Annotated in this window: 89 protein-coding genes, 1 pseudogene and 1 riboswitch (1 of these 91 running past the window's edge); of the genes and pseudogenes, 30 read left to right on the plus strand and 60 right to left on the minus strand. The window is 65.2% G+C overall.

All coding sequences use genetic code 11. The features are described from left to right. The 3 genes and pseudogenes from EVC45_RS19745 to EVC45_RS19755 form a co-directional block, all read left to right on the plus strand. On the plus strand, nt 1-300 hold the 3' end of the coding sequence (locus EVC45_RS19745) for a DUF969 domain-containing protein (protein ID WP_129959837.1). 474 nt of this gene lie to the left of the window's left edge; only the last 300 of its 774 coding nucleotides appear in the window; its start codon lies beyond the left edge, outside the window; its stop codon occupies nt 298-300. Beyond that, nucleotides 297-1,253, plus strand: a complete 957-nt coding sequence (locus tag EVC45_RS19750; protein ID WP_129959839.1) for a DUF979 domain-containing protein — start codon at nt 297-299, stop codon at nt 1,251-1,253. The genes EVC45_RS19745 and EVC45_RS19750 overlap by 4 nt, the downstream gene beginning before the upstream one ends. A gap of 632 nt (nt 1,254-1,885) precedes the next feature. Next, nucleotides 1,886-2,821 (plus strand): annotated as a pseudogene (locus EVC45_RS19755) (methyl-accepting chemotaxis protein); the annotation flags it as partial. A gap of 36 nt (nt 2,822-2,857) precedes the next feature. On the opposite strand, the gene EVC45_RS19760 reads toward EVC45_RS19755, so the two are convergent. The 12 genes from EVC45_RS19760 to EVC45_RS19815 all read right to left on the minus strand — a co-directional run bounded on the left by EVC45_RS19760 (nt 2,858) and on the right by EVC45_RS19815 (nt 16,093). Continuing rightward, nucleotides 2,858-4,117 carry a TraB/GumN family protein gene (locus EVC45_RS19760; protein ID WP_129959842.1) on the minus strand — a complete coding sequence of 420 codons (1,260 nt, stop codon included), beginning with the start codon at nt 4,115-4,117 and terminating at the stop codon, nt 2,858-2,860. Further along, nucleotides 4,110-5,129 carry a peptide ABC transporter ATP-binding protein gene (locus tag EVC45_RS19765; RefSeq protein ID WP_129959844.1) on the minus strand — a complete coding sequence of 340 codons (1,020 nt, stop codon included), beginning with the start codon at nt 5,127-5,129 and terminating at the stop codon, nt 4,110-4,112. The genes EVC45_RS19760 and EVC45_RS19765 overlap by 8 nt, the downstream gene beginning before the upstream one ends. Beyond that, nucleotides 5,126-6,130: an ABC transporter ATP-binding protein gene (locus EVC45_RS19770; RefSeq protein WP_129959846.1), complete on the minus strand. Its 1,005-nt coding sequence runs from the start codon at nt 6,128-6,130 to the stop codon at nt 5,126-5,128. Before EVC45_RS19770 ends, EVC45_RS19765 begins: the two co-directional genes overlap by 4 nt. Before the next feature lie 2 nt (nt 6,131-6,132). Next, entirely contained in the window at nt 6,133-7,050 is a 918-nt protein-coding gene (locus EVC45_RS19775) for an ABC transporter permease subunit (protein WP_129959848.1), read from the minus strand. Between the two features lie 6 nt (nt 7,051-7,056). Continuing rightward, nucleotides 7,057-8,067 carry an ABC transporter permease subunit gene (locus EVC45_RS19780; RefSeq protein ID WP_129959850.1) on the minus strand — a complete coding sequence of 337 codons (1,011 nt, stop codon included), beginning with the start codon at nt 8,065-8,067 and terminating at the stop codon, nt 7,057-7,059. Between the two features lie 141 nt (nt 8,068-8,208). After that, a complete protein-coding gene (locus EVC45_RS19785; protein WP_129959852.1) occupies nt 8,209-9,840 on the minus strand; it encodes an ABC transporter substrate-binding protein in 1,632 nt (543 codons plus the stop codon). Between the two features lie 201 nt (nt 9,841-10,041). Then, the gene (locus EVC45_RS19790) at nt 10,042-11,700 is read right to left on the minus strand and encodes an ABC transporter substrate-binding protein (RefSeq protein ID WP_129959854.1); all 1,659 of its coding nucleotides are present in this window, start codon (nt 11,698-11,700) and stop codon (nt 10,042-10,044) included. A 158-nt stretch (nt 11,701-11,858) separates the two neighbouring features. Then, on the minus strand, nt 11,859-12,689 hold the full coding sequence (gene metF / locus EVC45_RS19795) for a methylenetetrahydrofolate reductase [NAD(P)H] (RefSeq protein ID WP_129960011.1): 831 nt from the start codon (nt 12,687-12,689) through the stop codon (nt 11,859-11,861). A gap of 11 nt (nt 12,690-12,700) precedes the next feature. Then, nucleotides 12,701-13,054: a phage holin family protein gene (locus EVC45_RS19800; protein WP_129959856.1), complete on the minus strand. Its 354-nt coding sequence runs from the start codon at nt 13,052-13,054 to the stop codon at nt 12,701-12,703. A gap of 174 nt (nt 13,055-13,228) precedes the next feature. After that, nucleotides 13,229-14,647, minus strand: a complete 1,419-nt coding sequence (gene ahcY, locus EVC45_RS19805; RefSeq protein WP_129959858.1) for an adenosylhomocysteinase — start codon at nt 14,645-14,647, stop codon at nt 13,229-13,231. Between the two features lie 33 nt (nt 14,648-14,680). Next, nucleotides 14,681-14,815, minus strand: a riboswitch (S-adenosyl-L-homocysteine riboswitch). Nucleotides 14,816-14,879: 64 nt separating this feature from the next. Then, a complete protein-coding gene (locus EVC45_RS19810) occupies nt 14,880-15,605 on the minus strand; it encodes an LrgB family protein (protein ID WP_129959859.1) in 726 nt (241 codons plus the stop codon). Next, the gene (locus EVC45_RS19815) at nt 15,602-16,093 is read right to left on the minus strand and encodes a CidA/LrgA family protein (RefSeq protein WP_129959861.1); all 492 of its coding nucleotides are present in this window, start codon (nt 16,091-16,093) and stop codon (nt 15,602-15,604) included. The genes EVC45_RS19810 and EVC45_RS19815 overlap by 4 nt, the downstream gene beginning before the upstream one ends. 113 nt (nt 16,094-16,206) lie before the next feature. Between EVC45_RS19815 and EVC45_RS19820 the strand changes: the two genes are divergently transcribed. Continuing rightward, on the plus strand, nt 16,207-17,175 hold the full coding sequence (locus EVC45_RS19820) for a LysR family transcriptional regulator (protein ID WP_129959863.1): 969 nt from the start codon (nt 16,207-16,209) through the stop codon (nt 17,173-17,175). A 66-nt stretch (nt 17,176-17,241) separates the two neighbouring features. On the opposite strand, the gene EVC45_RS19825 is transcribed toward EVC45_RS19820, so the two are convergent. Further along, nucleotides 17,242-18,903: a GMC family oxidoreductase gene (locus tag EVC45_RS19825; protein WP_129959864.1), complete on the minus strand. Its 1,662-nt coding sequence runs from the start codon at nt 18,901-18,903 to the stop codon at nt 17,242-17,244. Nucleotides 18,904-19,240: 337 nt separating this feature from the next. Here EVC45_RS19825 and EVC45_RS19830 point away from each other — a divergent pair, with 337 nt between their 5' ends. Both EVC45_RS19830 and EVC45_RS19835 read left to right on the plus strand, forming a co-directional pair. Continuing rightward, complete coding sequence (locus EVC45_RS19830) at nt 19,241-20,929, plus strand: isovaleryl-CoA dehydrogenase (RefSeq protein ID WP_129959866.1); 1,689 nt, start codon at nt 19,241-19,243, stop codon at nt 20,927-20,929. 107 nt (nt 20,930-21,036) lie between these two features. Then, nucleotides 21,037-22,455, plus strand: coding sequence for a coniferyl aldehyde dehydrogenase (locus tag EVC45_RS19835; protein WP_129959868.1), 1,419 nt, complete (start codon nt 21,037-21,039; stop codon nt 22,453-22,455). A gap of 681 nt (nt 22,456-23,136) precedes the next feature. On the opposite strand, the gene EVC45_RS19850 is transcribed toward EVC45_RS19835, so the two are convergent. The 5 genes from EVC45_RS19850 to fliE all read right to left on the minus strand — a co-directional run bounded on the left by EVC45_RS19850 (nt 23,137) and on the right by fliE (nt 26,376). Beyond that, nucleotides 23,137-23,487, minus strand: a complete 351-nt coding sequence (locus EVC45_RS19850; protein WP_129959872.1) for an EscU/YscU/HrcU family type III secretion system export apparatus switch protein — start codon at nt 23,485-23,487, stop codon at nt 23,137-23,139. After that, the gene (locus EVC45_RS19855; RefSeq protein ID WP_129959874.1) at nt 23,487-24,920 is read right to left on the minus strand and encodes a flagellar hook-length control protein FliK; all 1,434 of its coding nucleotides are present in this window, start codon (nt 24,918-24,920) and stop codon (nt 23,487-23,489) included. Before EVC45_RS19855 ends, EVC45_RS19850 begins: the two co-directional genes overlap by 1 nt. A 102-nt stretch (nt 24,921-25,022) precedes the next feature. Further along, on the minus strand, nt 25,023-25,349 hold the full coding sequence (locus EVC45_RS19860) for a flagellar protein FliT (RefSeq protein WP_129959876.1): 327 nt from the start codon (nt 25,347-25,349) through the stop codon (nt 25,023-25,025). Next, the gene (gene fliS / locus EVC45_RS19865; RefSeq protein ID WP_129959878.1) at nt 25,346-25,780 is read right to left on the minus strand and encodes a flagellar export chaperone FliS; all 435 of its coding nucleotides are present in this window, start codon (nt 25,778-25,780) and stop codon (nt 25,346-25,348) included. The genes EVC45_RS19860 and fliS overlap by 4 nt, the downstream gene beginning before the upstream one ends. A 260-nt stretch (nt 25,781-26,040) precedes the next feature. Next, a complete protein-coding gene (gene fliE / locus EVC45_RS19870; RefSeq protein ID WP_129959880.1) occupies nt 26,041-26,376 on the minus strand; it encodes a flagellar hook-basal body complex protein FliE in 336 nt (111 codons plus the stop codon). 236 nt (nt 26,377-26,612) lie between these two features. Here fliE and fliF point away from each other — a divergent pair, with 236 nt between their 5' ends. The 13 genes from fliF to fliR all read left to right on the plus strand — a co-directional run bounded on the left by fliF (nt 26,613) and on the right by fliR (nt 39,075). After that, the gene (fliF, locus tag EVC45_RS19875) at nt 26,613-28,409 is read left to right on the plus strand and encodes a flagellar basal-body MS-ring/collar protein FliF (protein WP_129959881.1); all 1,797 of its coding nucleotides are present in this window, start codon (nt 26,613-26,615) and stop codon (nt 28,407-28,409) included. Continuing rightward, nucleotides 28,399-29,394 (plus strand): flagellar motor switch protein FliG, encoded by a 996-nt coding sequence (gene fliG / locus EVC45_RS19880; protein WP_129959883.1) that lies wholly within the window; start codon nt 28,399-28,401, stop codon nt 29,392-29,394. The genes fliF and fliG overlap by 11 nt, the downstream gene beginning before the upstream one ends. Then, nucleotides 29,381-30,070 (plus strand): flagellar assembly protein FliH, encoded by a 690-nt coding sequence (gene fliH / locus EVC45_RS19885; protein ID WP_211193446.1) that lies wholly within the window; start codon nt 29,381-29,383, stop codon nt 30,068-30,070. The genes fliG and fliH overlap by 14 nt, the downstream gene beginning before the upstream one ends. Then, nucleotides 30,064-31,707, plus strand: coding sequence for a flagellar protein export ATPase FliI (fliI, locus tag EVC45_RS19890; RefSeq protein ID WP_129959887.1), 1,644 nt, complete (start codon nt 30,064-30,066; stop codon nt 31,705-31,707). The genes fliH and fliI overlap by 7 nt, the downstream gene beginning before the upstream one ends. A gap of 17 nt (nt 31,708-31,724) precedes the next feature. Beyond that, nucleotides 31,725-32,174 (plus strand): flagellar export protein FliJ, encoded by a 450-nt coding sequence (gene fliJ / locus EVC45_RS19895; protein WP_129959889.1) that lies wholly within the window; start codon nt 31,725-31,727, stop codon nt 32,172-32,174. A 61-nt stretch (nt 32,175-32,235) separates the two neighbouring features. Next, nucleotides 32,236-33,744 (plus strand): flagellar hook-length control protein FliK, encoded by a 1,509-nt coding sequence (locus EVC45_RS19900; RefSeq protein ID WP_129959891.1) that lies wholly within the window; start codon nt 32,236-32,238, stop codon nt 33,742-33,744. A gap of 808 nt (nt 33,745-34,552) precedes the next feature. Continuing rightward, on the plus strand, nt 34,553-35,053 hold the full coding sequence (gene fliL, locus EVC45_RS19915) for a flagellar basal body-associated protein FliL (RefSeq protein ID WP_129959895.1): 501 nt from the start codon (nt 34,553-34,555) through the stop codon (nt 35,051-35,053). Nucleotides 35,054-35,111: 58 nt separating this feature from the next. Then, nucleotides 35,112-36,110, plus strand: a complete 999-nt coding sequence (fliM, locus tag EVC45_RS19920) for a flagellar motor switch protein FliM (protein ID WP_129959897.1) — start codon at nt 35,112-35,114, stop codon at nt 36,108-36,110. Then, nucleotides 36,103-36,567, plus strand: coding sequence for a flagellar motor switch protein FliN (fliN, locus tag EVC45_RS19925; protein WP_129959899.1), 465 nt, complete (start codon nt 36,103-36,105; stop codon nt 36,565-36,567). The genes fliM and fliN overlap by 8 nt, the downstream gene beginning before the upstream one ends. After that, complete coding sequence (fliO, locus tag EVC45_RS19930) at nt 36,564-37,133, plus strand: flagellar biosynthetic protein FliO (RefSeq protein ID WP_129959901.1); 570 nt, start codon at nt 36,564-36,566, stop codon at nt 37,131-37,133. Before fliN ends, fliO begins: the two co-directional genes overlap by 4 nt. Then, the gene (gene fliP, locus EVC45_RS19935) at nt 37,133-37,942 is read left to right on the plus strand and encodes a flagellar type III secretion system pore protein FliP (protein WP_129959903.1); all 810 of its coding nucleotides are present in this window, start codon (nt 37,133-37,135) and stop codon (nt 37,940-37,942) included. The genes fliO and fliP overlap by 1 nt, the downstream gene beginning before the upstream one ends. A 34-nt stretch (nt 37,943-37,976) precedes the next feature. After that, the gene (gene fliQ, locus EVC45_RS19940) at nt 37,977-38,246 is read left to right on the plus strand and encodes a flagellar biosynthesis protein FliQ (RefSeq protein ID WP_129959905.1); all 270 of its coding nucleotides are present in this window, start codon (nt 37,977-37,979) and stop codon (nt 38,244-38,246) included. Between the two features lie 46 nt (nt 38,247-38,292). Next, nucleotides 38,293-39,075, plus strand: a complete 783-nt coding sequence (fliR, locus tag EVC45_RS19945) for a flagellar biosynthetic protein FliR (protein ID WP_129959907.1) — start codon at nt 38,293-38,295, stop codon at nt 39,073-39,075. A 77-nt stretch (nt 39,076-39,152) separates the two neighbouring features. On the opposite strand, the gene flgL is transcribed toward fliR, so the two are convergent. From flgL to EVC45_RS20005, 12 genes are all read right to left on the minus strand, one after another. After that, nucleotides 39,153-40,379 carry a flagellar hook-associated protein FlgL gene (gene flgL / locus EVC45_RS19950; protein ID WP_129959909.1) on the minus strand — a complete coding sequence of 409 codons (1,227 nt, stop codon included), beginning with the start codon at nt 40,377-40,379 and terminating at the stop codon, nt 39,153-39,155. A gap of 11 nt (nt 40,380-40,390) precedes the next feature. Next, a complete protein-coding gene (gene flgK, locus EVC45_RS19955) occupies nt 40,391-42,385 on the minus strand; it encodes a flagellar hook-associated protein FlgK (RefSeq protein WP_129959911.1) in 1,995 nt (664 codons plus the stop codon). 213 nt (nt 42,386-42,598) lie between these two features. Then, nucleotides 42,599-43,372 (minus strand): flagellar brake protein, encoded by a 774-nt coding sequence (locus EVC45_RS19960; RefSeq protein WP_211193448.1) that lies wholly within the window; start codon nt 43,370-43,372, stop codon nt 42,599-42,601. Nucleotides 43,373-43,795: 423 nt separating this feature from the next. Continuing rightward, on the minus strand, nt 43,796-44,803 hold the full coding sequence (gene flgJ / locus EVC45_RS19965; RefSeq protein ID WP_129959913.1) for a flagellar assembly peptidoglycan hydrolase FlgJ: 1,008 nt from the start codon (nt 44,801-44,803) through the stop codon (nt 43,796-43,798). A 12-nt stretch (nt 44,804-44,815) separates the two neighbouring features. Further along, nucleotides 44,816-45,985, minus strand: a complete 1,170-nt coding sequence (locus tag EVC45_RS19970; protein ID WP_129959915.1) for a flagellar basal body P-ring protein FlgI — start codon at nt 45,983-45,985, stop codon at nt 44,816-44,818. Between the two features lie 2 nt (nt 45,986-45,987). Beyond that, complete coding sequence (gene flgH, locus EVC45_RS19975) at nt 45,988-46,686, minus strand: flagellar basal body L-ring protein FlgH (protein WP_211193450.1); 699 nt, start codon at nt 46,684-46,686, stop codon at nt 45,988-45,990. Nucleotides 46,687-46,715: 29 nt separating this feature from the next. After that, nucleotides 46,716-47,504, minus strand: coding sequence for a flagellar basal-body rod protein FlgG (gene flgG / locus EVC45_RS19980; protein ID WP_129959919.1), 789 nt, complete (start codon nt 47,502-47,504; stop codon nt 46,716-46,718). A 22-nt stretch (nt 47,505-47,526) separates the two neighbouring features. Continuing rightward, complete coding sequence (flgF, locus tag EVC45_RS19985) at nt 47,527-48,285, minus strand: flagellar basal-body rod protein FlgF (protein ID WP_129959921.1); 759 nt, start codon at nt 48,283-48,285, stop codon at nt 47,527-47,529. A 17-nt stretch (nt 48,286-48,302) separates the two neighbouring features. Beyond that, a complete protein-coding gene (locus EVC45_RS19990) occupies nt 48,303-49,817 on the minus strand; it encodes a flagellar hook protein FlgE (protein ID WP_129959923.1) in 1,515 nt (504 codons plus the stop codon). A 43-nt stretch (nt 49,818-49,860) separates the two neighbouring features. Beyond that, nucleotides 49,861-50,583 carry a flagellar hook assembly protein FlgD gene (locus tag EVC45_RS19995; RefSeq protein ID WP_129959925.1) on the minus strand — a complete coding sequence of 241 codons (723 nt, stop codon included), beginning with the start codon at nt 50,581-50,583 and terminating at the stop codon, nt 49,861-49,863. Between the two features lie 10 nt (nt 50,584-50,593). Continuing rightward, nucleotides 50,594-51,019: a flagellar basal body rod protein FlgC gene (gene flgC, locus EVC45_RS20000; protein WP_129959927.1), complete on the minus strand. Its 426-nt coding sequence runs from the start codon at nt 51,017-51,019 to the stop codon at nt 50,594-50,596. Between the two features lie 129 nt (nt 51,020-51,148). After that, complete coding sequence (locus EVC45_RS20005) at nt 51,149-51,646, minus strand: flagellar basal body rod protein FlgB (protein WP_129959929.1); 498 nt, start codon at nt 51,644-51,646, stop codon at nt 51,149-51,151. 216 nt (nt 51,647-51,862) lie between these two features. On the opposite strand from EVC45_RS20005, the gene flgA reads away from it, so the two are divergent. From flgA to EVC45_RS20030, 5 genes are all read left to right on the plus strand, one after another. Beyond that, nucleotides 51,863-53,350: a flagellar basal body P-ring formation chaperone FlgA gene (gene flgA / locus EVC45_RS20010; RefSeq protein ID WP_129959931.1), complete on the plus strand. Its 1,488-nt coding sequence runs from the start codon at nt 51,863-51,865 to the stop codon at nt 53,348-53,350. Between the two features lie 177 nt (nt 53,351-53,527). After that, nucleotides 53,528-53,887: a flagellar biosynthesis anti-sigma factor FlgM gene (gene flgM, locus EVC45_RS20015; RefSeq protein WP_129959934.1), complete on the plus strand. Its 360-nt coding sequence runs from the start codon at nt 53,528-53,530 to the stop codon at nt 53,885-53,887. A 94-nt stretch (nt 53,888-53,981) separates the two neighbouring features. Beyond that, complete coding sequence (locus tag EVC45_RS20020; protein ID WP_129959936.1) at nt 53,982-54,428, plus strand: flagella synthesis protein FlgN; 447 nt, start codon at nt 53,982-53,984, stop codon at nt 54,426-54,428. 290 nt (nt 54,429-54,718) lie between these two features. Beyond that, on the plus strand, nt 54,719-54,901 hold the full coding sequence (locus EVC45_RS20025) for a type II toxin-antitoxin system HicA family toxin (RefSeq protein WP_129959938.1): 183 nt from the start codon (nt 54,719-54,721) through the stop codon (nt 54,899-54,901). Continuing rightward, nucleotides 54,898-55,308 (plus strand): type II toxin-antitoxin system HicB family antitoxin, encoded by a 411-nt coding sequence (locus EVC45_RS20030; RefSeq protein WP_129959940.1) that lies wholly within the window; start codon nt 54,898-54,900, stop codon nt 55,306-55,308. Before EVC45_RS20025 ends, EVC45_RS20030 begins: the two co-directional genes overlap by 4 nt. A 93-nt stretch (nt 55,309-55,401) precedes the next feature. On the opposite strand, the gene EVC45_RS20035 is transcribed toward EVC45_RS20030, so the two are convergent. The 23 genes from EVC45_RS20035 to flhD all read right to left on the minus strand — a co-directional run bounded on the left by EVC45_RS20035 (nt 55,402) and on the right by flhD (nt 81,694). Continuing rightward, on the minus strand, nt 55,402-56,136 hold the full coding sequence (locus tag EVC45_RS20035; RefSeq protein WP_129959942.1) for an RNA polymerase sigma factor FliA: 735 nt from the start codon (nt 56,134-56,136) through the stop codon (nt 55,402-55,404). 30 nt (nt 56,137-56,166) lie between these two features. Beyond that, a complete protein-coding gene (locus tag EVC45_RS20040) occupies nt 56,167-57,036 on the minus strand; it encodes an AAA family ATPase (RefSeq protein WP_129959944.1) in 870 nt (289 codons plus the stop codon). Then, the gene (gene flhF / locus EVC45_RS20045; protein WP_129959946.1) at nt 57,029-59,095 is read right to left on the minus strand and encodes a flagellar biosynthesis protein FlhF; all 2,067 of its coding nucleotides are present in this window, start codon (nt 59,093-59,095) and stop codon (nt 57,029-57,031) included. The genes EVC45_RS20040 and flhF overlap by 8 nt, the downstream gene beginning before the upstream one ends. A 282-nt stretch (nt 59,096-59,377) precedes the next feature. After that, entirely contained in the window at nt 59,378-61,480 is a 2,103-nt protein-coding gene (gene flhA, locus EVC45_RS20050; protein WP_129959948.1) for a flagellar biosynthesis protein FlhA, read from the minus strand. Further along, nucleotides 61,477-62,712, minus strand: coding sequence for a flagellar biosynthesis protein FlhB (flhB, locus tag EVC45_RS20055; RefSeq protein ID WP_129959950.1), 1,236 nt, complete (start codon nt 62,710-62,712; stop codon nt 61,477-61,479). The genes flhA and flhB overlap by 4 nt, the downstream gene beginning before the upstream one ends. A gap of 177 nt (nt 62,713-62,889) precedes the next feature. Next, the gene (locus tag EVC45_RS20060; protein WP_129959952.1) at nt 62,890-64,194 is read right to left on the minus strand and encodes a DUF3443 domain-containing protein; all 1,305 of its coding nucleotides are present in this window, start codon (nt 64,192-64,194) and stop codon (nt 62,890-62,892) included. Between the two features lie 14 nt (nt 64,195-64,208). Beyond that, complete coding sequence (locus tag EVC45_RS20065) at nt 64,209-64,754, minus strand: DUF2844 domain-containing protein (RefSeq protein WP_129959954.1); 546 nt, start codon at nt 64,752-64,754, stop codon at nt 64,209-64,211. 432 nt (nt 64,755-65,186) lie between these two features. Beyond that, entirely contained in the window at nt 65,187-65,486 is a 300-nt protein-coding gene (gene fliT / locus EVC45_RS20070) for a flagellar protein FliT (RefSeq protein ID WP_129959956.1), read from the minus strand. A gap of 18 nt (nt 65,487-65,504) precedes the next feature. Beyond that, nucleotides 65,505-67,058: a flagellar filament capping protein FliD gene (fliD, locus tag EVC45_RS20075; protein ID WP_129959958.1), complete on the minus strand. Its 1,554-nt coding sequence runs from the start codon at nt 67,056-67,058 to the stop codon at nt 65,505-65,507. Between the two features lie 146 nt (nt 67,059-67,204). Beyond that, a complete protein-coding gene (locus EVC45_RS20080; RefSeq protein WP_129959960.1) occupies nt 67,205-68,620 on the minus strand; it encodes a flagellin in 1,416 nt (471 codons plus the stop codon). Nucleotides 68,621-69,118: 498 nt separating this feature from the next. Further along, nucleotides 69,119-69,829, minus strand: a complete 711-nt coding sequence (cheZ, locus tag EVC45_RS20085; protein ID WP_129959962.1) for a protein phosphatase CheZ — start codon at nt 69,827-69,829, stop codon at nt 69,119-69,121. 1 nt (nt 69,830) lies between these two features. Further along, a complete protein-coding gene (cheY, locus tag EVC45_RS20090) occupies nt 69,831-70,226 on the minus strand; it encodes a chemotaxis response regulator CheY (protein WP_129959964.1) in 396 nt (131 codons plus the stop codon). A 61-nt stretch (nt 70,227-70,287) separates the two neighbouring features. Continuing rightward, on the minus strand, nt 70,288-71,376 hold the full coding sequence (locus tag EVC45_RS20095; protein WP_168991503.1) for a chemotaxis response regulator protein-glutamate methylesterase: 1,089 nt from the start codon (nt 71,374-71,376) through the stop codon (nt 70,288-70,290). A 5-nt stretch (nt 71,377-71,381) separates the two neighbouring features. Further along, nucleotides 71,382-72,101, minus strand: a complete 720-nt coding sequence (gene cheD / locus EVC45_RS20100; RefSeq protein WP_129959968.1) for a chemoreceptor glutamine deamidase CheD — start codon at nt 72,099-72,101, stop codon at nt 71,382-71,384. Beyond that, the gene (locus EVC45_RS20105) at nt 72,098-73,060 is read right to left on the minus strand and encodes a CheR family methyltransferase (protein WP_129959970.1); all 963 of its coding nucleotides are present in this window, start codon (nt 73,058-73,060) and stop codon (nt 72,098-72,100) included. The genes cheD and EVC45_RS20105 overlap by 4 nt, the downstream gene beginning before the upstream one ends. Nucleotides 73,061-73,264: 204 nt before the next feature. Further along, complete coding sequence (locus tag EVC45_RS20110) at nt 73,265-75,121, minus strand: methyl-accepting chemotaxis protein (RefSeq protein ID WP_129959972.1); 1,857 nt, start codon at nt 75,119-75,121, stop codon at nt 73,265-73,267. Nucleotides 75,122-75,182: 61 nt separating this feature from the next. Continuing rightward, the gene (locus EVC45_RS20115) at nt 75,183-75,710 is read right to left on the minus strand and encodes a chemotaxis protein CheW (protein WP_129959974.1); all 528 of its coding nucleotides are present in this window, start codon (nt 75,708-75,710) and stop codon (nt 75,183-75,185) included. An 89-nt stretch (nt 75,711-75,799) separates the two neighbouring features. Beyond that, nucleotides 75,800-78,136: a chemotaxis protein CheA gene (cheA, locus tag EVC45_RS20120; RefSeq protein ID WP_129959976.1), complete on the minus strand. Its 2,337-nt coding sequence runs from the start codon at nt 78,134-78,136 to the stop codon at nt 75,800-75,802. A 96-nt stretch (nt 78,137-78,232) separates the two neighbouring features. Next, nucleotides 78,233-78,610: a response regulator gene (locus tag EVC45_RS20125; RefSeq protein ID WP_129959978.1), complete on the minus strand. Its 378-nt coding sequence runs from the start codon at nt 78,608-78,610 to the stop codon at nt 78,233-78,235. Nucleotides 78,611-78,693: 83 nt separating this feature from the next. Then, on the minus strand, nt 78,694-79,704 hold the full coding sequence (motB, locus tag EVC45_RS20130) for a flagellar motor protein MotB (RefSeq protein ID WP_129959980.1): 1,011 nt from the start codon (nt 79,702-79,704) through the stop codon (nt 78,694-78,696). A gap of 22 nt (nt 79,705-79,726) precedes the next feature. Next, entirely contained in the window at nt 79,727-80,587 is an 861-nt protein-coding gene (gene motA, locus EVC45_RS20135; RefSeq protein ID WP_129959982.1) for a flagellar motor stator protein MotA, read from the minus strand. Between the two features lie 136 nt (nt 80,588-80,723). Then, entirely contained in the window at nt 80,724-81,374 is a 651-nt protein-coding gene (gene flhC, locus EVC45_RS20140; RefSeq protein WP_129959984.1) for a flagellar transcriptional regulator FlhC, read from the minus strand. Then, complete coding sequence (flhD, locus tag EVC45_RS20145; protein ID WP_248295194.1) at nt 81,374-81,694, minus strand: flagellar transcriptional regulator FlhD; 321 nt, start codon at nt 81,692-81,694, stop codon at nt 81,374-81,376. Before flhD ends, flhC begins: the two co-directional genes overlap by 1 nt. 802 nt (nt 81,695-82,496) lie before the next feature. On the opposite strand from flhD, the gene EVC45_RS20150 reads away from it, so the two are divergent. Continuing rightward, nucleotides 82,497-83,561 (plus strand): glycosyltransferase family 4 protein, encoded by a 1,065-nt coding sequence (locus tag EVC45_RS20150; protein ID WP_129959988.1) that lies wholly within the window; start codon nt 82,497-82,499, stop codon nt 83,559-83,561. 302 nt (nt 83,562-83,863) lie between these two features. On the opposite strand, the gene EVC45_RS20155 is transcribed toward EVC45_RS20150, so the two are convergent. Further along, nucleotides 83,864-84,166 (minus strand): H-NS histone family protein, encoded by a 303-nt coding sequence (locus EVC45_RS20155; RefSeq protein ID WP_129959990.1) that lies wholly within the window; start codon nt 84,164-84,166, stop codon nt 83,864-83,866. Between the two features lie 286 nt (nt 84,167-84,452). On the opposite strand from EVC45_RS20155, the gene aqpZ reads away from it, so the two are divergent. The 3 genes from aqpZ (at nt 84,453) to EVC45_RS20170 (ending at nt 86,681) form a co-directional block, all read left to right on the plus strand. Next, a complete protein-coding gene (aqpZ, locus tag EVC45_RS20160; protein WP_129959991.1) occupies nt 84,453-85,193 on the plus strand; it encodes an aquaporin Z in 741 nt (246 codons plus the stop codon). Nucleotides 85,194-85,365: 172 nt separating this feature from the next. Then, complete coding sequence (locus EVC45_RS20165) at nt 85,366-86,082, plus strand: histidine phosphatase family protein (protein WP_129959993.1); 717 nt, start codon at nt 85,366-85,368, stop codon at nt 86,080-86,082. A gap of 287 nt (nt 86,083-86,369) precedes the next feature. Further along, on the plus strand, nt 86,370-86,681 hold the full coding sequence (locus EVC45_RS20170) for a hypothetical protein (protein ID WP_129959995.1): 312 nt from the start codon (nt 86,370-86,372) through the stop codon (nt 86,679-86,681). A 101-nt stretch (nt 86,682-86,782) separates the two neighbouring features. Here EVC45_RS20170 and EVC45_RS20175 read toward each other — a convergent pair whose 3' ends face one another. Both EVC45_RS20175 and EVC45_RS20180 read right to left on the minus strand, forming a co-directional pair. Next, the gene (locus EVC45_RS20175; protein ID WP_129959996.1) at nt 86,783-87,604 is read right to left on the minus strand and encodes a Cof-type HAD-IIB family hydrolase; all 822 of its coding nucleotides are present in this window, start codon (nt 87,602-87,604) and stop codon (nt 86,783-86,785) included. A 56-nt stretch (nt 87,605-87,660) separates the two neighbouring features. Next, the gene (locus tag EVC45_RS20180) at nt 87,661-88,542 is read right to left on the minus strand and encodes a BadF/BadG/BcrA/BcrD ATPase family protein (protein WP_129959997.1); all 882 of its coding nucleotides are present in this window, start codon (nt 88,540-88,542) and stop codon (nt 87,661-87,663) included. A gap of 140 nt (nt 88,543-88,682) precedes the next feature. Between EVC45_RS20180 and EVC45_RS20185 the strand changes: the two genes are divergently transcribed. After that, nucleotides 88,683-89,279 carry a DNA-3-methyladenine glycosylase I gene (locus tag EVC45_RS20185; RefSeq protein WP_129959998.1) on the plus strand — a complete coding sequence of 199 codons (597 nt, stop codon included), beginning with the start codon at nt 88,683-88,685 and terminating at the stop codon, nt 89,277-89,279. Between the two features lie 162 nt (nt 89,280-89,441). After that, entirely contained in the window at nt 89,442-89,867 is a 426-nt protein-coding gene (locus EVC45_RS20190; protein WP_129960013.1) for a hypothetical protein, read from the plus strand. Between the two features lie 101 nt (nt 89,868-89,968). On the opposite strand, the gene rpsU is transcribed toward EVC45_RS20190, so the two are convergent. The 4 genes from rpsU to EVC45_RS47945 all read right to left on the minus strand — a co-directional run bounded on the left by rpsU (nt 89,969) and on the right by EVC45_RS47945 (nt 93,378). Next, the gene (gene rpsU / locus EVC45_RS20195) at nt 89,969-90,181 is read right to left on the minus strand and encodes a 30S ribosomal protein S21 (RefSeq protein WP_006050883.1); all 213 of its coding nucleotides are present in this window, start codon (nt 90,179-90,181) and stop codon (nt 89,969-89,971) included. Between the two features lie 415 nt (nt 90,182-90,596). Continuing rightward, the gene (locus tag EVC45_RS20200) at nt 90,597-91,541 is read right to left on the minus strand and encodes an aldo/keto reductase (protein WP_129959999.1); all 945 of its coding nucleotides are present in this window, start codon (nt 91,539-91,541) and stop codon (nt 90,597-90,599) included. A 425-nt stretch (nt 91,542-91,966) separates the two neighbouring features. Then, the gene (locus tag EVC45_RS20205) at nt 91,967-92,875 is read right to left on the minus strand and encodes a hypothetical protein (RefSeq protein WP_129960000.1); all 909 of its coding nucleotides are present in this window, start codon (nt 92,873-92,875) and stop codon (nt 91,967-91,969) included. Nucleotides 92,876-92,967: 92 nt separating this feature from the next. Further along, a complete protein-coding gene (locus tag EVC45_RS47945) occupies nt 92,968-93,378 on the minus strand; it encodes an integrase core domain-containing protein (protein WP_168991504.1) in 411 nt (136 codons plus the stop codon). Nucleotides 93,379-93,423 lie beyond the last annotated feature (45 nt).

The raw sequence follows: 93,423 nt of genomic DNA on the forward strand, positions 1-93,423 counted from the left end.
GCAACCGACAACGTCGGCCTCTTCTTCGGCGAGGACGTCTTCGTCGCATTCGGCGCGATCGTGCTGATGACGACCTTCCTGAAGGAAGCGGGCATCGTCGTCGAGCCGATCCACGTGGCGGTGTGGGGCATTCCGACCGCGATCAGCGCGTTCATCGTGCACGGCTTCCGGCTCTGGCTGCTCGACCGCCGGCTCGAACGTGAATTGCGCGGCAACGCGCCGGGCGGCAGTTCAAACGCGAAAGCGGCCGCGGCATCGACGCCGCCGTCGGCCACGCGCGCTACCGGAGACGAAGCATGACCTTCACGATCACCTATCTGTTCTGGTTGCTCGGCATCGTGCTGCTGATCGTCGGCGGCATGATCGCGACGGACCGCGAGCATCCGCGCCGCTTCACCGCGGGCGGTTTCTGGATTCTGTACGCGCTGATCTTCCTGATCGGCGACCGGCTGCCGCCGGCCGTGGTCGGCGTCGCCGTGATCGCGATGGCGCTGATCGCGGGCTTCGGCGGCGTCACCGCGGGCAAGCCGAAGACGCTGTCGCTCGAAGCGCGTCAGGCGAGCGCCGCGCGTCTGCGCAACAAGCTGTTCGTGCCCGCGCTGACGATCCCGGTCATCACGGTGATCATCACGCTCGCGGCGAGCCATCTGGTGTTCGGCGGTGTGCCGCTGATCGAGAAGGCCAACGTCACGCTGATCGGCTTCGGCATCGGCTGCGTCATTGCACTCGCGATCGCCTGCGTGATTACGCGCGACACGGTCGGTCAGTCGATGAAGGAAGCGCGCCGCCTCGTCGATGCGCTGTCGTGGGCCGCGGTGCTGCCGCAAATGCTCGGCATGCTCGGCCTCGTGTTCTCGGACGCAGGCGTCGGCAAGGCGGTCGCGCACGTGACCACGTCGTATATCAGCCTCGATTACCGCTTCGTCGCGGTGGCCGTGTACTGCATCGGCATGGCGCTGTTTACTATGGTGATGGGCAACGGCTTCGCCGCGTTTCCGGTGATGACGGGCGGCGTCGGCGTGCCGATTCTCGTCGGCGTGTTTCACGGTAACCCGGCGGTGATGGCCGCGATCGGCATGTTCTCGGGCTACTGCGGCACGCTGATGACGCCGATGGCCGCGAACTTCAACATGGTGCCGGTCGCGCTGCTCGAATTGCCGGACAAGAATGCGGTGATCAAGGCGCAGATTCCGACGGCGTTGACGCTGCTGGTGATCAATATCCTGCTGTTGAATTTCCTGATGTTTTTGTAGCGGTTGGGTCTCGATTTTCGGTTCGATTCGCGGTTGACGTTGCCGGGCGGCTCGCTTGCACAAGGAGCGCCCGGCAGCGCCGAAGAGCCGTTCCAGCCCGCAATAAGCCTTCGTCTCCCCCTTCAGAAAGCCCCCGATCTGCCGTACTTCTGGACTGGACCTGCACCAGGCCCATATTTCAGCGCGCAGGCATCGCATAACCAGTAAAAGGAGACGAAGTGCAGAAGGCCCACCTCACGATCAGGATCCGCATCCTGTTGATATTCGGCAGTTGCGTCGCGCTGAGCTTCCTTGCCGGCCTCGCGGGCCTCATCGGGCTGTCGCAGTTGAGCGGTGACGCGGCGGCGGCGAGCCGGACGTGGCTCACGGCGCTGATCGCCATGGCCTGGCTCGTCACGGCGATCGCGCTCTACGGTGGTTTGCAGTTGCATCGGATCGTGTGCGGCGGCCTGATCCGGCAGCGTCGGAAATTCGAGGAGATCGCCGAAACGCTCGACGTGTCGCGGCGCGCGGCGAGCCCGCGCATGGACGAGTTCGGCCGCGGCGCGGTCGCGTTCGACGCGCTGTTGCGCCGGATCGAGCAAAACATCGTGACCGTGCGCGCGTCGACCGATTCGGTCAGCACCGCGACGCGCGAGATCGCGGCCGGCAATCTCGATCTGTCGGCGCGCACCGAGGAGCAGGCCGCGTCGCTCGAACAGACCGCGGCGAGCATGACGCAGCTCACCGAAACGGTAAAGCACAACGCCGACAATGCACGTCAGGCGAACACCCTTGCGAGCAATGCCGCGAGCATGGCCGCGAGCGGCAACGACGCGGTGCAGGCGATGGCCGCGACGATCGGCCGGATCAGCGGCAGTTCGAGCAAGATCTCGGAGATCACCGGGGTGATCGAGGGCATCGCCTTCCAGACCAACATCCTCGCGCTGAACGCGGCGGTCGAAGCCGCGCGCGCCGGCGAGCAAGGCCGCGGCTTCGCGGTCGTAGCGAGCGAGGTACGCAGCCTCGCGCAGCGCTCGGCGGCGGCCGCCAAGGAGATCAAGGAATTGATCGGCTCGTCGGTGTCGATGATCCAGGATGGCTCGACGCAGGCGGTCGAGGTCAGCACCGCGATGGGCCAGGTGACGACGGTGATCCGTCAGGTGTCGGACATCGTCGGCGAAATCGCGGCTGCGTCGGAAGAGCAGAGCCGCGGCATCGAGCAGGTCAACCAGGCCGTCAACCAGATGGACGAAGTCACGCAGCAGAACGCTGCGCTCGTCGAGCAGGCGGCCGCCGCGGCGCAGTCGCTCGAAGAACAGGCGGCGAAGCTGGCAGGCGTGGTGTCGGCGTTCAAGGTCGGTAACGGCGAGCCGTCGACGGTGCGCGGCGTCGCGCCGCAGACGCCGAAGAAGCATGCGCCCGCGTCGTCCGCGACGCGCGCCGGGCTGCCCTCGGCGCACGGCAACGCGCAGCCGAAATCCGCACCGCTGCCGTCAGCTGAAAAGAAAGCCCCCGCCAGGACGCCGGCCGCGAAGCTCGAACCGGCACTCGCGACGACCCCCGACGCCGACTGGCAAACCTTCTGATCGATCCCGACGTTACGGCTCGAGCCTCGATCCGATTCACCCCGCCTCGACGACGAAGCCGTGCTGCCGCAACAGCTGCAGCACGCCCTTCGGCCCACCCAGATGCAGCGCGCCGATCGCGACGAACACCGGCTTGTTCGGCGCGGCGTACTGCAGCATCCGCGCGACGAAGCGGCGATTGCGCTCGTAGACGATCCGGTTGTCGATCGAATCGGAGACGCGCGGGTCGCGCGCGAGCTTCTCCGATTTGGCGGCCTGCCACGCGGCGATCGCATCGGCATCGCCGACCTGCCACAGCCGATGCAGCGTGCGCACGTCCTCGACGTTCTGCGCGGGCGTCTGCACCAGATCCTGCGCGAGCATCTCACGCTGCTGCGCGGCCGACAGTCCGGTGAACGCGCGCATCTGCTGCGCGAGCGTTTCGAGTCCGACGATCTTGCCGCGCGTCTTCAGATACACGTTCTGCAATTGCGCTTCGGTGCCGTACTCGGTTTGCAGACCGGCGGACAGCGAGTCGTAGGTCTCGACCACCAGCGACGCGAGCCACGGCCGCATCTTCTTGATCGCCTCGAGCGCGGCCGGGTTGCCGCGCAGCCGCAGCGCGAGCTTGTGCCACAGCGGCTCCGGCAGCAAACCCGGCAGGCAGTCGCGCTTGCACACGCCGTACTTCGACACGTCGTCCTGCGACACCAGCAGTTCATCGGGCGACAGTTCGAGCGCGAGCGTCGGCGACGCGGCGAGCGCCGCGAGGATCGGCGCGCGAAACGGCTGCCCCGCCGGATAGTCGACCGGATCGCCGACGTGCAGCGTGCCGAGCACGTAGATCGTGGTGTTGCCGCGCGTCGCGACATAAAACGGCATGCGCGCCGGTTGCTGGCGCACCGGTCCGCTCGCGGTGGTGCCGGGCACCGGGGGCGGCGCAACGGAAGCCGGCGGCGTGCTGGGCACCGCGACCACCGGGCCGGCTCCCTGAGCCGCCGGGGCTGGTGTATTGGCCGCCGCGCCGGCCGCGTGAGCGATGCCGGGCACGGCCGCGCCAACCGACAGCGCGCAGGCCAGACGAAAAAAACCGGACAGAAACGACGGAAGAAATACGGAGCAAAAGGCGCGCGCGAGCGCATGAACATTGGCACGGAAGAACGTGCGAGAAAACTTGCCGACGAACCTGCCAGCAAATGCGCCGCAGGGCGCGGCGCCTTCCAGCGCACGCGCCCCGCGGCGCCGCGCGAAGGCGGCTATCCAGCCGCCCTCACACAAGCGGCGCGCAAGACGACGCGCCGCCACCCCATCAGGCATCCATGTCCCCCACCTCTTCGGCCCGGTGACACGAGACGAGGCGGCCGTCCACTTCACGCAGCTTCGGCTCCTCGCTGCGGCAGCGGTCGATCACGTACGGGCAGCGCTGATGGAACGTGCAGCCCGACGGCGGATTCAGCGGCGACGGCATTTCGCCTTGCAGCTTGATCTTGATCGTGCGGTCCGCCTCGAAGATCGACGGGGTCGCCGACATCAACGCGCGCGTGTACGGATGGCGCGGCTTCGAGAAGATGCGCTTCTTGTCGCCGAGTTCGGCGACGCCGCCGAAGTACATGACCATCACGTCGTCGGCGATATGCTCGACCACCGACAGGTTGTGCGAGATGAACACGTAGCTCGTCTTGAACTCTTCCTGCAGATCCATGAACAGGTTCAGGATCTGCGCCTGGATCGACACGTCGAGCGCCGAGACCGGTTCGTCGGCGACCACGATCTGCGGATCGAGGATCATCGCCCGCGCGATCGCGACCCGCTGACGCTGGCCGCCGGAGAACATGTGCGGATAGCGCTTCGCGTGCTCGGGCCGCAGGCCGACCGTGCGCATCATCTGCGCGATGCGCTCGGCGCGCTCGGTCGCGCTCATCTGCGTGTTGATCGCGAGCGGTTCGCCGAGCGTCTGCTCGACGGTCTTGCGCGGATTGAGCGACGCAAACGGGTTCTGGAACACCATCTGCACGCGCCGCCTGAGCGCCGCGATCTTCTCGTGATTCGCGCCGGCCACGTCTTCGCCGTCGATCAGCAGGCGGCCCGCGCTCGGCTTTTCGATCATCGTCAGCTGACGCGCGAGCGTCGACTTGCCGCAGCCGGACTCGCCGACTACCGCCAGCGTCTTGCCGCGTTCGAGCGCGAACGACACGCCGTTCAGCGCCTTCACCGTGCCGTGCGCGAACATGCCGCGCTTGACGTCGTAGTAGCGTGCGAGCTGATCGGCGACTAGCACGTGATCGCCAGTACGATCCGACTGGCGACGGGTTTCGGATACGGTGCTCATCGGGCGCCTCCCTGGGTGTGAACGTTGGCGTCCTTCTCGAGGTTCAGCGGCTTGATGCAGCGCACCCGCGTGAGCTCCGCGTGAGCGGGCACCTGCGCAAGCGCCGGGCGCGCCTTCATGCAGTCGTCGACCACGTACTTGCAGCGCGGTGCGAACAGACAACCCCTCGGCCGGTCGTCGCGGCCCGGCACCATGCCCGGCAGCGCCGCAAGCCGCACCGCGCCCACGTTGTGCTCGGGAATCGCGGCCAGCAGCGCTTCCGTGTACGGATGATGAGGCGCGGCGAAAATGTCCGGCACCTTGTTCGTCTCGATCACCTCGCCCGCGTACATCACGGCGACGCGCTGCGCGACTTCGGAGACCACGGCCAGATCGTGCGAAATCAGCACGAGCGCCATGCCGCGTTCCTTCTGCAGGCGCATCAGCAGTTCCATGATCTGCGCCTGGATCGTCACGTCGAGCGCGGTGGTCGGCTCGTCGGCGATCAGCAGCTTCGGGTTGCAGGCGATCGCCATCGCGATCATCACGCGCTGGTTCATGCCGCCCGACATCTGATGCGGGAACGAGCCAATGCGATTCTTCGCGTCCGGGATGCTGACCTGGTCGAGCAGTTCGAGCGCGCGCTTGTCCAGCGCCGCGCCGCGCAGCCCTTCGTGCAGCTTCAGCACTTCCTTGATCTGATAGCCGACCGTGTAGCTCGGGTTCAGGCTCGTCAGCGCGTCCTGGAACACCATCGCGATGTCCTTGCCGATGATCTTGCGGCGCTGCTTCGCGGAGGCCTTCAGCAGGTTCTTGCCGTCGAAGGTGATTTCGTCGGCGGTGACTTTGCCGGGCGCGTCGATCAGGCCCATCAGCGCCATCATCGTCACGCTCTTGCCCGAGCCCGATTCGCCCACCACGCCGACTACTTCACCCGGCGCGACGTCGAGATTGATGCGGTCGACCGCGGGCAGGCCGCCGAAGTTGACCGCGAGATTGCGGATGGTCAGTAGAGTGCTCATGATCAGGCCATCCGTTTCAGTTTGGGGTCGAGCGCGTCACGCAGCCCGTCGCCGAGCAGGTTGATCGCAAGCACCGAGATCAGGATGGACAGACCAGGCATCGTGACGATCCACCATGCGCTGTCGATGTAGTCGCGCGCCGACGCGAGCATCGCGCCCCACTCCGCCGACGGCGGCTGCACGCCGAGGCCGAGGAAGCCGAGCGCGGCGGCATCGAGAATCGCCGACGAAAAGCCCAGGGTTGCCTGCACGATCAGCGGCGCGGTGCAGTTCGGCAGCACCTGCGAGAACATCAGTCGCAACGTGCTCGCACCCGCGACGCGCGAAGCGGTCACGTACTCCTTCTGCAACTCGCCCTGCGCGGACGCGCGCGTCAGACGCACGTAGCCCGGCAGCGCGACGATCGCGATCGCGAGCATCGTGTTGACGAGACCCGGACCGATGATCGCGACGACGGCGACCGCGAGCAGCAGCGACGGCAGCGCGAGCAGCACGTCCATGATGCGCATGATCGGCGTGTCGGCCCACTTCTCGAAGAACGCGGCGACGAGGCCGAGCACGATACCCGGAATCAGCGCGAGCACGACCGACACGAAGCCGATCCAGAACGACAGCCGCGCGCCGTACATCAGACGCGAGAGGATGTCGCGGCCCGCTTCGTCGGTGCCGAGAATGAACTTCCAGTTGCCGCCGTCGAGCCAGGCGGGCGGGATCTTCACCGAGTCACGGTACTGCTCGATCGGGCTGTGCGGCGCGATCAGCGGCGCGAAGATCGCGATGAAGACCAGCACCAGCACGATGATGCCCGCGCCGACCGCGCCGCGGTTGCGCGAGAAGTTCGCCCAGAATTCGCGTGCCGCGATGGCGCGGCCGCTCGGCGGGGTGACCGCTTGGGGGACGGTGTTTTGGATATCAGCCATTGTCATTTACCTCGTATGGCGGATGCGGGGATTCAACACGCCGTACAGCAGATCGACGACGAGGTTCACGACGATCACCAGCGTCGCGATCAACAGGATACCGCCTTGCACGACCGGATAATCGCGCCGGCCGATCGCGTCGATCAGCCACTTGCCGATGCCCGGCCATGAAAACAGCGTTTCGGTCAGCACCGCGCCCGCAAGCAGTGTGCCGACCTGCAGGCCGATCACGGTGACGACCGGAATCAACGCATTGCGCAGCGCATGCACGACGATCACGCGTCCGGGCGACAGCCCCTTCGCACGCGCGGTGCGGATGTAATCCTCGCGCAGCACTTCGAGCATCGACGAACGCGTCATGCGTGCGACGACCGCGAGCGGAATCGTGCCGAGCACGATCGCGGGCAGGATCAGATGGCTCAGCGCGGATTTGAATGCGCCTTCGTCGGTGGACATCAGCGAGTCGATCAGCATGAAGCCGGTCACGTGCGGAATGTCGTATTCGACCGCGATGCGGCCCGACACCGGCGTCAAACCGAGCTTGACCGAGAACACCATGATGAGGATCAAGCCCCACCAGAAGATCGGCATCGAATAGCCGGTCAGCGCGGTGCCCATCACGCCGTGATCGACCACCGTGCCGCGCCTCAGCGCCGCGAACACGCCCGCCGGCAGGCCGACGATCAGCGCGAACAGCATCGCGCAGATCGACAGTTCGACGGTGGCGGGAAAGCGCGCGAGGAATTCGCCCATCACGCTCGTGTTGGTGATGATCGAAGTGCCGAGGTCGCCGTGCAACGCGCGGCCGATGTAGTGGAAGTACTGGATCGGCAAGGGCTCGTCGAGCCCGAGGCGGTGCATCGCGGCCTTATGCATGGCCGGATCGACACCGCGCTCGCCCATCATTACTTCGATGGGGTCGCCCGGGATCAGGTGAATCAGCGCGAACGCGAGGATGGTGATGCCGATGAACGTCGGTATCACCATGCCGATGCGGCGCAAAACGAAGCGGAACATGGTTCGCTCCCATGGTACTGGTGATGAAAAAACACAACCGGCGACGAGGGCTCGTGACCCCGGTCGCCGGACCATTTCGACCAGTTTTCTAACCGTGCGAAAAGCGTACTGTATTGCGGCGTACTGTGCGAACTTTACGAATTACTTGACGCTGACGCCGTCGAAGCGCGCGTAGCCGAGCGGTTCGATGCGCATGTCGACCACCTTCTTGCTGACCGGCTGATAGACGGTCGAGTGGGCGATCGGCGAGAACGGCAGTTGCTGCGCGAAAATATGCTGCGCGTCGCCGTAGACCTTCGTGCGGGTCGCCACGTCCGAGGTCGTGCGGCCCTTCTGGATCAGATCGTCGAACGGCTTGTAGCACCACTTCGAGAAGTTGTTGCCGTTGATCGCCTCGCAGCCGAGCAGCGTGCCGAGCCAGTTGTCAGGATCGCCGTTGTCGCCGGTCCAGCCGATCAGCATCGTGTCGTCTTCGCCCGCGTGCGCGCGCTTGATGTACTCACCCCACTCGTACGTGACGATCTTCGCTTTCACGCCGATCTTCGCCCAGTCCGCCTGGATCATTTCGGCCATCAGACGCGCGTTCGGGTTGTATGCGCGCTGCACCGGCATCGCCCACAGCGTGATGTCGAAGCCGTTCGGGTAGCCTGCCTTCGCGAGCAGATACTTGGCCTTGGCCGAATCGTACGAAGCGGCCGGCAGGCCCTTGACGAACGACCATTGCGTCGGCGGCATCGGGTTCGTGGCCAGTTGGCCCGCGCCCTGGTACACCGAGTCGATGATCGCCTTCTTGTTGATCGCCATGTCGAGCGCCTGACGCACTTCGAGCTTGTCGACCGGCTTGTGCGTCACGTTGTACGCGAGGTAGCCGAGGTTGAAGCCCGGCTGCGACGGCATGTCGATGTTCGGCTCGGCCTTCAGCGGCGCGATGTCGGCCGGGCGCGGATAGCTCATCACCTGGCATTCGTCGCGCTTGATCTTCTGCACGCGCACACCGGCGTCCGGCGTGATCGAGAAGATCAACTTCGAGATCTTCACTGCGTCCGGCTTCCAGTAGTCAGGATTGCCGTCGAAGCGGATCGTCGCGTCCTTCGTATAGCTGCGGAAGATGAACGGACCGGTGCCGACCGGGAACTGGTTGATGTCGGACGCTTTACCCGCCTTCAGCAGTTGATCCGCATATTCAGCCGACAGGATCGACGCGTATTCCATCGCCAGATTCTGGATGAACGGTGCGTTGACTTCCTTCAGCGTGAACTTGACCGTGTACGGGTCGACCTTCTCGACGCTCGTGATCAGCTTGTCGAGGCCCATGTCGGTGAAGTACGGGAACTGCACCGGATATGCCTTGCGGAACGGCTGGTTCGGGTCGAGCATGCGCTGGAACGAGAACACCACGTCGTCCGCGTTGAATTCGCGCGTCGGCTTGAAAAACGAGGTGGTCTGGAACTTCACGCCGTGACGCAGATGGAACGTGTAGGTCTTGCCATCGGCCGATACGTCCCACTTCTCCGCAAGGCCGGGCTCGACCTTGGTGCCGCCGCGCTCGAACTCGACGAGGCGGTTATAGACGGTGAACGTGTTGGCCGTGAAGTCGACGCCCGTCGTGTATTGGGCCGGATCGAAACCCGCGGGACTGCCTTCGGAGCAGTAAACGAGGGTCTTGTTCGGGATCCCAGCGGCCTGCGCGCTTGTGACGCCAAGCAGGGATGCCGCTGCGGCGGCGACGAGCGCGGACCCGCGCGCGACGCGCAACAGTTTGTTTTGCTTCATGTTTCCTCCAGGTTCAGGGCCGGCTTGCGCCGGCGTAGCGGGATATTACTTGAGCTTGGGCCGGCCACCAAGCCGCGCAAAATCCCTCTGTTGACGATAGGAAACACTTCGTGCAAACGTTTTGGCGCGGTTTTGCCGTCGGCCGGGCGGCTCGCTTGAGCCGCCCGGAGACGAAATCGGCGCAAAACGCGCCGAGTCCGCTTATTTCACTCCAACTTCCAGGAATTGCGTCGGTCCGAACGGATCGATCTTGAAGCCCGTCACGTTCTTGCTGATCGGCTGATAGACGGTCGAATGCGCGATCGGCGTGAACGGCACCTGGTCCTTGAAGATCTCCTGAGCCTGCGTATAGGCCTTGGTGCGATCGGCCATGTTGGTGGTGCTGCGGCCCTGCTTGATCAGGTCGTCGTAAGGTTTGTAGCACCACTTCGAAAAGTTGCTGCCGTTGACCGCGTCGCAGCCGAGCAACACGCCGAGCCAGTTGTCGGGGTCGCCGTAGTCCCCCGTCCAGCCGATCAGCATCGCCTGATGCTCGCCGGCATGCGCGCGGCGGATGTACTCGCCCCACTCGTACGTGGCGATATTCACCTTGACGCCGATCTTCGCCCAGTCCGACTGCAGCATTTCGGCCATCAGGCGCGCGTTCGGGTTATACGGGCGCTGCACCGGCATCGCCCACAGCGTCAGATCGAAGCCGTCGGGATAGCCCGCCTCCTTCAGCAGCGCTTTCGCTTTGTCGACGTCGTACGGCGCGTCCTTCAGCTTCTTGTCGTAGCCCCATTGCGTCGGCGGCATCGGGTTGGTCGCGGCCTGGCCCGCGCCCTGGTAGACCGCTTCGATGATCGCCTTCTTGTTGACCGACATATCGAGCGCGCGGCGCACGAGCACGTTGTCGAGCGGCTTTTTGGTCGTGTTGTACGCGATATAGCCGAGGTTGAAGCCCACTTCGCTCGGCATCGCGAGCGATGCATCGGCCTTCACGGTGGGGATGTCGGCCGGGCGCGGATACGCCATCACCTGACATTCGCCGCGCTTCAGCTTTTGCAGGCGCACGGCCGGATCCACGGTGATCGCGAAGATCAGCTTGCCGACTTTCGCGACGCCCGGCTTCCAATAGTCGGGATTGCCGTCGAAGCGGATCGTGTCGTCCTTCGTATAGCTGCGGAAGATGAACGGACCGGTGCCGACCGGGTACTGGTTGATATCGGACGCCTTGCCCGCCTTCAGCAGTTGATCCGTGTATTCAGCCGACAGGATCGACGCGAACGGCATCGCGATCTGCTGCAGGAACGGCGCGTCGACTTCCTTCAGCGTGAAGCGCACCGTGTACGGATCGACCTTCTCGATCTTCGCGATGTTCTTCGCGAGACCGAGGTCGTTGAAGTACGGGAAATTGACCGGATACGCCTTGCGGAACGGGTTGTCGGGATCGAGCATGCGCTCGTAGGTGAACACGACGTCGTCCGCGTTGAATTCGCGGGTCGGCTTGAAATACGAGGTAGTCTGGAATTTGACGCCGCGGCGTAGATGGAACGTATAGGTGAGGCCGTCGGGCGACACGTCCCACTTTTCGGCGAGTCCCGGCTCGATGTCCGTGCTGCCATGCGCAAATTCGACGAGGCGGTTATAGACCGTGTACGAACCGGCGCTGAACTCGACGCTGGTCGTGTATTGCGCAGTATCGAAGCCCGCCGGGCTGCCTTCGGAGCAGAAAATCAGCGTCTTGTCGGGCAGCGTGGCCGCCTGCGACACGGCGGGCGCGAGGCCGCTCGTGGCGACCGCGAGCGCGGCGAGAGCCGGCAGGCAGAACTGGTGAAGCGCGAACAGTCGGTGTGCCGCAGTCTTTCTTGTCACTGTCATATCGTCCTCCGCACAGCAGCCGGGTTAGCTGCGTTTCGATGATAGACAGCCCAAAAATGAGCTTCAACAGGGACTTACCACGCTATTTGGGACAAATTCGAGAACCACGCCGGACAGGCGGGGACCGCGCGGCCGTTGCGGCCGCGCGGGCATAGCGGTTATACGGCGAGCCTTTCGCAGATCGCCTTGGTCGACGTGGCGGCGTTCAGCGTATAGAAGTGCAGGCCGGGCACCTTCGCATCGACGAGCCGTTGACACAGGTCCGTCACCACGTCGAGGCCGAACGCGCGGATCGACTCGCGGTCGTCGCCGAAGCTCTCGAGCCGGCGCGCGATCCAGCGCGGCACTTCGGCACCGCACATTTCGGAGAAGCGCATCAGTTGCGAGAAGTTCGTGATCGGCATGATGCCGGGCACGATCGGCACGTCGACGCCGAGCTGGCGCGCATCGTCGACGAAGCGGAAGTACGCGTCCGCGTTGAAGAAGTACTGCGTGATCGCCGAGTTCGCGCCGGCCTTCACCTTGCGCGCGAAATTCTCGAGATCGTGCTTCGGCGAGCGCGACTGCGGATGGTATTCCGGGTAGCCCGCCACCTCGATCCAGAACCAGTCGCCGAACTCGGCACGGATGAAGCTGACGAGCTCCGACGCATAGCGCAGCTCGCCTAACGCGCCCATGCCCGACGGCAGATCGCCGCGCAGCGCGACGATATGGCGGATGCCGTGTGCGCGGTATTCGTTGAGGATTGCGCGCAGGCTGTCCTTCGACGAGCCCACGCACGACAGATGCGGCGCCGCCTCGAGCCCGTCCTTCGCCATGTCGATGACGGTATCGAGCGTGCCTTGCTGGGTCGAGCCGCCGGCGCCGAACGTGACGGACACGAACTTCGGTTTGAGCGACGCGAGTTCCGCGCGCGTTGCGCGCAGTTTGTCGATGCCTTCCTGCGTTTTCGGCGGGAAGAATTCGAATGAGAGTTCGATCGGATTCATAGTCGATGAGGTCAACCTAAACTGCGGTTGCCGAAAATGAGCGCGGACAGCAGCCACGACACGATGCTGTACAGGATCGAGCCGAAGAACGCCGACCAGAAGCCCGACACCTCGAAGCCCTTCAGCAGCGACGCGCACAGCCAGAAGCACAGCGCATTGACGACCAGGATGAAGAGTCCGAGCGTGAGGATCGTGACGGGCAGCGTCAGCAGGATCAGCACCGGCCGCAGCACCGTATTGATGAGACCGAGCACGATCGCGACGATCAGCGCGGTGCCGAAGCTACGGATATGGATCGACGGAACGATGTAGGTGATGATCAGCAGCGCGAGCGCGTTGATGAGCCAGGTCAGCAGCACGGTCATGTAGAACTCCTTGTAAGCACCTGTGCGGGGAAGATGTCCAGCAAATGAAAAGCGGCGCTGGCGAACAAAGCGGCGCATTGCGCGCCGCCCCGAGATCAGACCGTCAAGCTGTTAGCGCCGCCCGCGTGGCCGAACGCGCCGAAGCGCGCATCGAACCCGCGGGCGGCCGCGTGCTTAGTAGCGGTAGTGGTTCGGCTTGAACGGACCGCTCTTGTCGACGCCGATGTAGCCGGCCTGCGCGTCGGACAGCACGGTCAGGTTCGCGCCGATGCGCGCCAGATGCAGACGCGCGACCTTCTCGTCGAGATGCTTCGGCAGCACGTACACCTTGTTCTCGTACTTCGCGCCTTGCGTGAACAGTTCGATCTGCGCGAGCGTCTGGTTCGTGAACGAGTTCGACATCACGAACGACGGGTGGCCGGTCGCGCAGCCGAGGTTTACCAGACGCCCTTCGGCCAGCAGGATCACGCGCTTGCCGTCCGGGAAAATGATGTGGTCGACTTGCGGCTTGATGTTTTCCCACTGGTACTGACGGGTCGACGCGACGTCGATTTCCGAGTCGAAGTGGCCGATGTTGCAGACGATCGCGTTATGACGCATCGCCTTCATGTGATCGTGGTTGATCACGTGGTAGTTGCCGGTCGCGGTCACGAAGATGTCGGCTTTATCCGCCGCGTATTCCATCGTCACGACGCGGTAGCCTTCCATCGCCGCCTGCAGTGCGCAGATCGGATCGATTTCGGTGACCCACACGGTCGCGCCCAGACCGCGCAGCGATTGCGCGCAGCCCTTGCCCACGTCGCCGTAACCGGCCACGACCGCGATCTTGCCCGCGATCATCACGTCGGTCGCGCGCTTGATGCCGTCGACGAGCGACTCGCGGCAGCCATACAGGTTGTCGAACTTCGACTTCGTGACCGAGTCGTTGACGTTGATGGCCGGGAACGGCAGGCGGCCTTCCTTTTCCATCTGGTACAGACGATGCACGCCGGTGGTGGTTTCTTCGGTGACGCCCTTGATTGCCGCGAGGCGCTTCGAGTACCACGTCGGGTCGATCTCGAGATGCGCGGCGATCGACTTGTACAGCGCGACTTCTTCCTCGTTGGTCGGCTTGGCGATCACCGAGCGGTCCTTCTCGGCCTTCGAGCCGAGGATCAGCAGCAGCGTCGCGTCGCCGCCGTCGTCGAGGATCATGTTGGCGAACTCGCCGTTCGGCCATTCGAAGATGCGGTGCGAGAACTCCCAGTATTCGTCGAGCGATTCGCCCTTGAATGCGAACACCGGCGTGCCGGCCTGCGCGATCGCGGCGGCGGCATGGTCCTGGGTAGAGAAGATGTTGCACGAGGCCCAGCGCACGTCCGCGCCGAGCGCGGTCAGCGTCTCGATCAGCACGCCGGTCTGGATCGTCATGTGCAGCGAGCCGGCGACGCGCGCGCCCTTCAGCGGCTGCTGTGCTTTGTACTCTTCACGCGTCTGCATGAGGCCGGGCATTTCTGTCTCGGCGATCGTGAGTTCCTTGCGGCCCCACGCGGCGAGCGACATGTCGGCAACAACGTAATCCTGCTTTTGGGAATCGATGACTGCGGCGTTCATCACGCCCTCCTTTCTAAGAAATTGACTAGAAATGTGACGTGAGCGCGGTTCGAGGCAGTGGTTGGAAGTGCGCGAGACGCGTTCCATGCTGCCGATTGAAGTCTTCGAGCCTGGCGGGCGGCCGGCGAATGCGGATTCGCGGTACCCGTCGCAACGCTCCTCGAAGACGAACGGCGATTGTAGCAAATCGAGATCACATCGGCGTGCGTGGGATGGCGCGGCGCGCGCCGCTTCAGATCGGCAGCAGCCCCAGCATCGGCGCGAGCAGCACCATCGCGACGCCGGCGATCATCATCGTCAGGCTGGACACCACGCCTTCTTCGCTGCCGAGTTCGCGTGCCTTCGCGGTGCCGACGCCGTGCGCGGCCGCGCCGAACAGCGCACCGCGCGCGAGCCGCGTGCGCAGCGGCACGAACGCGAGCACGATTTCGCCGAACAGCATGCCGCAGACGCCGGTCGCAATGACGAACAACGCGGTCAGATCCTTCGGCGCATGAATCCGGTCGGACACGGCGAGCGCGAACGGCGTCGACACCGAGCGCGTCATCAGACTGCGCTGCAATTCCGGCGACAGATGCAACAGCTTCGCGAGCATCAGCGAGCCGCCGACGCCGACCAGAATGCCCACCGCCACGCCGACCGACAACGAGATCCAGTGCCGCTTCAACAGTGCGCGGTACTCGTAGATCGGCACCGCGAACGCGACCGTCGCGGGACCGAGCAGCCACATCAGCCAGCGCGTGTCCTCGAAGTACAGCGCATACGGAATGTGCGCGAGCACGACGATCGTGACGAGCGCGGCCGGCACCGTCAGCATCGGCGTGAGCCACGGCGAGCGCACGCGCGCATACAGCGCCTTCGACGCGAAATACAGCGCGATCGTCAGCACGAGGCAGCCGGCCGCGATCAGGCGCGGGGCGTCGTCGGCCAACAGCGCAGCAACAGAGAGCGGGTTCATCGGCGCACGCGCGACAGGCCGCTTGTCTCACGCGCAACCCGCACGCGGCGCAGCGCGAAACGCCGTTCGACGCGCGCGGCCTGATCGACGGCGAACGCCACCGCGACCATCACCATCAGCGTGCCGGCGATCACGACCAGCGCGAGGCGCCAGCCGTCCGCGCGGAACAGGCCGCCGTATTGGACGGCGGCGACCGCCGCCGGAATGAAGAACAGCAGCATGTCGGACAGCAGCCAGTCCGCGCCGGCCTTGACCCAGCGCGGCGCAATGCCGCCGCAGAACAGCAGCGCAAGCAGCACGACGAGGCCGACCACGCCGCCCGGCACCGGCAGATGCAGCCGGCGCACGACGAAATCGGCGCCGATCCACAGCGCGGCGATCGCGGCGCTTTGCACGGCGATGCGTGCGAAACGGCCGAAGCCCCCCGCGCCGTCACTCGAGCCGCCATCGGCGGCAGGCGCGGAACGGGCGAAAACTGGCGTGGACATGGCATTTCCTGGCTGACATCGGATGCGACCGAGTATAGGGTTCGCCGTGTCATAAACAAAATGACTTACAATCATCGAAATCATTCCAATCTGGAATTCTGGAGGCCACGATCATGGAACTCCGTGCGCTGCGCTATTTCGTCGAAGTGGTTCGTCAACAGAGCTTCACCGTCGCTGCCGAGCAGATGTTCGTCACCCAGCCGACCATCAGCAAGATGGTCAAGTCGCTGGAGGATGAGATCGGCTCGCCGCTGCTGCTGCGCGACGGCCGCCAGATGGTGCTGACCGACGCCGGCCGGATCGTCTATCAGCGCGGCCAGGATGTGCTCGCCGCGCACGCGCAACTGCAGGCCGAGCTGAACGATCTCGACACGCTCGGGCGCGGCGAGCTGGCAATCGGCATCCCGCCGATGGGCGGTGCGCTGTTCACGCCTGCCATCGCCGCATTCCGTCAGCGCTATCCGAAGATCGAGCTGAAGCTGTTCGAGCAGGGCTCGCGCGCGATCGAAACCGCGCTGATCAACGGCGAACTGGAACTCGGCGGTGTGCTGCAGCCGGTCGACCCCGACAACATCGACGTGCTGCCGATGTCGCGCCACTTGCTGTGGCTCGTCGCGCGCGCCGGCTCGCGCTGGGACGGATTGAACGAGGTGCCGCTCGCGCAGCTCGCGAACGAGCCGTTCGTGTTTTACGGCGAGAGCCTCGCGCTGAACGATGTGGTGCTGAACGCGTGCCGCGCGGCGGGGTTTGCGCCCACGATCGTCGGACGCAGCGGGCATTGGGACTTCATGGCGGCGCTGGTGCTGGCCGGCGTCGGCATCGCGCTGTTGCCCGCGCCCTATTGCCGGCGGCTCGATCCCGCGCAGTTCACCTGCCGCCCGGTCGTCGAACCGGAGATTCCGTGGGAAATGGCGATCGGCTGGCGCCGCAACGGCTATCTGTCGCACGCGGCGCGCGCGTGGCTCGACGTCGCGCGCGAAACGCTGCCGACACACGTCAGCGCCGATTTCATGCTCGGACCGGGGATCGGCTTCAACGGCATCGCGACGCCGGACGGAACTCCGCCACCCGCGAGCAAGTGACGCGTGGCGGCGGTTGCGTTCGGTCACGTTACCGGCCCGCGTTTCTCGAACTTCTCGTCAAATCGATCAAGCCGCCCGCGCCGGCACGTCACCCGGGTTCGGGGGCGCCGTCGTCGCCGACATTCCCGCTGCCGGTCGCCGGCTCGCCGCGATCAACTCTGCCGCCCGTTCGCCAATCATCACCGTCGGTGCATTGGTGTTGCCGCCGATCAGCGTCGGCATCACCGACGCATCGACGATCCTCAATCCCGTTACGCCGCGCACGCGCAATTGCGGATCGACGACCGAGCGGGCGTCGCCGCCCATCCGGCAGGTCGCGACCGGGTGATAAATCGTGTCCGCGCGCTCGGCGATCGTCTGGCGCAGTTCGGCATCCGATTGTCGCGGCCGCGTGTACAACTCCTCGCCGCCGTGCAGCGCGAGCGATGGCGCGTCGAGAATGCGCCGCGCCATCTTCGCGCCTTCGACGAGCAGATCGAGATCGCGCGCATCGCTCAGAAAGCGCGGATCGATCAGCGGCGCGACACGCGCATCGGCGCTCGCGAGCGTCAGGGTGCCGCGGCTATACGGACGCAGCACGCACACGTGCAGCGAATAGCCGTGTCCCCAGTGCATATGGCGGTTGTGATCGTCGACGATCGCGGCACAGAAATGCAGTTGCAGATCGGGCCGTTCGAGCGTCGGCCGGCTCTTCAGAAAACCGCCCGCCTCGGCGACGTTGCTCGACAGCATGCCGCGCCCGTGTCGCATGAACGTGATGAATTGCGGCAGCATTCGCGCGATGCCGCGCACCGAGAAACCGGTGGGCTCGATCGACTTCACGCGCTTGTTGATCGTGAAATCGATGTGATCGATCAGGTTCTGGCCGACCTCGGGCGCATCGTGCAGCACGTCGATACCGAACGAGCGCAACTGCGCGGCCGGCCCGATCCCCGAGCACATCAGAAGTTGCGGCGAGTTGAACGCGCCCGCGGCGAGCACGACTTCCGCGCGCGCGTCGAGCGTTTCGGTGCGCCCGCCCCGCACGATCTCGACGCCGCTCGCGCGCTTGCCGTCGAACACGACCCGCAGCACGGTCGCGTCGGCGATCGTGTGCAGGTTCGCGCGCGGCCGGTCGTAGATGTACGCGCGCGCGACGCTGCAACGGCGTCCGTCGCGCTGCGTGACCTGATAAAAACCGATGCCTTGCTGGTCCGCGCCATTGAAGTCGTCGTTCGACTCGTAGCCCGCTTCGAGCGCGGCCTGCACGAAGCGCTTTGAAAACGGATTCTTGAAGCGCAGATCGGACACCGTCAGCGGACCGCCCTCGCCATGCCACGCATCGGCGCCGCGCTGGTTGTCTTCGGCGCGGCGGAAATACGGCAGCACCTCGGCCCACGACCAGCCGTCGCAGCCGAGCCGCGCCCACTCGTCGTAATCGAGCGGATGGCCGCGCGTATAGATCATCGCGTTGATTGCGCTCGATCCGCCGAAACCGCGGCCGCGCGGCTGATAGCCCCGGCGGCCGGCGAGCCCCGGCTGCGGTGTGGTCAGGTAGCCGTAGTTGGTCTTCAGCCGGTTCGGCACCACGGCCGCGACGCCGACCGGCATGTTCACCAGCAGATTGCGCCCGGTATGCGGACCGGCTTCGATCAGCGCGATGGTCGCGTCGGGACAGCTATCCGCGAGACGGCTCGCGAGCGTGCAGCCGCCCGAGCCCGCACCGACGATGATGTAGTCGTATTGCATGCGCTCCTCCAGATGGGCCGCGTTGCTGGCGGACCCTGTCTCGTGCACACTTGTCTACGTGTGTTTTCTGCGCATTGTAGGGAGCGTTCTGGGGCGGCGGCGGCTTCCTGACAGAGCGATTCCTCTAAACGCCGGCGGCATCGCGCCCCTATGATGAATGCCGCGCACGGCCCGCGCGTGCGACCGTCAGCGGGCCGCGCGCCGCATTCAAACATGGCGCGACGCGCGCCCTCCTGCCCGTATGCGACGTCACTCGCGGCGCGCGAACAGACGCCTCGACGCGCATCGGATAGCCGTCGGTAAAGCGGGCACAATAGACCAAGCACGGAGACAGCAGATGGAACGGCACGGCTTCGGCCAGACTCACGAGGTGACGAATCAGGCACCGCCGCTCGCGGACTACAACCTGTTCGCGAGCGACGCCGCTTTGAGCGCGGCCGTCGATCGCGCTGGCGCGCAGTGGCATCGGGAGGCGCTACTGCGGCACGGCGCGGCGCTGACGACGCCCGAGACGCTCGCGCTCGCCGAGCTCGCCAATCGCCACACGCCGGAGCTGGTCACGCATAGTCCGCGCGGCGAGCGCATCGACGCGCTCGAGTTTCATCCCGCGTGGCACGAACTGCTCGCGCTGCTGCGCCGCGAAGGGCTGCAGGCGCTGCCGTTTTCCGATCCGCGAAGCGGCGCGATGGCCGCGCGCTGCGCCGGCTACTTCATGCATGCGCAGATCGAATCGGGCTCGCTCTGTCCGGTGACGATGACCTTCGCGAGCATCCCCGTGTTGCAGCGCGAGCCGGCATTGTTCGATGCGCTGCGCGAACAGCTATACACACGCGAGCACGATCCGCGCGACGTGCCGCTCACGCGCAAGCGCTCGGCGCTGATCGGCATGGGCATGACCGAGAAACAGGGCGGCTCGGACGTGCGCAGCAACCAGACGCGCGCCCATGCGCTCGACGGTGCGGGCGGACGGGGCGGTGCCTACCGGCTCGTCGGTCATAAGTGGTTTTTCTCGGCGCCGCAGTGCGACGCGCACCTCGTGCTCGCGCGCACCGATACCCACGAAGGGCTGTCGTGCTTTTTCGTGCCGCGTTTCGCGCCGGACGGCAGCAAGAACACGGTACAGATCCAACGTCTGAAGGACAAGCTCGGCAATCGCTCCAACGCGAGCAGCGAAGTCGAATTCCTCGACGCGTACGGCGTGATGATCGGCGACGAAGGACGCGGCGTGCCGACCATCATCGAGATGGCGAACTACACGCGGCTCGACTGCGTGATCGGCAGCGCCGCGCTGATGCGCGCCGCGCTCGTCCAGGCGATTCATCATGCGCGGCATCGCAGCGCTTTCGGCCGGCATCTCGCCGAGCAGCCGCTGATGCGCAACGTGCTCGCCGATCTCGCGCTCGAATCCGAAGCGGCGACGGTGCTGTTCATGCGACTCGCGCGCGCGTTCGAGGAATCCGCCGATGCGTCGTCGGCTTCGTCGGCCGGACGCGCCTGGCGGCGCATCGTTACGCCGGCCGCGAAGTACTGGGTCTGCAAGCGCGCGCTCGAATTCACCGGCGAGGCGATGGAGGTCTGGGGCGGCAACGGCTACGTCGAAACCGGGCCGATGGCTCGCTTCTTTCGCGAAGCGCCGGTCAACTCGATCTGGGAAGGCTCGGGCAACGTGATGTGCCTCGACGTGCTGCGTGCGATGGAGCGCGAGCCGCAAGCCGCGCAGGCGCTGTTCGCCGCATGGCAGGAGCTCGCGCGCGCGCATCCGGCGTTGGGCGCGGCGCTCGCGCGACTTGCCGCGACGTTGAACGGGCCGGCCGAACAACGTGAGGCGTCGGCACGACGTATCGCGCAGCAGATCGTGCTGATCGCGCAGGCGACGCTGCTCGTGCAGCACGCGCCCGCCGAGGTCGCCGACGCGTTCATCGCGACGCGTCTTGCCGACGGCTGCGGCGAAAGCGGCCGCGTGTACGGCACGCTGCCGGCCACGTTCGATCACGCGGCGATCGTCGAACGCGCCTTTGCCGCATAAGTACGGCGGCACTCAAAATTTCGGGCTCGCCGCTTGCAACCCGACGCAGGTTCAAACCAAAAAGCGCGCTCGACGCGCATTCCTCATCCATCAGGGAGTGGACTCACATGAAGAACGATCTGGCGGAGGTCGCCGCGCTCGAGGCGCTGCTGCGCGATCAACGTCACGCGTATCTGCGCGCGCCGTATCCGTCGTGGGACACGCGCGCGACGCATCTGCGCGCGCTGCGCAAGCTGATGCTCGACAATCGCGACGCGCTCGCCGAGGCGATGCACGCGGACTTCGGCAACCGCCCGAAGGAAGAAGTGCTGCTCGCCGAATTCCTGCTCGTGAAGGAAGAGATCGACGCCGCGCTGCGTCATGGCAAGCGCTGGATGAAAGCGCAGCGCCGCCGCACCAACAAGTGGCTGCTGCCGGCACGCGCGAAGGTGGTGCCGCAGCCGCTCGGCGTGGTCGGCATCATGGTGCCGTGGAATTATCCGGTGCTGCTCGCGGTCGGGCCGTTGATCAGCGCGCTGACGGCCGGCAATCGCGCGATCATCAAGATGTCCGAACTGACGCCGCGCACTTCGGCGCTATTCGAGTTGCTGATCGGCCAGACCTTCGCGCGCAATCATGTCGCGGTCGTCAATGGCGATGCGGCGCTTGCGGCCGCGTTCAGCGCGCAGCCGTTCGATCATCTGCTGTTCACCGGCTCGACGAAGGTCGGTCATGAGGTGATGCGCGCGGCGGCCGAGCATCTGACGCCGGTCACGCTCGAACTCGGCGGCAAGTCGCCGGCGCTGATCGGCGCGCATGCGCGGTTCGACAACGCGGTCGACAACCTGATCGCCGGCAAGACCTTGAACGCGGGGCAGACCTGCATCGCACCGGACTACGTGCTGGTGCCGCGCGGCAAGGAGCAGGCGTTCATCGAACGGGCGCGGGCGCGGATGGCGAGGATGTATCCCGACTTCGCGCAGAACCCGGACTACACGTCGATCATTTCTTCGCGGCACTTCGAGCGGCTCGAACGTCTCGCCGACGAAGCACGGGCTGCGGGCGCGCGGTTGCATGCGCTGACCGACGCGACGCCCGATGCCGCGAGCCGGCGTTTTCCGTTGATTGCCGTGACCGGCGCGCCGGACGGGTGCGCGCTGATGCAGGAGGAGATATTCGGGCCGCTGTTGCCGCTCGTGCCGTATGACACGCTCGACGACGCGATCGCGTGGATCAATGCACGGCCGCGGCCGTTGGCGCTTTATCTTTATGCCGACGATACGAGGACGGTTGAGCGTGTCACGCTTGAGACTATTGCCGGTGGCATGGCCGTTAACGAGACCTTGATGCATCTCGCCTGTGAGAGTTTGCCGTTCGGCGGGGTTGGGGCGAGTGGGATGGGGGCGTACCACGGGTATGAGGGGTTTGTTACTTTTTCGAAGATGAAACCCGTGCTCACGCAGGCGCGCTTGAATGCGCGCGGGTTGATTGCGCCACCGTATGGGAAACGCGTTAATGCGTTGTTGAAGTTGATGATGAGGTTTTGAGGTTGCCCTTGGGCAGGGTGGGGCCTCTTTTGTCTGTGTTCCTGCGGTGTTGGCCTTTCCTTGCTTTGTTATCGGTCTATTAGCGTTGCCCCTGTGCGGGGCGGCACCTACTTTCTTTGCTGCTGCAAAGAAAGTAGGCAAAGAAGACAGCTCAAACCGCCAGCTCATAAGCGGGTCCCCCGGACCGCGTGAGCTAGTGGTGCATCTGGAATCCGTGCCCTCGCACATTCCCCGCTTGTGACAAAGCCATCATCCCTCCCACTCCGCACTGCGTGCGTCGCGGATGGGTTTGCCAAGGAAACCAACGGAAACCAACGGTTTGGTCCGCGCAGCGGGCCCTCGGCTCGCCTCGGCGATGCGCTGGAACAACCAGTGGTTTTTGAATGGGGATTCGGCGCGCGTAGCGTCGCCGGAGGGATGACTGCCTTGTCACTGGTGCTGAATGTGCGGGGGCACGGATTCCAGATGCACCACTACCCTACGCGGACTGGGGGACCCGCTTATGAGCTGGCGGTTTGAGCTGTCTTCTTTGCCTACTTTCTTTGCAGCAGCAAAGAAAGTAGGTGCCGCCCCGCACAGGGGCAACGCTAATAGACCGATAAGACAACAAGGAAAGGCCAACACCGCAGAGAACACAGAAAAAAAGTGCCCCGCCCTGCCAGAAGGGCAAAACCCACACCTTCAATGCCCCGTGCCGCCAGGCACATCAGTAGCCTCGACATCAACCACATCCCCCGCGCCAGCGCCATGCCCTGTTTCGGCATCAGCCCCACTCTCGAGCCGATGCAACCAGGCCAGCAACTCGGCGACAGCCTGGTACAGCTGCGGTGGAATCCGCGCATCCAGATCCACTTGCATCAGCAGCGACACCATCTCGGGCGCTTCATGCACATAAAGCCCCGCTTCCTTGGCCCGCTGCACGATCATCTCGGCAAGCAGCCCATACCCCTTCGCGACCACACGCGGCGTGGGCTCTCCGCCATGAGCGTCATAAACGAGCGCAGCCGCGCTGCGACGATGGGTGCGGCTCATCAGATATCCCAATCGAAGTCGTCGCGCGCCGCGGTGCCCGACACCGCCGCCACGGTCGCAGCCGCGGCCGCCGACCGTGCATACGCCCCCGCCGCCTGCGCACCCGCCGCCGAGGCGCCAGCCGTCGTCGCCCCGGGCGCGCCCCCGCCGATCTCGCGAATCGTCAATCCCTGCAGATCGATCCCCGCCGCCGCGAGCCGCTGACGAAAGCCGTCCCCCTGCGTCGCAAGCCGCGCAGCACCCCGCGGGCTCGCCTGCACGCGCGCGGTCAGCCGCGTGCCGGTCAGCGTCAGTTCGGCATCGACGGTGCCGAGCGTCGGCAGCGACAGCGTCAGGCGCGTGCGCCACGGCTGGTCGTCCTCGCTCGCAAGGCCGCCGCCGCTGCGGTCCCATTCGTCGCCGTCCTGCTCGATCGTCCAGTCCAGACGCGCACCCGGCCACGCCTCGCCAGTCCAGCGAAACTGCCCGGTCGCCAGCAGATCCAGCTGCTGGCGCACGAGCGGCACCGTCGCCGGATGGACCGCCGCCGCCAGCGCCTGCGCGCTCTGCGATGCACCGGCGTCGGCCGTCTGGGACGCCGCGCCATGCAGCCCCGCGTGCGTGGACTGGCCGTTCAGGTCGGACACCGAGCTGGCCAGCAGCTCGCCCGCGACGAGTCGCGCCGCTTGCGCGGTCAGGATCGACGGCATCGCGTGCGTGGCGGCGTTGTTCTCGGCGGCGTTCGGCGTGCTGCCAGCCGGGCCGTTCGGCGCGCCGCGTGGCGTGGCCTCGGAGGCTCCGTTCGCCGAGGCGGACCACGCGCTCGGGTCGCCGGCGTCCGCACTCCAGTCGGGCGGCAATTGAGATTGCGCGACGAGCTGGTTCTGCGCCTCGTTCGCCAGCTCGGCCGGCGAACGCTGGCCGACCAGCCACGCCGCGAGATGGGCCTCGTAGAACAGGCCGCTGTCGGCGACGGTCTGTTGCAGCGCGGCCGCGAGAGCCGCGACCGGCACTTCGGTCGCGGCCACGCTCGCGGTGGTCGCAACGGTTGCGTTCGCGGCAGCGTTCGGAGCGGGATTGAGGTTGGCGGCAGCGGCGGAATCGCCGGCTGCGGAATTGGCGGCTGCGGCGCCCGCCGAATCGGTGAGCGGCAAGCTCTCGATGGCAACGTCGAGCGCCGGCGCGGCCGCCCAGATCGGCGCGCGGCCGAGCACGGCCGGGGTCGCCTCGCCGCCCGAGTGTGCGATTGCATTCAGCGTCAGCGCGACGGCCGACAGCGCGGTTTGCGCGGACGGCTGGGGCGCGGGCGTTGGGCTTACCGGTGTCGCGGGAGCCGCGGTATCGACGCCGGCCGCGCCGGTCTGCGAAGTGGTCGCGGTTCCCGGCGCGATGCTGAGCAGGCTGTCGATCCGGCTCGATAGCACCGAAGCGAGGGCCGAATCGATTCCGTTCATGCCGGTTCCTTGGTCGCATCGGCGGCAACCCGCGCGATGCTCTGATTGCTCCGATCCTTCAGACGCGTGCGGCGCGGCGCCAGCTCACGCGCCCGCCCGCACTCAGCGCGCCCCGTACAGCTCCTTCAGCACGCGCGTCGGCCGGCCGGCGAACAGCGCCGACAGATGCGCCATGCGCGGGTTCGCGAGGTCGCGGATCGCGGCGTCGTCGGCGAGGATCTGGCGGATCAGCGCGTACTTGCGCAGGCGCTCGGCCTCGTCGAGCTTGACGCCCATGTCGGCTTCGCGGAGCGCTTCGACCAGATGCCGATACTCCTCCTGCAAGTGGACCAGGTCGTTCCACAGCGCACGACGGGCCGCCATCAGCATGCGGCAGGACAGCGCGGCGACCGCTTCATAGCGGGCAAAATATTCTGCGTTCGATGTCATCTCAGGCTTTCCGCGGCTGGCTGTGCTGCCATCCGCGCGACCTCCGGGGCTATCCCGATCCATGCCTCTTCGAGCGTCGCGAGCAGACCGTCCACTTCCACGAGCATCGCCTCGCTCTGATTGATATTGGCTTCCAGTAGCCGACGCGTCATATAGCTGTACAACGCGTTCAGCCGTGCCGCGACCTGACCACCCACCTCCAGGTTGAGCGACTGCTGCAGCCCGCTTTCGATGATCCGCATCGCCTTGCTGATCGCCATGCCACGCTCGGCCACGTTGCCCTGCTGCAAATGCATGCGGCTCTGCGCGATTGCCTGCCGTGCGCCCTGGTACAACAACACAGTCAGCCGATGCGGACTCGCGCCCATCACGGATGTCTCGATACCGACACGCGCATACGCGTTGGCTCCAGCGTGACCCGGGGAAAACATCGGCGCTCCTCCTCTGATACTGACTGCGGTTAAGTCGTGGCGTGGCCGCGCGGCGCGTCGCCGCGCCGGTCGCTGACCTGTACTTTGGTTATCGGATCCGCGACGACAAAGCTTTAGGCCGGTGTAAGGGGGATCGAAGGCGCCGCTGGGCGCGCACGGGAAACGCGGCACGAAGGCCGCCGGCGCATGCGCCGGCAGCGGCTTGCCGGATCATCGGACGGGGTTGACGCAGACCTTCGGGCAGACCCGCGCAACCTCGTTCAGATCGACATCTGCGCGATGTCGTTGTACGCGGCGACCAGCTTGTTGCGCACCTGCAAGCCGAACTGGAAGCCGACGTTGGCCTTCTGCATGTCGACCATCACGTCGTTCAGCGACACGTTCGACGCACCAAGCTCGAACGCCTGCGATTCGCCGACCGCCTTCTGCTGGTCGCCGCTGATCTTGTCGAGCGAGGCCTTCAGCGCCGCCGCGAAGTTGGTGGGCGTCGCCGCGCCGGACTGCTCCGCCGCCGGGGTCGCGTCGCCGGCCGCCTGCGCCGCCATCGTCTGCATCTGTTGCAGCGCCGACGATAGCGCGTTCACGGGCATGGTCATGTTTTCTCCGTTGAATGTGCGATCGGACCGCCGGAAGGTGTACCGATCTGGATGAAAGCATAGCAGCGGCCCCTCGCGGAAAGTCCCGAAACTAGGGGGGAAACCCGGCTCTATTCAAGCAATCGGGTTGAGCGCCGCTGCGGATAATTTCAAGCGTGTAAGTCTCTGTCCGTCCGCCGAGCCCCGGCGCGGCATCACGGCAGAACGCCAAGGCATTCCCCGGAGAAACCCGACGCATGGATTCGTCAGCCAACTCGTTGATCAACCCCGACGCCCGCATGGGGCTCGCCGGCGCGCAGCCCGCGGCCGGTCAGGCCGGTAGCGGCCAGGCCGGCGGCACGGCCGACCTGGGCGGCCTCGGCGGCCTGGGAGGTATCGGCGGCAATTTCGGCCAACGTCTGTCCGGACTCGCGCAGATGCGCGGCAACCCGCGCGCGCCGCTCGTCTTCGCGGTCGCGCTGCTGATCGCGGTCGTCGCGGGCCTGTTCCTGTGGTCGCGCGCGCCGGACTACAAGGTGCTCTACAGCAATCTGTCCGACCGCGACGGCGGCTCGATCATCGCCGCTTTGCAGCAGGCCAATATCCCGTACAAGCTGTCCGACAGCGGCAGCGCGATCCTCGTGCCGGCCGAGCAGGTCCACGAGATGCGCCTGCGCCTCGCGTCGCAGGGGCTGCCGAAGAGCGGCTCGGTCGGCTTCGAACTGATGGACAACCAGAAATTCGGCATCAGCCAGTTCGACGAGCAGATCAACTATCAGCGCGCGCTGGAAGGCGAACTCGAACGCACGATCGAATCGATCTCGACCGTCAAATCGGCGCGCGTGCACCTCGCGATTCCGAAGCCGAGCGTGTTCGTGCGCGACAAGGAAGCGCCGTCGGCGGCCGTACTGGTGAACCTGTACCCGGGCCGCGTGCTCGACGAAGGCCAGGTCGTCGCGATTACGCACATGGTGGCGTCGGCGGTGCCGGAAATGCCGGTGCGCGGCGTGACGATCCTCGACCAGGACGGCAACCTGCTCACGCAGCCAACCAACGGCAGCGGGCTCGACGCGACCCAGCTGAAGTTCCGCCAGCAGATCGAGCGCAACACCCAGCAGCGCATCGACACGATCCTCGCGCCGCTGTTCGGTGCCGGCAACGCGCGCTCGCAGGTCAGCGCCGACATCGACTTCTCGCATAGCGAGCAGACTTCGGAGAAGTACGGCCCGAACGGCAATCCGCAGGACGCCGCGATTCGCAGCCAGCAGTCGAGCAGCGCCACCGAAATGTCGCAGGGCGGCGCCTCGGGCGTGCCGGGCGCACTGTCCAACCAGCCGCCGCAGCCGGCCTCCGCGCCGATCGTGGCCGGTAACGGCGCGAGCTCGGTGAGCACGACACCGGTCAGCGATCGCAAGGATTCGACCACCAACTACGAGCTCGACAAGACCGTACGCCACGTCGACCAGCCGATGGGCGGCATCCGCCGGCTGTCGGTCGCGGTGGTCGTCAATTACCTGCGGGTCGTCGATCCGAAGGGTCACGTGACGATGCAGCCGGTCAGCGCCGACAAGCTTGCGCAGATCACGCAGCTCGTGAAGGACGCGATGGGCTTCGACGCGTCGCGCGGCGACTCGGTCAACGTGGTCAACAGCGCGTTCACCACCGAGCTCGACCCGAACGCCGACCTGCCGTGGTGGCGCACGCCGGACATGCTCGCGCTGTACAAGCAGATCGCGACCTACCTCGGCATCGGCGCAGTGGCCCTGTTCCTCTACTTCGTGATGGTGAAGCCGGCGCTGCGCCGCGCGTTCCCGCCGCCGCCCGAGCCGGTCGCCGCACTGATGTCGCCGGACGAACCGGTGCTGCTCGACGGCATCCCGGCCGAGGAGCGCGAAGGCGCGGTGGTCGAAATCGAAGCAGACAGCGAGAAGCTCGCGCTCGAAAACGCGAAGCACAAATACGAGCGGAACCTGGAGTTCGCGCGCAGCATCGCGCGTCAGGATCCGAAGGTCGTAGCAACCGTCGTCAAGAACTGGGTGTCCGATGAGCGCTGAAGGCGTAGTGAAGAGCGCGCTGCTGCTGATGTCGATCGGCGAGGAAGAGGCGGCGCAGGTGTTCAAGTTCCTGGGCCCCCGTGAGGTCCAGAAGATCGGCGTCGCGATGGCCGCGCTGAAGAGCGTGACGCGCGAACAGGTCGACGAAGTGCTGCAGGAGTTCGTGCGCGAAGCCGAACAGCACACCGGCATGTCGCTCGATTCGAACGAATACATCCGCTCGGTGCTGACCAAGGCGCTCGGCGACGACAAGGCCGGCGTGATCATCGACCGGATCCTGCAGGGCAGCGACACGAGCGGCATCGAAGGCCTGAAGTGGATGGACTCGGCGGCGGTCGCGGAGCTGATCAAGAACGAGCATCCGCAGATCATCGCGACGATCCTCGTGCATCTGGACCGCGATCAGGCTTCGGAGATCGTCGCCTGCTTCACGGACCGCCTGCGCAACGACGTGCTGCTGCGGATCGCGACGCTCGACGGCATCCAGCCGGCCGCGCTGCGCGAGCTCGACGACGTATTGACGGGCCTGCTGTCCGGCAGCGACAACCTGAAGCGCAGCCCGATGGGCGGCATCCGCACGGCGGCCGAGATTCTCAACTTCATGTCGAGCAACCACGAGGAAGGCGTCATTGAAAACGTACGCCAGTACGACGCGGAACTTGCGCAGAAGATCATCGATCAGATGTTCGTGTTCGAGAACCTGCTCGACCTTGAAGACCGAGCGATCCAGCTGCTGCTGAAGGAAGTCGAATCCGAGGCGCTGATCATCTCGCTGAAGGGCGCGCCGCCCGCGCTGCGTCAGAAGTTCCTGTCGAACATGTCGCAGCGCGCGGCCGAGTTGCTCGCCGAAGACCTCGACGCACGTGGCCCGGTGCGCGTATCCGAGGTCGAGACGCAGCAGCGCCGCATCCTGCAGATCGTGCGCAACCTCGCCGAAAGCGGACAGATCGTGATCGGCGGCAAGGCGGAAGATGCATATGTCTGATCCGAACGCCCCGGCAAAGGAAAGCCTCTCGGCCTACCAGCGCTGGGAGATGGCGTCGTTCGATCCGGCCCCACCGGCGCCACCGCCGGCCGAGCCCGAGTTCGACGAGCGCGCGTTCGAAGCCGAACTCGAGCGCCGCCGCGACGCCGCGCATGCGCAGGGCGTCGCGACCGGTCATGTGGCCGGCCAAGCGCTCGGCTACCAGGCGGGTTACGACCAGGGGCATGCGCAGGGTTTCGCGCAGGGTCAGACCGAGGCGCGCGAGGAAGCGATGCGGCTCGCCGCGCTGGCTGAAACCTTCAAGAGCGCGCTCGATGGCGCGCAGCACGCGATTTCCGAAACGCTGGTCGCGCTCGCGCTCGACATCGCGCAGCAGGTCGTGCGCCAGCACGTGCAGCACGACCCGACCGCGCTGATCGCGGCCGCGCGCGAGGTGCTCGCGGCCGAGCCCGCGCTCTCCGGCGCGCCGGCGTTGATCGTGAGTCCTGCTGATCTGCCGGTCGTCGAGGCGTATCTGCTCGAAGAGTTGCAAACCCGCGGCTGGACCGTGCGCACCGATGCTTCGGTGGAGCGCGGCGGTTGCCGTGCGCAGGCCGGCACCGGCGAAGTCGACGCCGGCATCGACACGCGCTGGCAGCGCGTCGCCGCCGCGCTCGGCAAGGTGAGCACGTGGTGAAGCCGACACTCGACGAGATCCGCGCGAGCGACCTGACGCCGCTCGAACGCGAGCTCGCGTTGGCGTCGTTCGGCGCCGAGGCTCTGGCCGATGCCGAGTCGGCCAGCGCCGACGAATCCGCGGATTCCACACCGCACGCTGCGGCGGGCGCGCATCCCGTGACAGGCGTGGCGGCGAGCCGCGAGTCCGCCTCGACGGACCACGCCGTGCGTGCCGCTTCGACCGCTCACGCTCCGCGCGTGCCGTCCTACGATCCCGCGCTCGACATCAATCCCCATATGCAGGCGTGGCGCGGCCAGCTCGACGCGCTGCGCGCGCGCAACGCGATCGCCAAGCCGCTGCGCGCGTGCGGGCGTCTGACGCGCGCGGCCGGTCTCGTGCTCGAAGCGGTCGGCCTGCGTCTGTCGGTCGGCGCCGAAGTGATGATCGAGCTGCCGCCCGGCAGTTCGCTGCCGATGGCCGAAGCCGAAGTGGTCGGTTTCTCCGGCGACAAGCTGTTCCTGATGCCGACCACCGAAGTGATCGGCCTGTTGCCCGGCGCACGCGTCTATCCGCTCGAAAGCGCGCCGATCGCCGATCCGCTCGCGGGCGCGAAGCGTCTGCCGGTCGGCTGGGAACTGCTCGGCCGCGTGCTCGACGCATCGGGCCGGCCGCTCGACGGGCTCGGCCCGCTCGGCACGCGAACCGACGCACCGCTGTCCGCGCCGGTCATCAATCCGCTCAATCGCGAGCCGATTCACAAGGTGCTCGACGTCGGCGTGCGCGCGATCAACTCGCTGCTGACCGTCGGCCGTGGGCAACGCATGGGGCTGTTCGCGGGCTCGGGCGTCGGTAAATCGGTGCTGCTCGGCACGATGGCGCGCTACACCAGCGCCGAGGTGATCGTGATCGGGCTGATCGGCGAACGCGGCCGCGAAGTGAAGGAATTCATCGAACAGATTCTCGGCGAGGAAGGTCTGGCGCGTTCGGTCGTGATCGCCGCGCCGGCCGACGTGTCGCCGCTGTTGCGGATGCAGGCCGCCGCGTACTCGACGTCGCTCGCCGAATTCTTCCGCGACCAGGGCAAGCACGTGCTGCTGCTGATGGACTCGCTGACCCGCTACGCGATGGCGCAGCGCGAGATCGCGCTCGCGATCGGCGAGCCGCCCGCGACCAAGGGTTATCCGCCGTCGGTGTTCGCGAAGCTGCCGGCGCTGGTCGAGCGCACCGGCAACGGGCCGGCGGGCGGCGGCTCGATCACCGCGTTCTACACGGTGCTGACCGAAGGCGACGACCAGCAGGACCCGATCGCCGACTCGGCGCGCGCGATTCTCGACGGCCATATCGTGCTGTCGCGCTCGCTCGCCGAAGCCGGCCACTACCCCGCGATCGATATCGAAGCGTCGATTAGCCGGGCAATGACCGCGCTGATCGACGATAACCATCTGAATAAAACGCGTATGTTCAAGCAGATGCTGTCGCGCTATCAGCGCAACCGCGATCTGATCAACGTCGGTGCGTATTCGAGCGGGCGCGACGCGGTGCTCGATCGCGCGATCGCCCTGTATCCGCGGATGGAAGCGTTCCTGCAACAAGGCTTTCGTGAGTGCGCGAACTTCCAGCCGAGCGTCGACATGCTGAACGCGCTGTTTGCTTAGCCCCGAGGAGGCTGACGATGTCGAAACACTTTCCGATCAAGACACTGATCGGTCTCGCGCAGGACGACGTGGACGCCGCCGCGCAGCGGCTCGGCCGCGCGCAGCGCGAGCGCAACGACGTGCAGGCGCAACTCGATGCACTGGTGCAGTACCGCAACGAATACTACGCGCGCTTCACCGAGAGCGCGCAGTCGGGCATGCCGGCCGGCAACATGCGCAACTTCCAGGCGTTCCTCGACACGCTCGACGCCGCGATCGAGCAGCAGCGCAACCTGCTCGCGGCGGCGAGCGCCCGGGTCGAGATGGCGAAGCCCGACTGGCAGCGCCAGAAGCAGAAGCTCGGCTCGTACGAAGTGCTGCAGGCGCGCGGCGAGGCAGCCGAGGCGAAGGTCACCGCGCGCCGCGAGCAGCGCGACGCCGACGAATTCGCCGCGCGCAGTCTGCGCATGCGTACCGACGGCGCGTGAGGCGTTGCCTCACGGCTAAGGCCCGACGGTATCCCCGTTTGACAGGTTCACAGGATTCCTTATGTCGCTTCTTTCACAGATCGGCTCCCAGTTGAGCACGCTGCTCGACACGAGCGGCAATGGGTCGAGCAACGCGGCCGCGAGCGCCGCGGTCAACTCGAGCGCGTTCGCGCAGACCCTGCAGCAAAGCATCGACCAGCAGAACAGCGCGAATCAGCAGCAGGCGAGTTCCGCGACGGCGTCGCAACCCCAGCCGCCGGGCGCGCCCAGTGCGCCGCCGGCCTCCCCCGCGCCCGCGCAGCAGAGCGCGAGCAGCAGCCAGAACGGTAGTGGCACGTCGAACAGCGGGTCGAGCAGCGACGCGTCGTCCACGACGTCGACGTCACAAACGCAGCAGGCTTCGAACAGCCAGACGAGCACGACGCAAGCGAAGCAGAAGGACACCAGGGCGCAGACCGACGCCGGCGCGCTCGCCGCCGCGGCGGCTGCCGCCCAGGCTCAGGCGCAAGCGCAGGCACAGGCCGTTGCCAACAATGCCGACGCGAACGCGGCCACCACGACCGATGCCGCCAGCGCCGCCGCCGGCACGGTAAGCGCGCTGGCCGGCACGGCCGCGAGCGCGCTCACGGCCACGGTGGCGAGCAGGAAAGGCGCGGTCGATCCGAAGTCGCTGCAGGATGCGTTGCAGAGTGCGCTGTCCGCGCTGTCGAGCGGCCAGGGCGCGGTGCCCGCGGCCGCGAAAGCCGCGAGCGTATCGAGCGCGGCAGGCGGATTGGGCAACACGAAGAGCGGCCTGAACGGCACGTCGGACGGCAAGACGCTCGGCAACGGCCTGTTCGGCGATGCCAAGGGGACCTCGACCGGCCACACGACGCTGACGACGGCGACGGCCGCCGCGACTGCGCTGGCCGATCCATCGGTGGCGAAGTCGGCCGCCGATGCGCTGAGCGCCGCGGCCGCGACGAGCGGCCAGGCGGACACCCTCGCATCGGCGCGCAGTGCGTCGGATGCGGCGAACGCCGCGCTGGCCGCGACGCAGGCGGCAGCGAGCGCCGCGAGCACGACGGCGGCGGTGCAGAGCACCGGCAACGCGAGCGCGGCCGCCGCCGCGAACGCGCTGACGCCGCAGGTCGGCACGAGCGACTGGGAAGACGCGCTGGGCCAGAAGGTGGTGTTTTTGTCGAATGCGCATTCGCAGAGTGCGGAGTTGACGCTCAATCCGAAGGATCTGGGACCGCTGCAGGTCGTGCTGCAAGTGGCGGATAACCATGCGCATGCGCTGTTCGTTTCGCAGCACCAGTCGGTGCGGGAGGCGGTCGAGGCGGCTTTGCCGAAGCTTCGCGAGGCGATGGAGTCCAATGGGATTGGGCTTGGCAGTGCGAGTGTGAGTGATGGGTTTGCGCGGCAAAGCGGACAGCAGCAGCAGAGTGCTGGCGCGGGCGGGGCTAATGGGAAAGGGGGCGGTGGTGGTGGTAGCGCCCTTGCAGGGGACAGCTCGGTGGACTCCGGTGATTTAGTTGCTGGTGTTGCCGTGCGGCAGCAGGTTGGATTAGTCGATACGTTTGCCTAGAGCGAGGCTGGGCGCTTTTTTTCGTTGTTCTAGCCTTCTTGGCCTTTCCTTGTTGTCTTATCGGTCTATTAGCGTTGCCCCTGTGCGGGGCGGCACCTACTTTCTTTGCTGCTGCAAAGAAAGTAGGCAAAGAAGACAGCTCAAACCGCTAACTCTTAAGCGGGTCCCCCAGTCTGCCTGGGGTAGTGGTGCATCTGGAATCCGTGCTCCCGCACATTCAGCACCCGTGACAAGGCCGTCATCCCTCCGGCGACGCTACGCGCGCCGAATCCCCCCTCAAAAACCACCGGTTGTTTCAGCGCATCGCGGAGACGCAGCCGACGGCCTCCCGCTGCGCGGGCCAATTCATTGGTTTCCCTGGCAAACCCGTCCGCGACGCACGTAGTGCGGAGTGGGAGCTGATGATGGCTTTGTCACCAGAGCGGAATGTGCGGGGGCACGGATTCCAGATGCACCACTACCTCACGCGGTCCGGGGGACCCGCTTATGAGCTGGCGGTTTGAGCTGTCTTCTTTGCCTACTTTCTTTGCAGCAGCAAAGAAAGTAGGTGCCGCCCCGCACAGGGGCAACGCTAATAGACCGATAACAGAGCAAGGAAAGGCCAACACCGCAAAGAACACAGACAAAAGAGCCCCCACCCTGCCCAACGGCAACAAAAACCAAAAGAAAGATCCAGTTCAACGATAAAAAAACAGCCAAAAACCTGAGATAGCCAGAAATAGCCCTTCTTTTCGACCCATAGCGCCGCAGGCAAATCAACAACAATCACCCTAACCCTTACTAGGCTAGCAACAAGCTAGCAAACCAAATGGCTACCACGACCGCCCCGCAACAAGCCGCGCCCGCCTCGCCGGGCCCCATGAAGCGCATCATCCTGATCGTCCTCATTGCGCTGATCGCCGCGGGCGGCGCCGGAGCCGGCGTGTGGTTCTTCATGTCGAAGCGCGCACCCGTCGCCGTATCGGCCGAAGCCGCGCCGGCGCCGTCCGCCGTGCCGCTGTTCTTCCCGCTCGAATCGATGACCGTCAACCTCCAATCGGACGACGGTCAGCAACACTTCCTGCGCATCGGCCTCACGCTGAAGCTCGGCGACGCCGCCACCCAGCAGGCGCTCACCGATCACATGCCGGAAGTGCGCAGCCGCATCCTGCTCGCGCTGTCGAACAAGCACCCCGAAGAGCTCGCGCCGCTCGAAGGCAAGCGCGCGCTCGCCGAAGAGCTGAAGACGCTGATCGTCGAGCCGACCGAAAAGGGCGCCGGACCGATCCGTGTGCAGGACGTGCTGTTCACCGAGTTCGTCGTGCAGTGACGTGACGTTCGCCAGCACCGCCATCATCAATCGCCAAGGGACGCACGAGGAATAAGCAATGGGCCACGAAGAGTTCATGTCCCAGGAGGAGGTCGATGCCCTTCTGAAGGGCGTCACCGGCGAATCCGACACGGAATCCGAGCAAGGCGACCGCACGGGCGTACGCCCGTACAACATCGCGACGCAGGAACGCATCGTCCGTGGCCGGATGCCGGGCCTCGAAATCATCAACGACCGTTTCGCGCGTCTGTTGCGCGTCGGCATTTTCAACTTCATGCGGCGCTCGGCGGAAATCTCCGTCGGCCCGGTGAAAGTGCAGAAGTACAGCGAATTCACGCGCAATCTGCCGATCCCGACCAACCTGAACCTGGTCCACGTGAAGCCGCTGCGCGGCACGTCGCTGTTCGTGTTCGATCCGAACCTCGTGTTCTTCGTGGTCGACAACCTGTTCGGCGGCGACGGCCGTTTCCATACGCGCGTCGAAGGACGCGATTTCACGCAGACCGAGCAGCGCATCATCACCAAGCTGCTCAATCTGACGTTCGAGCACTACACGGCGTCGTGGAAAAGCGTGCGCCCGCTGCAGTTCGAATACGTGCGCTCGGAAATGCACACGCAGTTCGCCAACGTCGCGACGCCGAACGAAATCGTCATCGTCACGCAGTTCTCGATCGAGTTCGGCTCGACGGGCGGCACGCTGCACATCTGCATGCCCTACTCGATGATCGAGCCGATCCGCGACGTACTGTCCTCGCCGATCCAGGGCGAGGCGATGGACGTCGACCGGCGCTGGGTGCGCGTGCTGTCGCAGCAGGTGCAGGCGGCCGAAGTGCAGCTGACCGCCGACCTCGCGCAGGTGCCGGTCACGTTCGAACAGATCCTGAACATGCGCAAAGGCGATGTTCTGCCGATCAACATCCCCGAGCACATCACCGCCAAAGTCGACGGCGTGCCGGTGATGGAATGCGGCTACGGAATTTTCAATGGTCAGTACGCGTTGCGGGTCCAGAAGATGATCAGCGCAGCCGACACGATGAAGGAAGGTGGATATGAGTGAACTGAACTCAAAGCCCGAGAGCGATCTCGCGGCAGCCGAGCAACTCGCCGCCGGCGCGCTGTCCGCCGCGGACGACGACGCGGGGATGGACGACTGGGCCAGCGCGCTCGCCGAGCAGAACGGCAACGCCGAAATCAACCCGGCCGCGGGCGGTGTGTTCCAGCCGCTGTCGAAGGTCGAGCCGACCACGACGCACAACGACATCGACATGATCCTGGACATCCCCGTCCAGATGACCGTCGAACTCGGCCGCACCAAGATCGCGATCCGCAATCTGCTGCAGCTCGCGCAAGGCTCGGTCGTCGAACTCGACGGCATGGCCGGCGAGCCGATGGACGTGCTCGTCAACGGCTGCCTGATCGCCCAGGGCGAAGTGGTGGTCGTCAACGACAAGTTCGGCATCCGGCTGACCGACATCATCACGCCGTCCGAACGCATCCGGAAACTGAATCGATGAAACGTTTGGCAGGTCGCGGCGGGTTGCCCGCGTCGCGCAAGCTTTTGTCGCGGGCCGTGAACAAGGTGCTGGCAGCGTGCGCAACGGTGTTCTCTGCGTCCACCGCCGCGCACGCCGCCGACATGAACGCGGTCAACAACGCCGCGAAAATCGCGTCGGGTGTCGGCGCGGGCAGCGCGGTGCCGGCGCTCGGCGTCGGCGCGGTGCTGCAAACCTTCGTCGGGCTCGCGGTCGTGATCGGCCTCGTGTTCGGCTGCGCGTGGCTCGCGCGACGCTTCGGCCTGCAACCGGGCCAGCGCGGGGGCCTCGTGAAGACGGTCGGCGGCGCTTCGCTCGGCGGCAAGGAGCGCGTCGCGGTCGTCGAGATCGGCGATACCTGGCTCGTGCTTGGCGCCGCGCCCGGCAACGTGCGGCTGCTGCATACGATGCCGGCGGGATCCGCCGCGGCCGATGCGCTCGCCGCTTCGCCCGCACCGCTCGCCGGCACCTTTGGTCAACGCTTTCGCGACGCCCTGAAGGGTGAAGTGGGCAAACGTTTCAACGCGCACGGCGGCGGGGATCGGTGATGCAGGTCAGTTTCAGGCAGTCAGGCTGGTTCTTCACGCTCACGCGCCGGGTGGCGCGGGCGCTCCCCACAGTGCTTCGACTCGCGCTGCCGGCACTGCTGTTCGCGCTGCCCACGCTATCGTTCGCGCAAACCGCCGGCCTGCCGGCCTTCACGACGAGCCCCGGCCCGAACGGCGGCACGACCTACTCGCTGAGCGTGCAGACGATGCTGCTGCTCACGATGCTGTCGTTCCTGCCCGCGATGGTGCTGATGATGACGAGCTTCACGCGCATCGTGATCGTGCTGTCGCTGCTGCGCCAGGCGCTCGGCACGACCACCACGCCGCCGAACCAGGTGCTCGTCGGCCTTGCGCTGTTTCTGACGTTGTTCGTGATGTCGCCGGTGCTCGACAAGGCCTATAACGAAGGCTACAAGCCGTTCTCGGAAGGCACGATTTCGATGGACCAGGCGGTGTCGCGCGGCGTCGCGCCGTTCAAGACCTTCATGCTGCGTCAGACCCGCGAAAGCGACCTCGCCCTCTTCGCGCGCATCTCGCACGCGGCGCCGATGCAGGGGCCCGAAGATGTGCCGCTGTCGCTGCTGGTGCCGTCGTTCGTGACGAGCGAGCTGAAGACCGGCTTCACGATCGGCTTCACGATCTTCATCCCGTTCCTGATCATCGACATGGTGGTCGCGAGCGTGCTGATGTCGATGGGCATGATGATGGTGTCGCCGGCGACGATTTCGCTGCCGTTCAAGCTGATGCTGTTCGTGCTCGTCGACGGCTGGCAGTTGCTGCTCGGCTCGCTCGCGCAGAGCTTCGTCTGAGCTTTTTCGACTCCTCGTTCTCCAGGCACTCACGATGACACCCGAAGCAGTCATGACACTGGCCCACCAGGCCATGTACATCGGCCTCATGATGGCGGCCCCGCTGTTGCTCGTCGCGCTCGTCGTCGGTCTACTGGTGAGCCTGTTCCAGGCGGCCACCCAGATCAACGAAACCACGCTGTCGTTCATCCCGAAGCTGCTCGCCATCGCGCTTACGCTGGTGATCGCCGGGCCGTGGATGCTGACCACGATGCTCGACTATCTGCGCCACACGATCACCAGCATTCCGACGCTCGTCAACTGAGCGCCGCCGGCACGTCGACGCGCTTGCGCTCTCTCCTCCCCGCTCCATGTTCACGGTCACCTACGCGCAACTGAACGTCTGGCTGACCGCGTTCCTGTGGCCGTTCGCGCGCATCGCCGCGCTGATCGCGACCGCACCGGTGTTCGGCAACACGTCGCTGCCCTCGCGCGTGAAGATCGGCCTTGCCGCGTTCACGACGATCATCGTCGCGCCGACGATCGGCGCGCTGCCGCAGGTCACCGTGTTTTCCGCCGCGGGGGTGTGGATTCTCGTCAACCAGTTCCTGATCGGCATCGCGCTCGGCGTGACGATGCAGGTCGTGTTCCAGGCGATCGACGCGACCGGCTACTTCATCGGCCTCGGCATGGGCCTCGGCTTCGCGACCTTCTTCGACCAGCAGGCGACCGGCTCCGGCGTCGTGATCTCACGCTACATGACGACGATCGCGACGCTGGTGTTTCTCGCCGTCGACGGTCATCTGCAGATGATCGCCGCGCTCGTGACGACGTTCCAGTCGGTGCCGGTGTCGGCGAACCTACTCGCGCCGCATGGCTGGCAGGCGCTCGCGAACTGGGGCGGCTCGATCTTTTCCGCGGGGCTGCTGCTGTCGTTGCCGGTCGTCGTCGCGCTGCTGATCGCGAACCTCGCGCTCGGCATTCTGAATCGCGCGGCGCCGCAAATCGGAGTCTTCCAGATCGGCTTTCCGCTGACGATGCTGGTGGGCCTGCTGCTCGTGCAGCTGATGCTGCCGAACATGATCCCGTTCTTCGTGCGGCTGTTCGATGGCGGCATCGATCAGATGGGGCGGATCGCGGCGGGGCTCAGATAGCGCCGCGCAAGTCTCGAACCGCGGACGTAAAAAAACCGGCTCGCGCCGGTTTCTTTCTTTGAGCCGCCGCAGCGGCATCAGTTGTTGATGTACTGGAACAGCGACATGTTCTGGATCTTCACGAACGCTTGCTGCGATGCCTGCAACGCGGCCTGCGTCAGCGTGTACTTGCTGATCGCGGAGACCATGTCGGTCTGGGTCAGGTCCGCGAGATTGCTTTGCGTTTGCAGCGAGTTGGTCTGCGTGACCGTTTGCAGCGCCTTGACTTCCTGCTCGCGGCCGCCCACCGATGCCTGCACCCCGGTGACGTTGTCCAGCGTGTTGCCAAGCTGCGACACGCCCGTATTCAACGCGTTCTGCAGCGTCGCCGCGGCCGCAGCGTTGCCGCTCACCGGCTGCTGGAGCGCAGCGATCATCGCGTTCAGGTTCGCGAACACGTTGGTGCCCGCCTGGTTGGCCGGCTGCACCGTGAATTTGTCGTTGGCGGCCGGCGTGCCGGTGATTTCGACAGTCTGACCCGCGATCGTGATGTCCGCGCCCGCCGTGTACGGCTGCGCCGTACCCGCGACCCCGGTCGTCGTGTCGGTGACCGTGTAGGTGAGCGAGCTGCCGCTGCCGCTGAACTGGATCTGGTACGAGTCCGCGTTGCCCGCGTTGGTGGGATCGTTGACCGACACCGAGCCGATCACGCCGCTGCCGGTATTGGCCGAGTTGCCCGAGGCGATCGGCTGCGCGTTGGTCGCGCCGACGCTCATGAACACCGACAGCCCATTGTCGCCGGTCGCGACCGAGTTGCTTTCGGTGACCTGCACGGTGCGCGAGCCGGTGTCGCCCGTGTAGGCGACGTTGCCGGCCGCATCGGTCGTGAAGGCCTGAGTTGAATTCTGGAAGCCGGCGAACAGCGCATTGCCCGTGCTGTCGGTCGAATTGGCGTAGGTGACGAGCTGATCGCGCAGCGTGGTCAGTTGCGCGGCGATCGCGGTGCGGTCGGCGTCGTTCAAACCGCCGTCGCCCGCGCGCAGGGCCAGCGTATTCGCGCTTTGCAACGTCGTGATGACGCCGGAGAGCGTCGAGTCCTCGGCCCCCAACGACGACAACGCCGCGTTCTGGTTCGTCGTGTACTGCGACAGCGCGGACGCCGTCGAGCTGAGCTGCACGGCCTGCGCGGCGCCGAGCGGATTGTCGGCGGGCGTGGTCAGGCTCTGGCCGCTCGAGATTTCCTGATAGATCTGCGACAACTGAGCCTGCTGATTGCTCATGTTCGCGACGTTCATGCCGAAGTATTGCTGGGTCGAAATTCGCATGGTTCAACGCCTTACGAGAAGATGCCAAGCAAAGTCTGGAACAGCGTCTGCGCGGTCTGGATGACCTTGCTGTTGGCCTGATAGAGCTGCTGGTACTGAAGCAGGTTGGCCGCTTCTTCATTGATGTTGACGCCCGACACCGACTGCTGCGCCGACGTGATCTGCGTGACGAGCGTGCTTTGCGCGGTCGCCGACGTCTGGATCTGCGTGGTCTGGTTGCCGATGGTGTTCACGTAGCTCGCGTACGCGCCCGTCAGCGTCGCGGTGCCGCCGTTGAGCACCTGCGCCGACGTCAGCTTCGACAGCAGTTGCGCGTTGCGGCCGTCGTTGCTCGCGCCGGTGTTCGGTCCGATCGTGAACGAGTCGCCGCTGGCGGGCGTGCCGCTGATCGTGACCGTGACGTTGTTCATCACGCCCGCGCTCGTCGCATTGGTCGGGTTGGTGATCGTCAGGGTCGCACCCGAGCTCGGCGAGTACGGCACCGCGGTCGTCGTCGCGCTGATCGTGTACGAAGTCGACGGCGAGCCGGCGACCGTCACCACCGAGCCGACCGGGAAGCCGGTCAGGCCGGTGCCCGCGGTGTAGGTGATCGTCGAGGTGCTGGTCGGTGCGCTGTAGCCGGCCGATACCGTGCCTTGCGAAACCGTCATGCTGCCGGTGTTCGACGTCGACGCCGTCGCGAGCACCGGCGCCGCGGCCGCGATCGACGAGGCCGAGGTGGTGGTCAGCGCGAAGCCGTTCAGCGCGCCGCGGGTCGGCTCGACCGAGAACGAGTCGCCGGCCTTCATCGTGCCGCTCGCGACCGAAAACTGCAGGCCGCCGATCGGGTTGTTCAGGTTCGCCGCCGAGCCGACGATGCTGCCGGTCTGGTTGTCGGTCAGCGTGTAGGCGGTGCCGTTGTACGACAGCGTGTAGTCGCTCGTGGTCGGCTGGGCCGCGTTCGCGAACGAGACGCCGAGCGTCGCGTTGCCGGTGTTCTGCGGGTTCGCGTACACGGTCGGCGAGCCGACCGTGAACAGCGCGCCGCCGGCGGTGCCGTTCAGCGTGATGCCGAGCTCGTTCTGCGCGTTGACCTGCGCGGCGAAGCTGGTCGCGATCGCGCCGAGTTGCGCCTCGGCCGGATCGAGCGTTTGCGAGCGGAATTGCAGCAGGCCGCCGAGCGTGCCGCCGGACACGCTCGTGTCGGACAGCGTCAGCGGGGTCGGCGCCGGCTTCGCGCCGGCCTGGCCGAGATACTGGACCGACAGCTCGCTCGGGTCGCTCGTCGAGGTCGCCGTGCCGAGGTTGAAGCTGTTGCCCGCCAGCACGAGCGGCTGCCCGCTCGACATGAACAGGCTATAGCTGCCGTTGTCCTGCACGACCGATACGCCGATCAGTTGGGACAGATTCGACACCGCCTGGTCGCGTTCGTCGAGCAGCTGGTTCGGCGGCTGGCCCTGGTTGCTCGCCTGCGTGATCTGCGTGTTCAGCGATGCGATCTGCGCGGTATAGGTGTTGATCTGCGTGACCGAGTTGCTCAATTGCGTATTGACGCTCGAGCGCAACTGGTCGTACTGCTGGCCTGCCGCGTTGATCTGGTTCGCGAGCGTCTGCGCGTCGCTGATCGCGGTCTGCCGCGTCGACACGCTCGACGCGTTGTTGGCGACGTTCTGCAGGCCCGAGAAGTAACCGTTGATCGCGCTCGCAATCCCCGTGGTCGGACTGCCGACGAGGTTGTTGAGCTCGGTGATCATCGTGTTGTACGCGGTGAGCGAGCTGCTTGTCGACTGCGCGTTGTTCAGCTCGGTCGTCAGATACTGGCTGTACGCGCGCGTCACAGTGTCGGTGGAGACGCCCATCGGCAGGTAGCCGGAGCCGGTGTACGTGCCGCCCGTCTCCGAATACACCGGGGTTTCCATCGTGTAGCCGGGTGTCGACGCGTTGCTGATGTTTTCACCGGCCGTCGTCAAACCCCATTGGGCTGCCTGGAGTCCGCTGAGGCCGATAGTCAAGAGATTGCTGGACATGCGTCATCCTGAAGGGCGGCATCGCAGACATGCCACCGCGTTAGTGGAACATCCTCTTTAACGGCCCGCCGTGCGAAAAATTGAGGGCCATTCCACTTCGTTTGCGCTCGCTGCGCGGTCGCCTCCGACGCGAGTGCAACGTTTGCTTCGCCAGTCAAAACGTTCGCGCGGCGCCGTGCGTCATGCGCACGGCGCCGCGCGTCAACTCGGTGCTCAGCGCGACAGCGAGCGGCGCTTCATTTCGAGCTGCGTGATCAGCCGCTGCAGCGTGTTTTCCGCGCTGCCCGGCAGCGTCAGGAAACGGAAGCCGAGCTGATAGCGCTGCGTACCATTCGGCATCGCGAGCGAGCGATGCGACACGAGTTGCAGATCCAGCGACAAACGGCCCAGCGCGCCGAGCTTGAGTTCGCAGTCCATCAGGCGCGCGCCCATCGGTAGTTCGGCGACGCGCAGGTCGGTCGTGCGCATGCCGACGCCACCGAGCGACAGGTCGTGCACCTCGAAGCGGAACGTGTCGCCGTCGGGCAGCCGGCCGGTACAGGTGTACGGGTCGAGAATCGGCGCGGCGACGCGGAAGTACTCGCGGCGCTGCACGTAGAACAGCACCTCGGGGAAGTCGGCCTCGAAGGCCGGCAGTCCCTCGAAGCGCGTTTCGCGCGGCGTCGTGGTCGAGAAGTCGACGCGCACGCCGTCGGGCGACGCGTGGAACTGGCAGCGCGGTGCGCTGAGCAGCCCCGCGTTCTGATCGGGGAGCGCGCCCCAATCGAAAGTGAAAGTACGCTCGCGCACGTCGACGTCGAGCAGACGCGTGACGAGCTGGCCGCCCGCATATTCGACGGTGAGGAAATCGCCGCGGTTGACGAGATTGCGCAGCTGCACGCCGATTTCCAGCGGGTTGCGGCGGCCGAAATCGGGAACGCCATCGTCTTGCGTGGCGTGCGGGTGACCGTTCGTGTCAGTCAGGCCGTTCGACTGGTTCATATCCATGGGCTTGCCGGTAAGCATGTTCTTGCGGGCACGTGCCTGGGCCTGGCCATTGACTCTGAGGGTCTTCATGCAAAGCCGCAACACGCGCGTTCGACCGGACCTTACAGCGCTGTTCCGGTATCGGGTCTAACTCGTTAGCGGCAGCATCGAGCGAAAATTTAGGGGCTCAATTTAAATATTCGCCGGAAATTTCACGCAAACGTTAAAACCGTATCCGCCCCATTTTCCACGATTTTGGTGACGCGGTATTTTATGCCGCTTCTTTCTGATGTCTTTTTGTCGCCGCGGCTTTTATACCGAATTTACCGGTAACGTTTAAACCGCATTGAATTTCATCCGGTCGCGGAACGGCCAACCGCCTGCTCGCGGCCGCACCTTCTCCGTCTCTCCTGCACGTGAGCCCATCACGTGCATTATTTTTAATCAGCCCATTTTCTGCATGATCGACATCAGCTTTTTCGCGTAATGCGGATCGGTCGCATAACCGGCGCGCTGCATGCCGTTGGCAAAACCGTTCACGTCGCGCGACGAATTGATCACCTGCGCGTAACGCGGATTGCTCTTCAACACGCTCGCGTAATCGGTCATCGCTTCCTCGTACGAGTCGTACGCGCGGAATTTCTCGACCGTGCGATGCGGCTTGCCGTTCACGTATTCGGTCGTGACCGTCGACACAGTCTTGCCGGTCCAGTCGTTACCCGCCTTGATGCCGAACACGTTGTGGCTCGTCGAGCCGTCGGCCTTCTTGATCTCGCTCTTGCCCCAGCCCGATTCGAGCGCCGCCTGACCGATGATGAAGCGCGCCGGAATGCCGGTCGCCGCGCTCGCGGCCTGTGCCGGCGCGGCGAGCTTGTCGACGAACGCGTCGACCTTCGGCGAGCTGCCGTCGCCGCGCACCGGCGGCGTCAATGCGCTATTGGCGGAGTAGGCCCGGCCCATCGCGAGCTGGCCGTTTGCCGCGGCATTGCCGTAGGCGCGCGCGAGCGCGTTCAACGCCGCGCTCTGGCCTTCGTCGCCGCCGCCGCTGCCGCCACCGAACGCGTTGGCCATGCCGGCGAGACCACCCGCCGCGCCCGTGCCGTTCGCGCCCCCCGCCTGCATGCCCTGGTTGCGCATCAGCTGCTTGAGCATCGCGTCGGCGACGCCGATGCCCTTCTTCGACAGCTGCTGCGCCATCTGCTGATCCATCATCGACGTGAAGGTCGCCGTGTCGTGCGAATCGAACGGACCATCCTGCGGCGTCGCGTCGCGCATGCTCTTCAGCATCATCTGCGTGAACACGGCGTCGAACTGCTGCGCGGCCATCTTCATGCCCGCCTGCGGCGAGGTCTTCGCCTGCGCGCTCAGCGCGCCGAAGCCCTGCACGTCGAGCGCGAAGCGGCTGGTCAGGTCGTTCGCGGAGTTGACGCTATTGGTCGGATCCGAATTCATCTGCCGTGCTCCTTAGATGATTTCCAGGTCGGCGCGCAACGCACCGGCTGCTTTCATAGCCTGCAGGATCGACATCAGATCCGCGGGCGTCGCGCCGAGCGCATTGAGCCCCTTCACCACTTCGGCGAGATTCGCACCGGCGTTCACGAGTTTCAGCGCGCCGTTGTCCTGCTTCATCTGGATCTGCGACTGCTGCGCGACCACGGTGCGGCCGTTCGAGAACGCGCCCGGCTGGCTCACCACCGGCTGCGTATTGATCACGACCGACAGATTGCCGTGCGCGACCGCGCAGTTCTGCAGCGTGACCATCTGGTTCATCACGATCGAGCCGGTGCGGGCGTTCAGGATCACCTTCGCGGCCGCCTGCGCGGGCCGCACTTCCAGGTTTTGCAATTGCGCCATGAACGAGACCTGCTGCTGCGCGTCGGCCGGCGCGCGCAGCTGGATCGTGCGGCCGTCGAGCGCGGTCGCGGTGCCGCTGCCGAACGCGTTGTCGATCGCCGCGACGACGCGCTGCGTGGTGTCGTAATCCATGTCGTTCAGGTCGAGCTGCATCGTGCCCGCCTGCGATACCGAGGTCGGCACCGAGCGCTCGACGATCGCGCCGCTGGTGATACGCCCCGCCGCGAGCTGGTTGACCTGCACCTTGCTGCCGTTGGCGCTCGCGCCCGCGCCGCCCACCGCGACGTTGCCCTGGCCGAGCGCATACACCTGGCCGTCGGCGCCCTTGAGCGGCGTGAGCAGCAGCGTGCCGCCGCGCAGGCTCTTCGCATTGCCGAGCGACGACACGGTGATGTCGATCGCTTCGCCCGGCCGCGCGAACGGCGGCAGCACCCCGGTCACCATCACGGCGGCGACGTTCTTCAGCTGGATGTTCGACAGCGACGACTGAGAGTTGCTCGAACCCGCCGCCTGGTTGTTGATCGAGATGCCGAGGTTCGCGAGCATGTTCGCGAGCGTTTGCGTCGTGAACGGCGTTTGCGTGGTCTGGTCGCCGGTGCCGTCGAGGCCGACCACGAGGCCATAGCCGATCAGCGGGTTGTCGCGCACGCCCTGGATCTGCGCGAGATCTTTCAGGCGCTCCGCGTACGCGGGCGTCGCGGCCGGCAGCGCCGCGCAGGCGAGCGCGACGAACATGAGTGCGCGACCCGCGCGCGACAGCGTGTTGAAAACAGTACCCATGATCACCACGGCGACACGTTGAGGAAGAACCGCTGCAGCCAGCCCATCGTCTCCGCTTCGTTGATGTAGCCCTTCGCGGAGTATTCGATTTTCGCGTCGGCGACCTGGGTCGAGTACACGGCGTTCAGGCTCGAAATCGTGTTCGGATTGACGACACCTGAGAAGCGCACGAATTCATTGCCCTGATTGATCAACATCTGTTTCTCACCGCTGACGACCAGGTTGCCGTTCGGCTGCACGCCGGTCACGGTCACCGTGATCGTGCCGTTGAACGTATTCGACGCGTTCGCGCCGCCGGTGCCGGCAAAACCGTTCGCGCCGGCCGCGCTCAGATTGGTCTTCGCGAACAGGCCGCCGAGAAAGCCCGCGGTCGGCACATTGAAACTCGTGGTGCCGTTGCGGCTCGCATTCGCGCCCGAGTTCTTCGTCGCGTTGATGTTCTCCGCGATCACGATCGTGATGATGTCGCCCACGTTGCGCGGCCGCTGGTCTTCGAATAGCGGACGGCCCGCGTAGCCCGGGTTGTAGATCGAGCCCGGCGCCTGCGCTTGCGGCGGAACCGGCGGCAGCGCGATCATCGGCTGCTGCGTGATCGGTTCCCTCGGCAGTTGCGCGCAGCCGCCGAGCGCGGCGACCAGCGTGAGCAGCGCGAGCGCCTCGGCCGTGCGCGAATGAACCGGAGTACGAGTGGAGTGCGACATCATCGTTTACCGCCTTAAATATCCAGTCCTCAAACCTGCATCTGGCTCAAGGTCTGCAGCATCTGGTCGGAGGTCGTCACGGCCTTGCTGTTGATTTCGTACGCGCGCTGGGTCTGGATCATGTTGACCAGCTCCTGCACGACGTTCACGTTCGACGCTTCCACGTAACCCTGGTTGAGCGTGCCCGCGCCGTTCAGGCCCGGTTGCGCCACGTTCGGCGCACCCGACGACGCCGTTTCCGCGAACAGGTTCTCGCCTTTCGCGTCGAGGCCGGCCGGGTTGATGAAGGTCGCGATCTGCATCGTGCCGAGCTGCTGCGTGTTGCTCGAGCCGGCCACGGTGATCGACACCGCGCCGTCGCTGCCGATCGTCAGCGAGGTCGCATTGGCCGGGATCGTGATCGCCGGAATCACCTGGTAGCCGCTCGACGTGACGAGCTGACCCTGCGCGTTGGTCTGGAACGAGCCGTCGCGCGTGTAGGCAGTCTGGCCGTCGGGCATCTGCACCTGGAAGAAGCCCGCGCCGTTGATCGCGACGTCCTTCGAGTTGCCGGTCTGCTGCAGGTTGCCCTGGGTGTACAGACGCTCGGTCGCGACCTGCTGCACGCCGGTGCCGAGCTGGATGCCGGACGGCAGTTCGGTTTGCTGCGTCGAGTTCGCGCCGGGCTGGCGGATGGTCTGGTACAGCAGATCCTCGAACACCGCGCGCGAGCCCTTGAAGCCGTTGGTGCTGACGTTCGCGAGGTTGTTCGAGATCACGTCCATCTGCGACTGTTGCGCATTCATGCCGGTAGCGGCGATATAGAGTGAGCGGTTCACTTATGGTTCTCCTGTGTCGCCGTTAGCTGAAGCTGAGCAACTGGTTGGCGGACTGATCGTTCTTGTCGGCGTTTTGCAGCAACTGCGTCTGCATCTGGAACTGGCGCGCGTTGGTGATCATCGAGACCATCGCGGCGACCGGATTTACGTTGCTGCCTTCGAGCGACGCCGGCGCGAGCGTCACGGTCGGATCGGCGTCGGCGGGGTTGCCGTCGGCGGTGCGAAAGAGACCGTCGTCGCCGCGCGTGATCGACTGCGGATCCGGATTGACGAGCTTCAGCTGATCGACCGTGACGACCGCGGTGGGCGGGTCGCCCGGCGTCAACGCCGACACCGTGCCGTCCTTGCCGATCGTGATCTGCGCGCCCGGCGGCACCGACACCGGCCCGCCGTTGCCGAGCACGACCTGATTGGTCGCGTTCACGAGCTGGCCGTTCTCGTCGATGTGCAGATTGCCCGCACGCGTGTAGGCCTCGTTGCCGTCGGCGGTCTGCACCGACAGCCAGCCCGGCCCCTGAATCGCGACGTCGAGCGGATTGCCCGTCTGCTGGATCGGCCCCGGCGTGTAGTCGGCGCCCGGTGTCGACGACAGCACGAACGTGCGGGTCGTGTCGTCGTTGATCGAACTGCCGTCGCCGAACGACATCGGCACGGCGCGGAAGGTTTCGAGCTGCGCGCGAAAGCCCGTGGTCGACGCGTTCGCGAGGTTGTTCGCGACGATCGCCTGCTGTTCGAGCGCCTGCGCGCTGCCCGACATCGCGGTGTAGATCAGCCGATCCATGAAGAGGTCCCGTTGGCTTACAGGTTGATCAGGGTCTGGTCGACGGCCTGCTGGGTCTTGATCGTCTGCGCGTTCGCCTGATAGTTGCGCTGCGCGGTGATCAGGTTGACCAGCTCGCTCGTCAGATCGACGTTCGAGTTCTCGACCGCGCCGCCTTGCAGCACGCCGTGATTGGTCGAGCCCGGCGTCGAGATCTGCGCGACGCCCGAGGCCGCCGTCTGGCCGTACTCGTTGTTGCCGAGGTCGACGAGGCCGTTCTGGTTCGAGAAGTTCGCGAGCACGATCTGGCCGAGCGCCGCGGTCTGGCCGTTCGAGTAGTTGCCGGTCAGCGTGCCGTCGGCGCCGACCGTGAAGCTGGTCAGCTGGCCCGCCGCGTAGCCGTTGGTCGACAGGTTGTTCACGCCGTCCTTGCCGCCGTATTGCGTGGTGGCGCCCATGTTCAGCGTGACGTTCTGCGGCGTGCCCGAACCGTCGGTGGTCGGCAGCGACATCGTGAACGCGCCGAGCGTCGCGGTCGCGAGGCCGGTCGTCGCGTCGGTCGTGCTGACCAGCGTGCCCGACGAGTTGAAGTTCGCCGTGCCGATCTTGGTCGCGGTACCGGTCGACGTGCCCGCGTACACGTCCCACGTGCCCGAGGCCGTCTTCGCGAAATACATATTGACGGTCTGCGAGCCGCCGAGCGTGTCGTAGACGGTCGTGCTCGTCGAGTAGTCGTAGGTCGAATTGGAGTTCTGGTTGAACGTGGTCGGGTTCTGCGTGACCGTGTAGCTGTCGTTCGCCACCGGCGTGCCGCTGAACGTGATGCTCTCGCCGTTGCCGAGCGTGATCGCGGTGCCGGCCGTGTAGGTCTGCGCCGCCGTGGTCGTGCCGAGCGTGTTGTCCGTGACCGTATAGGTGGTCGGGCTCGTGAAGTTAATCGTGTACTTGTCGGTGTTGGTGCCCGCGGCCGCGTTCGTGATCGTCGCGCCGGTCGTGGCCAGCGTACCGGCGTTCGTGGCGCCGGCCGTCACGGTCGGCGCGCCGAGCATGATGTTGTCCTGCGCGTTCAGGTTCAGGCCCGCGGTGATCGAGGTGGTCGCCTGCGGCGCGATGTTCGTGGTCGGCACCTGCAGCGGCACGGTCTGCGCGGTGTTGATGATGCCGGCGCTGTTGGCCGCGTAGCCCATCAGGTTGAGGCCCTGCGCGTTCGTGATGTAGCCGTTCTTGTCGAGCTGGAACACGCCGTTGCGCGAATAGGTCAGCGTGCCGCTGTTCGACATCTGGAAGAAGCCGTTGCCGTTGATCGCGACGTTCAGCGCCTGGTTCGTCGTCGTGATCGTGCCTTGTGAGAACTGCTGCTGCACTTCGGAGAGTTGCGTACCGATACCGATCTGCTGGCTCGTCGCGGTCGCGACCGAATTGGCGTACATGTCGGCGAATTCCGCGGTGCCGCTCTTGAAGCCGACGGTGTTGGCGTTGGCGATGTTGTTGCCGATCACGTCGAGATCGCTCGACGACGCTGACAGACCGCTCAAACCCGTTTGGTAACTCATGACGTACTCCGTATCTGGAAAGTCGTAACTGGATGGATCCGGATTACAGGATCGCTGCGACGCTGGTCAGGCCGACCGTCGAGCCGTTCGACAGCACGAGGCCCGGCGTGCCGCCGCTCTGCTGGACGACGCTTTCGACCGTCGCGCCGGTGAGCGTGGTGGCGGTCGCCTGCTGGCCGTTGATCGTGCCGGTCGCGGTAATCGTGTAGGTGCCGTCGGGCAGCGTGTTGCCGGCCGTGTCGGTCGGCGTCCAGCCGACCGGAATCGTGCCGGCCGACTGCTTGCCGAGATCGAGCGTGTTGACGATCGTGCCGGCCGAGTTCTTCACCACGACCTGCAGGTCGCTGACGGAGTTCGCGAGCGTGACGCCGAATTCGTTCGCCTTGCCGCTCGCCACGGTGATCGTGTTGCCCGTGGCGAGCACCGTCGAGCCGATCAGCAGCGCGGCCTGCGATTGCTGGCCCGCCGACAGTTGCGTCGACAGCGAGGAGAGCGACGTATTGAGCTGGCTGATGCCCTGCACCGTGCTGATCTGGGCGAGCTGCGAGGTCATCTGCGAGCTGTCCATCGGATTGGTCGGGTCCTGGTTCTTCATCTGCGCGACGAGCAGTTGCAGGAAGGTGTTCTGCAGATCCGCCGGCGAGGTGCCCGAGGTGCCGCTCGTCGAGCCGGTCGCGCTCGAACTGCCGCTCGTGCCGTTCATCGTGTCGAGCAGCGTTTGCGAAACGGTCGTGCCGCTGCCGCCGATCGTGGTGTTGGTGGTCAAGGCTCTCTCCTCAGGTTCCGATCGTGAGCGTTTTCAGCATCAGGGTTTTGGCCGTGTTCAGCGTTTCGACGTTGGCCTGGTACGAGCGCGAGGCCGAGATCATGTTGACCATCTCCTGCACCGGGTCGACGTTGGGCAGCGTCACGTAGCCGTTCGCGTCGGCGGCCGGATTGCCGGGTTCGTACGCGGTCTTCATCGCCGACGGATCGTCGACCACGCCGGTCACCTGCACGCCGCCGACCTGCTGGCCGGAGCCCGAGCGCGCGCCGCCGAGCGGGTTGACGGCGAACACGACCTGCTTGGCCTTGTACGGCTGGCCGTCGGGGCCCGTCGTGCTGTCCGCGTTGGCGAGGTTCGACGCGGTCACGTTGAGCCGCTCCGACTGCGCCGACATCGCGGAACCCGCGACACCAAAAATATTCATCAGGGATGGCATGTTTCCTGACCTCTCCTGCCGGTTCGCACCGGCTTCACGTTAAGTCCCGTAGCGTTTCTGTTCATGCGTGCGTGCCGCCTGTATTCAGCTGCTCTGCACTCTGCTGTTGTGCCGTCCGACGTACGCGGCTTACGAGCCCGACGTGATCGCCGACAGCATCGTCTTGATCTGGTTCGACACGACCGTCATGCCCGACTCGAAGTGCACCGTGTTGTCGGCGAACTGCACGCGCTCGGTGTCGACGTCGACCGTGTTGCCGTCGAGCGACGGCTGCAGCGGAAGCCGGTATTGCAGCTTGCCGTAGTCGTCGGGGCTGCCGCCCGTCGCGCTCAGCGTGGCCTTGCCGCTCATGTGACCGGCCTCGGTCGTGTTCATCGACATGCCGCTCGTCACGCCCGCGGGTTGCGTCATCGCGAGCGTCGAGCCGTTCGATGCGCCCTGCCCGGCGGTGCTGCCGCCCGTCTTCTTCAGCGCGCCGGCGAGCGACGACGCGAAGTCGATATCGCGGGCCTTGTAGCCTGGCGTGTCGGCGTTCGCGATATTCGACGACAGCAGTTCCTGCCGGTATGCGCGCACATCCATCGCCTGCCGGCCGAAGGCGAATTCGGCATCGAGTTTGTCCAGCATGGGAATCTCCCGGGTACGTTTCCAAGGCCGTCCGGTGCGCATCGTGCGAGACACGCGGCCGGTGCGAAGGCCTTTTTGCATGTGATGCATCTTATGGGCCGGGCGCAAGCGGCAATCGGACGAATAACCGGGAAAGGGGGCTTCTATTCAACGTTTGCGCGCGAGGGGTGCTCACTAGAATGCAAGGCGTACCGATGCATTCGATGGAGACTCGCGATGGACCAGCCCACCAACACCTTGCCGCAGCGTGCGAGCGGCACGACGATGCGTCGCGTGGGTGGGCGTTCGGTCGATGAGCGGGGTGATGGTTCGGAGGGCGCGCTCGCGCAGCCGGTACCGCGCTCCTTGTCGCGCCGCGTTGCGCATTGCCTGACGCGGGTGGTCGTCAACGTCGTGGTATGGGTCGCGGGCGGGATCGTGTTGCTACCGGCTACGACCAAGGCGCAGGATGCCGGCGGCCCGATCGTCATTCCGGGGCCTGCCGAGAAAAATCCTGCCGCGCTGAACGATCTCGCGCAACGGATTCAGACTCCCGCGCAGCGTGGCGCGTCGGCGGCGTTACTCGCGGCGGCGACCGCGCAATCGCTCGGCCGCGCACCCGCCGCGCGCGACACCGATGCGTTCGCGCGCGCCTCGAGCGCGAGCGGTGCGATCGTCATTCCGGGCGCCGGCGAGTCCGCTGCGGCCGCGCCGGCCATCATTCGCACCACCTTCAAACCGGACGCGAACGGCGTCGTGACGATTCCGCCGGCGGCCAGCACCGGAGCGTCGGGTGTGGCGCGCGTCAATGTCGAAGCGGCCCCGGCCGCCGGCGTCGCGAGTCCGCGTGCGGCTGCTGCCAATGCGCCGCAAGTCGGCGGTTTCGACGATCTCGCGTCGCGCGGCGAGCCGCCCGAGTTCGGCGCGAACGGCAAGCCGATCGCGGCCGCTGCCGCGCAGCGGGCCAATGCCTCGATCGCGAGACTGCCCGTGACGTCGCCTGGCGCGCGGCCACCGGCTGCCAACGCCATCGCACCGAGAACACCGCAGAGCGCTACCGCCGCGCCGGCCGCGCAACCCGCACAAGCCGCGCCGCTGCCGGGCCAGCAGGATCCGGAAGCGATTCATGCCGCTGCGCTCGCGTTCCTGCAACAGCAGTCCGTCGGCCTGCCCGGCAAGGTCGACATCATGGTCGCGCCGGCGTTTCCGCGCGGCCTCGCCGCGTGCACGTCGCTCGAACCGTTCATGCCGACCGGCGCGCGCCTGTGGGGCCGGCTGACGGTCGGCGTGCGCTGCGCTGGAGAGCGGCCGTGGACGATCTATCTGCAGGCGCGCATCTCGCTGCACGCGACCTACTACCTCGCCGCCCGCGCGATGGCGCCGGGCGAAGTGCTCACGGCCGCCGACCTCGTCGCGCGTGACGGCGACCTGACCGGCCTGCCGCAGGCGATCGTCACCGATCCGTCGCAGGCGGTCGGCTCGGTGTCGCTAGTGCGAATCGCGGGCGGCATGCCGCTGCGCCGCGACATGCTGAAGAGCGCGTCGGCGGTGGTGTTCGGCCAGACCGTGCGGGTCATCGCGGCCGGCGACGGTTTCTCGATTTCGTCCGAGGGCAGCGCGATGAACAACGCGTCGCCGGGCCAGCAGGTGCGCGTGAAGACCGCGAACGGCCAGATCATCTCCGGCATCGTCAAGGACGGCGGCACGGTGGAAGTGCAGATGTGAGCGGGTTCACGGAAACGACCACGCTCGAAGCCGTCGGCGCGGCGGCAGCCAGCGCAGGCGCAACAGTGTTGAAAGGGGCGGATGGCCACCGGTTGGCGGGCCGGGTGTCGAGCGATTGCGCTAAAGTTTTGATCAGCGGTTGCCGTTATCAGGATCAAATCGTTAGGGAAGCCAATCGTGAAAGTCGATCCCACCACCTCTTCGAATCTGCCGTCGTTGAAAGACGCTGTGTCCCGTTCGCAGCAAAGCGGCGAAGCCACGCCGGCAGCCAGCGCCACGCAGGGCGCGGCGAGCACGGCCGCGCCGTCCGCGAGCAGCGCGTCGGGCGACACCAGCGTGAGCCTGTCGGGTCTGTCGCAACATCTGCGCAGCCTCGCGGCCTCCGGCTCGGCCGACATCGACACCGCGCACGTCGAGTCGATCAAGCAGGCGATCAAGGACGGCACGCTGCAGATCGACTCCGGCAAGATCGCCGACGGCGTGCTGCAGACGGCACGCGACCTGTTGCAGAACAAATCCTCGTCGACCGGCAACTGATCGGCATTTTGCCGCGCGGTGACCTGCCGGGCGGCGTCCGACCAACTCGGTTCGCGCGTCGTTCGCGAGCCGGTGTGCGTAGCGAGTTGTAGACATGAAAGACGCCCTGGTTGCTACCCTGATCGAAGAATATTCGACCGTCGAGGCATTCGCCTCGATCCTCACTCTCGAAACCAAAGCGCTGACAGCGGTCTCGCCGCTGGAGCAGTTGCCCGCGATCGTCGAGAAGAAAACCGAATTGATCGGCGTGCTCGCGAGGCTCGAAGCGGCCCGCGACACGCAACTGGGCGAACTCGGCTTTCCGGCCGGCTGGTCCGGCATGGAACTCGCGGCAAGCACCGACGCGCGCGTCGCGACGCAATGGAAGCTGCTGCAGAAAGCCGCGGATCGCGCGCGGCGCGTCAACACCAACAATGGCGAACTGATCCGCGTGCGGATGGACTACAACCAGCGCGCGCTGAAGGCGCTGCAGGTCAACGTGCCGCGCAAGACGAATCTGTATGGGCCGGATGGGCGAATTCCGGCTTATTCGGGACTTTGATCGGCCCGCCGGCCGCCCTGCCATCGAGCAATATCCGAAGTGAGTGAAGAAGGCCCGTCATCGACGGGCCTTTTCGTTTTCCGCCGCCGACTTTTCACCCGTTTCCCCTTCCATCCCACGCTGCGTTAGCCGTTCGGCTAGCTGGCGCTAGTCCACCCCGGCACGTTGAAATGGTGACTTCGTTCGAGCTTTCGCCAGCGCCGCGGCGGCGACGTCGCAGCACATCGACAGGCGGAATCTTGCCCGCTGGTTAGATTGTGTAGGTGTGTGTATAATTGAGGGTATGATGTATGAACAGTGCCGAGGTCGTCAAATTGATTCAAGCGAATGGCTGGCAGCTCGTCCGCATAGCGGGCAGTCACCATCATTTCAGGCATACGGAAAAGCGGGGGCTCGTCACCGTCCCGCATCCGAAAAAAGATCTGCCGGCCGGCACCCTGAACAGCATTCTGAAACAGGCGGGGCTCAAATGAAGCATCTGATCTTTCCGATCGCCATCGAACCCGGAGACAACACGCACGCATTCGGCGTCGTGGTGCCCGATATTCCGGGCTGCTACTCCGCGGGCGACACGCTCGAACAAGCGTATGTAAACGCGAAAGAAGCGATCGAATCGCATCTCGAAACCTTGCTCGACGAAGGGCTGCCGCTCCCCGAGCCTCTGACGCTCGGCGAGCATCGTCGCAATCCCGAGTTCGCGGGGTTCACATGGGGTTTCGTGACAACCCGCAATATCCCGGCGTTGAAGAAGGCGGTCCGCATCAACATCTCTCTGCCCGAGGTACTGGTCCAGGAGATCGACGCGTATGCACAGGCGCGCGGTATGTCGCGCTCGGCTTTTCTCGCGCTCGCCGCCGAGCACGAGATGGCGGACGCATGAGCAGCGGCAGGCGGCACGGGCCCGCATCGGCGGCGGCGCACTGCCGCATCTGAAAAAAGCGCTTGAAAAACGGCGGGCCGCCCCGCGCCGGCGTCAGTTCGCTTCGGCGTTCGCCCAGGCCATTTCGCGCAGCCGGGCGCGCAGGCGCGCCACGGCCTGGCTGTGCAACTGGCACACGCGCGACTCGCTGACTTCCATCACCGCGCCGATCTCGCGCAGATTCATGCCGCGCTCGTAGTACAGCGACATCAGCAGCTTCTCGCGCTCCGGCAAGCGGTCGATCGCTTCGACGAGCGCCGAGCGCAGGCTGTCGTCGAGCAGCGCCGACAGCGGATCGGAATGATCGACGCAGTAGCGGTCCAGAAATGGTTCGTCGTCGGCGGAGCGGTCGAAGTCTTCGTAGTAGATCAGCTGGCTGCCGTGCAGGTCCTGCAGCATCGACTGATATTCGTCGAGCGGCATCTGCAGGTGCTCGGCGACCTCCGCCTCGCTCGCCGAGCGGCCGAGGTTCTGCTCCACCTTATGCACCGCGGTTTCCACTTCGCGCGAGGTGCGGCGCAGGCTGCGCGGCAGCCAGTCGTTGCTGCGCAGCTCGTCGAGCATCGCGCCGCGAATCCGCTGGCTGGCATAGGTCTCGAACTGCGCGCCCTGGTCTTCCTTGTAGCGGCCGGCGGCATCCAGCAAACCGATCATGCCGGCCTGGATCAGGTCGTCGAGATCGACGCTCGCCGGCATTTTCGCGACAAGCTGCAAGCCGAGTCGACGCACGAGCGGTGCGTACTTCGTCAGAACTTCGGCTTGAGAGATCTTTCCCTGAGCGTTGTACATCGTGCTCCCCTTATCCTTCGTGCGCGCCTTTTAGGCGTGCTGCGCGGACGGTTGGTCGGCGTGGTGCGCCGCTGTAACTGTCGCAGGCGCCCGCCAGGGCGTTTGCGACGACATCGCTGGCCGCATCGGCCAGTACTGCAATTCCGCCGCGAGATGGCGGAAGTCGCGCGCGGCGGGCGTCGACGGAAACGCGTCGACCACGCAGCGCGACAGCTCGAGCGCCCGCGCGATGCGCACGTCGGCCGCAATGCAGCCGGCGTTTTCCAACGCGACGGTCAGGTAACGGCCGGCCACGCCAGCGAGCTTCGTGAACGCGGCCTGCGCGTCGTTGGCACTTTGCACGTGATTCGCAAGCACACGCAACTGCGCGATCGCGTGCGCATAATGCAAACGCTTGATGCACGCATAGGCGTCGGTGATCGCCTCGCCCGACACGTGCGCGACGATCATCACGTCGTGCGCCTGCTTCGCGAGCGGCGACAGATGCCCTTCGTCGTCGAGCTGCGCGTCGATCAGCACGATGTCGGCCGACCCGCCGAGCAGCACGCTCAACTCGGCCTCCGTATGACCCTCGCGGTTGTTGCGCGAGGCGGTCAGCACCGAAAACCCGAGCGCGTGACGCGCGGCGGCGAAGTCGACCGGGGTCTCGCCGCGCATCACCGCCGCGAAATTGCCCGCGCCGCGCAAGCCGCCAAGCATCGAGCTCACCGATCTCTCACCGACGCATTCGTCGATCACGAGCACGTCCTTGCCCTGCTGCGCGAGCGCCGCGGCGAGGTTGACCGCCGCAGTCGTATTCCCGACACCCGACGACGCACCCGCCAACGCGATCACGCGGGCACCGCCGCGCGCAAGCAGCCGCCGCAACCCTTCAGCTTGATCCGAAACGAACTTATCCAAAGCGAACCTCGTGCAGCTCAGCCGTCGAACGTGCGGACAGCGAGGACAACAAAGCGGGAATGTCGTCGTCGTGCGGGACGAACGGCGAGTTGTCGCGCGGAATGCAGAAGGTGCTCTTGATCAGGAACTTCTTCGTTGCGACGTACAGGTTCTCCGGCACCTTCTGTCCGGTCGATACGTAATGCACCGGCAGCTTGTAGCGGATCACCGTATCGAGCACGCCGCCGAGGTTGGTCGCTTCGTCGAGCTTGGTCAGGATGCAGCCGACGAGCGGGTGCTGGTCCGTCGCGCGCTGATAGGCCTGCACGACTTCGTTCAAGGTGTCGCCGTGACTGGTCGCGTTGAGCAGCAACAGACGCTGCACCGGTTGGCCCGCGCGGCTCAGCATCGCGATCTGGTCGGACACGAGGCGGTCGCGCTGGCTCATGCCGATGGTGTCGATCAGCACGATGTGCTTGTTGCGCAGCTCGGAGAGCGCGAGTTGCAGATCGGCGCTGTCCTTCACCGCATGCACCGAGACGCCGAGGATCTTGCCGAAGATACGCAGCTGTTCGTGACCGCCGATGCGGTAGCTGTCGGTCGTCAGCAGCGCCACCTTGCTTGCGCCGAAGCGCATCACGCAGCGCGCGGCGAGCTTCGCGGTGGTCGTCGTCTTGCCGACGCCGGTCGGCCCCATCAGCGCGAACACGCCGCCGCGCTCCATCAGCGCGTCTTCGTCCTCCATCACCGGCAGGTTCGATTCGAGCACCGTGCGCACCCACTCCATGCCGCCGTCCATCGTGTCGACATCATCGGGCATGTTGTCGACCATCATCTGCACGAGCTGCGCGGAAAAGCCCGCGGCGAACAGATGCTTGGTGAGCGCGGCGCGGGCGGGATTGCGGCGCTGTCGCTCGCCCCACAGCAGACCCGCGAAGTGCTCTTCCATCATGTCGCGCATCGACGACAGCTCGTTCATCACGGTGTCCTTGACGACCTGCTCCATGCGCCCCTTGATCGCTTCGGCGACGGCGGCCGGCGTGCGGGTTTCGTCGGTAGCGGACGGCACGGGCGCGATCTTCTGCGCGGCGCGGCGCGCGGCGACTTCGGCGGCTTCGCGCGCCCAGTCGGGCGTATCGATCACCGGCGGCACGGCGGCCGGCCGCGCGTCGACCGCGCTGCCGAGGCCTTTGGCGGTCGCCACGGCCGGCGTCATCGCGGCAAGGCGCGCGCTGTATTGGCCGCTTTGTTGCTGCTGCTCGGCCGCGATGCGGCGAGCGTGATCGATCAGCCACGGATTCGACTCGGCCATCGTGCGCGGTGCGGCTTCGCTTGATGTCACAGCCGACGATGCCGGCACGCCGGCGGCCTTCAGCAGATCCGCGCGGATGTCTTTCGTCAGGCGCGCGGCCGCGGCGCGGGCGCTTGCACCGGAAGGTGTGGCGGGAGCGGCGGAGGTGGCGTTTGCCGCGACTGCCGCGGAGGTGACGGTTGTGCCCATCGCGCCTATCGCGCCCGTTACGCGTGGCAGCGCGGTCGCTGACGCGGAGGCTGCGCTGCGCGCGGAATGCGTGGTGGGATAGACAGCCGAGCTTGCAGCCAGGCTTGCTGCCGAGTTCGTGGCGGCCGACGCTGCTTCATTCGCGGACAACAGGTTGACCGCCTGGCTGACCGCCGACTTGAGCGTCGCCTTGTTCGCCGGGCCGGCCACGAAATCCGCAGCCGGATGCGCCGGCTCGATCACCGGCATCGCTTCGGCACCTGCTTCCGGGCTCGCCCCGAACACCGACGAAAACACGTCCGGCATCGCGCTCGCGTACGGGTTCGTCGGCGCCGCGGACAAGCCGCGCGGCGCGAGCGTCGATGCCGCGCCTGAGCCCGTGCCGAGCGCCGCGGCCTGCGCGCCTTCGCGCGCTTTCGGCGTGATCGCGGCGAGATCGCTATCGGCGAGCGCGACGATTTCGACGCTGCCGTCGTCCATCGTGCGATTCGACAGCACGACCGCATCGGGGCCCAGTGCTTCGCGAACGAGACGCAACGCATCGCGACTGGTAGCACCGACAAATTTACGAATGTTCAAGCTGGACCCCCGATGAGGTATACGGACTGACGGACCGGCAATACACCGCTTCCCATTGCGATCAATTATTGCGAAAGGCGTCGGGCGACGATCGATGGATAAAGACCGTTAAAGGTGGGCAATTCGCGCGATGGACGCACGGCGGACACGTCGCGTGACGCGGCCCGCAATGGCGCTTTTACCGACCCGACCGCGTGCGCAATCCGAAGCGAAAACAAAAACCGGCGCCACACTGGAGCGCCGGTTTTCGTGATATCCACCGCCGCGAGCGAGCGGTCTTCGTCAGCCGTGCGCGCCGATCAGATTCACCACCTTGACGTTGCGCGTATCGGGCACTTCCGCATACGACAGCACCTTCAGCTGCGGCAGACTGCGGCGCAGGAAGCGCGCGAGCATCGGCCGCAACGCGTGCTGCACGAGCAGCACCGGCGCGAGGCCGAGGTTCTGCTGACGCGTCATCGCTTTCTGCGTTTCGGTGAGCAGCGTGTTCGCGAGACCCGGTTCGAGGCCCGGGTTCGGTCCTGTCGATAGCGCCTGCGACAGCACCCGTTCGAGGTTCGCGTCGAGGCCCATCACCTGCATGTCGGTGGTGCCGGGGAACCACTGCTGCGTGATCGCGCGGCCCAATGCGAGCCGCACCGCGGCGGTGAGGTCGTGCGGGTCGGTGATCTTGCTCGCGTGCTCGGCGAGCGCTTCGAGGATCGTGCGCAGATCGCGGATCGGCACGCCTTCTTCGAGCAGGTTCTGCAGCACTTTTTGCAGCGTGGTGAGCGGCAGCATCTTCGGCACCAGATCGTCGACGAGCGACGCGGTGTCCTTCTGCATCCGCTCGATCAGCGCCTGCACCTCGCGGCGGCCGAGCAGCTCCGACGCGTGCGTGACGACGAGGTGATTCAGGTGCGTCGCGACCACCGTGCTCGAATCGACGACCGTGTAGCCGTACACCTGCGCCTGTTCGCGCAGGTTCGTATCGATCCAGATCGCGGGCAGGCCGAACGCCGGATCCTGGGTCGGCGTGCCCGGCAGCGCGGCCGATACCTGCCCGGGGTTGATCGCGAGCCACTGGCCCGGATACGCCTCGCCCGAGCCGACTTCGACCCCCTTCAGCGCAATGCGATAGCCGTTCGGCCGCAATTCGAGGTTGTCGCGGATATGAATGACCGGCGGCAGAAAGCCGATTTCCTGTGCGAACTTCTTGCGGATGCTCTTGATCCGCTTCAGCAGCTCGCCGTCCGAGTTCTTGTCGACGAGCGGAATCAGCCGGTAGCCGACTTCGAGGCCGAGCGTGTCGATCATCGTCACGTCGTCCCAGCTCGCCTCGGCGTTTTCGACCGGCGCCAGCGCGGCCGGCGCGACATCGACGAGCGCCGGCGCGTTCTTGCGCTCCTCGGCGCGCTTCTTCATCATGCGGCCGAGCTGGATCAGGCCGCCGCCGAGAATCAGGAACGCGAAGTGCGGCATGCCCGGAATCAGGCCCATCAGCACGAGAATGCAGCCGGTGATCATCAGCACGCGCGGGTTCGTGAACAGCTGGCCGGTCAGCTGCGTGCCGATATCCTCGTTGGTCGCGACGCGCGACACGATCACGCCGGCCGCCGTCGAAATCACCAGCGACGGAATCTGCGCGACGAGGCCGTCGCCGATCGTCAGCAGCGTGTAGTTCTTGCCCGCCGCGGCAAAGCTCATGTCGTGCTGGACCATCCCGACGATCAGCCCGCCGATGATGTTGATCACCATGATCAGCAGACCGGCGATCGCATCGCCGCGCACGAACTTGCTCGCGCCGTCCATCGAGCCGTAAAACTCGGCTTCCTGCGAGACTTCCGCGCGCCGCTTGCGGGCCTGCTCTTCGTTGATGAGACCCGCGTTCAGATCGGCGTCGATCGCCATCTGCTTGCCGGGCATCGCGTCGAGCGTGAAGCGCGCCGACACTTCCGCGATCCGCCCCGCGCCCTTCGTGATCACCATGAAGTTGATCACCATCAGGATGATGAAGACGACGATACCGACCGCGAAATTGCCGCCCACGAGGAAGTGGCCGAACGACTCGATCACCTGGCCGGCCGCGTCGGGACCGGTATGGCCTTCGAGCAGCACGATTCGCGTGGACGCGACGTTCAGCGACAGCCGCAGCAGCGTCGAGAACAGCAGCACGCTCGGGAACGCGGCGAAGTCGAGCGGCTTCATCGTGTACATGCTGACGAGCAGCACCATCACCGACAGCGCGATGTTGAAGGTGAACAGCAGATCCAGCAGGAACGGCGGCAACGGCAGAATCATCATGCCGAGGATCATGCAGATCAGCACCGGCCCGGCGAGGGCGCGCAGGTTGGTGCTGTTCAGCGCATCCGGCCGTCGGGCGAGGAAACCGGCGCGAACGTTCATGCGGAGGCTCCCTTATCGTCGTTGCTAGTGGCGTCGTTGGCGTTGTCGTCGGCCGGGTTCAGCGTGTCGGCGGCTTCCTCGGCGGCGTCCTCGTCCGAGACGCCGCCCTTGTCGAGTTCGGGCGGCACCTCGAGATCGGTCGGCGCGACCGGAGCGTCGCCGCCCTCGGCCTTGAAGCGGCGCAGCTGATAGACCCATGCGAGCACTTCCGCGACCGCGCCGTAAAGCGGCCCGGGAATCTCGCGATTCAGATCGACGTTGTGATAGAGCGCTCGCGCGAGCGGCGGCGCTTCGAGCAGCGGCACGTTGTTTTCGGTCGCGATCTCGCGAATCCGCGCGGCCACCAGGTTCACGCCCTTCGCGACCACCTTCGGCGCGCGCATCTCGCCATCGGTGTATTGCAGCGCGACCGCGAAGTGCGTCGGGTTCGTCACGACCACGTCGGCCTTCGGCACCTGGGCCATCATGCGGCGTCGCGCGATCGCGCGCTGCTGCTGGCGAATCTTGCCCTTGATGTGCGGATCGCCTTCGCTCTCGCGATGCTCGCGCTTCACTTCTTCCTTCGTCATGCGCAGCTTCTTGTGGAACGACCACAGCTGGTACGGCACATCGAGCGCGGCCACCGCGAACATACCGGCCACCGTCATGCCGCAGCACACCGCGATCAGATGCATGGAGTTGGCGAGCGCGAGATGGAGCGGCTGCGTCGCGAGCGCGAGGAATTGCTCATGGCGATTCCAGATCGCCGTGCCGCCGATGATACCCACCACCAGCGTCTTCGCGAGCGACATGCCGAGCTGGATCGGCCCGTTGATCGAAAACATGCGGCCGAGGCCCTCGATCGGGTTCAGCCGGCTGAACTTGGGCTCGAAGCCTTTCGCCGACAGCTGCCAGCCGCCCAGCGCCATCGGCGCGAGCAGCGCGGCAAGTCCGGTGAAGCCGAGGATCGGCACCAGCGCCGAGAGTCCTTCGCGGCTTGCGGCGCCCGCGCCGATCAGCATGCGGCTGGTGTCGAACGCGCCGGCGTGGTTGAACGTGAGCGACGCCCGCAGCATGTTCTGCAAATGCTCGCCGATGCTGCCCGACATGCCCCACACGCCGTAAAACCCGGCTGCGAGCAGCGCGAATGTCGACAGCTCCCGCGAACGCGCAACCTGCCCCTCCTCGCGCGCCTTCTGCAGGCGCCGAGGGGTGGCGGATTCGGTTTTTTCGAGGTCGCTATCCTCTGCCACAAAGCTCTCCAGTCGGCCGAGGCACGGCGCCTCTTTCCAGTGACAGCGATTATTCCCGCTCGACGCAAGCGCCGATCGTCGGATAAGGGCGGAGAAACGGGGGTATTTCGACGGATGACCGGAAAGCTTGCGCGTATCTCACGCGCGAGCCTTCCGGCATTGAAGCGACGTGCGGCTTCAGTAGCCGACGAACGGGGAGGGACCGCCGCTGGCGGTCTGATCGAGGTGGTAGTACACGTGGCGGCCGTAGAAGAACGGCAGACCGAGGTCGAAGCTGGCATTGCCGCCGATCTGGCCGGCGAGGTTGTTGAACGCGAAGTTGCTGCCGTTGGAGAACAGCGTCTGCGCATTCAGGATGCCGATGCTCGCGACCGCCGACACTTTGTTCAAGCCCACCAGCGTGACCGTGCGGGTCTGCGCCGACGACGGGCAATAGAAGCCCGCGAACTGGCTGCCGCACAGCGTGAGCGAGCTGTCGCCGAAGAAATACGCGTTCGAGCCGGAATCGAGGAATGCCTGGACGGTCGTGCCGTTGAAGGTGCTGTTGTTGAGGTCGCCGAACGCGTCGGTCGTGAACACCTGCGCCGCGGCAAGCGGGTTGTTGCCCTGCGTGCCGATGCCGAACACCAGCGTGCCGGTCGCCGATGCCTGCCCGGTGTTCGACACCGGTGCCATCTGCACGATCACGCCGTTGTTGTCGAGCGGGAAGTTCGCGACCGGATTGGCGATCTGTTGCGTGAGCGGCACCGCGGTGCGCGTGCACGACGTGCCGCCCGGGCAGGCGAAGTAGTTGCTGTAGTTCGCCGCGGTCGCCGGATTCGCGCAGGTCGCGCCGCAATCGGTCGGCGCGGTGCCGATGCCGAGAATGCCGTTCGCGCCCAGATCGCCGACCGTGTTTTCGGGCGCGCCGCTCCCGCAGCTCGTGGGTACGGTGCTCGCGGCCTTGTCGCCGATGATCTGCAGCGGGATGGCGCTGGTCGTCGTTTCGCCGCCGAGCGTCACGATCGCGGTACGCACCGAGCCCCACGTGAAACCGTCCGCGAACGTCGCGCACTCGGCGAGCTGCGCGCCGTTGCTGCCGATCGTGCTGACCGGCAACGCGCCGAGCAGCGTCGAATTGAGCACCGAGCCGACCACACGCAAGCCGAACGAGCCGGTGTCGAGCTGGATGTTGTTGATCGTCTGGCAGTTGGAGGTCGAGCCCGGCGCGCAGATCCTCACGCTGACGGTGGGGATGTTGATCACACCGGCCGCGCCCCGCCCGACCGTGATCGGCACCGTGTTCGACGCGTTCGCGGAGATCGGCTGCTGGGTCGGGCTGGGCGGCAGCGAGCCGCCGTTCAGTCCGTCCGACGAGCCGCCGCCACTGGAGTTGTTGTCGCTGCCGCCGCCGCCGCACGCGACGAGTGTTGCCGTCAGCAGCACGGCGAGCGCGGCCTGCATCCAGCCTTTGAGATTCGCGGTCGTGAGCATGGTTCGCATCGTCGTCCTCGCCGTTACTGGATGTCGGAACCGCTGACGCCGGCCGGCAGCGCGGACGGCAGCCACGCGACGCCGCTGAAGGCGCCCATGTGGCCGCCCGAACGCACCATGACGCTGGTGCCGTCGACGGCGACCGGCCCCCGCGCGTTGCCGCGCGCGGCCCGCACGGCCTTCACGCCGGCCACGTACTGCGGGAAATAACTGCCGAGCAGATCACTGAGATCGGGCATTTGCGGACCATGCCACGCAATGCCGAATACCGCGCCGCTCGCGCCCAGGTATTCGCGCACCACGGTGCCGTTGCCGAAGGTGGTCTCGCGTACCGTGTAGGAAGCGGAAGAAGACGAGGTGGAAGACGCCGCGCTCGCTTCGGAACGCATCACACCTTGAGTCGAGCCGCTGGCGGGCTGCACCACGCGGGACGACACCGACGCGTCGGAGGGGGGTGTGAGCGGCGCGCTGCCCAGCGCCGCATGCGCCGACTGCGCGGCCGTCAGGACCAGTATCGAACATGGCAACACGAGCGCCGAGATTCCGGCGCGACGAAAGCGACTCCACATGACGATGCTCCTCCCGAGCCGCGGCACACTTCGCCGATTGCGCGAACCGGCCGCTTATAGGCAGATGATACGGCACCGCCGTGGCCGCAACCCCGAGGGGCGCCTGCACCGGGCGACCCGCCCGGCGCAGAACTGGCTGGGCGCCGTATCGCAATGTCCCCGTAGTATGCCTGTGGATTCTTTCAGCCGGCGAAATTCGCGCCAGCTAGCGTGACTTACCGCCTATTACAGGTGGGATACCGTGCGGAAGATATATATTCGTGCGCATTGATGCGTATATGGCACGAATCGCAGGGAGCAACCTCGGCGCACGCGACAGGGTAGGCCGCGACCTCAAAGACGACAGGGATGTCAGCTCCAATACGCAAAAGCCCCTGACCGCAACGATACAGGGGCGTGCTGGGCGCCAGCCTTCGCTTCAGAAGGTCGTGATCAGAGATGCGCGACGCGCTCGTACTGGCTTGCCACGCGGACCGCCCGCATCGCCCGTGTGTACTCGGTGGCGAGTTCGCTCTGTGCAGTCTCGGCGTATCCGAGGATCATGCGATCGAGGGCAAGCAGCGCCTTGAGCTTGTCGATCGACTCCGCCGGCTGCTGCGCGGCGAGCGACATCACGAGCGGCGAGCGCTCGCTCGCTAGATCTGCCGCCCTCGGCCAGTCGCCGACGGCCGTCGCCAGCTCGATGTCTTTCGTGAGCTGCAGGATCCGATCGAGGGATGCGGGGGCTTGCATGTCCTGTCGCCTCCCCGGTTAGCTCTTGTTCGCAGACATGGCACCCTGGCTGTTCGTGCCGCCGAACAGTTGCGTCAGGTACTGCGCGTTGTTGTTCATCGTCGCCATCAGCGTGTTGAGGGCGGTGAACTGCGCGTTGTACTGGCTGGTGAGCTGCGCCTCATAATCCGACAGAGTCGATTGCTGTGTCGAGAGACTCGTCAGGTCGTTGTTGAGTGCCGTAGTGCGAGTCGCGATCGCGCCGCCCGTCGCGAGATAGCTCGTGATGTTGGTGTTGAGCTGCTCGGCCACGCCATTGGTCGAATTGAAGAGCGTGGCAACCGTCGACTGGTTGTTCTGCAGCGCCGAGCTGAGCTGCGTATTATCAACCGACAGGGAGCCGTCGGCTTGCAGCGTGATACCGATTGAGGCGAGGCTCGTTGTATTGGTGCCGGTTTTCACGCCATTTGCGACGATCGACGCGAGGCTGTTCTGGATCATGTTCAGCGTCGAGTCGCCAAGCAGCGCGCCTTGCGACGTGGAACTGGAGCTATATGCCGTCAGCGTACCCATCGTCGTGACGAGTGTGTTGTACAGGCTCACGAAATTGTCGATCGTCGACAGCTGTGCGGTGGTGTTCTGCGAGACCGTCAGGTTCTGCGTCGTGCTGCCGACTGCAGCCTGCGTGAGATTCAGCGTCACGCCGGACAGCGCCGACGTCACCGTGTTGGTCGAACTGGTCGCCGCAGTGCCGTCGACCGTGATGTAGGCGTTCTGGGCGGCGGTGGTTTGCGTCCAGCCGGCCGTGCCTGTCGTTGTATTCGCTGCGCCCGACGTCAGCGTCGATTGCGAAGCCGTGCCGCTGGTTGTCCCATCGCCCGCCTTCGAGGTGACGGCAAGACTGTTCAGCGGGTCGCTCGCATTGGTGTCGCTGACCGACACGTTGATGACGTTCGACGCGCCGGTCGAGCTGGAGTGCAGCACGAGGTGCGCACCATCCACGCCGGTGACGACCGAGGCAGTGATGCCCGGGTTGTTGCTTGCCGAATTGATCGCCGCGGCAATGCCCGCGACCGTGTTGTTCGTGCTATCAATGCTGATGGTGGTCGACTTGCCGCCCACGGACAGCGTCATCGTGCCGGTGCCGAGCGTGGTAGAGGGCGGATTGAAGGCCTGCGAGGAGAGCACCTGGGCCGTGGCGATCTGCGTGACGCCAATCGCATACGTGCCGGCGACTGCGCCGCTCGCGGCAGTCGCGGTCAGTCCGCTGCCGTCGGCAGTCGCCGTGAACTGGTTCAACGTGGTGCCGTTGGAAAGCGACGTGAGACCAGCCTGTAGTGCGGAGAGCCCCGCGGACAGCGTGCCGTACGCGGAGATTGCCGTGTTGTCCTGCGTCGCCTTCGCACTGAGCGCCGCAGCCTGGCCGGCGATCTTCGAGTTGACGAGTGCGGTCACCAGAGAGCTCACGTCCATCGACGAATTACCGGTCGAGCCGCTGATGATCGACTGCGCGGCCTGCTGCAACGCCGTGTTACTGGCGGCGGCGGCGCTACTGGCGAGCGAACTTACGCTCGACGAGGATACGGTGGACATGGACAGGCTCCGGGGTTCGGTGATGTCGCGTGAATCGGGTCAAACCTGAAACGATACCAGGGAGGCAAGCCTCCCCGTCATGCTGGTGTCCCGCGCGCCTGGCAGTGCGCACTGCCAGGCGCGCGGGACGGTTACTGCGCGAAGCCTTACTGCAGGAGCTTCAGGACTTGCTGCGGGATCGAGTTCGCTTGCGCGAGCACCGAGATACCAGCTTGTTGCAGCACTTGCGATTTGCTCAGGTTAGCCGTTTCCTGTGCGAAGTTGGCGTCCTGGATTTGCGACTGCGCGGTCGACAGGTCGGTCGACTGTGCTTGCTGCGTCGTGCCGATCGCGGTGAAGCGGTTTTGTGCAGCACCCAGGTTTGCCTGGATGTTGTTGATCGTGTTCAGCGCGTCGTCGATCGATTCCATCGCGCTGTTCGCGCCCTGGACCGTGCTGACGTTGATCTGGTCAACGGTTTGCGTCGTGGCGGTCGAGCTAGCCTTCCAGTTGCCTTGCGTGACGCCGGCGGGCGTGATCTTGCCAGCCGTCGCGCCAGCCGGTGCCACATAGCCGAGGCCGGTGGTGACCGTCAGGCTGGACGGCGACAGCTGGTTGCCGCTCTGGTCCCAGAACGTATAGCCCGTGTTGCCGTCCGACTTCACCGTGACCGACGTGATGGTGTTGGTCACGCCAGGGGCTGCGTCTACGCCCGTCGCCGGATCGATGTTAAGGCCACCAATCGTACCCAGCACCGTGCCTGCCGTGACACCGCCGACGTTGGCCGCATTGATTGCGGTCGATTCCTTGCCGACGTTCAGCGCGCCGCCGGCGTTGATCGTGAGCGTACCGGTGGTATTGGTGAGCAGGGAGGTAGCACCACCCGCCGTCGGGTCGAACGACAGGGCGTTGCCGTTCTGGTCGGTGTACGAGAAGCCACCCTTGCCGTTAGCGAGGACGTTGATCTGGGTCATCTCGGTGCCCGTCGAGGTGCCCGGAGTCCATGCGGCGCCGGTCGAGTCCAGCGAGACGTTCAGGCTGGCGATCTGCGCGCCTGCTTGCACGGCATTGCCACCCAGCGATGCTGCGCTGACGTTCTGGGCCATGTTCAGGCTGATCGTCTGGCCGACGTTGGCGCCGACCTGGAACGACACGGCGCCGAGCGAGCCGTTCAGGATGTTCATGCCGTTATACGTCGTCTGCGACGCGATACGGTTCACTTCCTGGATTTGCTGCGTGACTTCCTGTTGCAGAGCGGCACGATCGGTGTCCGTCATCGCACCGTTCGAAGCTTGCACCGCAAGCTGACGGATACGCTGCAGGCTGTTGGTCAGCGAGGACAGACCCGATGCTGCGGTCTGCACCATCGACACACCGTCGTTCGCGTTCGACACACCCTGATTCAGACCGTTGATCTGGGTCTGCATGATGTTCGAGATCGCCAGACCGGCAGCGTCGTCCGCTGCGCTGTTGATGCGCTTGCCCGACGAGAGACGGGTGATGGCCTGCGACAGTGCGTTTTGCGAACCGCTCAGGTTTTGCTGCGCGACCAGCGAGTTGATATTGCTATTGATTCCCAGCATTTGAGGCTCTCCTGTGGGCAAGTGCCCGTTACACGCCAGTTGGGGCGAACAGCAGAGGCACCTTTGTTCAGTTGCCTGCCGCCTTGAAATTGTTATCGACCGGTAAAAAGGAAACTTTAGGCGTCGCTCACCCTGGATTCAGTGCCACGCCCCTAGGGTCGAGGCGCAATAGGTCTTGCCTGGAGAAGCGCTTTCAATCAGGACCCGTCGGAGAAGCTTCTAGAACGGGGCGCCGCAGCAAGGACTCATAAGCCGGTGCGGTAGCGCCGGGTTACACGAGTGACCTCATGAACCGGAAAACAAAAACGGATCCGCGGGAACCGAGTGATGTTCTCCATTTCGAAAGCGAATCCGTGGCGATGTATTCGGACATCAACCCACCCGGACTATAAAAAAATAGGTGCGCGTAAAAGCGGTAAGAGCCCGCCTCCTCGAGGGAGAGCGGGCTCTTACCGTTTATACCCACATATAAATCACTGAGTTTGACTAAGTAATTTTTTAGAAACCCAAGCTCGCGAGCAGATCGTCGACCTGCGATTGGTCCTGCACCACATCGGTCTTGCCTTCCGGGTTGATCTGCGGACCGTTGAGCAGATGCTCGGGGCTGCCCGTCGGCGACACCTCGGCCGCCAGCGCCGCCGCGTTGGCCGCGAACTTCTCGCGGCGCTCGAGCGCGATGTTCTCGACCAGCACGCCGAGCAGTTGCTGCTCGATCAGATAGACGACGTCGGTGATCTTCTTGATCACCTGGCCGGTCAGATCCTGGAAGTCCTGCGCGAGCATGATCTCCATCAGCTGCGAGTTGGTCGCGCCGGTTGCCTCGGGCACGCCGCGCAGAAAGGTGCGCGTGTCGTTCATCAGCGCGCGCACTTCCTCGCGCTCGATCGGCGCCGCGTACCACTGCTCCCAGCGCGCGTCGAGCGTGCCCGCGTCTTTCTGCAACTGCTCCTGGATCGGCTTCGCGATGTCGATCGCCGACAGCACGCGCTCGGCCGCCTGCTCGGTCATGTTGGCGATGTACTTCAGACGATCGCGTGCATCGGGCACGGCTTCGGCCGCGCGCTCGACGTGCTTGTCGAGTCCGAGCTCGCGCATCGAATCGCGCAGCGTGCGCGTCAGTTGTCCGATGCGAGCGAGGATGCGGTCCGACGCGAAGTCGCCGCTGTCGTTGCCCGCTTCGTCGCCAGGCGTTTGGGTCGGCGGCGTCACGTCAGCTCCCGGCTTTCGCCATCTTCTCGAGGATCTTGTTGAGCTTCTCGTCGAGCGTCGCGGCCGTGAACGGCTTGACGACGTAACCGCTCGCGCCGGCTTGCGCCGCGGCGATGATGTTTTCCTTCTTCGACTCGGCCGTCACCATCAGCACCGGCAGGTGCGTGAGGTTCGCGTCGGCGCGGATTTCCTTCAGCATCGCCAGACCGTCGAGGTTCGGCATGTTCCAGTCCGAGATCACGAACTCGTAGCTGCCGCTGCGCAGACGCGCGAGACCGGCCGCGCCGTCTTCCGCCTCGTCGACGTTCGAGTAGCCCAGCTCCTTCAGCAGGTTGCGGACGATCCGGCGCATCGTCGGAAAATCGTCAACCACCAGAATCTTCATTCCCTTATCCATTTCTATCCCTTTGCTTGATCCATGTTGCGGCGTTGAACCGCGTCATTCCATCCGGCACGCATCATACCCGCTGAACGCGGTCGCCCATCGACGACAAACGCGCCATCACGCGCCGGCTCATGTCCGGCAGCGCGGCGATTTCGTCGGCCGCGCCGAGCGCGATCGCCTCGCGCGGCATGCCGAACACGATGCAACTCGCTTCGTCCTGCGCCAGCGTGTACGCACCGGCCTTTTTCATCTCCAGCAGACCCGCCGCGCCGTCTCGCCCCATGCCGGTCAGAATCACGCCGACCGCGTTCTTGCCCGCATGTTGCGCGGCCGAGCGGAACAGCACATCGACCGACGGACGATGCCGGTTCACCGGCGGGTCGTCGGACAGATGCGCAATATAGTTCGCGCCGCTCCTCGCGAGCAACAGATGCGCGTGGCCCGGTGCGATGTACGCGTGCCCCGGCAACACGCGTTCGCCGTGCTCCGCTTCTTTAACGGTAATCCGGCACAAACCATTGAGGCGTTGCGCGAAAGATTTCGTAAAGCCCGGCGGCATGTGCTGCGCGATCAGCACCGCCGGCGCATCGGGCGGCAGCGGCACCAGCACTTCGCGGATCGCTTCGGTGCCGCCGGTCGACGCGCCGACGATGATCAGCTTCTCGGTACTGAGCAGCGGGTTGTTGAAGAGCGGCGCGGAGCCGACCGGCGCATGCGTGGCCTGGGTGGCCGCATGCTGCGCGGGCGCCGCCTGGCGCACCCGCGCGCGGGCCGCCGCGCGAATCTTGTCGGCGAGCTTTTCCTGGTAGTCGAGCATGCCGTCGCGAATGCCGACCTTCGGCTTGGTCACGAAGTCGACCGCGCCGAGTTCGAGCGCGCGCAGCGTGATTTCGTTGCCGCGCTCGGTCAGCGACGACACCATCACGACCGGCATCGGCCGCAGGCGCATCAGCTTCTCGAGAAAGTCGAGGCCGTCCATGCGCGGCATTTCGACGTCGAGCGTCAGCACGTCCGGGTTGTGCTGCTTGATGAGCTCGCGCGCGACGAGCGGATCGGGGGCAGTCGCCACCACCGTCATGTCCGGCTGGCCATTGATGATCTCGGTCATCAGGCTGCGGATCAGCGCCGAATCGTCGACGCACAATACCTTGATCTTTTGCACAGCGCTCACGCCTCCTCTGTGGTTCTGGCGTTGTTTGGATTAGTCGGGCGCGGGCTCGCGCCGAACAGTTCGATTCTCGGCCGCGGGGGAGCGGCGGCCGGCTTCGCGAACAGCTCGACCCGCTTGCGCGCGGCGGCGAGCCGCTCGGCGCGCGCTTCGGCGCTTTGCCGCACCAGCGCCTGTTCGCGCTCGGCGACGCCCGCTTCCTGCTGCAAGCGCAATTTCTTCACCATCACCTGTCCGGTGCGCGGCATGAATGCGACCTTGCGCGGATGCGAGCCCTGCAGGTCCTCGGCGACGATGCGGATCTTTTCGGTGGCCAGATAGCGGCGCACGAACTCCGAGTTGCGATCGCCGATGTTCATCGTCGTCATCCCCGCGAGCACCGCGCCGCCGCCGAACACCTTGGCCTCGAAGCGCTCGCGCCGCCCGCCCGCCTTGATCAGTTCGTTGATCAGCACTTCCATCGCGTAGGCGCCGTAGCGCATCGAGTCCGACGCGGCCTGCGCGACGTCGGCGCCGTCGTCGGGCAGCATGAAGTGATTCATGCCGCCGATGCCCGCGGTGCGATCCTGGATGCAGGCCGCGACGCACGAGCCGAGCACGGTCACGAGCACCATGTCTTCGCCCGTCGTGTAAAACTCGTTGGGCAACAGCTTCACGCCGGGGCGCTGGAAGTGGTTGTCGTAGTACAGGTTCGAAGCGATCGGCAGCGTGCTGCTCATGCGGCCACCCCGCTCGCTTGATGCGCGTCATGCGCGGTGGCGCGCGACGGCGCGCGCGAGCCGCCGGCGTCGCGCGTCAGTTCGTAGACGGTCTGACCGCGCAGCCGGAACGCCTGCGTCACGTACGTGAAGTTTTCCGAATGGCCGGCGAACAGCAGACCGCCCGGCTTCATCAGCGGCTCGAAGCGCGTGAGCACCTGCGCCTGGGTCGGCTTGTCGAAATAGATCATCACGTTGCGGCAGAAGATCGCGTCGAACTGCGTGCGCAACTGATAGTCGCGATCGGTCAGGTTCAATTGCTCGAAGCGCACGAGCGCGCGCACTTCGGGACGCACCTTGACCATCCCCGCATGCGCGCCCGTGCCCTTCAGGAAGAAGCGCTTCAAGCGCTCGGGCGACAGGTGCTTGACCTGGTCGAACTGGTAGACGCCGGCCTCGGCTTTGGCGAGCACCTGGGTGTCGATGTCGGTGGCGAGCACCGACGCCTGGCGCGCGCCGCTGTCGCCGAGCGCTTCGATCAGCGTCATCGCGATCGAGTACGGCTCCTCGCCCGTCGATGCCGCCGAGCACCACACGGACACCGGTTGCGTGCGGCGCGGCACGAACTCGGCGAGGATCGGAAAGTGATGGGCTTCGCGGAAGAACGCGGTGAGGTTGGTGGTCAGCGCATTGGTGAACGCCTCCCACTCGGCCGGATCGTTTTCGGCTTCGAGCAGATCGAGATACTGGCGGAACGTCTCGATGCCGCGTGCCCGCAAGCGGCGCGCGAGGCGGCTATACGCCATGTCGCGCTTGTGATCCGACAGCGAGATGCCCGCCGCGCGGTGAATCAGATCGCGGATGCGGCCGAAATCCGTCGCCGTGAATTCGAAATCGCGTCCCGTCTCGACGGACCTGCCCGGCTCTGTGCGGTCAGGCGCCGCCCGTGCGGGGCGTTGTGGTGCGCGCGTTGCCATCATGAAAATTCCTGTCTGCGATATGAGCCGTCACGCTCGCCGCCCAGCCGGACTGCCTGGGAGGTAGGAATTGTCTTCGCGGGGTCGCGCCCTCCCGCGAATGCCACCGACATACGGCCGGCTCGCGACACGCGTGCTGCGCGTGCTTCGATGCTTCGCCCATCCGCGGGCGCGATGCCGGTTGACCACATGTCACTCTGCCGTTGCCTAAAACGTTTCCCAGTCCGCGTCCGAACTGGCCTTCGCCGTACTCGCCGCTGCGGCGCGCGCGGGTGTGTCGGTCGTGACGCGAGCCGCGGCTGCGGCCGGCCTGGGTTTCAGTGCCGGTTCGACACGTGCGGCTGCGTCGTGCTGGGCCGGGGCCGTCGCGGCCGCAGCGGCTGCCTTCGTTTCGTTGCTCGCGCCGACCGGGTTCACCGGAGCCGCCGCGCTAGACGCTTGCGGTGCGGCCTTGGCGAACTTCGCGGAACTCTGCGCACGCACCGCCGGCGCGCTCTGACGCGGCGCCGTGCCGCTCACCTTCCAGCCGCTCAGCACCGCCTGCAACTGTCGCGTCTGATCTTCGAGCGAGCCCGCCGCGGCCGCCGCCTGCTCGACCAGCGCGGCGTTCTGCTGCGTGACCGAATCCATCTGCACGACCGCGCGATTGACCTGCTCGATGCCGCCCGACTGCTCTTCCGACGCCGCGCTGATCTCGCCCATGATGTCGGTCACGCGCCGCACCGCCTGCACGATTTCGTCCATCGTCGTGCCCGCGCGGCCGACCAGCTCGGAGCCGCTCTTCACCTTGTCGGCCGAATCGCCGATCAGCTCCTTGATCTCCTTCGCGGCACTGGCGCTGCGCTGCGCGAGGCTGCGCACCTCGCCCGCGACGACCGCGAAACCGCGGCCCTGTTCGCCGGCGCGCGCGGCTTCGACCGCCGCGTTCAGCGCAAGGATGTTGGTCTGGAATGCGATGCCCTCGATCACGCCGATGATGTCGACGACCTTGTTCGAACTGGTCGCGATTTCCTGCATCGTCGTCACGACCTGGCTCACCACGTCGCCGCCGCGCGTCGCGATGTCCGACGCGTTGACGGCGAGCTGGCTCGCCTGGCGCGCGTTCTCGGTGTTCTGCCGCACGGTGCCGGTCAGCTGATCCATGCTCGACGCGGTTTCCTGCAGCGATGCGGCCTGCTGCTCGGTGCGCTGCGACAGGTCGGTGTTGCCCATCGCGATTTCACGCGCGCCGGTGTCGATCGATTCGGTGCCGGTGCGGACCGCGCGCACCATCGTCGCGAGGCTTTCCTGCATCCGCTTGATGCCCGCGAACAGGCGACCGATTTCGTTGTTGCTGGAAACATCGACCGGAGTGGACAGGTCGCCCGAGGCGATCCGCTCGAAGCATGCGGTCGCATCGTTCAGCGGCTGCACGATCAGCCCGCGCAGCGCGAAGCGGATGCCGACCACCACCAGCAGCGCGAACACCGTGATCACGCTGATCAGCGTGATCATCAGCGACGCGTTCGACTGCGCGCTCGCCTCCTGATCGGCCACGCTCCGCTGCAGCGCCTGGATCACCGCGGCGGCCGCCGCGTCGTAGGCGATGAACATCGGGCTGATCTTCGTGTCCGCGACCGCGTGATACGCGTCGAGATTGTTCGCGTTCAGCGCGGCGAATTCGACGTCGACGCCGTCGTGCATCACCGTCGTATGCTTCGCGAGCACATCGTCGAGCAACGCCTGCTCGACGCCGTGCTTCGGCGCGTCGAGATACGCCTGCCAGCTCTGGTTGCCCTTGCCGAGCAGCTCCTGCGCGCGATCGAGCACCTTCTTCGCCTCGTCCGCGTTGCCGGCGGCCGTCAGCGTGTTGAAGCGATCGATCGCAATGCGCGAGCGCAGCAGATATGCCGACGCATCGTCGAGCGCATGAATCGCGACCAGTTCGCCGCGCGCGATGCGATCGAGCGAGCCGCTCGCGCGATTCAGCGCGCTCAGCCCAAGCGCGCCGACCACTACGGTCAGCGTCACCAGAAGAATCCCCACCATCGTCAACGACGTGCGGACCGACCACCTGCTCAGCATGTTGATGCTCCTTGTGCCGTGTTCCTGCTGTGTTCCTGCTGTGTACCGTTACTGCCTGCGCTCAGACGCCGAGCGTCTCGGTCAGCGCCATCTCGGAGCTGGTCATCAGCTTCTCGATGTCCATCAAGATCAGCATGCGGCCGTCGACCGTGCCGAGACCGGTCAGATACTCGGTCGTCAGCGTCGCGCCGAATTCCGGCGCCGGCATGATCTGGTCGACCGCGAGCGTCAACACGTCCGACACACCGTCCACCACCATGCCGACCACACGATGCGCGACGTTCAGGATGATCACGACGGTCTGATGGTCGTATTCGACGCGGCCCAGATGGAACTTGATGCGCATGTCGACGATCGGCACGATGATGCCGCGCAGATTGATCACGCCCTTGATGAACTCGGGTGCGTTGGCGATGCGCGTCACGTTGTCGTAGCCGCGGATTTCCTGAACCTTCAGGATGTCGATGCCGTACTCTTCCGCGCCGAGCGTGAAGACGAGGAATTCCTGACCGCCGGCGTCCGCCTGCGCGTCGCGACGGCCATTGGCCCCGCCCGCGACGCTCGAATTGATGGATTGGACTTCTGCCACGTTAGCCCCCAAACGGTTGGGATGAATTGAGTTGAAGTTGTGTTGCGTTGTCTGTCGGTGCCGCGCCTGCTGCCGCATTCAGCGCACGGTCACGCGAGGCTCATCGCCTGTGCGTGACCATGCGCATGGCGCGATTCGCGGTTCAGCGCCGCGACGTCCACGATCAGCGCGACGCTGCCGTCGCCCAGAATGGTCGCCGCGGAAATGCCGTGCACCTTGCGGTAATTCGTTTCCAGATTCTTCACGACCACCTGCTGCTGGCCGACGAGTTCGTCGATCAGCATCGCGAAGCGGCGTCCCTCGGTCTGCATGATCGTGACGATGCCCTGGGTCGGCTCCTGCTTCGCGTCCTGCACGTTGAACACCTCGTGCAGCGCGACGAGCGGCAGGTATTCGCCGCGCACGCGCACCACGCGCTCGCCGTTGGCGACCGTGTAGATGTCTTCGGCTTGGGGCTGCAGCGACTCCATCACGAAGTTCAGCGGCAGGATGAAGATCTCGTTGCCGATCTTCACCGACATGCCGTCGAGAATCGCGAGCGTGAGCGGCAACACGATGCGGGTCGTGCTGCCCTTGCCCGCGTGCGACGTGATCTCGACGTGACCGCCCATCGACTGGATGTTGCGCTTCACCACGTCCATGCCGACGCCGCGGCCCGACACGTCCGTGACCTGTTCGGCGGTCGAGAAGCCCGGCAGGAAGATCAGGTTCCAGACTTCCTCGTCGGCCATCGTTTCGCTGACCTGCATGCCTTGCTTGGCCGCCTTCGCGAGAATTTTGTCGCGGCGCAGGCCCGCGCCGTCGTCGCTGACCTCGATGACGATGTTGCCGCCGTGGTGAGCCGCCGACAGCACCAGCTGACCGGTCGAATCCTTGCCCGCCGCGCGCCGCGCCTCGACGGTTTCGATGCCGTGGTCGAGACTGTTGCGCACGAGGTGCGTCAACGGATCGATGATCCGTTCGATGAGGCTCTTGTCGAGTTCGGTCGCCTGACCGAAGGTGACGAGTTCGACCTCCTTGCCGAGTTTGGCCGCGAGATCGCGCACTAAACGCGGGAAGCGGCTGAACACGTAATCCATCGGCATCATGCGGATCGACATCACCGCTTCCTGCAGATCGCGCGCGTTGCGCTCGAGTTGCGCCATGCCGTTGAAGAGCCGGTCGTGCAGCGCCGGATCGAACGTGCTGGTGGTCTCCGCGAGCATCGCCTGCGTGATCACCAGTTCGCCGACCAGGTTGATCAGCTGATCGACCTTCTCGACGCCGACGCGAATCGAGCTGCCTTCGGCGCCGGCCGCCGCGGCGGCCGGACGGGCCGCCTTGCGGTCCTGCTCGGCGGAGGCGGGCGAAGCCGCTTTGGCTGCGGGCGGAGCCGCCGTGGGTAGCGCTGGCGGCGGCTCGATGAGGTCCGCGTGACTGGCCGCGCTTGCGGGAGCAGCGGTGTGGGCCGCGGGGGCCGACGATGCTGCGTGCTCCGCGTGAACGACCGGATGCGCGTGCGCCACCGCGGCGGTGGGCGCGACATGCGCGGTTTGCGCCGGTGGCTGAACGGCAGCGTCGGGCGTTCCAGGTTCGCCCTGCTGCGCGTCGTCCGCCGGCGCGGTGCCGCGGCCGATCGTGATCTGACTTTCGTCGATCACGAAACAGCACACGGCGATGATGTCGTCGGAGGGTACGTCGCTCGCGAGCCACAGCATCAGATCGCCGCCGCTCTTGACCTGCCCGACGATATTGCCCAGGTTGCCCAGCTCTTCGGCGAGCAGTTCCTGGTCTTTCTCTCCCACGCCCCGTAGCGTAATTTTCAGATGTGGGCCGGCGCTGTCCGCCGTGCCCGCGGCCTGCCCGGTCTGTGCCGGTTCGCCGTCCATCCATTCGCCCGCCGCCTGCACCGCCTGTTCGACGACGTGCTCGGGCGGGATACCTTCTGGCTCTTGTAGTGCCGTAATTGGTGTCGTTATTTGGGTTGCCGCTGCCGGCATAGCCGCGGGCGCGCTCGGCGCCATTGCCGGGGGCTGCGTCGGCGCGCCGCCCATGCGGCTTTCGGCGTGCAGCTGCTCGAGCTTCGCGCAGATCGCGCGCGCCACCGCCGCATCGGGCTCGGCGCTCGCGCGGTAGTCGGCGAGCTGGCCGGACAGCACGTCCTTGGTTTCGAGGAACGTGTCGATCATGTCCTTGCGCAGCACCAGCTCGTTGTTGCGCGCGCGATCGAGCAGCGACTCCAGAATGTGCGTGGTTTCGGTGAGCGCGGTAAAGCCGAACGTCGCCGCGCCGCCCTTGATCGAATGCGCGGCGCGAAAGATCGCCGCGAGGTCTTCGGGGTCCGGGCGGGCCACGTCGAGATTGAGCAGCAGCTGCTCCATCTGCGCGAGCAGTTCGTCCGCTTCGTCGAAGAACGTCTGATAGAACTGTGTGATGTCGAGTGTCATGCCTGGTTCACCGCGAGAGTGCCTGTCGGGCGTGAGCCGCCGTGCAGGCGCGTCGAGAGCTGTCTGTACTGTGTCTAAAGGTGTTGATTGCGCGGGTCAGGCCGGGTCCGGTTCGGCCAGCGCCGCCACCAGCTCGGTCAGCATGTCCGGGTCGAGCGGCTTTTCGATCCAGCCGGTCGCGCCCGCCGCGCGCGCCGCCTCTTTGAAGGCTTCGCCCGATTCCGTCGTGAGGACGAGGATGGGCGTCACCTGATAGGCCGGATTTCCACGCAGCGCGGTGATCAGATCGAGACCGGTCTTGCCCGGCATGTGCTGGTCGGTCAACACGAGATCGAACGCCATGGCGAGCGCGTTTTCGAGCCCCTCGTTGCCGTCGGCCGCGAGCGTGACCTCATAGCCGGCGCCCGTCAGCGTCGCGGCGAGGATCTGCCGCATCGATGCCGAATCGTCGACTGCCAGGATGTGCCTGATCATGAAAACCTCGCTGCGCTTAACACTGGCCCGCCGGGCGGAGCGCGCCGCCCGGGCGCGCGCCGCGGCCCGGCGGCCGCGGTCTGTTACTGGGCCGGCGGCACTGCCGCCGGCAACTTCGGTGCAACCGTCACCGGCTGCGCAAGTCTTTGCAGCAACGGCTTCGAGCCGGCTGCGTCGTCCGACAGAGTCGTCGTCGTCGAGTCGTCGTGATCGAGCGCCTCTTCCGACTTCCTGTTCAGCACGATGATGCTGATGCGACGGTTCTCCGGATCGAGCGGGTCCGCCTTGTTCAGGTTCTGCGTCGACGCGAGTCCGAGCACGCGCATCACCTTCGCTTCGTCCATGCCGCCCGCGACCAGCTCGCGCCGCGAGGCGTTCGCGCGGTCGGCCGACAGCTCCCAGTTGCTATAGCCCTTCTCGCCGCCCGCGTACGGCACGGCGTCGGTGTGACCCTGCACGATGATGCGGTTCGGCACGTCGTTCAGCGTATGGCCGATCTCACGCAGGATGTCGCGCATGTACGGCTCGACGACGTCGCGCGCGGTCGCGAACATCGGCCGCTTCTGCGAATCGACGATCTCGATGCGCAAGCCGGTCAGCGTCGAGTCGATGCGGATCTGCTGCTTGAACTGGCGCAGCACCGGGTTCGCCTCGATCGCGGCCATCAGCTTGACCTGCAGGTCGTGCAGACGGACCTGCTCCTGGCGTTCGAGCTCGCCCTGCAGCTGCTTGACCGAGTCCTCGTTGTTGTGCGACGCGGTGCGCTCGGCGCGGCTGCTGCTGCCGTCGGTCGAGCGGGTCACGCCCTGCGCATCGGTCGAGATGTCGCGGCCGCCGCCCTTCAGGATGCTCGAGTCTTCGGCGCTGCGATCGCCGCCCCACAGCGTGATTTTCAGCGGCTGGTTGAAGTAGTCGGCGATGCCCTTCAGCTGCACGGTCGAGGCCGAGCTGAGCAGCCACATCAGCAGGAAGAACGCCATCATCGCGGTCATGAAGTCCGCGTAGGCGAGCTTCCACGCTCCGCCGTGATGCCCGTGCTTTTTCGGCGCGGAGCGCTTGACAACGATTGCGCGGTCTTTGTCCTTGCTGCTCATCGGTTCAATTCCCGTCGCGTTCTTATTTCGCCTTGACGCGGCGCACGTGCTCTTCGAGCTCGGCGAACGACGGGCGCTCGGTCGAGAACAGCACCTTGCGGCCGAACTCGACCGCGATCGCCGGCGCGTAGCCGTTCAGGCTCGCGAGGATCGTCACCTTGATGCACTGGAACATCTTGGTCGACTCGGTCACGCGCTGCTCGGCGACGCTGGCGAGCGGGCCGATCAGCCCGTACGAAAGCAGAATGCCGAGGAAGGTGCCGACCAGCGCCTGCGCGATCATTTCACCGAGCACCGCGGGCGGCTTGTCGGCCGAGGCCATCGTGTGCACCACGCCCATCACCGCGGCGACGATACCGAACGCCGGCATCGCGTCGCCGACCTTGGTCAACGCTTGCGCGGGCGCCTCGCCTTCGTGGTGGTGCGTCTCGATTTCCTCGTCCATCAGGCTTTCGATCTCGAACGCGTTCATGTTGCCGCCGACCATCAGACGCAGGTAGTCGGTCAGGAACTCGATGATGTGCTTGTCGGCGAGAATCTTCGGGTACTGCGTGAAGATCGGGCTCTTCGACGGATCGTCGATGTCGGCTTCGAGCGTCAGCGTGCCTTCCTTGCGCGCTTTCGCGAGCAGCACGTAGAGGAGCCCCATCAGCTCCATGTAGACGTCCTTGTTGTATTTCGCGCCCTTGAACAGGGTCGGAATGACGCGCACTGTCGCCTTGATCGTCTTCATCCCGTTCCCGAGAATGAACGCGCCAACGCCAGCGCCGCCGATCATCAGCACTTCAACGGGTTGCAGCAGCGCGCCGAGATGGCCGCCTTCCAGCGCGTAACCGCCGAAAACGGACAACAGCGTCACGAGTGTTCCCACGAAAATCAGCACTGCCGAGCCCTCACAAAAAAGCGACGGTTACCGTCGTTAGTCAGGTTTACGGCACCGAGGCGAAAAACTTTGGGGAAAAAGGCGGCGCGCGGGTCCGGTGTAAACCAGAGGCTTGCGCTGCCTCAACGTGTGCCGCTCAGACTTCGGCGGTGACGAGGGTGTCGGGCGTGGGCGCGATACAGCGGGCCTCGTGAGCCCGCGCGTCGGCGACTTGCGGCGCCTCGGACGAGATTGCGGCGACGGCGATCTGGCGCTCGGCTCGCGTTTGCGCCGCCTTCTTCGTCTTGCCCGCGCGCGACGGCGGCTGGCACAGCCCGCAGACGAACGCATGCTGCGGATCGTGTGCGTGCGCGACGAACTGGCCGCCGCAGCGGCGGCAGGCGCTCATCTGCAGCATGCCCGAGTCGAAAAAGCGCACCAGCGTCCACGCGCGCGTGAGACTGAGCACCGGCTCGTCGTCGTGCAACTTCACGTGCTCCAGATACAGCCGGTAGCTCTTCACGATCGATTCGATCGCGCGGCAGCCGCCGTGACCGGACATGAAGCGGTAGATGTTGTAGAACAGCGACGAATGAAAGTTCGGCTGCCAGGTCATGAACCAGTCGGTCGAAAACGGCAGCATGCCCTTGGGCGGCGAGACCCCTTTCAGTTCCTTGTACAGCTTGATGAGCCGGTCGCGCGACAGGCTGGTTTCCGCCTCCAGCAATTGCAGACGCGCGCCCAGTTCGATCAGCTCGATCGCGAGGGTGATTTCCCGGACTTCGAGTACGACGCTCTTACTGGCCATCAGCCGAGTTGCTCGACCGGCTGGCTCGCCATCAGGATTGCCGAATGCGCTTGTGCGACCGCGCTGGACTTGTCCTTGTCCGCGAGGGCGGACAGCACAGCGTGATCGTCGAAGCGGAAGCGGCACAGCATCTGGTTGGACGCCGCGAGCTTGACGGTCTGCGCCAACGACAGATTGGCGAGCACGTCGGCCAGCTGTTCCGAAATACCCATGCGGAACATGCCCATCGGCTTGTCTTCGCGCAGCAGACGCTGGGCGAGCAGCAGATAGGACAGATTGACTTCCCTGATCTCACTGAGCATATGGCTAGTCGTGCTCATGATTTCCCCCGTACGTATGCCCGGCTGGTCAGGCCGATTTTTTTGCGGAAACGTTTGCTCGAGCGCGCGCGATAAATCCGCGCGAATCGGCTCGTCTCTGGTCTTGCAAGCATTGTCTCGAAAGGGGACACAGCCGAAAATCGGAGAGACACCCCACATGGATGACGGATTAATCCGTCATTTGTGTAGGAATTATTCCTACAACTGAGGCCGCGGCGACGCGCGAATCTGGACGAATGGGTGCGCCGGGCGGGAATGACGATGCGCGCTGGGAATTTCTACGGCTGCGGCATGTACCGGATGGTGAGTTTTCAGAACTTCACCGCCGCACCGTGAAACGGTGGAAAACAATTATAAGACGTTTTCACTCGCCTGCAATCTGGCTCGCTTCGCGGTTGTTCCGCGCTTCATCCGACCCTCGGGTCCGCCGCTTGCTACGGTGCTTTTCGCCTGTCGCACGTTTGATTAAGTCGCCGAAATCATGCGCCCCGATTATGGGGACGGCTTGCGATTGAAGCTCGCGCGCGCGTGTAACGGCCCATGTATCGCGCTGTAACAACATTAAGTGTTTGAAAAATCACTCGAATTACCGCGGTCGATCCCGATAATGAACGCTAAGGGATTACCCGATACCTATTTCGGAGCACCCTGGGACGGGGGTCAACCGCGTCCATCCGTCCGTCAGGCCTACGTACTTCGCGCAATCCAGCCCGTCGTGCGAAGCCCCGGTAAGCATCAAGAATCTGCATGTGATCCGGGTCAGCGCCCAAGCGCTCACTCCGATCGACACAGGAGAAAACGCATGCGAATCGCACAAATCGCGCCGCTGTACGAAGCTGTCCCACCGAAACTCTATGGCGGCACCGAGCGTGTCGTGTCGTATCTGACCGAAGCGCTCGTCGACCTCGGCCATGACGTCACGCTGTTCGCGAGCGGCGACTCGGTCACGTCCGCCAATCTCGAGGCGTGCTGGCCGCGCGCACTGCGCCTCGATCCGACGATTCGCGATGCATTGGCGCCGCACGTACTGATGATGGAATCGGTCCGCAAGGTCGCGCACGAATTCGACGTGCTGCACTTCCATCTCGACTACATGCCGTTCCCGCTGTTCACGACGATGGACACGCCGTTCGTGACCACGCTGCACGGCCGTCTCGATCTGCCCGAATTGCAGCCGGTGTTCGACGCGTTCTCGCACGTGCCGGTGGTGTCGATTTCGGATTCGCAGCGTCTGCCGCTGCAGCAGGCCAACTGGCTCAGCACGATCTATCACGGTCTGCCGGACCAGCTGCTGACGCCGCAGCCGCACAAGAAGCCCGAATATCTCGCGTTCCTAGGCCGCATCTGCCCGGAAAAGCGCGTCGATACAGCTATCAAGATCGCCGCGCAAAGCGGTCTGCCGCTGAAGATCGCCGCCAAGGTGGACAAGGTCGACATGGAGTACTTCAAGCGCGAGATCGAGCCGCTGCTGTCGATGGCGCACGTCGAGTTCGTCGGCGAGATCAACGAGGCGCAGAAACCCGAGTTTCTGTCGGGCGCGAAGGCGCTGCTGTTCCCGATCGACTGGTCGGAGCCGTTCGGCCTCGTGATGATCGAGTCGATGGCTTGCGGCACGCCGGTCATCGCGTTCAACCGCGGCTCGGTGCCGGAGGTGATCGACCACGGCGTGACCGGCTATATCGTCGAAGACGTGCAAGGCGCGGTGGCGGCTCTGCAACGTCTCGATGAACTGTCGCGCACCGAAATCCGCGCCCAGTTCGAACGCCGCTTCAGTTCGAAAACGATGGCGCAGAACTATATCGACGGTTATTCGGCGCTGATTGAAAGCGCGCGCCGTCCGGTATTGCGCCAGGTCGCGCTCGGCTAGGCGCGCGTTTGAAAACGGCCGGCACTTTTACGGCCGGCCGTTTTCGGTACGCTTTGAAGCCGCGCTGTGAACCTTCGCTTATGACGCTCAATAGCGGCGGAATCCGGCATCGGAATCGTTTGCACGAGCGGGAAACGAAGCCTTCGCGACCGGACGCGAAAAAGCCGCCCCAGCATGGGCGGCTTTTTTAATCCCGCAATGGTTGCGCTTCCACGGCGATTAGCGCGCGGCGGCGAATAAGCCAAACGGCAAGAGAACCTTCAGCCCGCTTTCATCGCGTCTCGCGTCACCTCGCGCGGACCTCACGCCGAGCCAATCAGATAGCGCTCGCGATTCTTGCCGACGATCCATTTGGGCGGCTTGCCACGCCCGCTCCACGTATTACCCGACTTCGGATCCTGATATTTCGCCGGCAGCGGCGTCTTCTTGGGCGGGCGGCCGCGCTTGGCCGCGACCGCGAAGCCGAGATCCTGCGCGGTCAGACCGTATTCGGCGATCTTTTGGCGGATGTCGGCGACGACATTGTCGATTTCCGTGCGTCGCGCTTCTTCTGCCTGTGCCTGCAATTTGGCTATCTGCGCCTTGAGGTCTGCATATTGAGACATTCGGTTCTCCCCTTTCTAGAACTCATTCGACCGCAGACTAGCTGCAATTATAAAAATTCGCAATGGCCACTAATACCGGTTTAGCGAATTTTCCTCTGATAATTATTAAAGCGGGTGAATTGTAAAACCTGCGCTTTATCCCTCAATAGTTTATAAATCCTGTCCGGATTGACAATCCTTGACACCCGATTTGGCGCTGTCTACCTAGAATTGCGCGCTCAATGCACGTACTCGTGCTTTTCGATACGTGCTTCCGGCATACCAATTCTTTTTAGGATCCCCAATCATGCAGTTGTCAAAGCGCGTCGTTGCCGAACTGTTCGGCACCTTCTGGCTCGTGCTCGGGGGCTGCGGCAGCGCGGTCCTCGCCGCCAACTTCGCCGGGCCGGTTCACGGTCTGGGCATCGGCTTCGTCGGCGTGTCGCTGGCCTTCGGCCTGACCGTGCTGACGATGGCTTTTGCGATCGGCCACATTTCGGGCTGCCATCTGAATCCGGCGGTGAGCATCGGCCTCACCGTCGCGGGCCGATTTCCGGTGCGCGATCTGCTGCCGTATATCTTTGCGCAGGTGATTGGTGCGGTGCTCGGCGCATTCGTGCTGTCGCTGATCGCGTCGGGCAAGCCCGGCTTCGACCTGGTTGCGAGCGGCTTCGCAACGAACGGTTACGGCGAGCAATCGCCGGGGCACTACTCGCTCGCCGCCGCCTTCATTTGTGAAGTCGTGATGACGGGCTTCTTCCTGTTCGTGATTCTCGGCGCGACCGACCGGCGCGCGCCGGCCGGTTTCGCACCCATTGCGATCGGCCTGTGCCTGACGCTGATCCACCTGGTCTCGATTCCTGTCACCAACACGTCGGTCAATCCGGCGCGCTCGACGGGCCCTGCGCTTTTCGTCGGCGGCGCGGCGATCGATCAGCTGTGGCTGTTCTGGGCCGCGCCGATCATCGGTGCGGTGATCGCGGGCGTCGTCTATCCGCTGATCGCCGCGGATCGCAGCGGCGAGGCCCACGAGTTGGCGCTCGACTGACGGCTCGTTCGGCGCAGCGGTCTTGTGATCGTCGCGTAGTCGGCATGAATGGGCGCCTCGGCGCCCATCGTTCATTGCGACCACCATGCGCCGGGAGTGCCGCGGCGGCCCCGTGCAGGTCGGCGCCGCTGCTAGAATCGGGCGACCTCCCAGCCACACACAGGTGCTTTCGATGAACCGTTTCCGCGGATTCCTGCATGGCGTCGCTCTATCGCTCGCCGGCTTGTGCGCGAGCACGCTGGCGTTGCCGGCCGCGAACGCGGCGGGCGGCAATATCGAAACCCTCGTATTCGTTCGGCACGGCGAGAAACCCGCGCAAGGCTACGGCCAGCTAGATTGCCAGGGGCTCAACCGGTCGCTCGCGTTGCCGGCCGTGATCGCCGCCAAATTCGGCAAACCCGATGCGATTTACGCGCCCGACCCCGGGCAGCAAAAGGACGACGGCGGTCGTCCGTACTATTACGTGCGCCCGCTTGCGACGATCGAGCCGACCGCGATTCAATTCCAGATGCCGGTGCAGACGCCGTATGGCTTTGCGCAGATCGACCAGCTCGGCAACGCGCTCGTCGCCCCGGCCAATCGCGGCAAGCTGATCGTCGTGGCGTGGGAGCACAAGCTGATCGAGAAGCTGTTGCGGCAGATGCTGAGCGCGCATGGCGGTCGCGCGGCCGACGTGCCGAAATGGCAAAGCGACGACTTCGACAGTATCTATATCGTCCAACTCGACTGGCAGAACGGCACGCCGCGCGCGAGCTTCAAACACGATCATGAGGGGCTCGACGGTCGGGCGACCGATTGCCCTTGCGCGGCGTTGCCGGGCGTGTCGGCGTCTTCGGCAGGTGCGGCGTCTTCCGCAACTTCGGCCAGTTCGGCGCCTGCGGCGGATTAATCGGGTAATACAGATGTAAGCCGTGATTACGCGCGCGGGCGCGTCGAGCGGCAAGCGTGCGCGAAGAGCCGCCGGCCGGCTGGAGTTTTCCGGCCGCAAAGCCCCGTGCGGCGCGGCTGCAGGCGAAACAAGGGCACTGCCAGGAAGGTCCACGCGATTGTTCCGCTCGCCCTTGATGGCTTCGACGATGCTTGCAGTCCGTAACATCTGGTCGCAGTCCACCACGGCGCGAGTGCGTACATTGGTCCTGTGCGACAAACCTACGTCGCCTCACAGGAGAGACCAACATGAAACGCATCGTCACTCACTTGCTGGTTGCTGCCGGACTCGCGGCGGGCGCATGCGGTGTCGCGCAGGCGCATACGGATTTGAGCGTCGGCCTGTCGCTCGGCGCCCCGGTTTATGCCGCGCCGGTTTATGCCGCGCCCGCGCGCGTCTACGCGGCGCCGGAGCCGGTGTATTACGGCGGCGGCTGGGATCATCGCTACGAACGCGGCGATTACTACCGCGGCTATCACCGCGATGACCGCGGCTGGGGTCACGACAACCGTCGCTGGGGGCATGACGATCGCGGCGAGCATCGCGGCTGGCGCGATTGACGATTGCAAGCGGAGCGCATGCACCGCGCTTCGCGATCAACTTCCGCGGCCCGCATCCACTCGAGTGGATGCGGGCCGCTTTCATTTACAGTGACTACGGTTCAGGACGCCAGTTCGTCGTTGAGCGCAAACAGTTTGCGCAGATGGTGCGCGACGCCCGCCTCGAAATTGTTGCCGATGCGCGGTACATGCGGCAGACGCGTGATCAGATCCGGATTGGCGTTGTTCATCATGAATGGATGACCGGCCGTCTCGAGCAGATCGATATCGTTCATGTTGTCGCCGAACGCGACGCACTGCGACGCGTCGACACCGAGACGCTCCAGCACGATCTGCAGGGCGCGCCCCTTCGACACATTCGCGGTCATCACCTCGAGGCAATCCGGCAGCGAATACGTCACGTACAGACTCTCGCCGAATTCGCGTTCGAGATTGGCGGCCACCTGCGCGAGATCGGCTGGATCGCCGATATACAACGCCTTGGCAATGTCGACGCCATCGTGCTTCGGCAGGTCAGTCACTTCGTACGTGAAGCCGGAGTCCTGATGGAACTCCAGCAGATGGGGTGCATCGCGATCGATCAGCCACGCCTCGTCGGCAAACAGACTGACGATCACTCGACCATGCGCCCCGACAATGTCGGGCTGCACCAGACGCTGGACGATTGCTGGCGGCAGATCGTCGGCGTGGATCACTGTGTTGTCGGGTGCGTGAATGCGCGCGCCGTTCGATGTGATCAGATACGGACTGATGCCGAGCAGGTCGCGGATACCCGCGACGTCGCAGTAATGCCGCCCCGTGGCGATCACGAACCGCAGCCCGTCGCATTCGAGCTTGCGCACCGTGGCGACCGTGAACGGGTCCAGCTGGTGATCGGCGTTGAGCAGTGTGCCGTCGAGATCCGTGGCGATGACTTTGTACATGGTGAGTCCGGCGGCGGAGCCGTCGAGGCAGCGTCAAAACCGCTATTTTACAGGTCTCATCCCGCCAGCCGCTGCGCTTCGCTCCGCGCGAGCTGCAAGCCGCCATGCGCCGAATCCGCCCGCGGCTCGCGCAGACGCGCCTGATACGCCGGCGGCACGTACTCGCGTAACGGCGCACCGAGTCCACCGCATAACGCGACCGGCAGCGCGCCCGTCGAGTCCAGCGCGGCGATCATCTTGCCGACTTCGACGCCGGCTTCGCCGAGCAGCCGCGCCGCGAACGGATGTACGCGGTGCTCGATCGCGATCGGCGCGAGCCGCGCATAGGCGGTCTGATTGGCCGCGCACAGCCACACGACGAGACTGTCGCGGTCGCCCGTGCCGGTATGCGCGAGCAGCGCATCGGAGAGATCGTCGGCGGGCACGCGACCATCCAGCGCTTGTTGCGCGTGCACGATCAGCCGCAGACCGAGCCACGCGCCGCTCGCTTCGTCGCCCGATGGAAAGCCGTAGCCGCTGGCCATGCGAAATTCGCCGTCGCTCGCGAGCGAGGCCGCGACGCTGCCGGTGCCGAGTGCGACGATCACGCCGGGCGCGCCGTCGTGCGCGCCGAGCAGGGTCGTGTAAGCGTCGGATTCGACGGCCAGTCCGGCCAGCCGCGGCGCCTGCTCGTGAAACTCGGCGAGCCAGTCGCGATTATTGACGCCCGCCAGGCCGCAGCCGAGCACGCAGCGCGACCAGTCCAGCGCGACTCCGGCTCGCTCGAACGCTTCGCCGCAGGCGGTTTGAATGGACTGCCATGCGCGCGGAATGCCGAGCCCAAGGCCCGATGGGCCGCTTGCCGCTTGCGCGAGTTCGCGACCCTGCGCGTCGCCTAGCACGACGCGCGTGCCGGTGCCGCCGCCGTCGACGCCGATCAGAAAGAAGTCGTGGTTCATCGAATCGAATCAGTTCAGTGGGTGAATAACGCTTAGCGTGGCAGGTCAGTTTGAATCGCGCAATTAGCCGATTGGCCAGCTTGCGGCGCACACCGCTTCCGCTATGCTGGCGAACGACATGAACACGCGGGAGCGCGACAGTGACACAACGATGCAACTGGGTATCGAGCGATGCGCTCGCACAGTACCACGACACCGAATGGGGGGTGCCCTCTCGCGACGATCAACACCTGTTCGAGATGCTGGTGCTCGAAGGCGCGCAGGCCGGTCTGTCATGGTCGACGATACTCAACAAGCGCGCCGGCTATCGCCGTGCATTTGCCGACTTCGACATCGACAAGGTCGCGGCCTTCACGCCGAAGCACGTGGACGCGCTCGTCGCGGACGAAAGCATCGTGCGACATCGCGGCAAGATCGAGGCGGCCATCCTCAACGCGCGCGCCGTGCAGCAGATTCAGGCCGAGCATGGCTCGCTCGCGAACTTCGTATGGTCATTCGTCGACGACACGCCGATTCAGAACGAATGGGCTTCGTATAAGCACGCGCCTGCGTCGACAGAAGTGTCGGATGCGCTGAGCAAGGCGCTCAAGCGCTACGGCTGCAAATTCGTCGGTTCGACGATCTGCTACGCGTTCATGCAGGCGGTCGGCATGGTCAATGATCATGAGACGACCTGCATGTGCCGCGAGCGATGCGTGTCGCTGGGCAAGAAGGGGCGTCGTCGCAAGGCGGGATGAGGCCACAGCGTCCGCCGAGTGCGCAAACGCTCGAATTGGCGCCCTTTCATGCTCGTAGTCGGCCCTTCGCCGGACGACGCGCGGCGGATACTCGTCGCCATGCGCTCACGCAATGCGCGCTCAACAACAAATAATCACCGCCTCGGACGCGGGAGACCAACCATGAAAACACTCAGCTTCCTGACCCATCAGGACATTTACGATCAGTCCGTCGCACATCTATTGGATCAGAAACGCACCGCATTGCTGCCGAAGGGCGGCGGTGCTTACCGCGGCTATTGCGGCGGCTGCCCGGTCGGCAACCTGATCAAGCCGCGCGACTATATGACTGCGATGGAAGGCGTACCGGTGCGCTTCATCGGCAAACCACCGGCCGAGGTGCCCGCCTACATGGATGTCGGCGTGGCCGCGCTGAAAAAAGCACTGCTGCGCGCCGGCATCAACGTGTATGACCCGGTGACCATCGCTTTGCTCAGTTGCCTGCAAAACGTGCACGACGTGTTCGGCACATGGGAGTGGCACGACCGGCTGGGCTCGATCGCTTGCGAGTTCGGTCTGTCGGCCGAGCGACTGAGGAACGCGGCGTAAGCACTGCCCGCAAGGGCAATAATACTGCGCGCCAATAGCAAAACGGCGGTGTGGCTTCTTTCGAAGCTCACACCGCCGTTCGGCGTACGTAAAAAGCGTGCTTAGTGCAGCTTTTTCGGCAGCATCTGGCTGCGCAGACGCTTGTGCAGGCGCTTAACAGCTGCTGCCTTCTTGCGCTTGCGAGCCGTGGTCGGCTTTTCGTACGACTGGCGCTCACGCAGTTCAGCGATCAGGCCATTCTTTTCGATTGCGCGACGAAAGCGGCGAATTGCCACTTCGAACGGCTCGTTTTCCTTCAGAAGAATCGTCGTCATGTAATTCCTAACTCAATCACTAGATACGGGTTTAATTGCATGGCGGTAACCGTTCAGGTCACCACTAACGCGCCGGCCCTCCGGTCGCTCCGATTCATGGCCAGTAACAGGCAAACGCGAGGCTGATAAACAACCCCGGCCAAACCACGAATGAAGCGAGAGGCAAAGCGGCCACGGAGGCCGGAAAAGAGAGGTGGGGAGTTCACCGCGGAACGCGGACAGACGTAATGCAAAAGCCGCGTCTGTTGCCGTTTCGCCAACCTTTCACCAATGAAAAACACTGACGAAACAGGCAAAGATCTCAATTCACTCCCGATGATATCAGGAAACTCTCCATCCTACCAGGGGTTTACCGATTGCGCCAGGCTTTTCCCCGCCGCGGATCGCGTTCGCGTCGGCGGCCGTGGTGTTCGCCTTATCGCGCGCTCACTTCGTCGAGTTCGCGAATATCGTCGGCGGTGAGGGACAGCTGGACGGCCGTCGCCAGACTCTTCAACTGCTCGACCGAGGTCGCGCTAGCAATGGGGGCCGTAACGCTCGGCCGCGCGATCAGCCAGGCAAGCGCGATCGCTGCCGGCTTGCTGCCGTGCCGTTGCGCGACACGGTCGAGCGCGCGGAGAATTCGCAAGCCACGCCCGTTCAGGTATTTCTCGACCCGACTCCCGCGCGCCTTGCCGGCCAGATCGGCCTCGCTGCGGTACTTGCCCGACAGGAACCCGCTCGCGAGGCTGTAATAGACCACCACGCCGAGATGATTCGCGAGCGCCACCGGTTCGCTGTCGCGTTCGTAGTGCTCGCGGTCGTAGAGATTGTATTCGGGCTGCAGCAACTGATACTCGGGCAGCCCGTGCTGGCGCAACACCGCGAGCGCCTCCTCGACGCGCGCCCCGCTGTAGTTCGACGCGCCGATCACACGCACCTTACCCGCCTCGATCAGTTTCTGATATGCGCCGAGCGTCTCCGCGAGCGGCGTCGCGGTGTCGTCGTCGTGGGAGAAATAGACGTCGATGTAATCGGTTTGCAGGCGCCGCAGCGAATCTTCGACCGCCGCCTGGATGTTCGCGGCCGACAGCCCCTTGCGCTGCGGATGCTTGGACACCTTGGTCGCGAGCACGATCTGCTCGCGCTTGCCGCTGCGACGGAACCACTTGCCGATGATCGTCTCCGACTCGCCGCCCTGGTTGCCGGGCACCCAGGCCGAGTAGACATCGGCGGTATCGATGAAGTTGAGGCCGGTATCGACGAACGCGTCGAGGATCGAAAACGACGTCGCTTCGTCGGCGGTCCAGCCAAATACGTTGCCGCCGAACATCAACGGCACGACCTGCAATTCGGAACGGCCAATCCTGCGCTTCTGCATGATTTCTCCGCAATCGATAACGGGCGAGCGAACGAGAATACCCCCACTTTCGATTACCTGCAGCGCATCACGCCATTCAGGCTGCGTGGGGCTCGCGACCCGCAAGCCCCGTCGGACGCGGAAAACAATTGGGTCGCCATTAGAGAAAGTTGCTGAAGTTTTCTAGAGATGCGACGCCAACTTTCAGAACCGTTTCGTGGTATCGCGACTTCGCAGAAAGCCGAATCGTGCGAGTCGATCGCGAGGAGGACGGGTGCGCCGAACTGCCCCTAGACCGTTACGCAGGAGGCGCGATGGAGGGCGCATTGCGACGCGCTGCATTTGTATCGGGGAGAGAAATGCTCGCGGACAGGTCAGATTTGGTCCAGCGTTCGCGCGTTGTCGGCCAGCCTCGCTTTCTAGGCGGCAATTGGGACATCGAAAAACTACCGGAGCCGGGACCCGCATAGACTTTCTTGCGGGAGGTAGTCCTCGACTTCCGCCAAAGTGATCGGAGACGGTCGAGGGGCTCGCGTGCCGCCCGCGTCGACAAACGACCCACAGTCCGTTGCCGACACATCGAATAGAGATTGTGGTGATGTAAGTCCCAAAACAACGCCGACCGTCCCAATCGCATTGTTACCCCGAGGCTGGTGAAACTTGTCTCCGGGACTTACAACGGAACAAGACACGCCACCCATCGCACGCTTATCGATAACGTGCCGCAGGTCGACCGGGTACAAATGGTCCCCTCGTGACAGGAACCGCGTCGCTGCGGCCACCAAGGGCGACGTCTGAAGACCAGCAGCTTGTGCGATTTCACACGCAAGCTCGACGAGTCGTTCGTGGTCATCGGTTGGCGCCGCCGACAGGAAACCAACCAAGTACTCGCAGGTCCGGGAGGTCGCTCCGTCTATGACGTCCTCCTCCACTGCTTTTTGAAGCCGTTCCCTGAATTCGAAGCGTTTCTCCATCGGCACCTCAACGCGGACCGAGCGAAGCCCGCTCCTCTCGCGACTCTGGACGCTAAACACGAGTCCGAGGAATTCAAAACAACCTTCGTCAGCGATTTCGCCATATTCGACCCGGCCAAGATGCAACGGGCCGGCTGGGTGCCTTACGAGGTTCGCCTCGTAAAGGGAGACTTTGGCAGCCACATCCTCTTTCGAATTGCCGGTGATTAGGAGATCATCCGCATAGGGAAACGAATGCTCCAGGTATTTCACTGGTAGGGCCTGTTCGAGAAGCCCATAGGCAATAAGAGGAGATGACGCCGCTCCTTGCGGCAACGCCAGCCGGCCATCTGCATCCACCACCTCGCTCACGCATATACGTGCGTAGCGATTCTTGCCCACTCTTTCATCGTTAGGGGGAGGCACGCACAAGGTGTTTTCCTGAGGTTGACCCGGTTCAGCGGACAGATCTGCAGTCAGTGATCGAATGTGATTTAGCCTCCATTGGACGTTGAGCAGCGGGTTATCCACGGACGGGCAGCGGGGCGCCTCTCTCGCCCATGACGCTGCCCGTCGGTGGATAACCCGCGATGCGATGTCGGTTGATGTGGCGCATGCAGGTTTTCAAATTCGAGCGGCGAGCAATAACCGATGCTGCTGTGCAGGCGGCGTACGTTGTACCAGCCTTCCAGGAATGAGAACACACGTCGACGCGCCTGTTCATGAGTTGCGAAGAGCTCGCGTGACAGCAGCTCTGCTTCGAGCGTGCCGAAGAACGACTCACACATCGCATTGTCATAGGCGTCACCGGCCGTCCCCATTGACGGTTGCACGCCGGCCTCGCGACAACGGCGGCCGAAGGCAATGGACGTGTACTGGGCGGATTCAACCGGTCGTCGCAACACGAGATTGTTGAACAGATTTTAGGTACTCGTCCAGAGCTTCGGCCG

The sequence above is a fragment of the Paraburkholderia sp. UYCP14C genome (assembly GCF_004197395.1).
Lineage (GTDB): Bacteria > Pseudomonadota > Gammaproteobacteria > Burkholderiales > Burkholderiaceae > Paraburkholderia.

What these genes read in the sequence shown, in the direction of transcription:
- EVC45_RS19810 (WP_129959859.1), bottom strand. Translation starts at nt 15,605, where the DNA reads ATGAACCCGCTCTCTGTTGCTGCGCTGTTGGCCGACGACGCCCCGCGC.
- fliQ (WP_129959905.1), top strand. Translation starts at nt 37,977, where the DNA reads ATGACACCCGAAGCAGTCATGACACTGGCCCACCAGGCCATGTACATC.
- fliT (WP_129959956.1), bottom strand. Translation starts at nt 65,486, where the DNA reads ATGCAAGCCCCCGCATCCCTCGATCGGATCCTGCAGCTCACGAAAGAC.
- EVC45_RS19850 (WP_129959872.1), bottom strand. Translation starts at nt 23,487, where the DNA reads ATGAGCCGCACCCATCGTCGCAGCGCGGCTGCGCTCGTTTATGACGCT.
- motB (WP_129959980.1), bottom strand. Translation starts at nt 79,704, where the DNA reads ATGAGCAGCAAGGACAAAGACCGCGCAATCGTTGTCAAGCGCTCCGCG.
- EVC45_RS19825 (WP_129959864.1), bottom strand. Translation starts at nt 18,903, where the DNA reads ATGCAATACGACTACATCATCGTCGGTGCGGGCTCGGGCGGCTGCACG.
- fliM (WP_129959897.1), top strand. Translation starts at nt 35,112, where the DNA reads ATGGGCCACGAAGAGTTCATGTCCCAGGAGGAGGTCGATGCCCTTCTG.
- EVC45_RS20105 (WP_129959970.1), bottom strand. Translation starts at nt 73,060, where the DNA reads ATGATGGCAACGCGCGCACCACAACGCCCCGCACGGGCGGCGCCTGAC.
- EVC45_RS20125 (WP_129959978.1), bottom strand. Translation starts at nt 78,610, where the DNA reads ATGATCAGGCACATCCTGGCAGTCGACGATTCGGCATCGATGCGGCAG.
- EVC45_RS20150 (WP_129959988.1), top strand. Translation starts at nt 82,497, where the DNA reads ATGCGAATCGCACAAATCGCGCCGCTGTACGAAGCTGTCCCACCGAAA.
- flhD (WP_248295194.1), bottom strand. Translation starts at nt 81,694, where the DNA reads ATGAGCACGACTAGCCATATGCTCAGTGAGATCAGGGAAGTCAATCTG.
- EVC45_RS20060 (WP_129959952.1), bottom strand. Translation starts at nt 64,194, where the DNA reads ATGCGAACCATGCTCACGACCGCGAATCTCAAAGGCTGGATGCAGGCC.
- EVC45_RS20005 (WP_129959929.1), bottom strand. Translation starts at nt 51,646, where the DNA reads ATGCTGGACAAACTCGATGCCGAATTCGCCTTCGGCCGGCAGGCGATG.
- EVC45_RS20170 (WP_129959995.1), top strand. Translation starts at nt 86,370, where the DNA reads ATGAAACGCATCGTCACTCACTTGCTGGTTGCTGCCGGACTCGCGGCG.
- fliS (WP_129959878.1), bottom strand. Translation starts at nt 25,780, where the DNA reads ATGTTTTCCCCGGGTCACGCTGGAGCCAACGCGTATGCGCGTGTCGGT.
- EVC45_RS19970 (WP_129959915.1), bottom strand. Translation starts at nt 45,985, where the DNA reads ATGGGTACTGTTTTCAACACGCTGTCGCGCGCGGGTCGCGCACTCATG.
- cheA (WP_129959976.1), bottom strand. Translation starts at nt 78,136, where the DNA reads ATGACACTCGACATCACACAGTTCTATCAGACGTTCTTCGACGAAGCG.
- cheY (WP_129959964.1), bottom strand. Translation starts at nt 70,226, where the DNA reads ATGGATAAGGGAATGAAGATTCTGGTGGTTGACGATTTTCCGACGATG.
- EVC45_RS20155 (WP_129959990.1), bottom strand. Translation starts at nt 84,166, where the DNA reads ATGTCTCAATATGCAGACCTCAAGGCGCAGATAGCCAAATTGCAGGCA.
- EVC45_RS20180 (WP_129959997.1), bottom strand. Translation starts at nt 88,542, where the DNA reads ATGAACCACGACTTCTTTCTGATCGGCGTCGACGGCGGCGGCACCGGC.
- EVC45_RS19855 (WP_129959874.1), bottom strand. Translation starts at nt 24,920, where the DNA reads ATGAACGGAATCGATTCGGCCCTCGCTTCGGTGCTATCGAGCCGGATC.
- fliP (WP_129959903.1), top strand. Translation starts at nt 37,133, where the DNA reads ATGCAGGTCAGTTTCAGGCAGTCAGGCTGGTTCTTCACGCTCACGCGC.
- flgK (WP_129959911.1), bottom strand. Translation starts at nt 42,385, where the DNA reads ATGTCCAGCAATCTCTTGACTATCGGCCTCAGCGGACTCCAGGCAGCC.
- EVC45_RS20065 (WP_129959954.1), bottom strand. Translation starts at nt 64,754, where the DNA reads ATGTGGAGTCGCTTTCGTCGCGCCGGAATCTCGGCGCTCGTGTTGCCA.
- EVC45_RS19765 (WP_129959844.1), bottom strand. Translation starts at nt 5,129, where the DNA reads ATGAGCACCGTATCCGAAACCCGTCGCCAGTCGGATCGTACTGGCGAT.
- fliL (WP_129959895.1), top strand. Translation starts at nt 34,553, where the DNA reads ATGGCTACCACGACCGCCCCGCAACAAGCCGCGCCCGCCTCGCCGGGC.
- EVC45_RS20165 (WP_129959993.1), top strand. Translation starts at nt 85,366, where the DNA reads ATGAACCGTTTCCGCGGATTCCTGCATGGCGTCGCTCTATCGCTCGCC.
- EVC45_RS19990 (WP_129959923.1), bottom strand. Translation starts at nt 49,817, where the DNA reads ATGAGTTACCAAACGGGTTTGAGCGGTCTGTCAGCGTCGTCGAGCGAT.
- flgL (WP_129959909.1), bottom strand. Translation starts at nt 40,379, where the DNA reads ATGCGAATTTCGACCCAGCAATACTTCGGCATGAACGTCGCGAACATG.
- flgA (WP_129959931.1), top strand. Translation starts at nt 51,863, where the DNA reads ATGGACCAGCCCACCAACACCTTGCCGCAGCGTGCGAGCGGCACGACG.
- ahcY (WP_129959858.1), bottom strand. Translation starts at nt 14,647, where the DNA reads ATGAACGCCGCAGTCATCGATTCCCAAAAGCAGGATTACGTTGTTGCC.
- fliH (WP_211193446.1), top strand. Translation starts at nt 29,381, where the DNA reads ATGCATATGTCTGATCCGAACGCCCCGGCAAAGGAAAGCCTCTCGGCC.
- EVC45_RS19790 (WP_129959854.1), bottom strand. Translation starts at nt 11,700, where the DNA reads ATGACAGTGACAAGAAAGACTGCGGCACACCGACTGTTCGCGCTTCAC.
- EVC45_RS20020 (WP_129959936.1), top strand. Translation starts at nt 53,982, where the DNA reads ATGAAAGACGCCCTGGTTGCTACCCTGATCGAAGAATATTCGACCGTC.
- EVC45_RS19770 (WP_129959846.1), bottom strand. Translation starts at nt 6,130, where the DNA reads ATGAGCACTCTACTGACCATCCGCAATCTCGCGGTCAACTTCGGCGGC.
- flgJ (WP_129959913.1), bottom strand. Translation starts at nt 44,803, where the DNA reads ATGAATTCGGATCCGACCAATAGCGTCAACTCCGCGAACGACCTGACC.
- fliE (WP_129959880.1), bottom strand. Translation starts at nt 26,376, where the DNA reads ATGACCATGCCCGTGAACGCGCTATCGTCGGCGCTGCAACAGATGCAG.
- flgC (WP_129959927.1), bottom strand. Translation starts at nt 51,019, where the DNA reads ATGCCATCCCTGATGAATATTTTTGGTGTCGCGGGTTCCGCGATGTCG.
- fliJ (WP_129959889.1), top strand. Translation starts at nt 31,725, where the DNA reads ATGTCGAAACACTTTCCGATCAAGACACTGATCGGTCTCGCGCAGGAC.
- EVC45_RS19750 (WP_129959839.1), top strand. Translation starts at nt 297, where the DNA reads ATGACCTTCACGATCACCTATCTGTTCTGGTTGCTCGGCATCGTGCTG.
- fliD (WP_129959958.1), bottom strand. Translation starts at nt 67,058, where the DNA reads ATGTCCACCGTATCCTCGTCGAGCGTAAGTTCGCTCGCCAGTAGCGCC.
- EVC45_RS20025 (WP_129959938.1), top strand. Translation starts at nt 54,719, where the DNA reads ATGAACAGTGCCGAGGTCGTCAAATTGATTCAAGCGAATGGCTGGCAG.
- fliF (WP_129959881.1), top strand. Translation starts at nt 26,613, where the DNA reads ATGGATTCGTCAGCCAACTCGTTGATCAACCCCGACGCCCGCATGGGG.
- flgF (WP_129959921.1), bottom strand. Translation starts at nt 48,285, where the DNA reads ATGGATCGGCTGATCTACACCGCGATGTCGGGCAGCGCGCAGGCGCTC.
- EVC45_RS19785 (WP_129959852.1), bottom strand. Translation starts at nt 9,840, where the DNA reads ATGAAGCAAAACAAACTGTTGCGCGTCGCGCGCGGGTCCGCGCTCGTC.
- aqpZ (WP_129959991.1), top strand. Translation starts at nt 84,453, where the DNA reads ATGCAGTTGTCAAAGCGCGTCGTTGCCGAACTGTTCGGCACCTTCTGG.
- fliN (WP_129959899.1), top strand. Translation starts at nt 36,103, where the DNA reads ATGAGTGAACTGAACTCAAAGCCCGAGAGCGATCTCGCGGCAGCCGAG.
- EVC45_RS19780 (WP_129959850.1), bottom strand. Translation starts at nt 8,067, where the DNA reads ATGTTCCGCTTCGTTTTGCGCCGCATCGGCATGGTGATACCGACGTTC.
- fliO (WP_129959901.1), top strand. Translation starts at nt 36,564, where the DNA reads ATGAAACGTTTGGCAGGTCGCGGCGGGTTGCCCGCGTCGCGCAAGCTT.
- EVC45_RS20030 (WP_129959940.1), top strand. Translation starts at nt 54,898, where the DNA reads ATGAAGCATCTGATCTTTCCGATCGCCATCGAACCCGGAGACAACACG.
- EVC45_RS19900 (WP_129959891.1), top strand. Translation starts at nt 32,236, where the DNA reads ATGTCGCTTCTTTCACAGATCGGCTCCCAGTTGAGCACGCTGCTCGAC.
- EVC45_RS20035 (WP_129959942.1), bottom strand. Translation starts at nt 56,136, where the DNA reads ATGTACAACGCTCAGGGAAAGATCTCTCAAGCCGAAGTTCTGACGAAG.
- EVC45_RS19860 (WP_129959876.1), bottom strand. Translation starts at nt 25,349, where the DNA reads ATGACATCGAACGCAGAATATTTTGCCCGCTATGAAGCGGTCGCCGCG.
- EVC45_RS19760 (WP_129959842.1), bottom strand. Translation starts at nt 4,117, where the DNA reads ATGCCTGATGGGGTGGCGGCGCGTCGTCTTGCGCGCCGCTTGTGTGAG.
- cheD (WP_129959968.1), bottom strand. Translation starts at nt 72,101, where the DNA reads ATGAGCAGCACGCTGCCGATCGCTTCGAACCTGTACTACGACAACCAC.
- EVC45_RS19835 (WP_129959868.1), top strand. Translation starts at nt 21,037, where the DNA reads ATGAAGAACGATCTGGCGGAGGTCGCCGCGCTCGAGGCGCTGCTGCGC.
- EVC45_RS20190 (WP_129960013.1), top strand. Translation starts at nt 89,442, where the DNA reads ATGAAAACACTCAGCTTCCTGACCCATCAGGACATTTACGATCAGTCC.
- EVC45_RS19800 (WP_129959856.1), bottom strand. Translation starts at nt 13,054, where the DNA reads ATGACCGTGCTGCTGACCTGGCTCATCAACGCGCTCGCGCTGCTGATC.
- flhA (WP_129959948.1), bottom strand. Translation starts at nt 61,480, where the DNA reads ATGAACGTTCGCGCCGGTTTCCTCGCCCGACGGCCGGATGCGCTGAAC.
- fliG (WP_129959883.1), top strand. Translation starts at nt 28,399, where the DNA reads ATGAGCGCTGAAGGCGTAGTGAAGAGCGCGCTGCTGCTGATGTCGATC.
- flgH (WP_211193450.1), bottom strand. Translation starts at nt 46,686, where the DNA reads ATGTCGCACTCCACTCGTACTCCGGTTCATTCGCGCACGGCCGAGGCG.
- EVC45_RS20200 (WP_129959999.1), bottom strand. Translation starts at nt 91,541, where the DNA reads ATGCAGAAGCGCAGGATTGGCCGTTCCGAATTGCAGGTCGTGCCGTTG.
- rpsU (WP_006050883.1), bottom strand. Translation starts at nt 90,181, where the DNA reads ATGACGACGATTCTTCTGAAGGAAAACGAGCCGTTCGAAGTGGCAATT.
- EVC45_RS19775 (WP_129959848.1), bottom strand. Translation starts at nt 7,050, where the DNA reads ATGGCTGATATCCAAAACACCGTCCCCCAAGCGGTCACCCCGCCGAGC.
- EVC45_RS19960 (WP_211193448.1), bottom strand. Translation starts at nt 43,372, where the DNA reads ATGGATATGAACCAGTCGAACGGCCTGACTGACACGAACGGTCACCCG.
- EVC45_RS19815 (WP_129959861.1), bottom strand. Translation starts at nt 16,093, where the DNA reads ATGTCCACGCCAGTTTTCGCCCGTTCCGCGCCTGCCGCCGATGGCGGC.
- EVC45_RS20080 (WP_129959960.1), bottom strand. Translation starts at nt 68,620, where the DNA reads ATGCTGGGAATCAATAGCAATATCAACTCGCTGGTCGCGCAGCAAAAC.
- EVC45_RS20110 (WP_129959972.1), bottom strand. Translation starts at nt 75,121, where the DNA reads ATGCTGAGCAGGTGGTCGGTCCGCACGTCGTTGACGATGGTGGGGATT.
- flhC (WP_129959984.1), bottom strand. Translation starts at nt 81,374, where the DNA reads ATGGCCAGTAAGAGCGTCGTACTCGAAGTCCGGGAAATCACCCTCGCG.
- EVC45_RS19830 (WP_129959866.1), top strand. Translation starts at nt 19,241, where the DNA reads ATGGAACGGCACGGCTTCGGCCAGACTCACGAGGTGACGAATCAGGCA.
- fliR (WP_129959907.1), top strand. Translation starts at nt 38,293, where the DNA reads ATGTTCACGGTCACCTACGCGCAACTGAACGTCTGGCTGACCGCGTTC.
- metF (WP_129960011.1), bottom strand. Translation starts at nt 12,689, where the DNA reads ATGAATCCGATCGAACTCTCATTCGAATTCTTCCCGCCGAAAACGCAG.
- EVC45_RS20175 (WP_129959996.1), bottom strand. Translation starts at nt 87,604, where the DNA reads ATGTACAAAGTCATCGCCACGGATCTCGACGGCACACTGCTCAACGCC.
- EVC45_RS19820 (WP_129959863.1), top strand. Translation starts at nt 16,207, where the DNA reads ATGGAACTCCGTGCGCTGCGCTATTTCGTCGAAGTGGTTCGTCAACAG.